Source organism: Sphingomonas sp. Leaf4 (assembly GCF_920939515.1).
In the GTDB taxonomy this organism is placed as follows: domain Bacteria; phylum Pseudomonadota; class Alphaproteobacteria; order Sphingomonadales; family Sphingomonadaceae; genus Sphingomonas.
Map to the genome: position 1 here is coordinate 113504 of NZ_CAKLBB010000008.1, position 111168 is coordinate 224671.

The following is a 111168-nucleotide window of genomic DNA, read 5'->3' on the forward strand; positions in this document are numbered from 1 at the left end:
CGAAGAGGGCGTGATCTCGGCCCGCGATCTCGACCTCATCACCTTCGTCGAAACGGCCGAGGAAGGCTGGGACGTGGTCAAGCGGTTCTACGCCGACAAGAAGTAGGCGGTTCGGTTTCGGAGCTTACGGATACCGTTATGCTCCCCTCCCTTGTCAGGGAGGGGAGTCGTTCTAGTCGTGCCCCGGCCCCAGCGTCGGGTCAAGGTCGCGCGGGCGGGTGAAGCGGATCAGGTGGCCACAGCCATCGTCCGCCGCCGCCCAGTCGCCGTCGAGCTCGAGCACCGCGACCGAGGCGGTCGGGAATTTCTCCTCGACCGCGCCGCGGAGGGGGTTGCTCTCAGCCGACAGCAGCAGGACGAGATCTTCCAGCCCCGGATTATGCCCGACCAGCAACGCGCGATCGGTATCCGCCGGCAACGCGCGCACCACGTCGAGCAGCGTCGCCGCCGACGCCAGATAGAGCGAGCGGTCGCTGTTGCACGCCGGCAGATCGCCATAGCCACGCCCGAAATGATCGAGCGTCTGCACCACGCGAAGCGCGGGGCTGGCGACGAGATGATCGAAGCGCAGTTCCTCGCGCAGAAGATGCCGGCCCATCGCGGTCGCGGCGCGTGCGCCCTTGGCGTTCAGCGGCCGGTCGAAATCGCGTGCGACGGGATCGTCCCAGCCCGACTTGGCGTGGCGCAGCAGCGTCAGCGTCTTCATGAAGGCGGCTCCATCGACAGGGCAGCCGCCCCATGCCCGACTTCGCCCCCCAAGGAAAGGGCGCGCGCGACCGCTTCGTCGAGCGTACAGCGCGTGACCGGCGTCCCTTCGGGAAACGCCCCCAGCAGGCGCGAGGGCATGGCCGACGATAGCAACACGAACAGCCCGCGATCGTCGGCGCGGCGGATTAGCCGCCCGAACGCCTGCGCCAGCCGCGCACGGACCACCCGGTCGTCATAGGCGCTGCCGCCGCCGGCCAGCCGCCGCGCGGCGTGGAGCACGCCGGGCTTCGGCCATGGCACCCCCTCCATCACCACCATCCTGAGCGACCGGCCGGGCACGTCGACGCCGTCGCGCAGCGCATCGGTGCCGATCAGCGAGGCGCGTGGATCGTCGCGAAAGATGTCGACCAGCGTACCGGTATCGATCGGGTCGACATGCTGGGCATAGAGCGGCAGCCCGTCGCGCGCCAACCGGTCGGCGATACGGGCATGGACGCCGCGCAACCGGCGGATCGCGGTGAACAGGCCGAGCGTCCCGCCGCCCGCCGCGACGATCAGCCGGCCATAGGCGTTGGCAAGCGCGCTCAGGTCACCGCGGGTCACGTCGGTGACGATCAGCACCTCGGCCTGCGTCGCATAGGCGAACGGGCTCGGCGCCTCGAAATGGTCGGGGCTGCGCGGCAGGTGCGGCGCGCCGACCCGCGCGTCGGCGGTTGCCCAGTCGCCGCCGGCGCGCAGCGTCGCCGAGGTGACGAGTACGCCATGCGCCGGTTTGAGCACCGTTTCGGCGAACGGCCGGGTGGGGTCGAGCCAGTGGCGGTGCAGCCCCATGTCATATTCGCGCCCTTCGACCCGGTCGACCGCCAGCCAGTCGACGAAGTCGGGATCGGCCGGGCCGCCGATCCGGGCGAGCAGCCGGCCCCATGCCCCGACCGTCTCCGCGCGCCAGCCGAGCGAGGCGATCGCCCCTTCGCAGCGCGCGCGCGCCGGGCCGTCGAGCCAGTCCGGCCCCTCGGCCAGCACCGCCTCCAGCCGCTTGCCGAGCGCCACCAGCGGGCGCAGCAGCGCGTCGAGCGCCTGCGCGGCCGGCGCGGCGGCATCGACCAGCTCGGGCGGCGGCTCGGCCAGTTCGGTTTCCAAGCCGTACCCCGCCTCGCCATCCTTCGCGCGGGCGAACACGACGCCGCGCACCGCGCCCAACAATTCCTCGACCGGACCGAACGGCGCGCCTTCCTGCACCCGCGCCAACCAGCCGTCGGCAGGCAGCGCGCGCGCCGCCTCGACCGCCGCCGCCACCGCCGCACCGCCCGCCGCATCATAGCTCGCCACGTCGGACAGGCGCGCCGCCAGCCCGCGCCGCCGCCCGCGCCCGCCGCCTTCCGGCCCCAGCACCCAGCGGCGGATTTCGATCGCCTCTGCCCCGGTCAGCGCGGCGGAGAACATCGCGTCGGCGGCATCGAACAGGTGATGGCCTTCGTCGAACACATAGCGCGTCGGCCGCGTCCCCGTCTCGCGCCCGCGCGCGGCGTTGACCATCACCAGCGCATGATTGGCGATGACGATGTCGGCCTTGGCCGACGCGCGCGCGGCGCGTTCGATGAAGCATTTGCGATATTGCGGACAGCCGGCATAGATGCACTCGCCGCGCCGGTCGGTCAGCGCGGTCGATCCGTTGCGGCGGAACAGCGTCGGCAACCATCCGGGCAGGTCGCCGCCGACCATGTCGCCATCGGCGCTATAGGCCGCCCAGCGCGCGACGAGATGGGCGAGGATCGCTGCTCGCCCCTGAAATCCGCCCTGCAACGCATCCTCGAGGTTGAGCAGGCACAGATAGTTTTCGCGACCCTTGCGCGTCACCACCCGTTCGCGCCGTAGCGCCGGATCGGGGAACACCCGCTCGCTTTCCTGCGCCAACTGGCGTTGCAGCGCCTTGGTAAAGGTCGACACCCATACCGCGCCGTCCGCCGCCTCCGACCACAGCGAGGCAGGGGCGAGATAGCCGAGCGTCTTGCCGATGCCCGTTCCCGCCTCGGCCAGCACCAGATTGGGGGTATCGCGCGCCATGCGTGGGCCGAAGGCGGCGGCGGCGGCACCGGCGAAGGCGCGCTGGCCGCTGCGCGCCTCGGCACTCGCTCCGGTCAGCCGCGCCAGCCGTTCGCCGATCGCATCGGCGGCGAGCGTGACGTTGCGCGGGGCGGCACGCGGCGCTTCCTCGTCCCATTCGGGAAGTTTCGTGAACAGCCAGCGTTCGGCGGTTTCGGGCTTGGGCAGCACCTGTCCCAGCGCCGGTGCCCATGGCCAGCGCAGGCGGAACAGCGACTGGGCGGCGGTCCATGCCCCTTCCTGTTCGGGCCATGGCGCCGATGCCGTTTCCAGAAGCCTGACGGCCGCCGCGCGCAACGATCCCGCGACCTCGGCCTCGTCGACCGGGACCGGCTGGCCCAGCGCCTGTGCCAGCCCCTTGGGCGTCGGCACCGCGAACCGCGCGGGATGGACGAAGGCAAACAGTTCGAGCAGGTCTAGCCCCGACAGATCGGCATAGCCCAGCCGCTGCCCGATCAGCGGCGCGTTGAGCAGGATCGTCGGCGTATCGGCGGCGCAGGCGATCGCCTCGCCCCGACTGACCTCGCGCACACCGTCGCTGTCGGCGATCCAGACCCCCGAATGGCTGGCGTGCAGGGCGGGATAGGGCAGCATCGTTCCGCCTTACCGCCGGACAGTCAGGAACGGAAGCGGAACGCTTCGCCCGTGCGGTTTTTCCGTGATGCCGATCGGCCCGGTCGCGGCCCGCGTCCCCGCCCGACAACCGCCGGCCGGGGGATCGTCATCGTCGCCGGGCGGGCCGCGACGATCATCGAAATGGCCGGACGTTCGCTTACCACAGCACGCCCTTGTGCGGCGTCGCCGGTTCGGGTGCGGGATCGCCGATGCCCTGCAACAGATCGATCTCGATCGTGCGGCACATGGCGCACAGCGGCAGATCGTGGACGGTATTGGCGAACGGATCGGTCAGATCCTCGCCGATCTGGAGCACGGCAAGAAACATCAGCCCGGCGATGCCCGACCCCAGCGGCGTCGCAACGCCCAGCGTCTCGACCAGTCCGATCGGCAGCAGCACGCAGAACAGGCGGGTGAACAGCGCAGGGAAGAAGCGATACTGGTTGGGCAGCGGCGTGTTCTTGATCCGCTCCATTCCGCCCTGCGCGTTGGCGATGTCGATGAGCACCCGCTCGAGGCTGTGCTGCTGCATGCTGTCGATCCAGCCACGGCGATGGCTCTCGGCGATGCGCATGCCGGTGCCGTCGAGCAGCCCGTTGGCGGTGTTGGTGCGCCCGAGCGGTTCGCCCGCCTCGTCGCGCGACAGGAAGCGGTGGACATCGTCCTTGGGGTCCTGTCGCCGCAACTGGCACCGCAACGCATTGACGTAGGCAATCTGGCGCAACACGATCGAACGCTTGAGATCGCGCTTCTCGCCCTCGTCCTCCGGCCCCAGAAACGCGATCGCGCCCCGCGCCAGGTTGCGCGAAGCGTTAATCATCGATCCCCACAGGATGCGCCCTTCCCACCAGCGCTGATACGCCGAGTTCACCCGGAAGCCGAGGAACAGCGCCAGCGCCGACCCGAACAGCGTCAGCGGCAGGCTGGGCGCACGGAAGGGCAGCACAAAATAGATGATGGTGACGATCACGTCCCAGACGAACAGTCCGGTCGCCGGCTTCCAGACTTCGGCGATGATCCGCGTATAGCGGGGGGTAGCGGTGACGATCATGCGCGTCCGGTACGCGCAAACCATGACATGGTTGCGTTGCGAAATGTTGCACAATGTAGAAATTCCGCGACCATGCGCGTATCAGCAGCGCCATGACCGACGACATCCTCCGCAATGCAGCACTGGTTTCAAAGGCTTGGCCGTATGAGGAGGCGCGCAAGCTGTTGAAGCGCTATCCGAACGGAAAAGCGGATGGCGCGGCGATCCTGTTCGAGACGGGCTATGGCCCCTCCGGCCTGCCGCATATCGGCACGTTCAACGAAGTGCTGCGCACGACGATGGTCCGCCGCGCGTTCATGGAACTGTCCGACCAGCCGACGCGGCTGATCGCCTTTTCGGACGACATGGACGGGTTGCGCAAGGTGCCCGACAATGTCCCGAACGGCGACATGCTGCGCGAACACCTCGGCAAGCCGCTCAGCGAAATTCCCGATCCGTTCGGCACGCACGAGAGCTTCGCCGCGCATAACAACGCGCGGCTGCGCGGCTTTCTCGATCAATATGGCTTCGACTATGAGTTCGCGTCCTCGACCGACTATTATCGCGGCGGCCGGTTCGACGAGGCGCTGAAGGGCGTATTGCGTCACTATCAGTCGATTCTCGACATCATGCTGCCGACGCTGGGGGCCGAACGCCGCGCGACCTATTCGCCGGTGCTGCCGATCAGCCCGACGTCGGGGGTGGTGTTGCAGGTGCCGGTCGAGGTGCTCGACGCCGACACCGGCATGGTCGCCTTCGTCGACGAGGGGCAGCGGATCGAACAGTCGATCCTGTCGGGCGGGGCCAAGCTGCAATGGAAGGTTGACTGGGCAATGCGCTGGGTGGCGCTCGGCGTCGATTACGAGATGGCGGGCAAGGACCTGATCGATTCGGTAACGCAGTCGTCGAAGATCGCGCGGGTGCTGGGCGCCCGTCCGCCCGAGGGCTTCAACTACGAGATGTTCCTCGACGAACATGGCCAGAAGATCAGCAAGTCGAAGGGCAACGGCCTCAGCCTCGAACAATGGCTGACCTATGGCCCGCCCGAAAGCGTCGCCTTCTATGCCTATCGCGAGCCGAAGAAGGCCAAGCAACTCCATCTGGGCGTGATCCCGCGCGCGATCGACGAATATTGGCAGTTCCGCGCCAATTACGCCGATCAGCCGATCGAACAGAAGCTCGGCAATCCGGTGCATCATATCCACGGCGGCGAACCGCCGGCCGACACGCTGCCGGTGACGTTCGGGCTGTTGCTCAACCTCGTCGGGGTGATGGGCGACGCGACCAAGCCGCAGGTCTGGGGCTATCTCGCCAATTATGTCGCGGATGCCTCGGCCGAGCGCTATCCTGCGCTCGACGCGCTGATCGACCATGCGCTGGCCTATGTCCGCGACGTCGCCGACAAGCCGCTGCGTCGTGCGCCCACGGATGTCGAGCGGGCCGCGCTCGAACGGCTGGACGGCGAACTGGCGGCGATGCCGGACGATGCCAGCGCCGAAGATATTCAGAACGTGGTGTACGAGATCGGCAAGACCGCCGGGTTCGAATCCCTGCGCGACTGGTTCAGGGCCTGCTACGAAACGCTGCTCGGCACACCACAGGGGCCGCGCATGGGCAGCTTCATCGCGCTGTACGGCATCGACAATTCGCGCAAGCTGATCGCCGAGGCGCTGGCGCGGTAAGGACGACCTTCGTCATTCCCGCGAAGGCGGGAATCCATAACCGCGAACGTTTCGATCAATCCACGACGTCGGTGCATATCGATTCCCGCCTGCGCGGGAATGACGGCAATTACCGCGCCGCCATCCGCCGCGCGAAATACACCTCGACCGCGCGGCGGACGCTCTGCGCGATCGCGCGGCGACCTTCGGCGGATTCGAGCCGTTCGGCGTCGGCCTCGTTCGAGATATAGCCGGTTTCGAACAGGATCGACGGCAGGTCGGGGGCCTTCAGCACCATCAGCGACGCCATGCGGTGGTAATTGGGCTTCAAGGGCACCTGCCCCTGCGCCTCGCGGCCGAGCAGCCGGGCGAAACCGGCCGAGGCGTTCATCGTCTCGCGCTGGGTCAGGTCGATCAGGATCGACGAGATGTCGGCGCTTTGTTTGCCGAGATCGACCCCGGCGAGAATGTCCGCCTTGTTCTCGCGCGCCGCCAGCCGTGCCGCCTCACGATCGGACGCGACTTCGGACAGGGTGTAGATGCTCGCACCCGTGGCATTGGGGTTTTCGGCACTGTCGCAATGGACCGAGATGAACAGGCTGGCCCCCAGCCGCCGTGCGATCGCATAGCGTTCCTGAAGGACGAGGAATTCGTCACGGTCGCGGGTCAGCGCCACGCGCACCCGCCCGCCGTCGAGCAGCGCGTCGCGCATGGCGCGCGCGGCTTTCAGCGTCAGATCCTTTTCGCGCGCGCCGCTGTGCGGCGAGATCGCGCCGGGATCATGCCCGCCATGCCCGGCATCGATCACCACCAGCGGCCGGTCGGCGTCGCCCTGCACACGCGGCAGCGCGATGCCGCCGCGCCGTGCCGGGACCGGCACCGATACCGTCGCGCGCCGGTCGACGATCATCGCGGCGCTCGACGACACCGGCACGCTTGCCGCCGCGACCAGTCCGGTGGAGAAACGCATCCGCCCCGCCGTCGTCGCGCGCAGGAAGCGATCGGGGTCGACGCGGCGCAGGTTGATCGTCAGCTTGCGGCCATGATCCGAAAACCGCCCGCCGGTGACAACCGCCGGTTCGGCGAGATCGAACACGATGCGCGCGCCATCGGCACCCCGCGCGCCCAGCCGCACCCCGGCCACCGGTCCACCGGTCGATCGACGGCCACCGGGCACCGCACCGTCGATGTCCACCGCGATCCGGTCCGGCCCGCCGAGCAGGAAGGCGGCGGCCGCCCCGACCGGATCGTCGAAGCGCACGACGATCCGGTCGTCGGACACGCGGACATCCTCGACCGCGCGTGCCGCGGCGGGTGCGCCGCCGAACCAGATCGACAGCATGGCGAGCATCCATCCCATGCCCTCGCTATGCCGTGGGTTCACAAACCCGGTCCAGCCCAAAACCATGATATGGCACCTGCCCCGACTATCGATGGTGATGGTGTATCCCACGCTCCTTCAACCCCGGGTGAACCAGCCTGCTGAATCGACCGTTAACCTTTTGTTCGGCTTTGCTACGCTACCGCAACGATCCCGCAGCGCTGTTGCCGAGCGGCAGGGGCGGTGCTACGCATTAACCCACGTCGGTCTGGCCTCATGGTTTTCACGATCCGACGCGGCACCCCGCCGCGATCCGCTGCGGGGGTATTTCAGGTTGACGCTCGCATGTGGCAAGTTCCGTCCCGCCCCGCCCGTGCCGCTTTTGCGGCCGGCGTTCGGGCGACGGTGATGTCCCGGGAACCCGGGTTGCCCATGCCAGCAGACGCATTTTCCATCAATCGCGCGCAGGCCGGCGGCACACGACGCCCCGCCATGCGCCATGGCGCGCCGACGCGGACTGCGGTTCCGCGCGCCCGGAGAGTATCACATGACCACGCGGATGCTGATCGACGCACGCCACCGGGAGGAAACCCGGGTCGCCGTCGTCAAGGGTAACCGGATCGAGGAATTCGATTTCGAATCGGCCGAGCGCAAGCAGCTCAAGGGCAATATCTATCTCGCCAAGGTGACGCGGGTCGAACCGTCGCTCCAGGCGGCGTTCGTCGATTACGGCGGCAACCGCCACGGCTTCCTCGCTTTCAGCGAAATCCACCCCGATTATTACCAGATTCCCAAGGAAGACCGCGACGCGCTGCTGGCCGAAGAGGCCGAGCATGCCGCCGAGGAAGCGGCGCTGCGCGCGGGCGAGCATGACGACGACGTCGATTACGACGACGACGACCATCATGACGATGTCGACGGCGGCGTCGAACTGGTCGAGCGCGACGAGGACGACGACGATCACGACGGCGACGAGGAAGGCGACGCCCCCGCCGCCCCGCGCCCTCGCAAGACCGGCGGCGACGATGCCGCGGTCGAGGCGCTGCGCCAGCGCCGGCTGAACCTGCGCCGTCGCTACAAGATCCAGGACGTGATTCGCCGGCGGCAGGTGCTGCTGGTGCAGGTCGTGAAGGAAGAGCGCGGCAACAAGGGCGCGGCGCTGACCAGCTATCTGTCGCTCGCCGGGCGCTACTGCGTGCTGATGCCCAACACCGCGCACGGCGGCGGGATCAGCCGCAAGATCAGCTCGGCCGCCGATCGCAAGCGGCTGAAGTCGATCATGGCCGAAATGACGCTGCCCGCGTCGATGGGCTGCATCGTCCGCACCGCCGGCCTCCAGCGCAGCCGGCAGGAGATCAAGCGTGACTTCGATTACCTCGCCCGCCTGTGGGACGGTATCCGCGACCAGACGCTGACCTCGTCGGCACCGGCGCTGGTCTATGGCGACAGCGACCTCATCAAGCGTGCGATCCGCGACATCTACAACAAGGACATCGACGAGGTGATCGTCGAGGGCGAGGACGGCTTCCGCCACGCCAAGGACTATATGCGGCTGCTGATGCCCGCGCACGCGCGCCGGGTGAAGCAATATGCCGACGCGGTGCCGCTGTTCCAGCGCGCGCATGTCGAGGATCAGCTGGCCGCGATGTACAATCCGGTCGTGCAGCTCAAATCGGGCGGCTATCTGGTCATCAACCCGACCGAGGCGCTGGTGTCGATCGACATCAACTCCGGCCGGTCGACCCGCGAACACAATATCGAGCAGACCGCGACCGCGACCAACCTCGAAGCGGCGCAGGAAATCGCGCGCCAGTTGCGCCTGCGCGACATGGCCGGCCTCGTCGTGATCGACTTCATCGACATGGACCATGGCTCGAACGTCCGCAAGGTCGAGAAGGCGATGAAGGAGGCGTTGAAGAACGATCGCGCCCGCATCCAGGTCGGCCGCATCTCCGCCTTCGGGCTGATGGAAATGAGCCGCCAGCGGCTGCGCACCGGCGTGCTGGAGGCATCGACCCGCCAGTGCCCGCATTGCGAGGGCACCGGGCTGGTCCGCACCGCTTCGTCGGCGGGCCTGTCGGCGCTGCGGCTCATCGAGGACGAGGCGGCGCGCGGGCGCGGCTCGGTCATCATGCTGCGCGCGAGCCAGGAAGCGGCCTTCTACGTGCTCAACAAGAAGCGCGCCGACATCGCCGAGGTCGAGGATCGCTATGGCGTGATCGTCGAGATCATCCCCGATGCCGAGATCGAGGGCGCGCGCATGGCGGTCGAGGCGTCGGGCCCGCCGCCGGCGCATCCGCCGAAGATCGAGCCGCTGGTCGTCATCGACGACGAAGACGACGCCTATGACGAGGTCGAGGAAGAGGTCGAGGTCGAAGCCGAGGACGAAGCGGTCGTCGAGGACGCGCCGCGTGCGCCGCGCAGCGACGACGAAGGTGAAGGCCGTGGCAAGCGCCGCCGCCGCCGGCGTGGTCGCCGCGGTCGCAACCGTGAGGAAGGCGAGGCCGAGGACAGCGAAGACGGTGCCGACGACGCCGAGCCGACCGACGAGGACGGTAGCGACGATGGCGAGGACGACGCTGTCGAGGAAACCGTCGAGGCGGACGCCGACACCAACGCTGCGGCTCCGATCGAAGCCGGCGACGACAGCAACCGCCGCAAGCGGCGTCGGCGCGGTCGGCGTGGTGGTCGTCGCGGTGACGCTGCGTTCGATGCCGCCGATGGCGCGGTAGCGATCGCCGACCTGCCGACCGAGGACAGCGACGAGGGGGCGGAACCGGCCGCCATCGCCGCACCCGAGGCGGACGCCGAACCTGCCCCGCAGGCAGTGGTCGCAGCGCCGGAAGCCGAACCGGCCCCGGCACCCAAGCGGACCCGCCGCCGGCCAAGCGCCCGCGCCAAGGTCGAGGCAACGACGGCCGAGACGCCCGCCGAGCCGGTGACGATCGAGGCAGGCGATGCCGCGCCGGTGGTGACGCCCGAACCGGCGGCACCGGTGGAAGTGGAAGCCGAGGCCGAACCCGCGCCGAAGCCCAAGCGCACCCGTCGTCGCAAGGCCGACGCCGAAGCGGTAGCCGAACCGGCGGTGGAAGCACCCCCCGCGCCGGCCACGCCCGAGGCGGACGCCGAACCCGCGCCGAAGAAGCGCCGGGCACCGCGTCGCAAGGCGGCAGCGCCGGCCGAACCGGCCGTGACCGAGGCCGACGTGCCCGCTGATGCAGCGCCTGCCGCCGCCCCGGTGGCAGCGGACGTGCCCGCCGCCGACTCCGAACCGGCGGAAGCGACTGACGATCCGTCGGAAGCGGGTGGCGACGCCAACGCGCCGCGTCGCGGCTGGTGGCAACGCACCTTCGGCTGATCGCCGGATTGAACGAAGGGGCGGCATCTCACGCGGGGTGCCGCCCCTTTTTTATGGACCGGTCAGCCGCGAACCAGTGCGCTGCCGGTAATTTCGATCCGCACCGCAAGCCCCTCGGCACGCCAGTCGCGGGTGATTGTCCCGCCCAGTTGCTGTTCGACGCTGAGCGCCGCCAGCCGGGTGCCGAAGCCTGTCGTACCGGGCGCACGATCGGCCGGCGGGCCGCCCGTCTCGCGCCAGTCGATCGTCAACCGGTCGTCCGTCCGCCCGATTTCGATCGTCACCCGCCCGTCCGGCACCGACAGGCTGCCATATTTGGCGGCGTTGGTCGCCAGTTCGTGGAACACCAGCGCGACCGGCGTCGCGCCGCGATCGTCGATCGGTGTGTCCTCACCCGCGATCCGCCACTGGCCGGCATCATAGGGCGACAGCAGTTCGGCCAGCACATGGTGCAGCGTCGCATCGCCGATCGACGGGCGCGAGCGTTCGCTGTGCGGGCGCGCCAGATCATGCGCGACGCCCAGCGCGGCGATCCGCGCCGCCAGCACGTCGGCGAAGTCGCGCATCGCCGGCTCCCGCCGGGCCGACATGCGCAACAGGCCGGTGATGACCGCGAAGATATTCTTGATGCGATGGCTCAGTTCGCGGCTGAGAATCTCGTTCTGCTCGGCGGCGCGCTTGGCGGCGTCGATGTCGGTGCAGGTGCCGATCCAGCGGACGATCGCGCCTTCGGCATCGCGCACCGGCACCGCCCGGCCCAGGACCCAGCGATAAGTGCCGCTATGGTGGCGCAGGCGATATTCGATCTCGTAATCGTTACCGGTCGCAAGGCTGTGCCGCCACCGCGCCCATGCCCGCTCCTGATCGTCGGGATGGAACATGCCGTTCCATCCTTCGCCATCGGTCGACCCGGCGGGAACGCCGGTAAAACGATACCATTGCGCATTGTAGAAGTCGTGATGGCCATCGGGCCGCGTCGCCCACACCATCTGCGGCATGGCGTTGGTCAGCGTGTCGAGTTCGGCCTGCGTCGCCGCCCGATCGGTTTCGGCGCGAAGGCCCGCCTCGGCATCGAGCGCGATGCCGATCCACGCCCCCTGCCCTTGCGTGACCGTCAGCGGCCGAAGCGTCAGCGTCGCGCGATACGGTCCGTCACGGCCGATCAACGTGGCCGGAATGGTGAGCGGCGCGCGGTGCGCGGCGGCGTGCCATGCGGCGACAGTTTCGGCACGATCCGCTTCGATCAGGTGATCGATCCATGAACTTCCCTGCCATCGATCGCTGATCTTCTTGTCCCAACATGGGTTAACCCGGAGCAGTCGCCCGTCGAAATCGCTGACCCAGGCGGGAAGCGGAAGCGTGTCGACGATCTCGTGCCACAATGGATCGGCGTGGGTCGCGCCGGTGGAAACGCTGGTCATCGCCATGTCCGATGTTGGAGGATGCGGTCACGACCGCTTGATTTGCGGATCGGCCCCGTTCGATGGTCCGCCAGAACATCCGGGAACACTATCCGCATGCTTATCATCCGGTTATTGCGCAGCGACGATGGTAACATGGCGAACGGGCCGGCTGAATTTATCGTCGCCATATCCATCCGCCGGATGAATTGTTCGGGTAGATTCAAACAACGCCATTGACCCGTACCGGTTTGCAACGCATGCGGATGGGTATTGAAGGAGACTTTCATGGCAGACGACAATTCCGAACTGAACGCGATCGAGCTTGCGGCCGAACTGACTATTGCCTGGCTGAACAACAGCAACAACCGCGTCGCAGCAGAGGATGTTCCGGCCTTCCTGCAAACCATGCACTCGACCGTTCTCGGCCTTGCTTCGGGCGTGCCGGAAACCGAGGACGCGGTGCCGCAGCAGGATCATGTGGCGGCGGTGTCGGTGCGCAAGTCGCTGGCGTCGAAGGACCACATCATCTCGATGATCGACGGCAAGCCGTACAAGACGCTGCGCCGTCACCTTGCCGGCCACGGCCTGACGCCGGAAACCTATCGCGAGCGCTATGGCCTGCGCCCTGATTATCCGATGGTCGCCGAAACCTATTCGCAGAGCCGTCGCGACATGGCCAAGCGGATCGGCCTTGGCCGCAAGGCACGCACGGTCGACACCAGTGAAGCCAGCGAAGGCGGTGCCGACGACGCCCCGCGCCGTCGTGGCCGCAAGCCCAAGACCGACGCGGAATAAGACCGGTTCGGGGCGGCCACCGCGCCGCCCCGTTCCCGTTCAATCGAGCGCGACGATGTCGTGCCCGCGCAGCAGGTGCGTACAGAGTTGCGCCTCGGGCGTATCGCCCGGGCTCAATGCCGCGACCGTCGCCCAGCCTTCGCTGCGCAGCCGGGCGGCGACCGCCGGATCGCTGTCTTGCGGCAGGAACAATCGCACCCGCTCGCGCTGGCCCAGCCCGGCATCGAGCAGCGCATCGGCATAGAGCGAGAAGCCGACCGCCGATTCCTCGGCACCATCGGCATGGCACACCGCATAGCTGCCGCCGCGTCCGACCTCGCCGAGCACGCCCTGCGCGAACAGCGAGAAGCCAAGCCACGTCTGATATTCGAAGCCGTGCCGTTCGGTCGGGTCGAGCGTGACCGCGATGTCGCTCCCCAGCGTCGCGACGATCTGCGCCACCGCATCGAGGCGTGAGGTCAGCCGCCCAGCCGGGTCCGACGCACGCAACCGGTCGAGCGCGGTGGCGAACGGTCCCGCCGCCTCGACCAGCGGCAGATAGGCGGGATCGATCGCCGCGACCCGCCCGGCATCCTTGGCGTCGAGCGCGGCGATCAGCTCGCCCCGCACCGCCGGCGTCAAGTCGCTCGCCAGCGTCGCCACCAGATCGGGCAGGGTGAAATCGATCGAGATACCGGTGACACCGGCGGCCCGCAGCGCCTCGACCGCGACGGTCACGATCTCGCTGGCGGCGGCGACCGTATCGAGCCCGAGCAGCTCCGCGCCGATCTGGCGCAGCGCGCGGCGCGGCGACAATTCGCTGGCGCGCAGTTTCAGCACCGGACCGGCGTAGGACAGCCGCACCGGGCGCGGGTGATGGCCCATGCGCGTCGCGGCAATGCGCGCGACCTGCGCGGTCAGGTCGGGGCGGATGGCGAGCGTGCGCTGGCTGACCGGATCGACGAAGCGCACCGCATCGGTGACGCGCGTGCCTTTCAACCGCCCGGCCAACCCCGCCTCGAATTCGGCGAGCGGCGGGTCGACCTGCTCATAGCCATAGCCATGCGCGACCCCCAGCACCGCATGTTCGAACCGGCGCAGGCCGTCGGCGGCGGGGGGCAGGCGGTCGTGAAACCCTTCGGGCAGGAGGCCGGTATCGTTCATGGCGCTCCCCTAGCGGGTGTGAGGCGAGCGGGGAAGCAAGCGTTGCTTGTCCCCGACGCAAACGGGCCGCCGATCGCTCCGACGGCCCGTCGCATTCGTTCCGGCCGGATCAGAACGCCAGCGGCATCGCCGTCTTGACGCCGGGCAGCGCGCGGACCTTGGCGATCAGCTCGGGCGTCACCGCATCGTCGAGCGACAGCAGCACGATCGCCTCGCCACCTGCTTCGCGGCGGCCGAGGTGGAAGGTGCCGATGTTGACGCCCGCTTCACCCAGCGCGGTGCCGATGCGGCCGATGAAGCCCGGCGCGTCCTCGTTCACCACATAAAGCATGTGGCCCGCCAGATCGGCCTCGACCTTGATGCCGAACAGCTCGACGAGGCGCGGCTGGGCGTTGCCGAACAACGTGCCCGCGACCGAACGCTCACCGGCTTCGGTCTTGAGGCTGACGCGGACCAGCGTGTGGTAATCGCCCTCGCGGTCGTTGCGGACCTCGCGCACCTCGATCCCGCGCTCTTTCGCGAGGAACGGGGCGTTGACCATGTTCACCGTGTCCGACTGGACGCGGAGGAACCCGGCGAGCACCGCGCCGACGACCGGCTTCTGGTTCAGCTCGGCGGCGGCGCCTTCGCTATGCACCGACACGCGCGCGATCGCGCCGGTGGTGAGCTGGCCCACGAGGCTACCCAGCTTTTCGGCCAGCGCCATGTATGGCTTCAACCGCGGCGCTTCCTCGGCCGACAGCGAGGGCATGTTGAGCGCGTTGGTGACGCCGCCCGACACGAGGTAATCGGCCATCTGCTCGGCGACCTGGATCGCGACATTGACCTGCGCCTCGCTGGTCGACGCGCCCAGATGCGGGGTCGAGATGAAGTTCGGCGTGTTGAACAACGGCGAATCCTTGGCCGGCTCGGTCTGGAACACGTCGAGCGCCGCCCCGCCGACCTGACCCGAATCGAGCGCGGCCTTGAGCGCCGCCTCGTCGATCAGCCCGCCGCGCGCGCAGTTGATGATCCGCACGCCCTTCTTGGTCTTGGCGAGATTCTCGGCCGACAGGATGCCCCGCGTCTGGTCGGTCAGCGGCGTGTGCAGCGTGATGAAATCGGCGCGGGCCAGCAACTGGTCCAGCTCGACCTTCTCGACACCGATCTCCATCGCGCGTTCGGGCGACAGGAACGGATCGAAGGCGATGACCTTCATCTTGAGGCCCTGCGCCCGGTCGGCGACGATCGAACCGATGTTGCCGGCACCGATCAGCCCCAGCGTCTTGGCGGTCAGCTCGACACCCATGAAGCGGTTCTTCTCCCACTTGCCCGCCTGCGTCGAGGCATCGGCCTCGGGCAACTGGCGCGCGAGCGCGAACATCAGCGCGATGGCGTGTTCGGCGGTGGTGATCGAATTGCCGAACGGGGTGTTCATCACGACGACACCGGCGGCCGAGGCGGCGGGAATGTCGACGTTGTCGACGCCGATGCCGGCACGGCCGACGACCTTCAGGTTGGTCGCGGCGGACAAGATGTCCTTCGTCACCCTGGTCGAGCTGCGGATGGCGAGGCCGTCATAGTCGCCGATGATCGCCTTGAGCTCTTCGGGCGTCTTGCCGGTGATCTCGTCCACCTCGACCCCGCGTTCGCGGAAGATCTGGGCGGCTTTCGGGTCCATCTTGTCGGAAATCAGAACTTTAGGCATGTCAAATTCCTTCTCCCTCTCCCCTTCAGGGGAGAGGGCCGGGGAGAGGGGAATGCGGGGAGCGGGCCGGAGAGGGTGCGTGACGGCCCCTCTCCCAACCCTCTCCCCTGAAGGGGAGAGGGCTTTTAAGCCGCCTTTGCGGTCGCGTAGGCCCAGTCGAGCCACGGTCCGAGCGCCTTGACATCTGCGGTGTCGACGGTCGCGCCGCACCAGATGCGCAGGCCGGCCGGCGCATCGCGGTATCCCGCGACGTCATACGCCGCGCCTTCGGCTTCGAGCAGCGACGCCATCTTCTTGATAAGTGCCTCGTCGGCCCCCTCGACGGTCAGGCAGACGCTGGTCTTCGACCGCGTCGCCGGATCGGCGGCGAGATGGCCAAGCCAGTCGCGCTCCTCGACGATCCGGTCCAGCGCGGCGGCATTGGCATCGCTGCGCGCGATCAGGCCACCCGTACCGAGCGACTTGCCCCATTCGAGGCTCAGAATCGCATCCTCGACCGCCAGCATCGACGGGGTGTTGATCGTCTCGCCCTTGAACACGCCTTCGGTCAGCTTGCCCTTCGACACCAGCCGGAAGACCTTGGGCAGCGGCCATGCCGGGGTATGGGTTTCGAGCCGTTCGACCGCGCGCGGGCCGAGGATCAGCACGCCATGCGCGCCCTCGCCGCCCAGCACCTTCTGCCACGAGAAGGTCGCGACGTCGATCTTGGCCCAGTCGATGTCATAGGCGAACACGCCCGAGGTCGCGTCGGCGAACGACAGGCCCTCACGATCGGCGGGAATGAAATCGGCATTGGGAACGCGCACGCCGCTGGTGGTGCCGTTCCAGGTGAACAGCACGTCATGGCTCCAGTCGATCGCCGACAGGTCGGGCAACTGGCCATAGTCGGCGCGCACGACGGTGGGATCGATCTTCAACTGCTTGACCGCGTCCGTGACCCAGCCCTCGCCGAAGCTTTCCCATGCGAGCGCGGTGACGGGGCGTGCGCCCAGCATCGTCCACATCGCCATTTCGAACGCGCCGGTGTCCGATCCGGGGACGATGCCGATGCGGTGGGTGTCGGGCAGGTCGAGCAGCTCGCGCATCAGGTCGATGCAATATTGCAGGCGCTGCTTGCCGATCTTGGAGCGGTGCGAGCGTCCGAGGCTCGCCGGGTTCAGTCGCTCGGCCGACCAGCCGGGCGGCTTGGCGCAGGGGCCGGACGAAAAATAGGGACGCGCGGGGGTCGTGGCCGGTTTCGGCGGCAGGTCGGTCATGTCAGTCTCTCCTCACAGAGAGCACGCGCTGCGTTGGGACAGCGTGGCCCGCCGATGCCCCTAACGATGTTGCGCGGAGCCCGCAAGCCGCGATTGGATCGTGCGTGATGGTGCAAAAGGATGGTTGGCATAGTGGAACCGGTAGTAGCCTTGCTGCGTTGCGGCTAATCTGGACCAACTGGATTGCGCACCATGACGATGCCTACCGTCCTGATCGTCGAAGACGAGATGCTGGTCGCGACCGATCTGGAAGCGTCGCTGGAAGAACTTGGCTATCGTCCGGTCGGCATCGCCGCCGACATGCCCAAGGCGGCGCAACTGGCACAGATGCGCCCCGATGTCGCGCTGGTCGATTGCAACCTGCGCGACGGGCTGACCGGTCCGCAGATCGGGCGGATGCTGGGCTGCACCTATGGCACCACCGTCATCTTCCTGACCGCCAATCCGCGCCTGCTCGAAGGCGGCGTGGAGGGCACGCTCGGCGTCGTGTCCAAGCCGTGCGGATATGACTCGGTCGGCCAGATCGTCGAATTCGCCGTGCGCGCGCGCGCCGGTGATCGCAGCGCGCCGCCGATGGGCATGAAGCTGTTCGGCGTGACCGAGCCGCTCGCGCTGCACGCTTAACCGACGGTTCAGCCGCCCGGGCGCATCGGCGGCGCGTATCCGTTGACCGGCCGGGAGCACCCGCCGATAAGGAAGCCATGACGCGCCTGCTCGGTGGCCTCGGAGCCGCTCTCCTCCTGTTCGCGCAACCCGCCGCCGCGCAGTCGATGCTGCGCGATGCCGAGACGGAGGCGCTGCTGAACGACATGGCACGCCCGATCGCGGTCGCCGCCGGGCTCGATCCGCGCAACTTCAACGTCGTGCTGTTGCAGGACAAGTCGATCAACGCCTTCGTTGCCGGTGGCCAGACGGTGTATCTTCATTCAGGCCTGATCGACGCCGCCGACGACGCCAACGAGGTGCAGGGCGTCATCGCGCACGAGATCGGCCATATCGTCGGTGGGCACGTGCCGCTCGCCGGGCGCGGCATGGCCCCGGCGACCGGCATCACCATCGTCAGCCTGCTGCTCGGCGTCGCGGCGATGGCGGCGGGCGCGGGCGAAGCGGGCGCGGGCATCCTCGCCGCCGGGCAACAGGCGGCGATGGGCAGCTACCTCTCGTTCAGCCGGACGCAGGAAAGCGCTGCCGACGCCGCCGGCAGCCGCTTCCTGCGCAGTGCCGACGTGTCGGGTCAGGGGATGCTGGACTTCTTCAAGAAGCTCCAGAACATGGAATATCGCCTCGCGATCCCGCAGGACAACAGCTATCAGCGCACCCACCCGCTGACCGGCGAGCGCATCGCCAACCTGACCGGCGACGTCACCGCCTCGCCATCGTTCCGCAAGGCCACCGACCCCGCGCTCGAACTGCGCTTCAAGCGGGTGCAGGCCAAGCTGCGCGGTTATGTCAGCGATCCCAAGGATACGTTGCGCCGTTATCCCGCCAGCGACCAGAGCGTGATGGCGCATTACGCGCGCGCTTACGCCTATCACAAGTCGGGATACCCTGAGCAGGCGGCGGCCGAGACGCTGGCGCTGGTGAAGGCCCAGCCCGACGATCCCTATTTCCTCGAACTCGAAGGGCAGATCCTGCTCGAATCGGGCAAGCCCAGGGATGCGCTGGCGGCGCTGCGCGAGGCGACCGAGCGGACCCGGTCGTCGCCGCTGATCGCCGCGACCTTCGGCCATGCGCTGATCGCGACCGAGGACCCCGCACTCCTGCCAGAAGCCGAACGGGTGTTGAAACAGGCGATCGCGCGCGACGGCCAGAACCCGCTGGCATGGTATCAGCTATCGATCCTCTACGAACGGCGCGGCGATCCGGCGCGGGTGGCGCTGGCGATGGCCGAATATGCGTCGCTGTCGGGCGACAACGGCATGGCGCTGGCAAGCGCCAGCCGCGCGCTGGCGCTGTTGCCACAAGGGTCGTCGGATTGGGTTCGGGCACAGGACATTCAGATGACGTCGCAGACCGCCGCGGAGGAAGAACGCCGCAACCGCCGCCGGAGCGGCCGTTGATGCGCGGCGCGATCGGACAGGGAATCATGATCCTCGTCGCAGGCCTGGCCGGGGCGGGCGGAGCGATCGTCGCGCAGCGCCATGCGGGCGGTGGCGAGGCGAACGGCGCGGCGATCCGCGACTATATCCTCGCCAACCCGGAAATCCTGCCCGAAGCCATGCGCCGGTTGCAGGCGAAGGAAGCGGGCAAGACGGTGGCGGCCAACCGCGCAGCGATCGTTGAGCCGTTTCCCGGCGCGATTGCGGGCAACCCCAACGGCGACGTCAGCGTCGTCGCCTATCTCGACTATGCCTGCGGCTTCTGCCGCGCCAGCCTGCCGGCGATCACCGGGCTGATCGCCAGCGATCCGAACGTGCGTATCGTCTATCGCGAACTGCCGATCCTGTCGCCCGACAGCCGCAGTGCGGCGCAGATGGCGCTGGCCGCCGCGACGCAGGGCAGGTTCAAGCCGTTCCACGACGCGCTCTATGCCGCCGGGCGGGTCGACGCCGCATCGATCGCGCGCGCGGCGCAGGTCGCCGGGCTGGACCAGACTGCCGCGCGCGCGACCGCGAACGGCGTGCAGGTGAGCGGCGAGATCGAGCGCAACCTTAAGACCGCGTCGCTGCTGGGCTTCACCGGCACCCCGTCATGGGTGGTCGGCGATCAGGTGCTGGGCGGCGCGCAGACGTTGCAGGGGCTACAGGCGGCGGTGGCCGAGGCACGCCGGGCGAAGGTCGGGGCATGACCGGCTGGACGCGGCGCGCCACGCTCGCCGGCCTTGGTGCCGCGAGTGCGACACCACTGCTCGGCGCGACCGCGAAGGCGGGGCCGTTCATCGATTCGCTCAGCTTCCTGCCCGACGATCTGGCCGACGTCACCCGCGCCGGGCTTGGCGCGATGATCGCCGATGTATCGGAAGTGGAGGAAATCCGCGATGCGGCGGGGACACCGCGCTATCTGCGCGGCTTCCGCGTCAACGACGCCGCGCTCGACAAGGCGGTCGCGCGGCTGGCCAAATCACCTCACGCCTATGTCGCGCTGAAGGGTAGCGACATCGGCAAGCGGCCGGGGTGCGCCACCTTCCTGCAATTCCAGTCGACCGAGACGGTTGGCGACGACCTGACCCGGATCGCGCGGTTTCATGCGAAGGGCCTGCGCGTCCTGCAATTCACCCATCACAACGACAACGCCTTCGCGGGTGGCGCGTTGCAGCGAGTGCAAAGCGGCCTCACCCCGCTCGGCCGGGCGGGGCTGGCCGAGATGAACCGGCTGCGCATCCTGCCCGATGTCAGCCACGGGTCGGACGCGACGATGCTGGAGGCGGCACGCGCCTCGACCACGCCGATCGCGCTCAGTCACGGCGCGGCGCGCGCGATCGTCGACCATCCACGCTGCGCGCCCGACAGCGTGATCCGCGCCATCGCCGATCGGGGCGGGGTGATGGGCGTGTTCATGATGAGCTTCTGGCTCACCCGCCGCGCGGTGCCGACCGTCGCCGACTATGTCACGCAGGTCCGCCACGTCGCGAAGGTCGGCGGGATCGGCGCGGTCGGCGTCGCCAACGACTTTCCGATGGGCGGTCAGGCGAACCTGCTCAAACTGAACAACGACAATGCGCGCGGCATCGGCGAATATCTCGACTGGTGGCGGGCGATGCGCGCCGAACGTATTCCCGGCTTCGACTGGACCCCGGCGCATGTCGTCATCCCCGCGCTCAACCGGATCGACCGGATGCAGCGGATCGCCGATGCGCTAAGGCATGCAGGGTTTCGTGCGCGCGAGGTCGACATGGTGATGGGCGGTAACTGGCGGCGATTGCTGACCGACGTGCTGGGGTAGGAGTCGGACCCAAACGCCTTTCCCCCGTAATCGAATCATGGGACAAGCCGCCCATGGACCCCATTCTTTCGATCCGTGGCGTCGCCAAGACCTATGCGTCGGGCACTGTCGCGCTGTCGCCGACCGACCTCGACATCGCCCGGGGGGAGATCTTCGCGCTGCTCGGCCCCAATGGCGCGGGCAAGACGACGCTCATCAGCATCATCTGCGGCATCGTGACCGCCAGCGAGGGCACGATCACCGCCGCCGGGTTCGACACGGTGCGCGACTATCGCGAGACGCGCACCCGGATCGGGCTGGTACCGCAGGAACTGCTGACCGATGCGTTCGAGACGGTGATGGCCACCGTTACCTTCTCGCGCCGGTTGTTCGGGCGGCACGGCGATCCGGCATTCATCGAGAAGCTGCTGCGCGACCTGACGCTGTGGGACAAGCGCAATGCGAAGATGACCGAATTGTCGGGCGGCATGAAACGCCGGGTGATGATCGCCAAGGCGCTCAGCCACGAGCCCGACATCCTGTTCCTCGACGAGCCGACCGCCGGGGTCGATGTGGAGCTGCGCCGCGACATGTGGCGGCTGGTCCACGACCTGCGGGAACGCGGCGTCACCATCATCCTGACGACGCATTATATCGAGGAGGCCGAGGAGATGGCCGACCGCGTCGGCGTCATCGCCCGGGGCAAGCTGATCCTCGTCGACGAAAAGTCCGCGCTGATGCGCAAGCTGGGCAAGAAGACGCTGACGCTGACGCTCGCCGACCCGATCGAGCGGGTGCCCGACACGCTGTCGCACTGGCCGCTGACGCTGACCGACGGGGGGCATGTGCTGACGTTTTCGTTCGATGCCACCGCCGAGGACAATGGCGTCCGCGCGCTGCTGCGCGCCGTCGACGAGGCGGGCGTTGCGTGGAAGGACATCGCGACCAAACAGTCGAGCCTCGAGGATATTTTCGTCGGGCTGGTCCATGAACAGGAGGGCCGGGCATGACGTTCAACTGGCACGGTGTGCTCGCCATCTATCGCTTCGAACTGGCGCGGTTCGGGCGCACCATCTGGACCTCGCTGCTGACGCCGGTCATCACCACGTCGCTGTATTTCGTGGTGTTCGGCACCGCGATCGGCAGCCGAATGAACGAGGTATCGGGCGTGCCGTACGGCGCGTTCATCGTCCCCGGACTGATGATGCTCACCATGCTGACCGAGAGCATCTTCAACGCCAGCTTCGGCATCTTCATGCCGAAATGGTCGGGGACGATCTACGAACTGCTCTCCGCGCCGGTCTCCACGCTGGAGACATTGGTCGGCTATGTCGGCGCGGCGGCGACCAAATCGGTCATCGTCGCGCTGGTGATCTTCGCTACCGCGCATCTGTTCGTCGACGTGACGCTGGCGCATCCGCTGTGGGCCTTCGCCTATCTCCTCCTCGTAGCCGTGACCTTCTGCCTGTTCGGTTTCATCCTCGGGCTATGGGCCAAGGGGTTCGAACAGTTGCAGGTGATCCCGCTGCTGGTCGTGACGCCGCTCACCTTCCTTGGCGGGGCATTTTATTCGATCGACATGCTGCCGGGCGTATGGCGGACGATCAGCCTGTTCAATCCGGTCGTCTATCTCATCAGCGGGTTTCGCTGGACCTTCTTCGGGACCGGCGACGTATCGGTCGCCGCCAGCCTCGGCGCGACGCTCGGCTTCCTGTGCCTGTGCGTCGCGGTCATCACCATGATCTTCCGCACCGGATGGCGGCTCAAGAAATAAGGACGGTTGCGATGGATTTGGGAATTGCCGGCCGGACCGCGATCGTCTGCGCCTCCAGTGCTGGACTCGGCCGGGCGTGCGCGACCGAACTGGCGCGCGCGGGCGTGCATGTCGTAGTCAACGGACGCGATGCGGCCAAGCTGGCCGCGACGGCGGCGGTGATCCGGGCCGAGACCGGCGTGACCGTGACCGAAGTCGTCGCCGATCTTTCGACCGAGGCCGGCCGCGCGGCGCTGCTCGCCGCCTGCCCCGCCCCCGACATCCTCGTCAACAACAACGGCGGGCCGCCGGTCCGGCCTTATACCGAACTGGAGGCCGATGGCATCCGTGCCGGGCTGGAAGCGAATTTCGTGACTCCCGCGCTGTTGTTGCAGGCGGTGCTGCCCGGCATGGTCGAGCGTGGCTTTGGCCGGGTGATCAACATCACCTCGGGATCGGTCAAGATGCCGCTTCCCGGACTCGACCTGTCGAGCGGCGCGCGCGCCGGGCTGACCGGGTTCGTGGCGGGGATCGCGCGTCAGGTGGCAGGCGCGAACGTGACGATCAATGCGCTGCTCCCCGGATCGTTCGACACCGCCCGCATCGCGTCGATGAGCGAAGCGGCGGCGGCGAAGAACGGGACGACGCCGGAGGCGGAAAAGGCGAAGCGCGCGGAAGCGATTCCGGCGAAGCGGATCGGCGATCCGGCGGAGTTCGGCGCGGCGTGCGCGTTCCTGTGTTCGGCGCAGGCGGGGTTCATCACCGGGCAGAGCCTGCTGATCGATGGCGGGGCGTTTCCGGGGATTTTGTGAGGGCTCTGGTCACGCGGCGGTAGGAAGGAAATTGGTTCGCGCGAAGGCGCGGAGACGCGGAGAAAAAGCAGAAGGGTTTTTCGCGCAGAGGCGCAGAGAGGTTCCGGGTGGGACAACTGCGGTTCGTCCGGCGAAGCCTTTTCCTGCCGCCGCCCGAGATAGAAAGCCGCTATCGCGGCAAACACTCCCTCTCCGCGCCTCTGCGCCTCTGCGCGAAAAAATTCTTCCCGAGTGAAGCCGGGCCATGCCCCAACCCCAAGCGGCTCCCCTTCGCGTCTCCGCGCCTTCGCGTGAACCAACCTTCTTCCGGCCGTCAGAAGATACCAAGAAACTTCTTGCGCTGCTCCTTGCGCTCGCCCCGGTTCGACCGGCCGTTTTCCGCCTTGGCGGTGGTCCCCCGCCCCACGTCGTCGCGCGCCTCGCCACCGGTCGTACGCTGGGCCCGTGCGGTGGCGCCCGCCAGTACCGGCCCGCATGCCGTCGCCTTCGCATCGCCCGGATCGACGAACGCCAGCACCCCCGCCAGCGGCGTCGCGACCACTGCCAGCCCCAGCGCCGCACCCGCCCGGCCGAGCAATTCGGGGCTGACGACCGAATAGGAGGGAGAAGCGAAATAGCCGCCGATGCCGACCGGCGATTGTCCCCCCAGCAGCGAGAATCGCTTCGAATCGGCCCGGAACGCGAGATCGATCGTCTCGTTGCGGAAGCTGAACCCGCCGCGCCCGATCATCACGTTCTTCTGGGTATCGATCAGGATCGGGTCGGCCGCCGCCACCCCCTGTCGCACGGTGAAGCCGATCAGCCCGCAGTTGATCCGCACCGGCTCCTTCAACCGCCCCTCGAACATCTTCTGGGCAAAGGTGCCGAGGTCCAGTTCGGACAGTTGGATGTTGCGCGTCCAGAAACTGCCCGCCGGCAGGATGATCGCAATCCGCCCGTTCGAGGCCGCCAGCGAATCCTGCACGGTATCGCCGACCCCGGTCAGCTTCACCCGCGCCTTGACCGTGCCGGTCGTCCCCGCCTCCTCGACCCCCCATCCGGCGAGCAGCCGCCCCATCGGCGTCGGCGACAGGCGGATGTCATAGTCGGTGACGGCCGGGCGCTTGCGCGCGTCGATGACGATGTCGGACGCGACATTGCCGCGCGCCATCGCGAAGGTGAGCGGCGACAGTTTGAGCAGCCGGTCTTCCAGGTCGAGCGTCAGATCGGCGTTCGAGATCGGCAGGCTGCGTGCGCGCAGCGTGCCGACCTTGTAGCGGACTTTCGCGTCGAAATTCTTCAGCGCCTCGACGTTCAGCCGGGCGTTGGGCAGCAGCCGGGGGGCATCGCCTTCGCGGGTGATGACGCCCGCCGCCCCCTGCGCCTCGACCCGTTCGAGATCATAGCCGACGAAGGCCGACACATCGACGATGTCGAGCGTCCGCGTCGTCAGGTCGGCGGTCAGCAGCAGGCGGGGTTCGCGCTGGGTCACGGTCAGGCTGCCCGCCAGATCGCTGTCGCCGAACACGCCCCGCAACCGGGTGAATTTCCAGTCGGGCCCGTCCTTGGTCATGCGCCCGGTCAGGCGATAGGTGCGCGTGTCGGGCGTGAGGATTCCCAGCACCGCGAACACATCGGCCAGATTGCGCCCGCGCAGCCGCACCGCGAGGTTCGATCCATCGAGCTGGGTCGGTCCGGGCAGCGTTCCGGCAAGGATCGCGACCGATCGCGCGACCTCGATCCGCGCGGTCAACTGGTTCTCGCCGCCGCGGATCGTGGCGTTGGGCGACTGCAACTGCCCGGTCAGCCGGAACGGGCGGCCGCGCACCGTCCCCTGCCCCCGCGCGCGGATCGCCGAATCGAAGCGGGTGTCGCTCGACGTGACGGTATCGAGCAGGAAATTGCCGTCGAGCACGAACTGCGGATCGCGGTAGCGGATGCGCGTGTCGCGGAACGTGCCGGCACGTACCACCGGCAATTCGAGCTTCTTGCCCTTCGCGTTCGGATCGCCGAACGTCCAGGTGTTGCGCTGCCGTCGCGCGTCCCAGTGGAGGTCGGCACGCGCGCCGTCGAGGTCGAGCCAGTTGACCCGCCGCCGCCCGAACAGGAAGGTCAGCGTCGCGACCGAGCTGTCGAGCTTGCGCGCCTCGAACGTGTTGCCGCCGCCGGCCCATGCGGGGTTGGAGACGCTCAACCCCTCGGCCAGAAACTTCAGATCGATGGGGTTGAAATAGAACTGGAAATCGCCCGCTACCCGGATCGTCCGGCCGCTCTGGGCAGAGGCGATGCGTTCGAACGTGCCTTTCAGAAACCGGCCCTTGGTGATGAACAGCACCAGCCACGCCAGAACAACCGCCGCGACGATGCCGAGCAGGACCCGCACGACGATCCGTCGCCAGTCGCGGCGGGGGCGGGGCATGTCGGCGGAGCCGATCGTCTGGGGAACTTCGGCCATGCCGGATCAACCGTTCGGCGGCGTAACGAGTTCCGGCGGTTGCCTTTTGGCGCGCGCCCGGTTAGGAGCGCGCTCTTTCCACGACCCCGAAGGGATTCGCCCGGCCATCTGGGGCTGCCGCGGCAATCCGCACGTCGTGATTTTCGAGGAGACCAAAATGCCCAAGCTCAAGACCAAGAGCGGCGTGAAGAAGCGCTTCAAGCTCACTGCCACCGGCAAGATCAAGCACGGTGTCGCCGGCAAGCGCCACCGCCTGATCTCGCACAACGCGAAGTACATCCGCCAGAATCGCGGGACTTCGGTCCTGGCCGACGCCGACACCGCGCGTGTCAAGGCGTGGGCGCCCTACGGCCTTCGTTAAGGAGTACTGACCAATGGCACGCATCAAGCGCGGCACGACCACCAAGGCGAAGCACAAGCGGATTCTGGATCAGGCGAAGGGCTATTACGGCCGTCGCAAGAACACGATCCGCATCGCGCGCCAGGCCGTCGAAAAGGCCGGCCAGTACGCCTATCGCGACCGCAAGGTTAAGAAGCGCACCTTCCGTGGCCTGTGGATCCAGCGCATCAACGCCGGTGTCCGCGCGGAAGGCATCACCTATTCGCAGTTCATGCACGGCTGCAAGCTGGCCGGCATCGAACTCGACCGGAAGGTCCTGGCCGACATCGCGATGCACGAGGAAGCCGCCTTCAAGGCGATCGTCGCGCAGGCGAAGGCCGCCCTGCCGGAACAGGCCGCCGTCGCCGCGTAACGCGCTGGCGGTTCCTGTTAGGGACACGAGACGCCGGTGGGGCAACCCGCCGGCGTTTTTGTGTTTTCCGGTTGCGGGTCTGGCTCCGTCATCCCGTCGAAGGCCAGACCATAATCGTCGTTCCCGCCTGCGCGGGAACGACGAGCGGGGCCGGCTGCGCATCTTCGAACCCTGCGTCTACATCGTCGCCAGTCGGCGCAACGGCACGATCTATACCGGCGTCACCAGCAACCGCGTCCAGCGCGTCCACCAGCATCGCAGCGGCACCTTTCCCGGCTTTACCATCGACCATGACTGCACCCGCCTCGTCTGGTTCGAACGCCACGACACCATGGAAACCGCCATCCAGCGCGAGAAGCGGATCAAGAAGTGGAACCGTGACTGGAAGCAGAATCTGATCGAGCAGACCAACCCCCACTGGCACGACCTCGCCACGGGGCTAGGCTTCCCGCCCATCCCGCAATAAAGCGGCAGGATATCTGCGTTACCACCGGAGCCACCGTGACCCCCGATCTCGACCAATTGCGCGCCGATCTGCTCGCCGCCATCGATGCCTCCGCCGGGCTCGATGCGCTCGACGCGGTGCGTGTCCATGCGCTGGGCAAACAGGGGGCGGTGACGGGACTGCTCAAGACGCTGGGCGGGCTGTCGCCCGACGAGCGGCAGGGCGTCGCGCCGCGCATCCACGCCCTGCGCGAGGCGGTGAGCGACGCCATCGCCATGCGCAAGGCCGATCTGGAGGCGCGCGCGCTGGCGGCGAAGCTGGCGTCGGAGCGGGTCGACCTGACGCTGCCGGTCGATCGCCCTGCTCCCGGCGCGGTGCATCCCGTCGCCCAGGTCATGGACGAACTCGCCGAAATCTTCGCCGATCTGGGCTTCGCGGTCGCGACCGGGCCGGAGATCGAGGACGACTGGCATAATTTCACCGCGCTCAACATTCCCGAGACGCATCCGGCGCGGGCGATGCACGATACGTTCTACGCGCAGCGCCGAAGCCTGCGGGGCGAGCAGTCGGCAAGCGCGGCCGGCGGTGCCGAAGCGCCGTCCGACGACGGTGGCTCCGCCACCGTCGCGCCCGAACGCTACGTCCTGCGCACCCACACCTCCCCGGTGCAGATCCGCACGATGATGGCCCAGCAGCCCCCGATCCGCATCATCGCGCCGGGCCGGGTCTATCGCAGCGATTCGGATGCGACCCACACGCCGATGTTCCACCAGATCGAGGGCCTCGTCATCGATCGCGGCATCCATATGGGGCATCTCAAATGGACGCTGGAGACGTTCCTCAAGGCCTATTTCGAGCGCGACGACATCGTCCTGCGCCTCAGGCCCAGCTATTTCCCGTTCACCGAACCGTCGGCCGAGGTCGATGTCGGCTACCGCCTGGAAAAGGGCCGTCGCGTCGTCGGTGGCGATCCGGCGAAGGGCAACGGCGGCTGGATGGAGGTGCTGGGCAGCGGCATGGTCCACCCCAGGGTGATCGCGGCCTGCGGGCTCGACCCGGACGAGTGGCAGGGCTTCGCCTTCGGCACCGGGGTCGATCGGTTGGCGATGCTGAAATACGGCATGGACGACCTGCGCCCGTTCTTCGACGGCGATCTGCGCTGGCTCAGACATTATGGATTCAACAGCCTCGACGTGCCCACGCTGTCGGGAGGAGTAGGCGCATGAAGTTCACCCTTGGCTGGCTCCGCGAGCATCTCGACACCGATGCCGGGATCGACACGATCCTCGATGGGCTGACCCGCATCGGGCTGGAGGTCGAAGGTGTCGAGAACCCGGCGGCGAAGCTGGACGGCTTCCGCGTCGCGCGGGTGCTGAGCGCCGAGCGCCATCCGCAGGCGGACAAGCTGCAGGTGCTGTCGGTCGATGCCGGTGACGGCCCGATGCAGGTGGTGTGCGGCGCGCCCAATGCGCGCGCGGGTCTGCTCGGGGTGTTCGGGATGCCCGGTGCGACGGTGCCGGCGAACGGCATGGTGCTGAAGGTCGCCGCGATCCGCGGTGTCGAATCGAACGGCATGATGTGTTCGACCCGCGAACTAGAGCTGGGCGAGGATCACGACGGGATCATCGAACTGCCGCAGGACGCCCCGGTCGGCACCCCCTTCCCCGCCTATGCCGGGCTCGACGATCCGGTGATCGACGTCAGCATCACGCCGAACCGGCAGGACTGCATGGGCGTGCGCGGCATCGCGCGCGATCTGGCGGCGGCGGGATACGGCGTGTTGAAGCCGCTCGTCGTGCCGCAGGTAGCGGGCGACGGTCCCGGCCCCGATATCGCCATCGAGGATGCCGGGGGTTGCCCGGCGTTCCACGGACAGGCGGTGCATGGCCTCACCAACGGCGAATCCCCCGACTGGATGCGCCGGCGGCTGACCGCGATCGGGCAGAAGCCGATCTCGACGCTTGTCGACATCACCAATTACGTGATGTTCGATCTGGGGCGGCCGCTCCATGTGTACGACATGGCCAGGCTGAATGGCGGTCTCGTCGCGCGCAAGGCGGTGGCCGGCGAGAGCGTGGTGGCACTCAACGGCAAGGCGTATACGCTGGCCGGCGGCGAGACGGTGATCGCCGATGCGGGCGCGGTCCACGACATCGGCGGGATCATGGGCGGCGAGCATTCGGGCGTGTCGGCCGACACCACCGACGTGCTGATCGAATGCGCGTATTTCACCCCCGAAGCCATCGCCCGCACCGGACAGCGGCTCGCGCTGACCAGCGATGCGCGGACGCGGTTCGAGCGCGGGGTCGATCCGGCGTTCCTCGACGACGGGCTGGCGATCGCCACCGACTATGTGCTGCGGCTGTGCGGCGGGACCGCCAGCGGCGTGACACGCGCGGGCGAGCCGCCGCTCGACGCGCGGACGATCGTCCATGATCCGGCGCGGGTCGCGTCGCTCGGCGGGCTGGACGTCGCCCCGGCGCGGCAGCGTGAGATTCTGGAACGGCTGGGCTTCACGATCGGCGACGACTGGACGGTAACGGTGCCGTCGTGGCGGCGCGATATCGACGGCGTGGCCGATCTGGTCGAGGAAGTGATCCGGATCGAGGGGCTCGACAAGGTGCCCTCGACCCCGCTCGATCGCGGGGCGGGGGTCGCGCGGCCGACCGCGACGGCCGAGCAGAAGCTGGAGCGGCGGATGCGTCGCGCGGCGGCGGCACGTGGCCTCGCCGAGGCGATCACGTGGAGCTTCATCGCCGACGACGCGGCCGCACCGTTCGGTGGCGGGGCGTGGGAGGTCGTGAACCCGATCGCCAGCGACCTGGCGGTCATGCGGCCGTCGCTGCTGCCCGGACTGCTGAGCGCCGCCGCGCGCAACCTGAAGCGCGGGGCGGGCAGCGTGCGGCTGTTCGAGATCGGCCGGCGCTATCTCGCCGATGGCGAGCGGGCGACGCTGGGCATCGTGCTGGCGGGCGAGCGCAGCCCACGCGGCTGGCGCGGCGGCAAGGCGCAGGGCTTCGACGCGTTCGATGCCAAGGGCGAACTGCTGGCGCTGCTGGAGGCGGCGGGCGCGCCGGTCGGCAACCTTCAGGTGATGGAGGCCGTCGGCGAGGTGTTCCATCCGGGGCAGTCGGCAACGCTGCGGCTCGGCCCCAAGACGGTGCTGGCGGTGTTCGGCGTGCTGCATCCGCTACTGGCGAAGGCGTTCGACCTGCCGCAGGGCACGGTCGCGGCCGAACTCTACCTCGACGCGCTGCCGGCGAAGCGGGGCAGCGGGTTCATGCGCCCGGCCTATGCGCCGCCCACATTGCAGGCGGTGACGCGCGACTTCGCGTTCCTCGTCGGCGATGGTGTCAGCGGCGACCAGTTGGTGCGCGCGGTGCGCGGCGCGGACAAGGCGGCGATCGTCGATGCGCGGCTGTTCGACGTGTTCGTCGGCAACGGGGTCGAGGCCGGCCACAAGAGCCTCGCGGTCGAGGTGACGTTGCAGCCGGGTGCCAAGAGCTTCACCGATGCCGAGTTGAAGGCGGTGTCGGACAAGGTCGTCGCGGCGGCGGCCAAGATCGGCGCGAGCCTGCGGGCATGACCACCACCTTGTCGAACGGCATCCTGACCGCGACGATCGCCGATCTGGGCGCGGAGTTGCTCTCACTCAGCGATGCCGGGGGGCGCGAGCTGATGACCGACGCCGATCCGGCGTATTGGACCGGGCATGCGCCGATCCTGTTTCCGATCGTCGGGCGGCTGCACGGCGATCGCTATCGGCTGGGCGACACGAGCTATGTCATGCCGCAGCATGGCTTCGCGCGGCGGCGCAACTTCGCGAAGGTCGCACAGGACGACACGTCGGCGACGTTCGCATTGGCGGACGATGCCGAGACGCTCAGCATGTACCCGTTCGCGTTTGTGCTTCACGTGGAACATTCGCTGGAAGGTGCGACGCTCAAGACCTTGGTAAGCGTGACAAATTCGGGGGAGCAAGACCTGCCGGCGAGCATCGGCTTTCATCCGGCGTTCGCATGGCCGCTCCCCTATGGTGGGGCCAAGGAAGCGCACCGGATGATGTTTTCCGACGCCGAAGCGGGCACCATCGCCGAAATCGCGGCCAATGGGACGATCTCGGCCAACCCCCGGCCGTCGCCGCTGGAAGGTCGGGTGTTGCACCTGACCGACAGGCTGTTCGAAGACGACGCGCTGGTCTGGGACCCGGTTGCCAGTACGTCGGTATCCTATGGGACCGAGAGCGGACGGCAGTTGCGGGTCGATTTTCCGGGGATGCCGCGGCTGGGAGTCTGGACGAAGCCGGGTGCGAACTTCGTCTGCATCGAGCCGTGGGACGGGATCGCCGACCCGGAAGGGTTCGATGGCGATATCTTCGACAAGCCCGGAATCCGCCGGGTCGCGCCGGGAGAGACGCATCGGGTGGCGATGTCGGTGACGTTGGTCGGTTGATTGTCACGCGAAGGCGCGGAGGCGCGGAGAAGAAGGTTTTTCGCGCGGAGGCGCAGAGAGGTTGTGCCCAGGACCGCTGTAGTGGTCCGGCGAAGCCTCCCGTTATCGCGTGAGAAGGAGAGCCGCTGACGCGGCAGGCGCACCTCTCTGCGTCCTTCGCGTCCTCTGCGCGATAACTTTTTCTTCTCCGCGCTTCCGCGCCTTCGCGTGAAAACAGCCTCGAACGCCGGACCCGTTGCGGTTCCCCCCCGCGCGCCCTAGAGCGCGGCCATGACTCAGTTTGCCGATCGCCGCACCTTCGCGATCATTTCGCACCCCGACGCGGGCAAGACCACCCTCACCGAAAAGCTGCTGCTGTTCGGCGGCGCGATCCATCTGGCCGGGGAGGTCAAGGCGCGCGGCGCGGCGCGGCGGGCGCGCTCCGACTGGATGAAGATCGAGCAGCAGCGCGGCATCTCGGTCACATCGTCGGTGATGACGTTCGAGCGGAACGGCCTGACCTTCAACCTGCTCGACACGCCGGGCCACGAGGATTTCAGCGAGGACACCTACCGCACGCTGACCGCCGTCGATTCGGCGGTGATGGTGATCGACGCCGCCAAGGGCATCGAGCCGCAGACGCGCAAGCTGTTCGAGGTGTGTCGCCTGCGCAACGTGCCGATCATCACCTTCGTCAACAAGGTCGACCGCGAAGGGCGCGATCCGTTCGCGCTGCTCGACGAAGTGGCGGAGATGCTGCAACTCGACGTGTGCCCGATGACGTGGCCGGCGGGCATGGGCGGACAGTTCGAGGGGATCTACGACCTCGTCGACAACCGGCTGCTCCAGCCCGAGGCGGGAACGAAGGATTTTCAAGGCAAGGTCGAACAGTTCGCCGGCCTCGACGATCCCCGGATCGACAGCGTGCTGTCGCCCGAAGGCGCGGAGCGGCTGCGCGAGGAAGCCGAGCTGGCGGTGGCGGGCTATGCCGCGTTCGACGGCGATTCCTATCGCGCGGGCGACCTGACGCCGGTGTATTTCGGATCGGCGCTGAAGGAGTTCGGCGTCGATTCGCTGATCGACGCCATCGCCGCCCACGCCCCGCCGCCACGGCCGCAGCCGGCCGAGCCCGCCCCCGTCGCGCCGGGCGATGCGCAGGTGACGGGGTTCGTGTTCAAGGTGCAGGCGAACATGGACCCCAACCACCGCGATCGCATCGCGTTCATGCGGCTGTGTTCGGGGACGTTCCGGCGCGGCATGAAGCTGACCCCGACCGGGCACGGCAAGCCGATCGCGATCCATTCGCCGATCCTGTTCTTCGCGCGCGAACGCGAACTGGCCGACGAGGCGTTTCCGGGCGACATCATCGGCATTCCCAACCACGGGACGCTCAGGGTCGGCGACACGCTGTCCGAACGGGCCGATGTGCGCTTCACCGGGCTGCCCAATTTCGCGCCCGAAATCCTGCGCCGCGTCGTGTTGAAGGACCCGACCAAGACCAAACAGTTGCGGAAAGCCCTCGACGACATGGCCGAGGAAGGGGTGACGCAGGTCTTCTATCCCGACATCGGATCGAACTGGATCATCGGCGTGGTCGGGCAGTTGCAGTTGGACGTGCTGCTGTCGCGGCTGGATGCCGAATACAAGGTCGCGGCGGGGCTGGAAATGGCCCCGTTCGAAACCGCGCGCTGGGTGTCGGCGGGCGATCCGGTCGACCTTAAGGCGTTCACCGATCTGCACCGATCGGCGATGGCCAAGGATCGTGACGGCAATCCGGTGTTTCTGGCCAAGAGCGCGTGGGAAGTCGGCTATATCGCCGATCGATATTCCAAGGTGACGTTCGCGGCCACGCGGGAGCGTTGAGGTTCCCGCGAGCGGCGGGAAGGCCCGAGGCAGGCTGGTTCACGCCCTTGGGGTGAGCCCGAAACTCAGGCCACCCAGTCGCGCTCCAGCCGCCGGCTCGCGAGCGCCATCAGCGTGCCGGCAACGAGATACAGGCACAGCGCCGCCGCGATCGCGTAGCGCAAGGATTCGGTGCCGTAGGTGGGCGCGAGGCTCTTCGACAATTCGCCGACGACCCAGCTTCCCAGCCCCAGCCCGATCAGGTTGTTGACGAGCAGGAAACACGCCGAGGCGGTCGCGCGCATATGCGCGGGGACGAGGTGCTGCACCGCCGTCAGCACCGGCCCCAGCCAGACATAGACCAGCGCCTGCGGCAGCAGGAACAGCGCGAACGCCGCCGTCCATCCGCCCGACAGCACGCCCGCGATGAACAGCGGCGTGCCGAGCACGTAACAGGCGGCGGGGAGCAGCGCGTACCAGCGCTTGTCGCGCGCGCCCAGCCGGTCGCCGAGCGCGCCGCCGAGCAGGATGCCCGCCACCCCGCCGGTCAGCAGCAGCGCGCCGAAGAACTGGCCGGTCTGCACCAGCGACAGGCCGAAGCTGCGCATCATCAGGCTGGGCAGCCAGAACGCCACGCCATAGCCGCACATCGACCCCGCCGCCGCGCCGAACGCCAGCAGCCAGAACCCCGGCTTGGCGGCGAGGATGCCGAACACCCGGCCGACCGGAACCCGGTCTGCGGCCACCGGTGCGCGCGGGACGTCCTTCACCAGCCAGCGGAAGAACGGCGCGATGACGAGGCCGGCGAGGCCGACGGTGAAGAACGCGGTGCGCCATTCCACCGCCTGCGCGATATAGCCGCCGAGCAGCACCCCGCCCGCCGCGCCCAGCGGAATGCCGAGCGAATAGACGGCAAGCGCACGGGCGCGGCGCTCGGGCGGAAAGCTATCGGCGATCAGCGCATAAGACGGGGCGACGCCGCCCGCCTCCCCCACCCCGACGCCGAGGCGGAACAGGAACATCTGGGTGAAATTCTGCGCGGTGCCGCACAGCGCGGTGAACGCGCTCCATACCGCCAAGCTGATGGTGATGACCCAGCTTCGGCTGGTGCGATCGGCAATCAGCGCCAGCGGAATCGCCAGCGTCGAATACAGCGCGGCAAAGGCGAGGCCGCCGAGCATCCCCATCTGCGAATCGTCGAGGTCGAGATCGCGCTGCACCGGCTGGGCGAGGATCGACAAGATCTGCCGGTCGAGGAAGTTGAAGCTGTACACCAGCAGCAGCATGGCGAGGGTGAGACGGGGGTTCTTCATGATGGCCCTCTACAGGCGGTGCCGGATTTCCGTCATTCCCGGCCGCGCAGGAACGATAGATGTCGTGGTTTCAGGCCGGATCGACCTTCGACGAAATGCCGTCCCAACCTGCTCCCCTCCCTGGAAGGGAGGGGTTGGGGGTGGGTCGGCCGGTTGTGGAACGCTTCTGTTTCCTCGCGGGCCGACCCACCCCCGGCCCCTCCCTTGTCAGGGAGGGGAGGCGCCAAGCGCCGCCGTCCGGCTGAATGTCGCGTCCGCCCTAGAACCGCACCTCGAACGTGGCGGTGGCGGTGCGCGGCGGGCCGTAATAGCCGATCACCGAATTGCCGAAGAGCGCGCCGGGGAAGTTGTAGCCCCCCACCCGATAGCGCTGATCGGTCAGGTTGCGCAGCGCCACGCCGAGGCGGTAGCGGCCGCCCTCCGAAATCCAGTTCGCGGCGGCGTTGACCAGCGCATAGCCGTCCTGATCCAGCGCCGGGGTGGGAATCTCGAACAGCGAATAATCGCTGCGCAACGTCACTTCGGGAGTGATCGACAGCGTGCCGCCGGCAACATCGGTCGAGGCGGTGAACGAGGCGGCGGCGGTGAACTCAGGCGTGTTCTGGAACACGCGGCTGTTGGCGACGTCTACGGGCGTGGTGCCGCCGCCGACGAACGTCAGGAATTCCTTGTAGTCGGCGTTGGTGTAGCCCAGCGACACCTGCGCCGAGAAATGGCGCGACGGGACCATACGGCCCTCGATCTCGACGCCGTAGATGTCGGCCTTGCCGGCATTATCGACGAAGCTGGCGATGCCGCCGGCGACATTGGGAACCTGTATCGTCACCTGCTGGTCAGTGTAGCGCGAATAATAGCCGGCAAGGTTCAGGAACAGCGTGCGGTTCAGGAACGCGCCCTTCATGCTGATTTCGGTGCTGCTGATCTTTTCGGGATCATAGCCGTTCACTGTCGTCGGGGTGAACACCGCGTCGCCGCGCATGTCGAAACCGCCCGATTTGAACCCCTTGCCCCATGACGCATAGAGGTTGAGGTCGGGGCGCGGCTCATAGGCGATCGAGACGCGCGGGGTGAACTGGTCGAAGCTGCGGTCGTTGGTGTAATCGGTGCGGATCAGCCCCGGCACCGCGGCGGCATTGCCGAACCGGGGTGAGCGGATGCCGGTATAGTTGCGGCGGAACACCGTGCCGGTCTTGTCGTCCTTGGTATAGCGCAGGCCGGCCGAAATCCGCAGCTTGTCGGTCAGGTCGTAGCTCAGGTCGCCGAACGCGGCATAGCTCTTGGTCTTCACCTCGCCGGCGGTCAAGGTGGTGAGGTTCAACCCGCCCAGCACCGTGTCGAACGCGCCCGACGCTTTAGCATTGAGGTAGAACAGGCCGAACACACCCTGCAGCCGGTCGCCCTGCAGCAACAGTTGCAGCTCCTGCGTGAACTGCCAGTCGTCATATTCGGCGGGCACGTCGAGCGTGGGGAGCGCGGTATTGTCGAAATCGATGACGGTGTTGGTGGCGCCTTCGCGGTACGCGCTGATCGATTTGACGGTGAGCGTGTCGGACAGGCCGAACTCGCCGGTCAGCGACAGCCCCTGCGCCACCACCCGGTTGCGATCGCCCACCCCGGCGCGGGTGTCATAGACGCTGGCGGTCGGCGCGTAGCGCGCGTCGGTGCCGTTGCCGAGCAGTCGGGTGCCGTGGCGCGGGTTCGACCGGTCGAGCGTGCGGTCGCCCGCCAAGCGCACGAACACGCCGTCGCCGGGCGTCCATTCGGCCGAGACGCGCGCGGCCAGCACGTCCTTGTCATATTGATCGGCCCCGGTGGTCAGGTTGGTGCCATAGCCGTCGCGCTTGTAGCGCGCGATCGCGCCGCCGATCGCGAGGCTGTCGGTGAGCGGCACCGTGACTTGTCCGACAAGGTCGAACTGGTTGTACGAGCCATAGGAGGCGCGGGCGGTGGCGGCATAATCGTTGCCGAGGCGCTTGGTCACATATTTGATCGCGCCGCCGATGGTGTTGCGGCCGTAGAGCGTCCCCTGCGGCCCGCGCAGCACCTCGACCCGCTCGACGTCGAAGATGTCGAGCACCGCGCCTTGCGGGCGGGCGACATACACATCGTCGAGATACAGGCCGACGCCGGGTTCGAAGCCCCACAGCGGGTCCTGCTGCCCGACGCCGCGGCTGAAGGCGATCAGCGTGGAGTTGGAGCCACGCGCGATCTGGAGCGTCAGGTTCGGTGTCTTGTCCTGCAGCGCGGTAATGTCGACCGCGCCGGTGCGGGTGAGTTGATCGCCGGTCACGACCGACATGGCGATCGGCACGTCGATCACGCTTTCGGCGCGGCGGCGGGCGGTGACGACGATGTCGCCGTCGCCCTGATCCTGGGTGATCGACTGCGACCCGGCCGGGGTTTCGCGCGGGGTTTCCTGTGCCACGGCCGGCATGGCCATGGCGCTGCCGAGCAGCATGACGGTGCGGATTGCGAACGTGCGGCGCATCAACCTCTCCCTTTTGGACGCCACCCGTTGGTTCGGGTTGTACGTCGTCGTGGATCGCTATACTGAAAGTCGAACCGGGTTTCAACTTCAACCGGATGGAGAGGCCGAAAATGGCGAGCGAGGCGCACACGCCGGACAAGACGCCGCGTACCGAACGCGGGCGGCGCACGCAGCGCGCGATCCTCGACGCGGCAGCGGCGGAGTTCGGCGAGAAGGGGTTCCACGACGGGTCGGTCAGCGGCATCACCCGGCGGGCGGGCGTGGCGCTGGGCAGTTTCTACACCTATTTCGATTCGAAGGACGCGGTGTTCCGCGCGCTGGTGGCCGACATGTCGGCGCAGGTGCGCGATCATGTCGCCCCCGCGATCCGCGATGCCGACGGGCAGATCGCGGCCGAGCGCGCCGGGTTGTTCGAATTCATCCGCTTCGTGCGGGCGCACAAGGAACTGTACCGGATCATCGACGAGGCAGAGTTCGTCGATCCGGCCAGCTTCCGCCGCCATTATGCGACGACGGCGGAGCGGATTCTGGCGCGGCTACAGGCGGCGGCCGGGCGCGGCGAGGTGCGCGACGACGTGTCGGAGGTCCACGCGTGGGCGATCATGGGGATGAACGTGTTCCTCGGCCTGCGCTACGGGGTATGGGACGAGGATCGCTCCCCCGACGCGGTGGCGGACGCGGTGGCGACCCTGCTGGCACGGGGGATCGCGCCGGGTTCCTGATTCACGCGAAGGCGCGGAAGGCGCGCGCTTGCGGTTGGCGGCAGCGCTTCCCGATGCTGATCGGCTGCGACTGGGCAAAGCCGGCAAGTCGCCCGAACGCCCGTTTGTGGGAACGGCAGCTAACGCTCAGTTTGTCACCAACAGTAGCGGGGCCGAGCAAAGGCTGCGTCAACTTTGGAGTGGCTACTTCTACAGTATTCCTCAGATCGAAGGCACGATCGAGGTCCGGTGCATCAACGGTGCGCGGATGCAGTGAGGCTATGTCACAAGCCATATCCATACGAGAGTGCGGGTCGTTGGAAAGCAGCCGTGCGAACGACTTGTCGACGCGGACTGAAGAACCCGCGAACATCCGTTTTCGACCAGACCCGGCCATTCCCAAAATTCGATCCCGATAGAGACAGCTTCCGACGCCAAGGGCGTCAACCCGCCCTCGCCCGGAACCCCTCAGCGTCTCCGCGCGAACCAGCCTTCTTCACGCAGATCGAACGAAGCCGACTATACCGCCGGATAGCGCAGCCGGCCGATGAAGCGCGACAGGCTTAGGCTGCGTTCGGGGTCGCGCGAGGAGAGGAACTGGTGCTTCAGCTTCTCGAAGCGCATGATGCCGTCGATCCGCCGAGCGAGGAAGGCGCGGGTGTCGGCATGGCCGCCGCTCTCGTCGTCGAGGAACACGGTGACGGTCGCGGCATAGACCGCGCCGAGCATCGCCCGCTTGGTATAATGGTTGTAATCGGTCGCGGTATCGCCGGCCAGCCGCCAGATCAGGTCCATCGTCCGCCATCCGAGCCGCGCCGCGCGCGCGACGTTCTGCGGCATGGCGAGGATCGCGAGCGCGCGGCGCAACGCCTCGCGCTCGCCCGCCACCGCCGCCAGACGCGCCTCGACCAGCATGGTGATGCGCTGGCGGATCTTCATGGCGGCGAGCGCGTCGGCGGGCACCGCATCGATCATCCGCCGGTCGATCTCGGCGAACCACGCATCGATCATGTCGACCGCGCCGCCAGCGAAGGCGAGGCGCGCGACATCGGGATCGGCCCCGAACGTCTCCGCCGCCGCGCGCACCGCCGCATCGGACCAGCCATCGAACGCCGCATTGGCCGCGACCAGCGGGGCAAGCCCCTCGCGCAGTTCGTCGAGCGTCAGATCGGCGGGGGCCATCGCATCCTCCTTGGTCATGCGCCCTAGCTAGGCGCTCCCCCTGCCCCGCGCCAGCCCTTCGCGCGGACCTTGCGGCGCGATGGGTGCGTTGGGGCGGCTGACCTGAGGGAGTTCATGCCATGACCGAAGCCCGTAACGCCGTCCTCTACCGCATGGTGCTGAGCGATCACACCTGCCCGTTCGGGGTGAAGGCCAAGCAGTTGCTGCAACATGCCGGCTTCACCGTCGACGACCGCATCCTGCGCACCCGCGACGAGGTGGATGCGTTCAAGGCCGAACACGACGTCCCCACCACGCCGCAGGTGTTCGTCGGCGACGAACGCATCGGCGGGAGCGACGATCTCGAACGCTGGCTGGCGGGGCAGTCGGGTTGAGCAATACGGGATGGGGGGAGGAAGGTTGGCTTACGCGGAGAGACGCAGCCCTCGCTGCGATAGCGGCACTCCATTGCGGACGACAACGGACGGGAGGCTCCGCCGGATCGGTGATGGCCGTCCGTCCCGCTTGAACCCCTTCGCGTCTCCGCGCCTTCGCGTGGATCACCCTTCTTTCTGCCGTCGCGTATCGGAAGAAGATGTTTTCACGCGAAGGCGCGGAGACGCGAAGGGGTTGCGGTCGTGGTGAGGCGTTCGCGTAGCCGGTATGGCGCTGCGGACGGCTGCGTCCGGCAGGGAGGTGTTTTCGCGCAGAGGCGCAGAGGCGCAGAGGCGCAGAGATGAGGCGCTTGCCGCGATAGCGGCGCTCCATCTACCGGCTGCAACGAACAAGAGACTTCGCCGGATCGGTGAAGGCCGTCTCGATCGCAACGCCTCTGCGCCTCTGCGCGAAAACATCTTCTGCTTCTTCTCCGCGTCTCCGCGTGAACCGCCCTTCTTCCTGTTTCCCGTCACCACACCGCGACACGCACCGCGTCTTTCCAACGCCACCCGCTTGTCCTATCGGACGCGCATTCCGACCCGCATGATGCAGCGCCGCACGCGACCGCCGCCGGTGGGTCCCGTTCCAGTCCGGGGATACCCATGCCGTTCCGTTCGCTCGTCGCACAGCCTGCCGATTCACTGCTCCGCCTGATCGGGGCGTATCGTGCCGATCCGCGTGCCCACAAGATCGACCTCGGCGTCGGCGTGTTCCGTGACGATGCCGGCCATACCCCGGTGATGCTGGCGGTGAAGCAGGCCGAGATGCGGCTGATCGCGACGCAGGACAGCAAGGCGTATCTGGGGCCGGAGGGCGACAAGGGGTTCACCGCGCTGCTCGAACCGCTGGTGTTCGGCGATACCCTGCCCGCCGACCGCCGCTGCGGGTTGCAGACGCCGGGCGGCACCGGTGCGCTCCGGCTCGGCGCGGAGCTGCTCGCCAAGGCCGGGGTGCGCCGCATCCTCGTCGGGCAGCCGAGCTGGGCCAATCACGCGCCGGTCTTCGCCGCCGCCGGCCTTACCGTCGTATCCCATGCCGCGTTCGACATGGCGGCGCAGCGGATCGACCTGCCGGCGATGCGCGCCGCGATCGGCCAGGCCGAGGCGGGCGACGCGATCCTGCTGCACGGTTGCTGCCATAACCCGACGGGAATCGATCCCGATGCCGGCGAATGGCGTGCGATCGCCGATGCGGTGGCCGACAGCCGGCTGATCCCGTTCGTCGACCTTGCCTATCAGGGGCTGGGCGACGGCATGGAGGCCGACGCGCTGGGCACGCGGACCGTGCTGGGCGCGGTGCCGTTCGGGATCGTCGCCTATTCGTGCGACAAGAATTTCGGGCTGTACCGCGAGCGCACCGGTGCCCTGTGGGTGAGCGCGCCCGACGCCGATTACCGCGACGTGGTGCTGTCCAACCTGCTGGCGCTGGCGCGCGCCAACTGGTCGATGCCGCCCGATCATGGCGCGGCGACGGTGCGGATCGTGCTGGAGGACGAGCATCTGGCGGCCGACTGGCGCGGCGAGCTGGACGGTCTGCGCGGCCGGTTGCAGCGGTTGCGCGCCGAACTGGCGGCGATCGGCCAGGCAGGGTCGGTCGATCTCGCCCCACTCGCGCAGGGCAAGGGCATGTTCGCTACCCTGCCGCTCAGCCCGGGGCAGATCGAATGGCTGCGCGCGACCCACGGCATCTATATGGCCGGATCGGGCCGGATCAACATCGCCGGCTTCGCGCCGGGCGACATCGCGCGCTTCGGCGAGGCGCTGGTCGATCTTGGCCGGGCGGGCGTGAGCTAACCCGCCTTCCGCCGCTGCGTACCCACAATGGCGAGCGCGGTGGCGACCAGTGCCGCGCCGATCGCGTCGGTGGCGGTCAGCCGCTCGCCATAGGCCAGCCAGCCGATCGTCGCCGCCACCAGCGGCTGGACGAGCAGCGCGAGGCCGACGACCAGCGGCGTCAGCGCGCCGAGCGCATAGATCATCAGCCCCTGCCCCGCGATCTGGCTGACCAGCGCGAGCAGCAGCAGCGGGGACCAGGTGCCCGGCCAGATCGGTTCGCCGAGCAATAGCGCGAAGCCGAGCAGCGGCAGGACGCCGGCGATGCTGGACAGCGCCAGCGCGGGAAGCGGCGCGACGCTGCGCCGCACTCCGGCCATGACGATGAAATAGACCGCGTAGAGCACGCCGGCGAGCAGGCAGAACAGATCGCCCGCCAGATGCCGCGACGACAGCTCGGCCGAGCGCCCGATCAATAGGCCGCCGCCCACCGCCGCGAGCAGCAGCGCCGCGCCCTGCACCCGCGTCGGCCATTGGCGCATGGCGAGGAAGCCGTAGAGCGGGAAGATCAGCACCGCGCAATTGCCGAACAGCGTGGCGTTGGCGAGCGTGGTGCGGCGGATGCCGATGTGCCAGCTTCCCAGATCGACCGCAAAGGCAAGCCCGGCGATCAGGATCGGCAGCCACAGCGACCCCGCACGGGTCATCGCGCGCGGATTGGCCCATGCGGCGGCGACCAGCAGCACCGGCAGCGCGAGCAGGATTCGCCAGAAGGCGGCGGCGACCGGTCCGGTATCGGCAAGGCGCACGAACCACGGCCCGAATGCCAGCGCGACGTTGGCGACGATCACCGCCAGCACCGCGCGACGCGGAACGCTTGGGGGGAGCGAAGCTTTTGTTTCAGGGGATACCGGCTGCATGCCGCCCCCTACCCCCCTATCTTTCGCACGTCGCCCATAATTGATGTAGAGAGCCGCCATGCCGAGTTTGTTCGATTCCATTGCCTTCGGAGACATCGAAGCCCCCAACCGCATCCTGATGGCGCCGCTGACCCGCGGCCGGTCGAGCCGGGCACATGTGCCGAGCGCAATCATGGCGGACTATTATGCGCAGCGCGCTTCGGCCGGGTTGCTGATTTCGGAAGGCACCGGCATCAGCCGCGAGGGGCTGGGCTGGCCCTATGCGCCGGGGCTGTGGACCGACGAGCAGGTCGAGGCGTGGAAGCCGGTCACCGCCGCGGTCCATGCCGCCGGCGGTCGGATCGTGACCCAGCTCTGGCATATGGGTCGGGTGGTACATCCTGATTTTCTCGACGGGGCGGCGCCGTTGTCGGCATCGGCCACCACCGCGCCGGGACAGGCGCATACCTATGACGGCAAGAAGCCCTATGCGCAGGCGCGCGCCGCGACGACCGACGACATCGCGCGGGTGCTCGACGATTACAGCCGGGCGGCGCGCAACGCGAAGGCCGCCGGGTTCGACGGGGTGCAGTTGCATGCCGCCAATGGCTATCTGATCGACCAGTTCCTGCGCGACGGTGCCAACCAGCGCGACGATGATTACGGCGGCAGCGTGGAGAACCGCATTCGCCTGCTGGGCGAGGTCGTCGACCGGTTGATCGCCGAAGTGGGTGCGGGGCGGACGGCGGTGCGCTTCTCGCCCAACGGCGATACGCAGGGCGTGATCGACAGCGATCCGGCGAGCGTGTTCGTACCCGCCGCGAAGCTGCTCAACGACAAGGGTATCGCCTTCCTCGAACTGCGCGAGCCGGGGCCGGACGGCACGTTCGGCAGCACCACCCAGCCGCGCGTGTCACCGGCGATCCGCAAGGTGTTCGCCGGCCCGCTGGTGCTGAACCAGGATTATGACGGCAGCAACGCGCAGGCCGAGCTGGATGCCGGTATCGCCGATGCGATTGCGTTCGGCCGGCCGTATCTCGCCAACCCCGACCTGCCCGAACGGCTGCGGCAGGGCGCACCGCTCAACAAGGACGATATGGCGACGTGGTATTCACGCGGGGCCGAGGGCTACACCGATTATCCCACGCTCGAAACGGCGGCGGCGTAACCCCTAGGCACAGCGGATGGTAGCGGTGCCGCGCGTGCGACAGCGCGGGGTGCCGCCAACCGTGACGCTGCCCGATCCCGAGGCGGCGATGTCGGCGGTGTAGCGGGCACGATAGCGGCCGTCGCCGGTGCCGCTCATCTGGACCAGCAGGTCGCCGACGTCGAGTGCGTCGGCGGCGATGCTGCCGGCACCGTTGACCATGATCCGCGCGCGGCCGGTACGGCCGGCGAGGACCGCCCTGCCCGCGCCGAGCAGCGTCAGCGTCAGTTGCTCGGCATCGACTTCGCCCACCTCGATCGTGCCGTCGCCGGTCAGCGCCAGATCGACCCGGCTGGCCCGCGCGCGATCGAGCCGGACGGTGCCGCCGCCGCGCAGGCTGATCGCGGCGACGCGCGGGGTAGTGACGATGATCGCCGGGGCGGCGGTGGCCGGCCGGCCGCGATCATCGCGCAGCGGCTGGACGATCAGCGTATTGCCCTCGACGCGCAACTGCACCTGTTCGAGCGCGGCGGGATCACCGGCGGCACGCGCCGAGGCTCCGCTGCCGGTGGTGATGGTGACGGCATAGGGTCCGTCGACCCGCACCCGGTCGAAGCCGGTCAGCATCCATTGCCGTTCGGACGCGGGCTGGAGCAGGAGGACGGCGAGCAGGGTAGCGAGCATGGACGCAGCATCGCGCCCCGCACCGCCGATCGCAAGCGCGATCAGCCGCCGCAGCGCGCCTCGCCCGATCCCGCCTTGCGCACCGTGCAGCGCGCCCGTGCCCCCAGCGTCGCCGATCCCGATCCGGTGAGCGACACCGCCGCCGGACCGTCGACATCGGCCGAGACGTCGCCCGATCCCGCCACCGCGACCGAGGCCTGCGATGCCTTGACCTGGCGCGCGTCGATGTCGCCCGATCCGCTGAGCGACAACGCAAGGCTGTCGACCCGGCCGGCGGCGGCGATGGTGCCCGATCCGCGCAGGCCCAGTCGGGCGGTGCGGCCGGTCAGCCGGGCGATGGTCATGTCGCCCGATCCGGTCAGTTGCGCGGTCAGATCCGCCGCGCGATCGATCGACAGGTCGCCCGATCCGCTGAGCGTAGCGGCCTTCAGCGCGGGCAGGGTGACGCGGATCACCGCCGTCCGGTCGCGCCAGTTCCAGCCGGTCTGCGGCTTGCGCGCGATGCGCAGCGTCGTGCCCTTCACCTCGAAGGTCAGCCGGTCGAGCACGGCGGCGTCGCCGCGCGCCTGTACCGCGAAATCGCGGCCGGTAACGACATCGACCCGGTCGGGTCCGGCGAGGTCGACCCCCGAAAAGCCGCGCAGCGCGACGGTACGCTCGGCGGTTCGGGCAGGTTCGCTGGCTCCGCCATTGCTGCACGCCGCCATCATCAACAGTCCGACCATCGCTGCGCGCATCACTTCCCCCTGTGTATTGCCGTTACAATACAGCATGACGATGGCCACGCAACCGCAAAAAGGGCGGCCGTTGCCGACCGCCCCGTTCGCAACCGCAGCCGACCCAAGGTCAGGCGGCGGTCTTTTCCTTGTTATAAATCGCCGCGGCTTCGCGCAGGATCTCGACGATGCGGTCGAGCGCTTTGGGCTCGTCGACCTGCTCCATCGCCGCCAGTTCGCGCGCGAGGCGGCTGGCCGCCGCTTCGAAGATCTGGCGCTCGGAATAGCTTTGTTCGGGCTGGTCGTCGGCACGGAACAGGTCGCGGACCACTTCGGCGATCGACACAAGGTCGCCCGAATTGATCTTGGCTTCATATTCCTGGGCGCGGCGCGACCACATCGTCCGCTTGACCTTGGGCTTGCCCTTCAGCGTTTCCATCGCCTCGCGCATGGTCTTGTCCGACGACAATTTGCGCATGCCGACGCTTTCGGCCTTGTTGGTCGGAACGCGGAGCGTCATCCGCTCCTTTTCGAAACGCAGAACATAGAGTTCGAGCTGCATGCCAGCGATTTCGCTGCGCTGAAGCTCGATCACACGACCGACGCCGTGTTTGGGGTACACGACATAATCGCCGACATCGAAGGACAATGCCTTGGCAGCCATTGGTAACCTTTCCGTGGTCGTCACCCCGTTCGACGAGCGCAGCATCGGCCACGCGGAACAGCGGGCAGACAGGTCGGCGACGGGGGCGTAAGCTAGAGGTGGCTCTCCGGGCGGGGGCGCTTGGACAAGTGCCGCCGTCGGGCGAGGCTATAGCATCACCGCAACAAAATTACCAGTGGCAAAGCCGAACCGGTTTGGCACGGTCCGGCGACGCACTGTTCCACGTGGAACAAGCGCTTGGCCGATCAGTCGCCCGCGCCGGGTTCTGCCGAGAAATGTTCCTCGTACTTTTTCTCGACGCCCTTCCACTTGTCGGCATCGGGCGGCGTCTGATTGTCGTTGCGGGTGACGTTGGGCCATTGCGCCGAGAAGGTCGCGTTCAGCTCCAGCCATTGCTCCAGCCCGGATTCGGTATCGGGCAGGATCGCTTCGGCGGGACATTCGGGCTCGCACACCCCACAGTCGATGCACTCGCTGGGGTTGATGACGAGCATGTTCTCGCCCTCATAGAAGCAGTCGACCGGACACACTTCCACGCAGTCCATGTATTTGCAGCGGATGCAGGCGTCGGTGACGACGTAGGTCATGGGTCGAACAAGCTCCGGGACTATTGCGGTCCCGCGTTATGCCGGGGAACCCGCCCCGTCAACGGGGCTGGACGACCCTGGTTCCAGCAGCGTGTAAAGCGCCTGTACTTCGGACGGGGGACCGCGCCGGACCGGCAGCGCCTCGACCCGCAGCACCCGCACCCGCCCATGAAGCGGAAAGGCGAGGATATTGCCGACCCGCACCGGGCAATGCGCGCGTTCGATGCGGCGGCCGTCGATCCGCAGCATCCCCGCCTCGGCTATCGCCTGCGCCGCGCTGCGGCTTTTGGCGAAGCGGGTGAACCACAGGAACAAGTCGAGGCGGATCGACGGATCGGCGGCGGTGCGCGGCATCAGCGATCGAACGCCAGCCCGGCGAGCGCGCCAAAGGCATTGCCGGGGCGGGCAACCGGCGGCGGGGCAACGCGAACCGGAGCGCGGCGCGGCGGCCCACCCCAACGCCACTGCGGCACGGCATCAACCGGGGCCGCGGGACGAAAGCCGAGCAGCGTCATCAGCGGCGCGATCGTATCGGGCTTCAACCCGATCGAGGTGGCCAGCGCGACGTCGGGGGTGAAGGGCGCCGCACCCTTGCGACTGTCGTGGATCGCGCGCGCGATGCGTTCGAGCAGGTCGACCCGCACCGCCTGCGCACCCAGCCGGCGGAAGCCCCACGCCCCCTGCCCGGCGGGAAGGATACTAGCGCCGACCGGGGCAAGCGGTTCGATCGGCTGCCCGTCGCGCGCCGCGAGCAGCGCCGCGCGCCAGCGAGCGGCGGCGGGGCGGAACAGGCGCGGGTCGAACAGGTCGAGCGTGCCGATGGTGATGCCGGCGCGACGCAGCCGGCGACGGTCATCTGGGTCGAGCGCGTGGGCCATCGTGTCGAACCCGTCGCGCGGAGCGATACCGCCGACCTCGGCCAGCGCGGCGGCGATCGCGCGCAGCGTGCCATTGGCCGCCGGGTCGCGCGACAGCGCGGCAAGCGTGGTGAGCGTCGGCACCTGCCTTGCGCTGCTCGTCGCGACCCATGTGGTCAGCCGGTCGCGGACCTGCCCCTGCGTGTCGCGCGACAGGACGGCAAGGCTGCGGTCGAGCGCGATCACCGGCCGGTCGAGCGTCGGCCCCGGCCCCAGCGTCGCGACGGTCAGACCGTTCCACGTGACGCCCGGCACGCCCCCCGGATCGGCGAGCAGCGCCAGTTCGGCATCGACAGCGACCACCAGTTCGCTGCCGCGTTTGGCGAGTTCCTTCGCCAGCCCTTTTTCGGCAGCGGCGATCAGCAGGCGTTTGTCGGCGACGCGGGTGTCGGGCGACACGTCGAAGCGGAAGCCAGTCAACCGACCAATGTCATGACCATCAACGCTGACCATGCCATCCGGCGCGACGTCGACCGGCAGGTCGGCCGCCCCTGCCCCGATCCTGCGCAGCAGCACCGTCGTCCGTTGATCGACGAACCGCTGGCGCAGGCGGTCGTGCAGCACATCGGACAGCTTTTCCTCGACCGCGCGGGTGCGCGCCGCCCAATGCTCGGGATCGAGCAGCCAGTCGGCACGGTGCGCGATATAGGCCCAGCTTCGCGCGGCGGCGATGCGGCCGGCGATCGTCTCGACATCGCCGTTCATCTGGTCGAGCCGTTGCAGTTCGTCGGCGAACCACTGGTGCGGGATATGCCCCGCCCCCTCGCTCAAATGGCTGAAGATGCGGCCGACGAAGCGGCTGTGCGGGTCCGGCCCTAGCTTGCGGAAATCGGGCACGCCGCACGCCGCCCACAGCCGCCGGACCATCATCGGCGAGCGGGTGCGCGCGCGGACCCAGTCCTCCTCGGCGAGCCGTTTGAGCACGATCAGGTCGATCGCCTGCGGCGCGACGGTCAGCACGGGATGCTGCGGCTTTTCCTCCAGCGAGGCGATGAGCGCGTCGAGGCTGGCGAAATCCGGCTCGCCCCGCCGCCAGTAAAGCCGTTCGAGCGGGGGGATATGATGCCCCTCGATCGCCAGCACTTCCTCGGGCGTAAAGGCGTTCGGCCCTTCCTCGACCAGTGCGCCGAAGCTGCCGTCCTTGTGATGCCGCCCGGCGCGGCCGGCGATCTGCGCCATTTCGGCGACGGTCAGCCGCCGCTGCCGCCGGCCGTCGAACTTGCGCAGCGAAGCGAAGGCGACATGCGCGACGTCGAGGTTCAGCCCCATGCCGATCGCGTCGGTGGCGATCAGATAATCGACCTCGCCCGACTGGAACATCTGCACCTGCGCGTTGCGGGTGCGGGGCGACAGCGCGCCCATCACCACCGCAGCACCACCGCGCATCCGGCGGATCGCCTCGGCCACCGCATAGACTTCCTCGGCGGAGAAGGCGACGATCGCCGAACGACGCGGCAGGCGCGACAGCTTGCGCGCGCCGGCGTAGCTGAGCGTCGAGAAGCGCGGCCGGGTGATGATCTCCGCATCCTTCACCAGCGCGCGGACCATGGGTTTGAGCGCGTCCGAGCCGAGGATCATCGTCTCCTCGCGCCCGCGCGCGCGCAGCAACCGGTCGGTGAAAACATGGCCGCGTTCGGGGTCGGCGCCCAGTTGCGCCTCGTCCAGCGCGACGAACGCCGTCTCGCGCTCCAGCGGCATCGATTCGGCGGTGCAGAGGAACCAGCGCGCCTTGGGCGGCACGATCCGTTCCTCGCCGGTAACGAGCGCGACATTCTCGACGCCCTTCATCGCGACGACGCGGTCATAATTCTCCCGCGCCAGCAGCCGCAGCGGAAAGCCGATCATGCCCGAGGCATGGCCACACATCCGCTCGATCGCGAGATAGGTCTTGCCGGTATTGGTCGGCCCCAGCACCGCAGTGACCGGGCTACGCGCGAACTGACTCATCACCGGTAACATCGGGTCTGTCGGGCGTGCATGCAACGGCTTTCGCGTGCTTTCCCTTTGCCGCTGCGCCGCCACCGCCGGTCGCGATGCGGGGCCCGGTTCATTTGACTTTAAACCATTGCCTTCACAGGAGGAGCATCGGGCCGGGACGGGCGGCCACAGCATGGGATTGGGCCGGCGTGTTCCTGCGCAACGAAGACGGACTGGAACTGGCCGGCGGCACCAGCGCGCTGCGCTTCGGCCGTGCGCCGATCATGGCCGCGCCGCGCGTCGTCGCCGATTGGCGCGCGGCGGCCGAACGCACCGACTGGACCCCCGATCTCGGCGCGGCGATCGGATCGCGCGACTGGTGGCGCGGGCTTGCCACCTGCACCGCGCTGTGCGGCGCGGTCTGGATGCTGGCTCCGTCGCTGCATCAGCCGATCTGGATCGCGGTTCCCACCCCGCTGAGCGACACCGCGCTCGACGAGGCCCGGACATTGTCGTTCGGGGCGAGCGCATTGGGGGCGACCAGCGGGATGCGGATCGCGCCGACCGTGCGGGTCCGGCCGCTGGCCAATACGCCCGAACGGCCGACACTTGAGGCGACCGCGACGCTCGGCAGCGGCCTTGCCGGCACGCTCGAACGATCGGGCGTGGGTGCGGGCGAGGCACGGCAGGTAGCGGCACTGGTCGCCGGCCGCGTCGACCCGGCCGAGCTGTCGCCGGGCACCCGGCTCGACATCACGCTTGGGCGGCGCGACAGCGTGGCGCAGCCGCGTCCGCTCGAACGGCTGGCGTTCCGCGCGCGGTTCGATCTGGCGCTGGACGTGGTGCGCGAGGGCGGCGTGCTGCACCTCGATGCGCGGCCGATCGCGATCGATCATCGGCCGTTGCGGATCCAGGGGCGGGTCGGCGCCAGCCTCTACCGCGCGGCGCGTGCCGCCGGCGCCCCGGTCCGCGCGGTCGAAAGCTATATCAAATCGGTCTCCGGCCTCGTCCCGATGGGGCAGTTGGGACAGGACGACCGTTTCGACCTGATCGTCGAACAGGCGCGCGCCGCCACCGGCGAGGTGCAGTTGGGCGAGTTGTTATACGCCGGGCTGTCGGGGCGGCGCAGCGTGAAGCTGGTCCGCTGGCAGGACGGCGCGCGGACCGAATGGCTCGACCCCGCCGGCGTCGGCGAGCGCAAGGGGGCGATGACGTGGCCGGTGGCGGCGCGCGTCTCGTCCAACTTCGGCTGGCGGGTGCATCCGGTCCTCGGCTTCCGCCGGCTGCACAAGGGCATGGATTTCGCCGCCGCCTATGGCTCGCCGATCCGCGCGACCACCGATGGCGTGGTGGCAACGGCGGGGCGACACGGCGGCTATGGCAATTTCGTCAAGCTGCTCCACGGCGGCGACCTCGCGACCGGCTATGGCCATATGAGCCGCATCGTCGTGCGGCCGGGGATGCGCGTGTCGCAGGGGCAGGTGATCGGCTATGTCGGGTCGACCGGCCTGTCGACCGGGCCGCACCTGCATTATGAATTGTGGCGGCGCGGCGTGCCGATCGATCCGCGTGGCGTGGCGTTCGCGACGGTGCAGCGGCTGTCGGGCGAGGAACTGGCGCGCTTCCGGCGGACGGTGGCGCAGTTGATGGCGCTCTGATCCGTTTCACGTGAACGCCGGGGTGGCGTGCTATCGCCCCTGCGCGCGCCATCGGCGGATGGTCCGTTCGACGATCGCATCCTCGTCGCCCGTCTCGCGCCACAGCGTCGTGAACGACGGATCGGCCGAGGCCGGGCGCAGATGCGGTTCGAGGTCGTCGAACAGGATGCGGATCGGCGTCGCCACCCCCTCCCCCACCGCGATGCACTCGCGGTTGCGCAGCGCCGGAATCGCATCGAGGAAGCCGCGCGCGCCCTCGGGCATCGCCGCGCGGACGAACGCCTGATCGCGTTCGTTGTTGAGCCGCATCGCAAGGATCGTCCCGCATTGCGACAGCACGCCTTCGGCCAGATCGGACGGGCGCTGGGTGATAAGCCCCAGCGAGACGCCGTATTTGCGCCCTTCCTTGGCGATGCGGTTGAGGATGTGCGCGACCGGCGATCCCTCGGCGTTGCGTTCGTTGGGGACGTAGCGGTGCGCCTCCTCGCACACCAGCAGGATCGGGCGACGCGGCTCGTCGCGCGACCATAGCGCATAGTCGAACACGAGGCGGGCGAGCACCGACACGACGACCGAAGTGACTTCGGACGGCATGCCCGACACGTCGACGATCGACACCGGTCGCCCGTCGGCGGGCAGGCGAAACACCCGCTTCAGGAACGCCGCCATCGTATCGGCGACGAGCAATCCCGAGAACATGAAGCCATAGCGCGGGTCGGCGCGGATCTCCTCGATCCGCCCCTTGATGCGCAGATAGGGCGCAGTGTCGCCCGCACGGTTCATCTTGCCCATGTCCTGTTGCAATATCTGGAGCAGGTCGGACAACAGATAGGGGATCGGCGAGTCGACCGTCAGCCGGCCGATGTCCTGCGCCAACCGGTGCCTGGCGCGGGCGGCGAGCAGGCACCGGCCGAGAATATCGGCATCGACCTGCCGTTCGGGGCCGCTGCTGGTCAGGAAGATCTCGCCATGTTCGCGCAGGTCGAGCAGCCAATAGGGCAGTTGCAGGTTGCTCGCGTCGAGCCGCATCCCGCGCTCGCCGAACGCGGCGGCATATTCGCCGTGCGGGTCGACCATCACGATATGCGCCTGCGGATTGGCGTCGCAGATGCGGTGAAGGATCAGCGCCGCCGAGGTCGACTTGCCGGTCCCGGTCGAACCGAGCAGCGCGAAATGCTTGCCGAGCATCGCATCGACATTGAGCATCGCCCGCACGTCGCGCGCGGGATGGACATGGCCGACCGCGACATGGCCCTGATGATCGGCGGCATACAGGCGGCGCAGATCGGTGGTTGTCACCGGATGGACCGGGGTGCCCGGCAGGGGAAAGCGGGTGACGCCGCGACGAAATGCGCCGATCTCCCCGGACAGGTCGTCGCCTTCGCCCATGAAATCGACCTTGGCGACCAGTGCATCGTCGCGTTCGGCAAGCCGCAGCGCGCGGATGCTGGCGATGATCCAGCGCTGGCCGACGCGCATCTTCACCTGCGCGCCGATCTGGCCACCGGCCGCCGTGACCGGATCGCCCTCCCCCGCCAGTGCATGGACCGCCGGCAGATCGAGCAGCAACTGGCTCGCCGAACCGGCGACGTCGAGCACCGCGCCGATGACCGGCGGGTGGCGGGCGGGATCAGGTTCGGAACGCGGCTCCATCCCCGCGTATTGCAATACGCAGGGTTAAGAATTGCGTATCAGATACCTTCGCCGGTCAGCCGCTGACAGACGAGGTCGAGCTGTCCCAGCGTCGAATAGCCGATGGTGATCGCGCCGCCCTTGTCGCCATGGACGATCGATACCTTGAGGCCCAGCACATCGCCCAACTGCCGTTCGAGCGCGCGCAGATCGGCATCGATCGAGCCGTCGTCGGCCGCCAGCGGATCGCGTGGCGGGCGGGGTTTGGCCGGTTCGTCATTCCCCTTGGCCCCGCGCGCGAGCTTTTCGACCTCACGCACCGACAGGCCCTTGGCGACGATGCGCTGGGCAATATCCTCGGCCTCAGGCACGTTGATGAGCGCGCGGGCATGGCCCATGCTGATCCGCTGGTCGCCGAGCATGTCCTGGATCGATCGCGGCAATTCGAGCAGCCGCAGCAGATTGGCGATGTGGCTGCGCGACTTGGCGACCAGATTGGCGAGCACTTCCTGAGTATGGCCGAATTCGTCGATCAGCCGGCGATAGCCCTCGGCCTCCTCGATCGCGGTCAGGTCGCGACGCTGGATATTCTCGACCAGCGCGATTTCCATCGTCTCGGCATCGCTCAGGTCGCGGACGACGACCGGCACCTCGTGCAGCCGGGCGCGTTGCGCCGCGCGCCAGCGACGTTCGCCCGCGACGATCTCATAGCCCTTGCCATGCGGGCGGACGACGATCGGCTGGATGATCCCGCGCGCGGCGATCGACTCCGCCAGTTCGTTCAAGGCAGCTTCGTCGAAGAAACGGCGCGGCTGTCCGGCCATCGGCGTCAGCGCGGTGATCGGCAATTGCCGGACGCCCGCCGCCGGGGTGGTCCCGCTGCGGCCCGCCGCGCCGTCGCCGTCATTGTCGCCGAACAGCGAGCTGAGGCCGCGACCAAGGCCGCCGGCGCGGGGGCGACGCGGGGTCTGGGTATCGTTCATGCCGCTTCCGCCAGTACCGGCAGGCGGGCGATGACTTCACGGGCGAGCGCGATATACGCCTCCGATCCGGCGCAGCGATAATCGTAAATCAGCGCGGGCATGCCGTGGCTCGGCGCTTCGGACAGGCGGACGTTGCGCGGGATCACCGTGTCGAACACGACCTTGCCCAGCACCGCGCGGACATCGTCGCTGACCTGATCGGTCAGGCGGTTGCGCCGGTCGTACATGGTTAGCACGACGCCGAGGATCGACAGGCCGGGGTTGAAGCGGCCGCGGATGCGCTCGACCGTGCTGAGCAACTGGCTCAACCCCTCCAGGGCGAAGAACTCGCATTGCAGCGGCACCAGCAGCGCATGGCTGGCGACCATCGCGTTGACGGTGAGCAGACCGAGTGACGGCGGGCAATCGATCAGGATCACGTCCCAGCGCCCGCCGCTTGCCTCCACCACCCGGTCGAGCCGGTGGGTCCGCGCCTCGAACTCGATCAGTTCGATCTCGGCGCCCGACAGGTCGACGGTGGCGGGCACGATCGACAGGCGCGGCACCTTGGTGGGGATCACCGCTTCGTTGAGCATCATGTCGCCCACCAGCAGATCATAGGTCGAGAATTGCCGGTCGTTGCGGCCAATGCCAAGCCCGGTCGAGGCATTGCCCTGCGGATCGAGGTCGAGGATCAGCACTTCGAGGCCGGTCGCGGCCAGCGCGGTGCCGACGTTGATCGCGGTGGTGGTCTTGCCGACGCCCCCCTTCTGGTTGGCGATCGCGATGCAAATCATGCCTTCTGCACTCCGGTGGCGACCACGATCGACGACGTCGGATCGGTGATGCTGTGTTCCACGTGAAACGTTCCGCGCCAGTCCGCCCGGGCTTCGGCAAGCTCGTCGGCGGCGGCGCGGCCCTTGGGCAAGACCCATAGCGTATCGCGGTTCGCATGCCCAAGGCCGATTGCGAACAACTCGGACAATCGCGCAACCGCCCGCGCGGTGATGATCGCCGCCGGCCGGTCGGCGGGCAGCCGCTCGATCCGCGCCTGATGGACGACGACGTTGGCGAGGCCAAGGTCGCGGGCCATCTCGCCGAGCAGCGCCGCGCGGCGGGCGCGCGGTTCGACCAGCACGACCCGGCGATCGGTAAGGATCGCGGCAACGATGCCGGGGAAGCCCGCACCCGATCCGACGTCGATCCAGCCCCCCGCCCCGGCCCCATCCGTTAGCGGAACCAGTTGTGCGGAGTCGAGCAGGTGGCGTTGCCAGATCTGCGGGATGGTCGAGGCGGCGATCAGATTCTGCCCGGCGGTTTCGGCAACGATGCGCCCGGCGAAGGCGGCCAGTGTCGCCATCCGATCCGCGCCGAACCGCGCGGCGATCCACGCGCGGGCGTCGTCCTCGCTCATGCCGCGATCCTCTGGCCACGATGGTGGAGCAGGATCGCGACCAGCGCGGCCGGCGTCACGCCCTGCACCCGGCTGGCGGCGGCGAGCGTCTCGGGCTGGGCCGTGGTCAGGCGTTCGATCATCTCGTTCGACAGACCCGGCACGCGCCCGAACGGAAAGTCGCGCGGCAGGACGACATGATCCTCGCGCGCCGCGACCAGTTCGGCCGACTGGCGTTCGAGATAGGGAGCGTAGCGCGCATCCTCGATCAGTTCGCCCAGCACATCGTCCTGTTCGGCAATCCCGAGATGCGCCGGGGTGACACCATGGACCAGCAGCCAGTCGGTGCCGCTGCGCTGATCGGTCCCGCCAACCGGGGCACCGGCCGCCTGCAACGCGGCGGCACCATAGCGCCGGTCGAGCCGGGTCTGGAGCGCGGCGCGACGGTCGGCGCGGTCACGGTTGTAGGCCAGTCGCTCGGCCGACAACAGTCCGACCTGTTCGGCCAATCCGCCCAGCCGGGTCGTGGCATTGTCCGACCGCAGGCGCAGGCGATATTCGGCGCGTGCGGTCATCATGCGATAGGGTTCGGACACGCCCTGCAAGACGAGGTCGTCGATCATCACCCCGATATAGCTCGACGCGCGATCGAGGATCAGCGGATCGAGGCCCAGCGCCTGCGCGGCGGCATTGGCCCCGGCGACCAGCCCCTGCCCGCCCGCTTCCTCATAGCCGGTCGTACCGTTGATCTGCCCGGCGAAATACAGCCCGGCCAGCGCGCGCAACCCCAGCGTCGCATCGAGCGCGCGCGGATCGATATAGTCATACTCGACGGCATAGCCCGGCGTTTCGACGACCACCGCTTCCAGCCCGGCGACGCTGCGCAGCATCGCCACCTGCACATCGGTCGGCAGCGAGGTCGACACGCCGTTGGGATAGACGAGGTGGGTGTCGAGCCCTTCGGGTTCGAGGAATATCTGATGCCCGTCGCGATCACCGAAGCGGTGGACCTTGTCCTCGATCGACGGGCAGTAGCGCGGCCCCCGCCCCTCGATCGACCCGGAGAACAGCGGCGAGCGATCGAGCCCGGCGCGAATGATGTCATGCGTCCGCGCCGTCGTTCGGGCGATGGCACAGGCGAGTTGCGGCAGCCGCCGGGCGGGATCGCTCAGCGGCGACATCGTCCAGACATCGGCGTCGGACGGCTGTTCGGGCAGCGCCGCCCAATCGATTGTCCGCCCGTCGAGCCGGGGCGGCGTGCCCGTCTTGAGCCGGGCGATCGGCAGCGACAGGTCGCGCAACTGTTGCCCGAGCCGGGTCGCGGCACGTTCGCCAATGCGGCCACCAACCGATCGCTCGTCGCCGCGAAACATCGTCCCGCCGAGGAACGTGCCGGTCGCCAGCACGACCGCGCTCGCCGCGATCACCGTACCGTCGGCGAGTTCGACCCCGGTCACGCGGTCGCCGGCAACAGTCAGCGCGACACTGTCCCCGGCGATGATCGTGAGGCTGGGATGGGCGAGCAGCGCCTTGACCGCGGCGGCATAGCGCACCCGGTCGGCCTGGATACGCGGCCCCTGCACCGCCGCGCCTTTCGAGCGGTTGAGCATGCGATGATGGATCGCCGCCCCATCCGCAGCCTGCGCCATCAGCCCGCCGAGCGCGTCGATTTCACGGACGATATGGCCCTTGCCCAGACCGCCGATCGCCGGGTTGCACGACATCGCCCCGATCCGGTCGGGCATGAAATCAATGAGCGCGGTTCGTGCCCCACGCCGCGCGGCCGCTGCCGCCGCTTCGGTGCCGGCATGGCCGCCACCGACGATCACTACGTCAAAAGTCATGCTATCTCGTCGTTCCACGTGGAACATCATTTCCCGATACAGAAGCGCCCGAACAGTGCGTCGAGCATTGCCTCGGTCGCCTGTTGTCCTGTCAATGCTGCAAAGCCGTTAAGAACATAGCGCAGTTCCTCGGCGATCAACAGCGGGTCGCGCTGGGCCGCCGCACGGTGCAACGCGGCCGCAGCGTGCGCGGCATGCGATGCCTGACGCCGGTTGAGCGCAAGGTCGTCGATCGCGGGAAGCAGCGCGCGTGCGGCATCGGCGAGTGCGGTCCACAAGGCATCGATCCCCTCGCCGCTATGCGCCGAGACGGCAAGCCGCCCTGCCCCGCCCGGCCGACCGGGCAGGTCGGCGCGCGGGCACAGCGCGATGACATGGGCGTGGTCGGGCGGCGTATCGTCGCCAAGCCAGACGAGAATATCCGCCGCCGCGATCGACCGGGCGGCACGGTCGATGCCGATCGCCTCGATCGCGTCGTCGGTCGCCTCGCGCAGGCCGGCGGTGTCGAGGAACAGCCACGCGATGCCGCCGCGCGTCACCGGCGTTTCGATCACGTCGCGCGTCGTCCCGGCGATTGGCGATACGATCGCCGCCTCGCGACCGATCAGCGTGTTGAGCAAGGTCGACTTGCCGGCATTGGGCGGCCCGGCCAGCACGACGCGGATACCGTCGCGCAACCGTTCGACCGGCGGCGCGGCGAGGACGGTATCGATCGCGCGGGCAAGGTCGGCGGCATCGTGGCGAACACCGTCGATCACCGCGTCGCCGGCATCGACATCATCCTCGTCGCCATGATCGAGCACCGCCTCGACCGTCGCCGACAGTCGCGTCGCGGTCGCGGTCCAGTCGGCGACCTGCCGCCGCAGCCGCCCGCCGCTGGTGTCGATCGCGATCCGCCGCTGCGCTTCGGTTTCGGCCGACAGCAGATCGGCAAGCCCCTCGGCTTCGGTCAGGTCGATCCGACCATGCGCCAGCGCGCGGCGGGTGAACTCGCCGGGGAGCGCCGCGCGCAATCCCGGTTGCGCGGCGAGTACCCGCTCGACCGCGTCGACCACCGCGCGTCCGCCGTGCAGGTGCAGTTCGACCAGATCCTCGCCGGTCGCGGTCGCCGGACCGGGAAACACCAGCACCAGCGCCCGGTCGAGCAGCCGGCCATCGCCGGGATCGCGCAGGTCACGCACCCCGGCGCGGCGCGGCGGTGGGAGCTTGCCCGCCAAGACGCCGGCGGCGGCGATCGCGCTCCCCCCCGATAGTCGCAGCACCGCGATCGCGGCGGGCGGGCGGCCGCTCGATACCGCGAAGATCGTGGTCGTCATGTCACCCGCCGCGCGCGGCGCTCTCGAACATCTTGCGCCAGAAATTGATGCCCGCCTCGCCCATCGGTGCCCAGCTCCGCATCATCTGGTCGAGCATCTCGGGGCTGGCGCCCTTCTCCATCGTGTCGGTCAGCATGCCGATGTAACGGTCATGCACTGGCGTGAAATCGGGCAGCCCCATCGCACGCCGCGCTTCCTCGGGCGTGCAGTCGACGGTGAGGTTGATCTTCATGGGGTCCCCCGGGTTTGATGTGCTGAGATAGGAATAGGGGCGAATGGGTTGAAATGCGAGAACGCCCGCGCTTCCGGTGCGGGAAGTACGGGCGTTCTTGGCGTTCTGGCGGACATGGGCGAAGCCCATGTCGTCGGTCGGGCTTTTTGCCCGCCGGCCAGATCGATGCGACTCCTGCGGCGGCACGCCGCAGGGCGCATTCGATCACTGGTTCATGCTGTCGAAGAAATCCTCGTTGGTCTTCGAATTCTTCATCTTGTCGAGCAGGAACTCCATCGCGTCGACGGTGCCCATCTGCATCAGGATACGGCGCAGCACCCACATCTTGGAGAGCTTGGTCTTGTCGACCAGCAGCTCTTCCTTGCGCGTGCCCGACTTGCCGACGTCGAGTGCCGGGAAGACGCGCTTGTCCGCCACCTTGCGGTCGAGGACGATTTCCGAGTTGCCGGTGCCCTTGAACTCTTCGAAGATCACTTCGTCCATGCGGCTGCCGGTATCGATCAGTGCCGTCGCGATGATCGACAGCGAGCCGCCCTCCTCAATGTTGCGCGCCGCGCCGAAGAAGCGCTTGGGCCGCTGCAACGCATTGGCATCGACGCCGCCGGTCAGCACCTTGCCCGACGATGGCACGACGGTGTTGTAGGCGCGGCCGAGGCGGGTGATCGAATCGAGCAGGATCACGACGTCACGCTTGTGCTCGACGAGGCGCTTGGCCTTTTCAATCACCATTTCCGCCACCTGGACGTGGCGCTGCGCCGGTTCGTCGAAGGTCGAGGAGACGACCTCGCCCTTCACGCTGCGCTGCATGTCGGTGACTTCTTCCGGCCGCTCGTCGATCAGCAGGACAATCAGGAACACCTCGGGATGATTGTCGGTGATCGCCTTCGCCATGTTCTGCAACATGACGGTCTTGCCGACGCGCGGCGGCGCGACGATCAGCGTGCGCTGGCCCTTGCCCTGCGGACTGACGATGTCGATGACCCGCGCCGACTTGTCCTTGATCGTCGGATCGAGCTGATCCAGCGTCAGCTTCGATTCGGGATAGAGCGGGGTCAGATTGTCGAAATTGACGCGGTGGCGCACCGCATCGGGATCGTCGAAATTGACCGACACCAGCTTGGTCAGCGCGAAATAGCGTTCGCCGTCCTTGGGCGCGCGGACCTCACCCTCGACCGTGTCGCCGGTGCGCAGCCCATGTTTGCGGACCTGGTTGGGCGAGATGTAGATGTCGTCGGGGCCGGCGAGATAATTCGCCTCGGGGCTGCGCAGGAAGCCGAAGCCGTCCTGGAGCACCTCGATCGTGCCGACGCCCATGATCTGCTCGCCGTTTTCGGCGCGCGCCTTCAGGATCGCGAACATCAGATCCTGTTTGCGCATCGTCGACGCGCCTTCGACCCCCAGTTCCTCGGCCATCGAGACGAGGTCGGCGGGGGCATGTTTCTTGAGGTCTTTGAGGTGCATCGGAAGCGAGGTCCAGATCAGCGGTAGAAGGGCAAGGTCGGCAGCGAGGCGGACACGAGCGGCTGGGACGGGCGCACCGAGGACCGGGCACCGTTGGACGGGAAGTAGGTCCGGCGGCGAATCAAGTCAAGTAAGCCTCACGGTCCGGCGTCGATTCCCGCCGCCCTTCAGAACGGCTTCACCACCGCCAGCACCACCGCCGCGATCGCCGCCAGCGCGGGCAGTTCGTTAGCGAGGCGCAACTGGCGCGGGGTCAGCGTCGGCCGCCCCGCCGCCAGCTTCCTCGCATAGCCGACCGCCCAGCCATGATAGCCGGTGAGCAGCACCACGACGAGCAGCTTGGCATGGAGCCAGCCCAGTCCCGCCCCGCCGTCGAACAGCCCGACATTGGCGGCAAGCACCAGTCCCAGCGTCCAGACGATGACCATCGCCGGCGTCAGGATCATCCGCCGCAACAGCGCCTCGCGCTTGATCCAGCGCGGCGGCTCGGCCGGGTCGGCCAAGCCCTCCTGATGATGCACCAGATAGCGCGGCAGCATGAACAGCCCCGCCATCCAGAAGATGACGAACACGACATGCGCCGCCTTCACCCAGAGATAGGCGCCGCCGAGGAACCCACTCATCCGCGCACCCGGCCCACGAGGCGTTCGACATGCGCGATCGGCGTATCCTGCTGGATACCGTGGCCGAGGTTGAAGACATGCGGCCGGTCTGGGAAAGCGGCGAGCACCCGGTCGACTCCGGCATCGAGCGCCTCGCCCCCGGCGATCAACAGCAACGGGTCGAGATTGCCCTGCACCGGCAGGCCAACCGGCAGCACGCCGTTCGCCCAGACCGGATCGACCGTCTCGTCGAGGCCGATCGCATCGACCCCCGTCTCGCGGGCATAGGCGGCGAGCTTGCCGCCCGCGCCCTTGGGAAAGCCGATCACCGGCACGCCGGGGCGCGCCGCGTGCAGCTTCGCGGCAAGCCGCGCGGTGGGGGCGATCACCCACGCCTCGAACTGCTGCGGCGAGAGGCTCCCCGCCCAGCTATCGAACAACTGCACCGCCTCGACCCCGGCATCGATCTGGCCGAGCAGATAGGTGAAGGTCGCCGCCTCGATCGCGGCGATCAGCGCGCCGAACGCCGCCGGGTCAGCATGGGCGAAACGGCGGGTGGCCGCCTGTTCCTTCGATCCCTGTCCCGCGACCATATAGGTGGCGACAGTCCACGGCGATCCGGCGAAGCCGAGGAAGGTGACGCCCGGCGGCAGCATCGCCGCCACCTGCCGCACCGTTTCGTACACCGGGTCGAGCCGTTCGGGTGCGCGGGTCAGCGCATCCACCGCCGCATCGACCAGCGGCGGGGCGAGCCGTGGCCCCTCGCCCGCCTCGAACCACAGATCCTGTCCCAGCGCGTGCGGGATGACGAGGATGTCGCTGAACAGGATCGCGCCGTCGAAGCCGAACCGGCGCAACGGCTGCACCGTCACCTCTGCGGCGGCGGCGCTGTCGTGGACGAGCTGGAGGAAACCGCCCTTCTCGGCCCGGAGCGCGCGATATTCGGGAAGATACCGCCCGGCCTGGCGCATGAGCCACAGCGGGGGACGCTCCTGTCGCTGGCCGAGCAGGGTCGAAAGGAGCGGTTTGGGGGAAATCGGAACGGACAGCGTCATGTCTCCACTACAGAGATAGGAATCTAGAAAGGTGGTTGAAGTGGTTGGGCGGTGGACAACGGGGCTTATGGTGGATTGCCCACAATGCCAACAGATTGACTCATCGCTGAATCGCGCAAAGCCCGCGATTCCGGTTTCATGATTCACATTATCCACAGCCTGTGGATAACTTTTGGGCCTGTGTCGGGTTTGTGGATCGCCTGTGGATAACTTCCGACTTATCCACAGCTTCCCGAGAGACCCGGGTTACGCTAGCGGTTTCCCCCGCGTTATCCACAGGCTTGTCCACACGGGGTCCCCATGCGCCTGCACCTCCATCTCCTGTCCGATTCCACCGGTGAGACGCTGGAGAACATCGCCAAGGCCGCGCTCGCCCAGTTCGACGATGTCGAGACGATGCGCCATTTCTGGCCGATGGTGCGCTCCGAGACGCATCTGGAGCGGATCCTCGCGGAGATCGCGGTCAATCCGGGACTGGTGCTCTACACCCTGGTCAATCCCGCCATCCGCCGGATGCTAGAGGCGCGCTGCGCCGCACTGGGCCTGCCGATCGTCGCGCCGATGGATGCGGTCAGCACCGCGCTCTCCAGCCTGCTGGGACAGGAAGCGAAGGCGCGGCCGGGGCGGCAGCACAGCCTCGACGCCGCCTATTTCGCCCGCGTCGATGCGATCCAGTGGACCATCGCCCATGATGACGGCATCGCGTCGGAGGATTGGGAAGAGGCCGACATCGTGCTGGCCGGCGTGTCGCGATCGTCCAAGACGCCGACCTCGATCTATCTCGCCAATCGCGGCTACAAGACCGCCAATATCCCGGTCGTGGTCGAAAGCCCGCCGCCACGCATCCTGTTCGGGCTGAAGAACCCGCTGGTGGTCGGGCTGACGACCAGCGCCGACCGGCTGATCGCGATCCGGCGCAACCGGCTGCTGTCGCTCAACCAGATGCCCGACACCGATTATGTCGAACAGGATGCGGTGACGCGCGAACTGTCCTTTGCACGGCGGATGTTCGCCGATAACGGCTGGCCGGTGATCGACGTCACCCGCCGCTCGATCGAGGAGACGGCGGCGGCGATCATCACCCTGTGCAACGACCGCCGGATGGAGAAACCCGCTTGATCGTCCTCGCCTCGCAAAGCGCCGCCCGCCGCTCGATGCTGGACGCGGCCGGCATTCCGCACGATGCGATCCCCAGCGGACTGGACGAGGATGCGGCCAAGGCCGCGCTCGCCGCCGAGGCACTCAAACCCCGCGACCTCGCCGATGCGCTGGCGGAGATGAAGGCGCTGCGCTGCGCCACGCGGGTGCCCGGCACGATCGTGCTGGGATCGGATTCGGTCGTGGCGCTGGCCGACGGGACGGTGCTCGACAAGCCGCTCGACCGCGCCGATGCTGCGCAGCATTTGCGCAAGCTGGCCGGCGGGCGGCACGACCTGTTCAGTGCCGCCGTCATCGTCGAGGGCGGCCGGCCGGTGTGGCGGCATGTTGGCCATGCGAAGCTGACCGTGCGGCCGATGAGCGATGCCTTCATCGAGACCTATCTCGACGCCGAATGGCCGGCGATCGCCGGCTGCGTCGGGTGTTTCCGTATCGAGGGTGCAGGCGTGCAGTTGTTCGACCGGATCGATGGCGATCACTGGACGATCCTCGGCCTGCCGCTGCTCGAACTGATGCGCTTCTTGCGCCAACGGGGAATGCTGCCGTCATGACACCCTATGCCGAGGTGATCGGCGATCCGATCGCCCAGTCCAAATCGCCGTTGATCCATGGCTTCTGGCTGAAACAACTGGGCATCGACGCCGGTTATCGCGCGACCCACGTCCCGCCCGAGAAGCTCGGCGAGTATTTCGCCGAGCGCCGCGCCGATCCGGCATGGCGCGGCTGCAACGTCACCGTGCCGCACAAGCTCGCCGCGCTCGACCATGTCGCCGATCCGGGCGACGTGCGCGGATCGATCGGCGCGATCAACACCGTGTTCCGCGGCGACGGCGGCGACTGGATCGGCACCAATACCGATGCGGCGGGCTTCCACGCGCCGATCGCCGGGCTGGACCTTGGCGCCAAGCCGGTGGTGGTGATCGGTGCCGGTGGTGCTGCGCGCGCGATCCTGTTCGCGCTGTCGAAGCTCGGCGTCGGGCGGGTGACGATCCTCAATCGCAACGTGCTGAAGGCCGCCGGGCTGCTCGCGAGCTTTGGGTTGAAGGGCGACGCGCTGCCGCTGACCGCGCCGCTGCCGGCGGCGAAACTGCTGGTCAACGCCAGCACGCTCGGCATGACCGGCCAGCCGCCGTTGACGATCGACCTGACCCCCCTGCCCGACGATGCCGTCGTGTATGACGCGGTCTATGCGCCGATCGAAACGCCGCTGCTGGCGCAGGCACACGATCGCGGGCTCGATACCGTCGACGGCCTCGAGATGCTGGTCGGACAGGCGGCGCTGGCGTTCGAGCTGTTCTTCGGGGTCGCGCCACCGCGCGACCGCGACGATGAATTGCGGGCAGCGCTGTTGAAGTGAGCGGACGGCGTCCGTTCGTCCTCGGCCTGACCGGATCGATCGGCATGGGCAAGTCCACCGTCGCCACGATGTTTCGCGACCTCGGCGTACCGGTGTTCGACGCCGATGCGACGGTGCATGCGCTGCAGGGACCGGGCGGCGCGCTGCTCCCGGCGATCGAGGCGGCGTTTGCGGGAACGACCGGACCCGCCGGAGTCGATCGCCCGGCACTCCGCGCTGCGATCTTCGGCGACGCCGACCAGCGGCGACAGCTCGAATCGATCGTCCACCCGGCGGTCGCCGAAGCGCGGCAAGCGTTCCTGCGCGATCACGCCGCCGCACCACTGGTCGTGCTCGACGTGCCGCTGCTGTTCGAGACGGGGGGCGAGCGATATTGCGACGCGGTGGCGGTGGTGTCGGCCGACGAGTCGGTTCAGCGCGCCCGCGTCCTCGCCCGGCCGGGCATGACGCAGGCGACCTTCGCCGCGATTCGCGCCAGCCAGATGGCCGATGCCGAAAAACGGGCGCGTGCGACCCATATGATCGATACCGGCACGACGCTGGACGCAACCCGGGCGCAGGTCGCCGCGCTCGTCGCTTGCATGGGGGCGGGGGAAGGCGGATAAGGTGCGGATGCGCGAGATCGTGTTCGATACCGAAACCACGGGGTTCAAATTTTCGGAAGGCGACCGGCTGGTCGAGATCGGTTGCGTCGAACTGGTCAACCGGGTGGAGACGGGCGCGGTCTATCACGCCTATTTCAATCCGGGCCGATCGATGCCCGCCGAGGCGCAGGCGGTCCACGGCCTGTCCGATGCGTTCCTCGCCGACAAGCCGGCGTTCCATACCGCGATCGACGATCTGCTGGCGTTTCTGGGCGACGCGCCGCTGATCGCGCACAACGCCAATTTCGACATGGGCTTCCTGAACGGCGAGCTGAAGGCGGCCGGTCGCCAGCCGGTCGCGATGCAGCGGATGGTCGATACGCTCGCCATCGCCCGCAGCCGCCATCCCGGCGCCAAGCACACGCTCGACGCGCTGTGCAGCCGGTTCGGCATCGATCGCAGCCGCCGCGTGCTGCACGGCGCGCTGCTCGACGCGCAACTGCTCTCGCAGGTCTATGTCGAGCTGATGGGCGGGCGGCAGATCGGCTTCGGGCTGGATGCCGCGCCGGCGACGACCATGGCGGAGACGGCCGGGGCACCCGTGCCCGCCGCCGCGCCGGTGCGGCCGCCGCGCGATTTCGCACCGAGCGAGGCCGAACTGGTCGCGCATGCCGCTTTTATCGCCACGCTCAAGGAGCCGTTATGGGGCCAGTCCGCCCCTTAAGGCGTTGATGCCCCCCGCTTCCAGCGGGTTTAGAGTTCCACAATGACGGAGGATTACATGGACATCCGGGTTTCGGGGCACCAGGTCGACACCGGGGACGCGCTGAAGGCGATGGTCCAGGACCGGTTGCAGGGCATCGCCGATAAATATTTCCAGCGGGCGATCTCGGCGACGGCGACGTTCGGCAAGGGTCCGCACGACAACGGATTCATCTGCGACATCGTCTGTCATGTGACCCAGGGTCTTGTGCTCAAGGGGCATAACGACGGGCAGGACGCGCAGGGTGCGTTCGCCGGCGCCGCCGACAAGATCGAAAAGCAGCTCCGCCGCTACACCCGCCGGTTGAAGGATCGCAACGCCGCGCAGGTCGTGGCGATGGCCGAGGCGGGCGGATACGACAATGGCTTCGACAATGCCGGCTATACCGTGTTCGGCGGCGGCGACGATCATGAGGAAGAGGTGGCCGACGCCCCGCTCATCATCGCCGAGACGCGGGTCGACGTGCCCGACGCCAGCGTGTCCGACGCGGTGATGATGCTCGACCTGCGCAACACCAACGCGCTGTTGTTCCTCAATAGCGGGACGGGGGCGTTCAACATGGTCTATCGCCGGCATGACGGCACCATCGGCTGGGTCGAACCCAATCGTGCGGCACAGACCCCCCAAGCAGCCTGAGTGTACGATTTCCACGATCTGATAGGCCCGAAGTCGGTGCTGGCGGACGTTTCCGCCAGTACCCGCAAGGGGTTGTTCGCGCACCTCGGCACCGTTGCCGGGCCGTTGTGCGCCCTCGACGCGCGCGTCGTCGCCGACCTGCTCGCTGATCGCGAGCGGTTGGGGTCGACCGCGTTCGGCGGCGGCATCGCCATTCCGCATATCCGGGTGGAAACCCTCGACCGGGTCGTCGCGGTATTCCTGCGGCTGGCGCGGCCGCTCGATTTCGGGGCGGTCGACGATCTGCCGGTCGATCTGGTCTTCGCGCTCTTCTCGCCGGTGCATGCCGGCAGCGAGCATCTCAAAGCACTGGCCCGTGTGTCGCGCTCGCTGCGCGATGCGGCGTTCCGCGCGAAACTGCGCGGCGCGGGGTCGAGCGACGCGCTCTATGCGCTGCTGTCGGGCGTCGAGGCGCGTGACGCCGCCTGACACCCCCGCCGGCGAAACGGCGCATTTCCGGGCACTGGAGGCGCTGTATGCGGCGGCCCCGGTCAACCGGCTGTTCGATTCGCGGCTGGAGATCGTCGCCGCCGGCATCGCCCGCATCCATTTCCGCATCGACGAACGCCATTTCCACGCAGCCGGCGCGGCGCATGGCACGACCTATTTCAAGATGCTCGACGATGCCGCCTTCTATGCCGCCAACAGCCTCGTCACCGACCGGTTTCTGCTCACCACCGCGTTCAACCTGCTGCTCACCCGTCCGCTGGGACCCGGACCGGTGGTGGCGGAGGGGCGCTGGGTCAGCGGCAAGCGGCGCGTGTTCATCGCCGACGCGCATCTGACCGATGCCGGTGGCGAGGAAGCGGCGCGCGGCACCGGCACCTTCATGAAAAGCCGGATCGCGCTCGCCTCGCTTCCCGGCTACGCGCCGGCATGAGCGACTGGCCGACGACGCTGCGCGTCAACGCCTTCTGCCGCGTGGTCGAGGCGGCGGGCGGACAGGCGATGGTGCTGGCGCGCGGCGACCGCGAATCGGGGATCGTGCTGCTGCTGACCATCGATTCCGACGGCAGCGCCAGAGTGTTCGAGCGCGAACGCGATCTGGACGGCGTCTCGCGTATCGTCCGGCGCAAGGCCGATGTCGTGTCCGAAGCGCTGCTCGGCGACTATTGGCGCGATCGGCGACGGGCCGATCCCGACCTGTGGGTGGTCGAGGCGATCGTCGCAGGCGGCGAACGGTTGGGCGCTGAAACCCTGTGGGCTGATTGACACAGGATCGTAACGAAACCTAAGCCGCGCTCCAACAGGCACAAGCGTTGTGTCGGTCGGGGTGCGATACCGATCGGTTACGCAGTCGGGGGGCACGTCCGGTCGTCGGTCTTTCGTTCGCGAAGGGCATGTCTGCCGCGCACCAACCGCATATCATTGACGACTAATGAAGCTGCGCTTCCCCACGGCGACGATCGCCGCCGTGACCTTTTTCGCCAGCTTAGCCGCTGGCATGACTTCTCCGGTCCTTGCGGAAGAAACCGCATCACCGACTATAGTCACTAACCTTCGGGCCACGCCGATGGTTCCCGCGAACGCCCCGGTGCGGTTCGCCCCCCCTGCCGAAGTCGTGCAGACCCTCTCTGTAGCGCCGGCCGAGTTGACCGCCGCGGATGACAGCGTCACCGATTCGACCACCGATTTCTCCACGCTCGATGCCGCCGTCGCCGCACAGAGCGCCGCGATCGACGACGAAGAGCTCAACTGCCTCGCCGTCAGCATCTATTTCGAGTCCAAGGGTGAACCACTCGCCGGACAACTCGCCGTCGCCGACGTCATCCTCAACCGCACCACCTCGGGCCGTTTCCCCAGTTCGGTCTGTTCGGTCGTCAAGCAGCCGGGGCAGTTCTCGTTCGTCAAGGGTGGCCGGCTGCCCGACATCGACACCAGCCGCCGCGCATGGAAGACCGCCGTCGCCGTCGCCCGCGTCGCCACCAAGGACCTGTGGCAGAGCCCCGCCAAGAACGCGCTGTATTTCCATGCGCGCCACGTCAGCCCCAACTGGGGCAAGGCGCGGGTCGCATCGGTCGGCAACCACATCTTCTATCGCTAAACCGGGGGTCTTTCCCCGTTCATATAATGTTCCTATACTGACGCGATGGTGAGCCTCGCCCCGTCGCATTCCGAACCCGCGCTCGACACCCATCCGCTGATTGCTGCCGAAGTCGCGCGCGGCGTCACGCGGATGCTGCTCGCGCATGACCTGACCGCGATGGCCGAAGTGCCGCTCGACGGCGGACGGCGCGCCGACCTGATGGCGATCGACGCGCGCGGCGGAATCGTGATCGTCGAGATCAAGGTATCGCGCGCCGACCTGCTCGGTGACGGCAAATGGACCGACTATCTGGGCCATTGCGACCGCTATTTCTGGGCAGTGCCGGCCGGGTTCGACACGACGCCAATGGGACAGGAAGCGTTCCTGCCCGAACGGACCGGAATCATCATCGCCGATCGCTACGAAGCGACGATCCTGCGCGAAGCGGCGACGACGCCGCTGCCCGCGCATGTCCGCAAACGCTGTACGCTGGCATTCGCCAGACGGGCGGCACGGCGGCTGATCGGCGCGATCGACCCGGATGCGGTCCGGGGCTGGTAGGCGCGTCTAGAACCGCCGCCAAAGCGTGCCCGCCGCCCAGCCGAAGCCGACCGACAGGATGACGGCGACCAGCCCGTAAAGCACCGACGCCTGATCGGCGGCGGTCGCGACGAAGCGTTCGAACCCCGATTTGCGAATGTCGATCTCGCGCACCGCCGCCGCCAGCACCCGCCCGTCGCGGATCAGGAAGGTTTCGGCGGTGAATCGCCCCACCGGCACCCGCGCCGGAATGGTGATCGTCGCGCGGTACAGCACGTCGTCGGTGATCTCGACCGCGTCCGGTTCCTCGCGGTACAGCCCGGCGCGGCGGCGCAGATCGACGAAGCCGGCGGCGAACCGCGCCTGATCCTTCGCCGACGTGCCGGCAGCGGGCGAGAGTTGCAGGCTGCCCAGCCCCAGTTCGTAGATCGCGCGGGTCCGGTCGTCGACGATGGCGGCGAGCGGCCGCGACGAGGCGATGGCATAGAAAGACGGCGCCGAGCGGTAGCGCATCCGGTCGGCATTGACCCAGATGCCCGCGACCTTCTCCTTCTCGCGCACCATGATCGACTCGGGCGGGCCCTTCACCACCACCACGATCTCGGCCGGCCGGTCGCCCTGCGGCACGCGCCCGCCGGGATAGAGGATCGCGCCGAATAGCAGCAGGTCGGCCCCGGTGAAGCTGTAGGCGATGCGCACGTCGCGGCTCGACACGTCGGGCACCAGCACCGGGGCGGCCGCCCCCATCAGCAGCGGGGCGAGCAGCGCGGCAGCAATCGCGCGCCTCACGCCGGCTGCACCGTATAGAGTTCGTCGGGCCGCCAGCCGAGGCCCAGCGCCATGCGGAATGCCACCGCCAGCACGATGATGGCCAGCGCGAGGCGGAGATACTCGGGCTTGGCCCGTTGCGCGAACTGCGCGCCGATCTGCGCACCCGTCACCGATCCGATCAGCAACAGCACCGCCAGCACGATGTCGACCGCCTTGGTGGTCAGCGCATGGACCATCGTCGCCGCCGCCGTCACGAACAGAATCTGGAACAGCGACGTGCCGACCACCACCCGCGTCCCCATGCCGAGCAGATAGAGCATGGCGGGCACGAGGATGAAGCCGCCGCCGACCCCGAGCAACACGGTAAGGATTCCGGTGGCGAAACCGAGCAGCAACGGCGCAAGCGGCGAGATATACAGCCCCGACGCATAGAAGCGCCAGCGAAGCGGCAGCGAAGCGACCAGCGGATGGTGCCGCCGCCGCGCAGGGCGCGGCGGGATCGCCCCGCGCAACACCCGCACCGCGCCGATCGCTTCCTTGAGCATCAGCCCGCCGATCGACCCGAGCATCACGACGTACAGGATGGCGATGACGGTATCGATCTGCCCGCTCGACTGGAGCAGGCGGAACACGAACGCCCCGGCGATCGATCCGAACACCCCGCCCGCCACCAGCACCCCGCCCATGCGGAAATCGACCCCGCCGCGGCGCAGATGCGCGAACACGCCCGACACGCTGGCGCCCGTCACCTGGCTGGCGGCCGAGGCGGCGGCGACGGTCGGCGGAATGCCGTAGAAGATCAGCAGCGGCGTGGTGAGGAACCCGCCGCCGACGCCGAACATGCCCGAGAGGAACCCGACTCCACCTCCCAGCAGCACGATGACCAGCGCGTTGACCGACAGGTTGGCGATGGGGAGGTAGAGATCCATGACGATTCATGGGGTAGCCGCTTGGAGTCCGTTTGGAAACGCGCCCATGCGTGTTTGGCGGTGCCGGCCCGCTCCCCCTCCCGACCACCCATTCAGGATACGCTGTGGGTGGACGGGAGGGGGGGCGGCCCGGCACCGCCTCGAAACTCGCCCTTCCGCGAGTTTTCAAACAGCCGATTAAAAGTCGCTGCCGAGCGTGACCGTCGGTCCCGATCCGGGCGCGGCATCGCCGCCGATCCGCTGCCGCCAGTCGATCGACAGCCGCAGCGGTGCCGGGCCGACCGGCAGGCGCAGTACGGCGGACGGACCGACATCGAGCCGCCGGGCACCCCGCTGCGCCCCGCCCCAGCTTCCGATGCCGAGGCTGAACGTCGCGCGACCGGCATCGGCGACCGGGCGCAGCAGCCGCACCGCGCCGTCGGCATAGGGTTCGACGCCACGTCGAACCACCGCCCCCGCCTGCCCATAGGCTTCGAGCGCGAATCCGGCGAGGAGCGCGGGCCGATCGACCCCGGCGATCAGCCCGATTCCGGTGCCGCTGCCACTCGAATCGAGCGCGATGCGCCGTTCGGCGACCACCGCCACCGGCAGCCCGCGCGGTCGCCATTCGACGCCGAGCGCCGCCTCGCGCCCCGGCCCGGCCAGCGGCGTCGCCAGCCGGCCGACCAGCGCGACCCGCCCGTCCGCCGCGACCGGAACGCGCATCCGTATCCCGGCCTGCCCGCCGCCCAGTTGCACCGGTCCGCCGGTCGCGACACCGGGGCGCGCCATCCCCCACAGGCTGAACGACGTGCCCTGGCGCGCGGGTGGTATCGGCGGTCCGACGCCGACCGGCCCGGGGGCGACCAGCGGCGCGGGGCCGGGTTCGACGGGGGCGACCAGTGCGAGTTCGATCGTCTCGGCGGGTCGGGCGTCAGGCAGGATCGCTGCAGGAGGCTTTGCGCCCGGTTGCGGCCGCAGCGGGACGACCGGCGATGCGACCCACCGCGCGACCTGTCGCGACGTCCCGACTGCCGGCCGGCGCGGCAGCGCTGCCGCCACCGGGCGCACCACCCCGAGCACGTCCGGCACGATCGCCGTTTCGGGCCACAACAGCGTGACCCGCAACGCGACCCATCCGCCGCTGACCAGCATCAGGAAACGCAGCGGCCGCCCGCGTCCGGCGGGACCATGCGCACTCAAGGCAGGTTCAATTCGGCGGCGGTCGGGAAATGATGCGCGGTCTTGTCCCACACCAACGTGCCGCCGCGAAGCGACCTCAGATAGCGCATGATGGCGCGGCGCGCGGCGAGCAGCGCAATGCCATTTCCGACCAGCAGGCGCGGGACCGACCGCAGCGCTTGCCCACGGCCGTAATTGCGCGCGACCAGTATCGCGCGAATCAGCACGCGCCACGCCAGCAGCGCGAAATTGACGGCCAGCAGCCAGCGCATCGCGCTGTCGGGGACGGGCAATGTCGTTCCGGCGATCGCATGCGCCGTGCCCGCCAGCCCCCAGACCAGCAGCGCGAGATAGGCGAGCGCCAGCACCGGAATGGCAAGGATCGTGCGTCGGTCGCGCATCCGCATCCAGTGTTCCTGCACGCCCGCACCGCGTTGCCAGCCGGTCCGGTCCCACCCCGCCAAGGTAATGCCGGTCATCCAGCGCGCCTTCTGCCGGACGGCGGCGTCGAGCGTTGCCGGGAAAAAGGCGCGAACCGCGACCGGCGGTCCGCCCGGTGTCTCGAGGACGCGCACGAACAACCCGCGTCCGCCAAGCGCCCGCACCGTCAGCCCCAGCTCGTAATCCTCGGTCAGACTGGTTTCGTCGAACGGCAGGCCGCCGCGCACCCCGGCGATCCGCTCCAGCATCGCCGCCGAGATCGCGCATCCCACCCCGGCCAGCGGCAATCCGGCACGCAGCGCGGCGCGCACCGGCATCTGCCGGCCATGCGCCTCGTCTAAGTAGGCGTTAACCTAGTAGCATGGGCAGTTATTTGGCTAAGAATCCATGGATTTGCGAGCTGCATCCAACTTTTTATAATTTCCAGTAATCGCCCAAAATCCCATTTTATAGCGGCTTGGGCTAGATACCGGATGACGGCTTTTAATCCATCGAGCATATAGAATTTTACACTCGCAAAATATGGAAGGGCTTTCTTCCCATACTGCTTGAAGCAAGCTCATAGAACTTTCGTAATCTTTAGTGAATTGCCTATGGAACCATAACTTATAAAATTTCTCATCGAAAATACCGCGCCTTATTCCCAAGGCTACTAATTCGTATGTATTCATCTGAGAAACGACTATCGATCGATCAACGCCATTTGTTGAAGTAAGTTTGGATAAAGAGGTTAGTTTAAAAGGATCAGACGAATCTTTATCCTTTCGAACCAACTCTTTGAATGAGTCATATCTTTTTCGAGAATCGTCATCAATAAATGTTTTCATAACCATGTCGAGCGTTGCGCGACGACGGTTTGTTCGCCTTGTATATATAAATACTCCAAGAGCAACGCTAGCGGATATTACGATCGCAGTAGCGGATACTATCGGCGCATACTGTGCCCACTCGGCCAACGTCATTCATACCCCCCAACGAAAAACGCCCCAGCCTAACGGGCCGGGGCGTTTCTATCAATTGGACGGAGAGGGAAATCAGTCGCCGCCCCATCCTTCAGAATGTGTCATGTTATCTGACTCCTCCTTTCCATCGTTAGCAAAACGTAGCAGGTTATGAACCTGTTCCGAAAAGCGACCAATAGGTCGTTTCAAGCCGTATATGGACCTTACGGGATTAAGCACAACTGAAAACAGCGTTAACGTTGGGTTAGGTGTGATCGCGGTTGAAGAGAGAAGTGGTCACATTGAGAATGCGATCCGTTATGGCAACCGGGTAAAATCGGCGATGATAAAATCGCGTAATTGCCATGGTTGAATCAAGATAGCGACCGGTACGAATGTGGTTGGCTTGACATCCTATCAGTAAGATTCTGTGCAAAATTAAGTACCTGATCCAGATGCCGAATCACCTCCAGCTCAACCCCCCGCTTCCCCTCCGACGGCGTCACCACGATCCGGGCAATCAACTTTCGCATGCGTGGCACCGCTTCATGATGCGTGGCCGGATCGGCTAGGGCTTCCGCCAGTTCCTCGACCGATCGGCGATATTGGTCCGCCAAGCCGGGGTGCAGGGCCAACACCGGCAACGCTTCCATCGCCGCCAACTCGCGAGCAACTGCGTCCCGTTCGTCCCGCGCCGCAGTCAGCAGGTGTCGGATCTCCACGAAGTCGCTGCCGCCGTCCGCGATAGCCGCAACGAGCCGCTGCACCTTGCGATCGGCCTCTGCTCGCCGTCGCTCGAGCCGATCGCGGTCGCGCGTCCCTTCCGAAGTCAGCCGCGCATGCTCGCGATGATATTCGCGCAGGTATGCCGACACGACGTCGGACGCGAGCATCTGCTCGCTGAGCTGAGCCAGCACGCGACGCTCGAAATTGACCGTGCTGATCATCCGTCGGTTCGTGCAGGCGTTGCCGCCCGTTACGCGCGAACAACCCCACCAGCCCTTGTGTTTGACGACCCAGCCAGCGCCGCAGACGCCGCAGGTCGCCATGCCCGAAAGCATGTGCTTCGGGCGCCGCTGCCATTCCGGGTTCGGGGTCGAGCGACTGGCGATCTGATCCTGCACCGCCTGCCATAGCTCGTCGCTGATGATGCGCAGGTGCGGCGCATCACCTTCCTGCACATTGCCGTCGCCGGGCTTCATCCGGCGTTCCCGCGTGCGTGGGTCGATCGTGACCTTGGTGCGGCCATAGACGAGCCGGCCGATGTAGACCGGGTTCACGAGGATGCCGAAGCCGGTCGCCCGGTGACCGAGAAGCGTCGAGCGGCGCCATATTCCCCGGCGGGGCGGTGGCACACCTTCTGCGTTCAGGTTGCTGGCGATCGCCAACGGGCTGATGCCGGCGGCGTAATCCTTGTAGATCCGCAGAACGATGACGGCCTTGTCCGGGTCGATCTCGCGAACGCCGCGAATCGGCTCTCCCTTCGCATCGATCATGATGACCCGGCGATAACCGTAGGCAATCCCCGATGCCGCCCTGCCCTGCTGAATGTTACCGGTGTGGCCGCGCCGGACGTTGTGCGCGATCTCCTTGCGCTGGTGTTCGTCCATCAGCGCCTTGATCGTCCCCTTGAACGGGTCGATCTCGCCGTCGGCCAAGCTGTAGAGCCGGGCACCGCAGTAGTTGATCAGCTTGCGCAGCCGATCGGCATCGCCGAGGTCGCGGGCAAGACGGCTGCTGGTGTCGACGAGAACCTGCTGAATGCCACCACGCTCGACGTGACGCATCAGATCGTTCAGCCCCGGACGCTGATCCGCACTGGTGCCGGCAGCGCCGCTGATCGCACGATCGGAATAGACGCCGACGACTTCCCAGCCCTCACGGCCCGCCATCGCTTGGCACGCTGCGATCTGGTCCTCGACCGACCGAGGGTTTTGCAGGTGGCTACTGTATCTGGCGTAGATCAGCGTTCGCACGGATTCGATTCCTCGCGGCTGCAATGTCCCGTGCGACATGAGCCCGGGCGAGGGCTTCGGCGAACGCGATAGTGTCGGGGTCCGATGCCAAGCGGATTTTGACGGGAAGGTTCATCCCTGTCGGTCCTGAGGCGTCGAGCCGAGCGGATGTAGCGACGACGACAAGGAACAGGACCGCAGCCGCCTGCGCTTTGCATTTGAGCGCTGAACAGGCGCGAATGTGAAAGGAGCTTGGCCATGGCCGATACTGGACTGACGATCGACACGACGACCTTGATGGACAACCCGACCGAGTATCAGGTCGAGTTCACCGGCACGGTGGACGGCGAGCCGCAGCAGTTCGCGGTGAAATACAGCGCGCTGGAAGCGCTGGCCGGGCAGCAGGTCAACGAGGACGCCTTGGCGGTTGCCGAGGCCCATACCGACCGCTTGACCGACGCTGCCGGCAAGGCGCTGGACCGGGGCCAAGCCGCCGAACTGGTGACGATCGGCGAGATCGACCTGCTCTGACGACAGGCGCTTGTGGTGGGGCTGGCATCGAAGGCCCTCCCCATCCCCGCCTGCGAAAGAGTGCTGTTCCCACCGCACCGGGTCAGTCCCGCACGTCTGGCGTACGCCCGAAGAAAAGCAGGAACGATAGGCCCCAGCCCTCGAAGCAGATCGAATAGCCGGGGCCACTGTTGCGGATGTCCCAGCGCTCTATCATCGCGTCGTCACGATCGAAGCGGATTTCGGGCAGCAGGCTTCCGCCCCACCGCTCGCGGAGGCTCCCCACCCAGCCCATCAGTGGGTCCAGTCCGCGTTAACTGTTTCGAACGGTACTTCGGCACGCTTAGCCTGTGCGATCCGGCGCTGGAGCTTGCGGGCCAGTTCGTCGCAGAACTGACGGGTGCGAGCAGGAGTCGAAGTGCCCTCACTGTCGCGCATCAGAATGGCGGCGTTCGTAATCATGGCGTCGATCAGTTCTGCGGCACGCATGTAGCAGACCGTTTGACCGTCGATTTCCTGCATCGAGACGTCGAAGATGGCCTTAGTCAGACGCTCGCCGAAGGCGTCGCGATAGGCGGTGTCGAACAGGGGGGCAGTCATGCCTCACCCCCTTCGGAGAGCGTCGCTGTGGCCGCTGCGGCACGGTGCTCGGCTGCAATAGCCCGCACATCAAGGAGGTGGGTGCGAAAGGCGTCAGTGTCATCGAAACCGACCATGTATGCAGTATTGCCGATCGCCCTGATCCTGCCGTCTGGATAGCGAACGTAGTCGTCGTCCCGATCCGAGTACGAGCCGTTGCAGACGCCACCTGCCGTCACCGGCCGCACCTGCCCATCGAAGCAAAGCGCCCATCCAATTACCGGTTCGAACCACACGTCGAGTTCACCGTCGTCGTTCCAGCAAACGAACTCCGTCGGCAGGTTTGCGGGCAGCAACTGAACCGGTCGCGACGCCAGTTCACGGTACGCATGCGGTCGCAGGTCATACCAGTAATCGTCATTGGTGAGCTTGAGCCGATAGGTACTGTCGCCGGTGCCATGCGAACGGATCGTCTCAATCCGCGACAGCGGCAGTTCCTCGTTCCACGACAGGTTGAACAGGCCGATCATGCCGCCGTCTCCCCGTTCACCGTGGGAGGCGTGGAATCTGGCTCTCGGCGGTTTAGGTAGCGGACAAACGCCTCCTCGCTGTCGAAGAAGCTCACGTCGGTGTAGGCATCGTCGCAGCGCGCCAGCACTTTGGCATGGGCTTCTCGACCTCGCTGCCATGGGACGCGAAGATGCCGATGCCGCAGAGCTACAACCCGTTCATGCGGGGTCAGTGGCTCGAATGGCAAAAGGCGTATGGCCGGTTCGTCGACACGGACCGTGTCGCCGATGCCTTCTACGACACTAAGGTCGCGCCGCTGCTCGAGGTGGGCAACGTGCCGCCCGAACTTTGGGCGATCAGCAATGCGAACTATTCCAAGCGCACCGATGCACTCTTCGCGCTGATCCGCACACCCGCACCGGGTCCAGCCGAACTGGCGATCAAGCTGAAGCTGTTCCATGAGGCGGAAGGACAAGAATGCCAGAACGCCAGCGAGTTGATCGGCTGCCTGCTGATCGATGCCCGCCGCTTCGGACGACAAGGCGCATACATCCAGACGGACCGCGCACTGTTGGCGGCGATCGGCCAGCGGGTCGAACTCGAACAGACCTATCCGGACGGTGAGAACGACGACGAATGGGCACGCCACGCCCGTCGTATCCGTGAAAACGCTTCACTGGTGATCCAGCCGGCAGCGACGATCGAGGGCGTCCTCGCAAAAATGCGCTTGGCGTTCACCACGGATGCGGTGATGGCATGGTCACAGCATGCGCTCACCGATGCGTCGCACCCGGACTTCCGCAAGGGACTGAGCGAGTCCGGCGGCTGCGAACCACTGTTCTGGTCGGCAATCGAAGACCTTGCTCGTCTCGCTGGCATTGACCTCGGCGGCCCGATCGTCGTGCCCGACGCATCCAAGCACACGGCATGGTTGAACGAGCGCAACGACTTGCTGGCCGCTGCCGACCGCAGCGAGGCCGACGTGAGCGACGATGTCGCGCTGACCCGGATCAATGACCTCGACGGTCGGATCATTACCACGCCCGCCACCAGCGCCGACGACGTGATCGCCAAGCTCGTCATGGCGATGGAGGTTCAGGCGGAGGGGGCGAACATCTCGTCGCAGGAAGCCGCCATGCTCATCCGCGAGGCCAAAGCACACCTTGGCATCGGCTACGTCTACAGCGCCGAGGTGGCAGCATGATCGGGTTGGTAGAAACGGGCTGGCAGGGTGGTGCCTTCGCAATCGGAGAGATCGCGAGCATCGGTCCGGTGACGAAGGACCAGGACGGCAATCGCTGGCAGAAAGTTCATCTGCGGGGCGGTGGTGAAAAGCGCGTGACCGACAACGAGGTCGGGATGCTGCTTCGTCGTCCGGTGCAGGTTCTGCCTGCGAAGGATGGCACCGAACTGTGCCACTGGTGGCGCGAGGCGGACAAGACCGAGTTGTCTTTCACGCCGGTCATCGCCTGGGGATTGTGCCTCAACGGCGAACTACGCCCGATGACCACGGCCGGAATCGATGACGGCATGTCGGAGCAGGACGGTGGGAACTACGTCCGCCTGCCCAATGGCACGATCCATGGCGTGGGTGGCGTCGTTGGCCTCGTCCTCTTCGACATCGTAGTTCTGCGCGATCTGGACGACCGTCAGCAGCTTCACGATCGCGTCGTCGGGGGTCTGCGCCTCGCTGGTGATGATCTGGCGTTCCAGCTTCTCAACGCGCTGGCAGACATGACGACCGGCATCATCCCCCAGCGAAGAGTCGGTGGCCAGCCCGGCCATCAGCGCATTGCGCTCAGCGAGCAGTTCACGAAGCGGAACGTAGGTGGTCAGTTCCTCCAGCGTTGCCTCGACGACCGGCGTGGGCTGGTCGCTCAGCGCATCCGCGATCGCGGCAAGCGACGACTGCGAGGAATAGGCGATCCGCACCGACTGACGCGGCGCGGGAAAACGGACGATCGGGGTAAGGGAAGCGAACTGCGTAGCCATAGCCATGCTCCTGCGAGAGGACGCAGGAGACGGGCGGAGGCTGCCGGGGCGAGCGCGCTATCTGACCTGCGTGTCACCGTCTTCGGCCCGGGGGCGATCAGGTGACACAGCTCATTTAGCCGTTTCGGCTAACACATGCAATCTCAAATTAGCGATTACGGCTAACAAGCTCGCGTCTGATCTCAACTGCCCGCCCAAATACGACGAGGGAGCTGTTGTCAGGAAAGTGCGGAGTATCGCGTAGGACGGGCCATGGGATGAACGAGCTATATTCCGCGCCCTTACGATATAAAGCAATTAGACCATCCGGAATTTCATTGTCAGCTACTAAAAATACCGCGCCATTGCGAAGTTCTGATTCAGCAGGATCGAATATAATCTCCTGCATTACCAAATCTGATAAAATATCTGGAAGGCCTATTACGGTCACCGCAAAAAGGTCGCTCTTGCTAGTAGCCACGTAAGTGTAATGATGTGGAGTAATATTATCACGATTTATGGCATCAGACGTTCCTATATAGACAGGAATACGCTTCGCTGTATTTTTAACTTCATAAGGTAGGAAAAATATCCCGGAAGGTACTCCAAGGGCTTGTCCGATAGCCCGGCACCAATCGTAGGTGAAATTCATCTTTCCGGTTTCAAGCTTAGCCACTGTTGTGAAATGCGTTTCACCACCGACCCGTTTAGCCACTTCCTTTAGTGACAGCCCTAAAGACAGCCGAATGGAACGGGCAAACGCACCTGGATCGGCTTCGTCGCCTAAATCCGCGTACGCTTTTGCAACAGCCTCATCACTGTCCATCTGAGCACCTTGCCCCTGTTAGCCGTTTCAGCTAACATCGTGAAATGCGGTTAGCTGATTATCTTAAATGCAACGATCTTACCTACGCGGCATTCGCTCGCCGAATCGGCAGCGAGCATGCGCGTACGGTGGAGCGGTACGCCAAGGGCGTTCAACGACCAAATTTAGCGATGATGACTGCGATCATTCAAGCGACGGAAGGGCAGGTCACCCCGAACGACTTCTTCACGTTCACACAGAACACCGCGACATGAGTATTCTGCGCCCCTCAATCCCCGCCCAACCGGATCGGCTTCGGCTCTCGGCTACTATCGGCCCGATACCCAACGGCCGCCATACACTCCCGGAACACCGCAATCGCGGCGTCCTTGGTCGCGACGGCGCCCGGGTCACGGTCGGCAATGTGCTGGAACAGCGCGAAGGCAACGGCGGCATCGCTACCGGCGGCTGCCTGCACGCGCATGTCAGGGTCGAGCATGGTTCGTCAGCTAGCCTTCCCGACCTATGGATTCTGAAGCGCGTCCAACGATCCGGCAATGTTGCTTTCGAACCTGCGAACGTCATTCTTGAACTGATCGTATATGCTGAAAATCTCAGCTTGGGGGTCAATGTCCGACATAGGGCTGGGTCGCACTGCTCGTTGCGCCCACGCAACGGTGAGTTGGGCTGCAACCAGAGCAACCGTTTCGTCGGAAATTGCCATTCATCATACTCCTGGGGCGTTGGATTGAGGCCCAGGATAGCTGAAGCTGAATGTTCGTCTAGCGCCACTTGTCTAGTCATTGGCGGCCACGTTGTGGCGCAGGACGTCGACCAGTCCGATCATCAGCGAGAACGCCTCGCCGTGCAGCACCTCGCAGAAGCCGTCGTCAAGCGTGTCGAGGTACACGTGGATGACATCGTTGCCGACGCCCGCCGCGCGCATCGAGTCGATCGCGCTCGCCATCACCACACCGATCGCAGCCAACGTCATGTGCCCGAGCGCACGTGCTTTCTTGTCTTTCCCCATGCCAGAGCTTGTGCCGCATGAACGCCCCGCATCTCCACGGCACCCGCCGTACATTTTCCGCGTCTGCCGCCGTCGATACGCAGAACGGCATCCTGACCGCGATCAAGTTCGAAGACGGCGCGACATGGGCCGACATCGGTCGCGTGCTCGGCAAGTCCGACGATCGGGCGGCGGCCTATGCCAACACCGCATCGCCGATCGACCTGCCGACGTTCCTCTTTGGCTGCAAGGAATGGGGAGGCCGGTTTGCTGATCCGCTGCTGGCGCTGGTCGGTGGTCGCTGGGCCGAGGCAGGCGCGATCTGCACCAGCGACGATCCGGCCTCGCTGACGCTGGCGCAACTGCTCCCGGCGATCATCAGCGCCGAGCTGGATGGCATCGCGACCGTCGAGGAAGTCCAGCCGCACGAGGCGCTGATCCGTCGCGTCCATACGCTCAGCGGCATGTGGCTCGACATGATCGCGGCGCGGGGGCGTGCATGATCCGGCATCAACTGGCGGTAGCGCCAGCCCATCCGTCGAACAAACCGGGCGTATATCCCGAACATACCAACGATCGCGGAGGCGAAGCATGACGACCCAGGCAATCGAGACCGCCGCCACCGTAGCCACGCTGCCGATCGCGGCGAACGTCGACGCAGCATGGAACCGCTATGCTGCCATGGTTGGGGAAACCGTTGCGGACCCGAGCCTGCTCCTCGACCGCGACCATTGCAGCGCGTGCATTCGGGCATGGGCGACGTTCCGCGATCTGATGGTCGCGAGCGACAGCCTCGCTGCTGAGAGCACTGCCCCCCTGCCCTATATGCAGACGCCGGCTCTCACCGCTGCGGACGCCTGCCGGGCATGAAGCGGCGGCCGCCTCGCCTATCGGACGTTGAGTTCCGCCACGCGATCGACGACGCCAAGGAGCGCCATCGCCTGTCGGACATTATCGGCCGCCGCACGAAGCTCAAGCGCCGTGGTGCGCGCGAGATGGTCGGCCTGTGTCCGTTCCACACCGAGAAGACGCCGAGCTTCGAGGTCAACGACGACAAGGGTACCTACTACTGCCACGGCTGCGGCGAGGGCGGGGATCACATGACGTTTCTCACCAAGGCGGACGGCATGACCTTCGGGCAGGCGTTCGAGGCGCTGACCGGAAATCACTTTCCAGTGGTGTCCGAGGCGGAGCGGGCCCAGCGCAAGCAACAGGCGGAGGAAGTTACGGCGCGGCGCATCCAGGCGGGGCGGCGGGTATGGGCCGGCGCCGTTCCCGCAGCGGGCACACTTGCGGAAGTCTACCTGCGGGAGCGGGGCATTCGTATGCGCCTACTCTGTCGGGACCGGAGAAGCGTGAAACGGTCATCCGGTACAACGGTCTGCTCGGCGACCTTTCGGCGCTCGACGAACGGTACGATGTACTCGGCCAACCCGATGATCTTGACGGGCCGCGCACCGCTGCGACGATCGCGGTCGGCGACCTGACGGACTATCTGCACGCACTGGTTCCGGCATGGGACGACGCGACGCAAGATACGGCTATCGTCCCCGGTGACTATCGGTCGCGCTGGTCGGCAGCGCTGATCGCGGTTGCCGAGTATAGCGCGGCGATCACCGGACGGCCGGGCGCGGATGGCGTGTCGCCCTACGTGCTGTCGGTCGATACCTCGGCGATCATCGTCAATGCGACATACCTTGGCGAAACTAAGGGCGGGCAGCTTCCCCGCCGCGTGGCGGTGTCGGTCCGGCAGGGTGCAGCGGACGTGACGGGCGATGTCGATGTCAGCGTGACGGCGACGACCAGCGCGATTGACGCTACCTATGCGGCCGGTGTTGTGACGCTGTCTCGTATCGATGGCGATGGCACGGTGCAGGTTGCGGCTTCGCGCGCGGGTGTCGCGATCGATTCGGTTCGTATCTCCATTACCCGAAAGCTTGATGCCCCGCCCCCGCCAGCACCGAACCGTGTATCGACCGAAGCCTACACCGGTGACGCGAACAGCACGTCGTATCAGGCCGCGCCTTCCTACGGTATCGTAACGGTCAAGTCCGGCGCGGACGGCTCGCTGCCGGTCGAGATCTACGTCGACTATCTCGTCGCACAGACGGGCACGACGTTCCGCTCGCTGACGATTGGCGGCAAGGCTATGTACCGCGTCGCTGGCAGTGGCGGCACTTGGTCCGACTTGGTTGGCGACAGCAGCGGCACCGCATCAACCTATCTGCCTGGCAACGGCGACCATGAGAACGGGACGTTCTACGTCAGCCAAACACCGACGTTGACGCCGAACACCTCCTACGAGGTCGGCCTGCTGCTGCGGAAGGCGAGCGGCAACGGACAGTTGGGCTATGTATCGTCGCTGCTGACGGTCGGCGCATGACCCGCGACGTTACGATTGCGCTCATCACCACCGGCGAGGCGGTGGCGCAGATCAAGGTGCCGGACGGCAAGACGCCGGGTGATGCGGGCTTTCCGTTCGATCCGACCAAGCACAAGGCGTTCACGACCAGCGCGCAGGCCGACACTGCACGCCAGCGGTTCGACGCCAAGCTCGGGGCATGGGTGGACGATATCGCCAAGGTCGAGGCGGACCTGATCGACGGCATAAAGGCGGAAGCCGAGCGCCGCCGCATGCTGGTGCTGTCCCCCGGCGGCTCAAAAAAGTCGGTCTATGCGATGAAAGCGGCCGAGATCGAGGCATGGAACGCATTGGGCTCGACGACCGGTGCGATCCTTACCGCGCTCGGCTTGCTGCCGGCATCGACACGTCAGCGGAAGTTCCGTTTCGCGCTGGCGGAGGCTGCGCGCCGGGGTGAGGCGAACATTGCTGCCGCAATCCAGCGGTTCGGCGCCGGCGCAGATTCAGCCAACGCCGAAGCTGCGCGGGTCGAAGCGATCGAACAGGTCGCGGTCGCGGCAGTGAAGGCCGCAACCACCGTTGCCGCCAAGCGCACGGCCGCGAACGTCAACTGGGGCTGACGCCCCGCTTTCCTACCGGAGACTGCCATGGACACGATACGATGACAGCGGCGCAAGGAGATTTGCGTGTCGACCGCTGGGCGCCAGCGCGGTTCGAGATTCCGTGCATCGGCTTCGACTTCACCGATCAGCCGCTGACGATGCAGGTCCGCCAGTATCGCGACGCGCCCGGCGAGCCGCTTATCAATTTGGCGACCAACAACGCGCCTGCTGAGGGGCTGTCGCTGACTGTCGATAGGAGCGGCACGCTGCCGGTCACGACGATCTCGATCCGCATCAACGAAACGACGTTGGAGGATGTGCTGCCGTTCCCGGTGTCCGGTGTCGCGCCAGGTGCCGACGTCGTGCTTGTCTACGCCCTACACGTTGGGACAGGCGCGGCGAAGATGCGGTTCCTCGAAGGCAACTTCACCCTCGTACCCGGAGCGAACGCGGCATGAGCACGCCATTCGCGATCGAGAAGGCGTCTACGCCGTTCCGGGTGGAGAAGCGCGAAGGCGTGCCGTTCGCGGTACAGCTTCAGGATGCTGATCGGCTCGAGCCCTTGGTGCAAGCGGCAGCGGCCGCCGCGTCGCGGGCAGATAGCAAGGCTATCTCAGCAGGTCTTGCGGCGGATGTCGCACAGGCGATGGCGAATTTCCAGTCGACGCGAGCAGAGGGCGTCGCGGCCTTCCCGGTCGGCGCATATTTCAGCAGCGCAGAGACTGGCTCGACCCGCGTCTACAAGCGCATCGCCGCCGCACCGGGCTACGAGGATCAGGGTGACAACGCTGCGCCTGTATCACGTCAAAATTTTGCCCCGACCGCTGCCGGCCTGACCTTCTCCGCCAATCTGTTCCTCACCGATCGGGACATCTGACATGACCGACTATTACGTCAGCCCGACTGGCGACGATCAGGCGTCGGGAATCACGCCGGCTACCGCGTGGAAGACGCTGCGCAGGGTCCAGCTAGCGGGCACGGGTTTCGGGCCGCTTTATCCCGGCGACCGGATACTGCTGGAGCGCGGCGGCACCTTTTACGGACCGCTCGACATCCCCGGCAGTCGCCCGGAGGGCAGCGCCAAGGTCCATGTGTCGGCCTACGGCTATGGCGCGCAGCCGATCGTCACCGCCTACAAGCGCATCCGCCCGGAGGCATGGGTCCAGCACGCCCCCGGCGTGTGGAAGGTCGCGATCAATGATGCCGCCGCGTTCACCGGGAATATCTACACCACGGGTGCGAATGGGGCGAACGCCGGCTTCCTGCGCGTCGATGGCGTCATCAAAGGCTTCAAGAGGTATTCGATCGCGGCGCTGGTCAGTGCGTGGGATTTCTATTCTGACGAGGCAACGGCGACCCTGTACGTCGCATCGATCGAGAACCCCGGCACGATCGCCGCTGAAATCCTGCAAGCCCCACGCGAGACGCTGATCCGGGCGAATCCATGTCTCTCGATTTCGCAGATCCATTTTCAGGGCACCGGCGCGCATGTCCACGGTGGTCGCAATCGGGACTTCGATTTCGAGGGCAATACCGTCAGCGAGGTCGGCGGTTGCCGCCTGTCCGCCGAATTTGGCGAGACGCGGTATGGCAACGGCGTGCAATTTTACGCCGATCCCGATGGCGTGCCGAGCAAGCGCTGCAATGTCCGCCGGAATGTCTTTCGTGACATCTACGACGTGGCTTTCACGATGCAGGGACCCGGACTTCAGAGCGCCTCGGCCGGGTGGGAGGACATCCATTGCACCGACAATATCATGATCCGCTGCGCGCAGGCGCTGGAGCTTTGGAACCGCTACGGTGACAAGGACAATGCAGGTGTCGTCCCGGCCGGCGCTGGCTATCGGCGATGCAGCTACGTGCGCAATACCGACATCGATTCGGGCCGGGGCTGGGAAGCGGAGACGCGGCCGACATATCCCGCGCGGGCAAGCCTGCTCACCTTCGGACTCGAAGCGCCAGAGAAGGACATTCTGATAGAGGGTAATATCCACCTCAATCCAGCGCGCTTGGTTTACAACCACTTCCCTCTGCCGGCTGACCTCAAATGGTGGAAGTCGCGGGTGTTTGGCACGTCGGACACGCCGATCAGCTACCACGGGACGGAGACGCTCGATCGCATGGCCGACTACATGGCGCGGACGGGCGTGGCGCGGGGCACTGTCGCGCAATGTGCCGAGCACGATGCCGAGGCCACGCTGCAAAATGCCGTCGACATGCTGATGCAGGGTGCCGTCGCCGCCTCGGCGCGGGCAAGCGCGCAGGAGACTAATATCGTAAATCTCGGGGGCGAGCTGCGCGCCGTGCGCGGCGCGGTCGAGGCGCTGCGGGCGCAACCGATCTCGCTCAAGTTGTCCATCGCGGAGATGGCGGCGACGAGTGCGCCGGATGGCGCGCTCGCGCTGGGAGCGACCGGCGGCCAGGGCGGGATAGTCGAGAGCTTTCAAGGCAAGTGGCGGCGACTGCTGCTCGGCGGCGTCGTCGATATTGCCACCGACGCAGCCGACGTATGCCAGTACGTCAATTCCGCCTCCATGCGCCGCTACACCGGCACCCTCACTGCCAACCGCGAGGTGGCAATCAGCCCGACCGGGTGCGTGCCGGGCGCGATGTTCTTCTTCTCGCGGACGGGTGGGAACACCGGCGGCCCGTGGTACCTCCGCGTTCGGAATTCCGGTGCCGCGCCGATCACTGATCTTCTCACTGGGCAATGGTGCATCGTCGCAGCGAACAACGTTGCGCCATATACATGGGTGCTCGTCGCCAAGGGGTCGCTGGCATGATCGCGCTCGTAATCGCTGGCGCGCAGGCATAGCATGGCCCAATGCTGCGACTCCTGACGCACTACTACCGCCGCATCGTATCGGCTTGGGCGAGCTTCGGTGCATGTCATCGCTGCGGCGAGCGTGTCGATCGCGCCGGCACCATGGACTGCCCCGGCTGCTACGAGAACGGGCGCTGATCGCCTAGGTCAACGTCCAACCGCAATGGCAGAGTGCGTCTCTACCATTGCGGCCCCCGTGACGGCACTGCCTCCCGCGCCATGGTGCGCGCATGAACAAGCAGCGAACCCGCACCACCCGACCTACCCACCGCGCCCGGAGTGCCACCGATGACGCATGGAAATGGCTTGTGAAAGCCGCAGGCTATGCGGCGCGCGCTGTCGCCGACGGTCCGGCAACCGTAGCCCCGCCCAGCTTCGATGGGCACGGGTGGCTGGTCGTCATTAATCTGGCGATGATGACCGCCGCCTTCGTGCTGGCGACGATGATGGTCGTCGACCTGATCCGACACGTATGGCGACGGCGGCGGACCGATCGTCAATCGCATCCGGTCACGCTCTGGCGGTTGACGATCCTATGTTTCGCTTTCGGCATCGCTGTGCGCAGCATGGGTGCGGCGGCGGTGCTGTGGGGGTGGAATCCCCTACAGCCCGGCGAAACTGCGACGCTGCTGCTGTTGCAGCGGCTGCTCGATCCGATCGCGCTGGCGGCGGGGCTTACGGGCTTGGCACTGGCCTATGTGTCCGCGCCGGGGATGGTGTGGCAGCTTCGGCGGCGACCGTTCCCGATCGATTTCTGGACGGCGCTGCCGCTGTTGAAGCGGCCGGCGATCATTATCGCGCTCAGCGCCATCGCCGCGATCGGCGTGGTGGTGACGCGGTGATCGCCCGTCTGTGGGCGACGGCCGGCGCGGTGCTGCCGGTGGCGGCGGCAATGGGACAGGACAAGGGGGCGACAGTGCGGGTATCGGCCCCGGTGATCTGGGCATTTCTCGGCTATCCGTTCGAGGCGGGTAGCATGATCGCGGCGCTGTGCGCGTGCGTGGCGGTGCGCTTCTACGTCACCCAGTCCGATCGCAAGGCGCATCGCTGGTCAGTCGATATACCGGTGTCGGCTCTCACGCTGCTCTTCACCGCTGGCATGGTCATCTCGCAGCGGCCCGAGCCGCTGTGGGCGCTGATGATGGGTACGGGGATCGGCGCGCTGGGGGCCGGGATCATCAAGATCGCGCTGACGTGGGTGCAGCGCGTGAGTGGGCCACTGGCACCGCCGCAAGAATAACCGCCGGCGGTTGATACAGGGGCAGTTGCCTCTCCGCCGGCGGGCGGTGTGGGTGCCGCAGCGCCGACATACAACGATTCTGCCGGAAGAGGAATTACCGCCGGCCGAGCGAAAGGGAGCAGGGGCCGACGGACGGCGCGGGCCGTGTCACCTTCAATAACTATTCCGAAATTAACCACAATCCGTTTTAGAACTAGAGGCATTATGACGACGGTAATTCCGGCGTGGCTCACGGCTGCGCGCAAGAAACTCAGCACCCTGGAAGCCCCCGGCGCAGCGAACAATCCGACGATCATGGGTTGGGCGAAGCGGCTGGGCACGAAGGTGCTCGGCATGATCTACAACGCGGACAGCGTGCCGTGGTGCGGCGTCTTCGTCGCGGCCTGCATGCAGGAGGCGGGGTTGCCGTCCGCGCCGATCGCTGTGCGCGCCTCGGCGTGGGCAACCTACGGCCAACGCCTGCGCTTCGAACGGCTGTCGCCTGGTGCGATCTTGGTCTTCCAGCGGCCGGGCGGCGGGCACGTCGGCTTCTACGTCGGCGAGGATGCGACCGCCTTCCACGTGCTCGGCGGCAACCAAGGCAACGCTGTATCGATCATGCGGATCGCCAAGGACCGGTGTATCGCCGCGCGCTGGCCGACGGGCGAGCCGGTCATCGGCGGACCGGTCCGGCTGGCCCAGTCGGGTGCGCCGCTGTCGCGTGACGAAGCATGATGGCTGCGCTCATTCCTCTCTACAGCTTATGGTTGCTGATGCCGATTGTGGCGCTGGCCGCCGGCTGATGGTATCCCGAGTTCGGCCCGCTTTGCCGCACGAGCGGTAGCAACTCATAAGCGATCACATTCGACTGGGCCTGATTCGCAATCCGTAGCCGGTAACCATCTTCATGGTACTGTTCGTCGTCATCGCAACGCGCGGAACAGATTCATCCCGGCTCTACGAGAATGACTACTCGTTGCCCGGCTTAGTCGTCGACCTTATCTGGCGTGCTCATTATGGTCAGTGCTTTCACGCACCTGACGCAAAAGCTCGATCCATATCGGTTTTGATTTCGGGCACTAAAGTGATCCACGAACGTCGACGATCTTGTGGGTCAGCCGTTCGAATCAAAACCCCTTTTTCTTGCAAGGAGTTGATCCAGCGAAGAGAGCTAGTCTGGCTCATTCCAGTCATGAACGCTACCGCCGATATTGACATCGGCGTATTTTCTTCGGCAGCGATATACAGGTGTAGCAGTGTGTCATGAACCGGATCATTTGATTCAATACCGTGAATCTTCGATATTCTGGCCTTGGCTTCTATTAAATTTCTGGCTTTGCGAGATTTTTCTGTGATGCGGTCGAAGACCAAGCTGGGTCGTGCCCTAGTCGGTTCTTCCGATGGTAATGCCGAGCTGTTCCGATAGTCAGCAGCATCAATGTCGGATACGCACTCAATGCGTGTAAGACTAGGTAAATGACCCGATAATAGTGCGGCGCGTACCATATTGCTAATTGCAGCAGCACGCTCAGGATCAAGAGGGCCGATAGCCATAGAGGCCAAAACCTCTCCGCATACAGCGCGACCAGTACGACGGCCGCGCAAAGAGTAAGGTCAACGGCGAACAAGCCTACCTCTTTCGATCCAAAAACCCGCTGACTGAAGCTTAGAGCGATGGCTGAGCCAATCACCGCTGCAACGATCAAACTCGCGACTATTCGTTCAGGCGCTCCGCCACGCCACCAGGCGTAACCGAACGTACAGAGTAGCAGGATCAAATAGAGGTAGGCGTTCATGCGTCAGGCGGCGATCGGCAGTCCCGAAATTGCCTTCGTCGGCTCGGGGTCATCGAACGTCGGAACGATGTCACCATGACTGATTACCCGATGTTCCACGGCCAGATCGTACATTCGCTTGTGGCATCGACCGAGGTGGGCACGAGCTTCGACGGTTAGCGCGATTGCTTTCGAGGCGTCGGCAAGCGGTCCTTGGATGACACCGTATCCGATTTTGAGTTGCCCGCGATCGGCAACAAGTGCTTGGATCATTGCGGCCGCCGAAGAAATCGTCAGGTCGTTCGATTCCTCGGCAGTCTTCAGCCCGTGGGTGATGTCTGCGACAACAGGATGGATCATTATAGCCCCCAGCTATCTATCGTTCGTTCGGTTTACGAACGCAGGCTGGCCGAGATCGAAACCAAGCCTACGACAGCGATCACCGCGAGCGCCATGGCCAGTGCAAAGGCTACCACAAGCGCCACAATCATCCCCAACCGTTTCGCTTTCCCAAACTGGTTCGGCTGATACAGTCGGTCGAAATGCAGAACCTGCTCAAAACCACTCTTTTGCGAGGGAATTTTCACTGGCTCGGCGTTCAACTGCACCGCCGGGAGTGGCGCTTCAGCATGCGGGCTCTCAACCCGTTCAAACATACCCCCTATTTCTTGAGGGGGTGTCGGCATGGCGAGGGAGGGAGTGGCAACAGCAAGCATCCGCGCAGCTTCCTTGCGGTTACGAGCACCTAATTTCTGTCTCGCATCAGACAGATAGCCGTTTACCGTCGTGATGCTGATACCCAGCTCGGCGGCGATTTGGCCCGTGTCGTAATGAAGCGCTACCAGCTCGAGGCAGCGGCGTTCACGAGGGGTAAGCCGGGACAGGTCGTTTGATTCGGGCACGTTTAACCATAACCCAGAATGGATCAGTCCCAAGGTCGAACGTGTGTCGGTCTGTAGATGGAGGGCAGAAGCCACCCGATTCAACGGGAAGGGGCTATCTTCCTCTCTGCTTCCAGCAGAATGGTCCACTCTGCATCGTATACGTGCATATTTAAAACACCGGCGATGTGAATTGGCTAAATGCGGTGCGTTGGGAGCTGCCCTGCAGTCCTGGTTAGGGGATCCCGGGGGTCGTCAGAAGGGAATACGTCGACCTCTACCGCCCGCCGTATGGGAGGAAATGCTCATGCCGCCGCTGCGCCCAAGCTTCAGCCCCAACATCAAATCGAATACGGGTTTGGCTTGAAGACGCAAGAATCGCTACCGTGCCAATCACGCTAGGAATAATATCCAATCACCCATTCGCATTGTGGAGGGATACCATGCTCAAGACCGTACTGATCGCTTTCTCGCTGGCTTCGGTTGCTGCCGTACCCGCCGGTGCTGCTCCTTGCCGGGACTCGAAAGGCAAGTTCATCAAGTGTCCGCCGGCACCCGCAAAGCCAGTGAAGTGCAAGGATGCCAAGGGCAAGTTTGCCAAATGCGGCACGCCGGGCGCAACGCCGATCAAGTGATCCTGCCAGGTGCCGTCGCTCGGCGGCACCTATGCAACTCTGCATGTAGCAAATTCTAGCCCGCCCACCTTTTTGTCGAGGCGAACAGTTCGGCTGGTTTGCGAGCGAATTGCGCTCTATTGCGCATGACCTGACGGTAGGTTTGCCCCGACCCGATGACCAGCAACGTGACTTGGACCATTTTGGACATAGTTACGCATGCGTTCTTGACGACCCACGCTTCGCGTAGATGATCCGCGCGCTCGGTCCGGGGGGACCGACTCGAAGGGGGTCATCATTGTGAAGGCAGTTTTTCTCGCGCTCTCATGCGCGACCATTTCGCTTGCTTCCGCAGCAGCGGCTCAAACCACACCCACCGCCGTACCCGCTGTATCGGCAACGCTTCGTCCTGCCACTGGCGAGAACGTGCTGCGTAGCGGGACGCCTGTAGCACTCAAGATGTCCGAAATGCTGACGACCAAAGGCAAGAAGCTAAAGGTTGGGCAGCGGTTCAACATGGAAGTCGCGCAAGCGGTTGAAGTGAACGGTGTCGTCGTTATCCCGGCCGGCAGCCCAGCGATCGGCGAAGTGACGGACGTCCGTAACAAAGGCATGTGGGGTAAGTCGGGCTACATCCAAGCTCGCCCGCTATCGGTTCGTGCAAATGGACGGCTGATTCGGCTGACGGGTTCGGTCGATGACAAGGGTGTCGCGGCTGGCGGCGGTGCGGCTGCCGTTTCCGCTGTCGTGTTCCTGCCTGCCGGGTTCTTCATGACCGGAACGAGTGCCGTGATCCCGGTTGGAGCGCCGGTTAGCGGGTTTATCGATGAGGACGTTCCGTTCGTACCGGGCGAGGCTCCGGCACCGATGACTGTTGCGGCGCCGGCTACGGCTTTGAGGTAAGAGCGAAGGGGAGGGAGCTTGGCTTCCTCCCGTTACGTTAGCGCACACTTAGCCTCGGAAAATTCGTCGATATAATGACCCGATACCCAGCGGGAGGCGGGATCGGGCAGCGGCAGGACCGGCAACTGCACCGTGTCGGCGAACCGCAGCATCCGGTCGTACACGCGCAATTCGCCGGGATGCACCACATCCTCGGCGTCGTGCAGCACCATCGCGGTGAACGGGTGCCGTTCGCCCACGCCATCGGCGGTGGCTGCCCGCCACAGCGCGTTCAGACAATCGGCCTTGGTCGTCGGACCGGGGCGTTCGGTCAGCACCAGCCGGATGCGTCCGTCGCCATTAGCGACCGCCGCGATGGCATCGATCGTCGCGCGGTCGTTGGGATAGGCCCCGACATAGAGCCGCCAGTCGGGGTGGTCGATCCGCGCGATCGTGGCGCGCAGCATCGCGCCGATCACCGCCGATTCGTCCCATGCCGGCACCAGCACCGCGATGCGCGCCGAGCAGCTTTCGACCGGAAAATCGGCAAGCGTCAGCGCGCGCGACCGTCGCCAGCGACGGCGCAGCGCGCGGACCAGATAGGCGAGATCGACCGCCAGATCGTCGATGCCGCCGATCAGCAGCCCGATCGCGGCGGCCAGCATCGTCTCACGCACAATCGCATCGATCCACGGGATCGCCGTCGCCATCGTCCATCCCCCCGGATGCTCCATGGCGGATGTAATCGAATACGATCCGGCGTCACAAGCGGGGCAGCGCACCGTTCGGACCGAAACGGAATATTTTGCCGCCGGCCGTGAACCGTTCGCGCAAGCGGACGTTGGCGAAAACGGTCCTCAATCCCCTTTCGGGACTGGTGCCTTTGCGCACCGGCCGCGCCGCTCCGCAGCGGCGCGGCCGAACGCCGCCGTTACCAGTAGAATCCGCGAATCACATCGACCACCCGGCCCCGGCGATGATCGACGAGCACCACGTCGTTGTAATGCCGGACCCAGCGCTGGCCACCCCGGACCGGGGGCAGGCGATAGCGGCCCGGATCGGCGATCCAGTAGCGCTGCGCGTAATAGGGACGGCCGATCGCGACGCCCGGACGGAAGCTCTGGTAGCGGAACGGCGCGTTCCAGTTGCCGCGCGCATAGAGGCTGCGGTGGCTGTTGCGATAGGGACGCCAGTCGCCGCGACCCCATGCGCGGTCGCGCCGGTCCTCGCGAAATTCGCGGCGGGCGCGGTTCAGGTCGCGGCGTTCGTCGCGAATGTCGCGGCGATCACCATAGCGCAGCGCCTGGCGATATTCGCGCCGCTCTTCGCGAATATCCTGCCGGTCGCGGCGCAGTTCGTGCCGCGACTGCGCCATGGCGGGGGCGGCAAGCGTCGGGATCGATACGGCGGCAGCCAGTGCCGCGAGGATCAGTTTGCGCATGGGAAAGCTCCTTCCTTCCGTGATGGCAGGAGGAATGCCCGAGTCGCCCTGAACGCTACGCGAATATGATTGTAATGCTACAGCAAGGCAGGCGGATCGTTCGATCCGCTCCCTCACCCAGCCCGAACCGTCAGTTCGGACGCTGCGACGGTCCCGCCGTGCCCGGCGCGCCGACCGTGCCGATGTTGCCGAACAGGTCGCTGAAGAAGTTCGATTCGCGGCCCAGCGTCGGGGTCTTCTTGTCCGACGGGCTGATGCCGACGACCTGATCGACGCCGGTACGGTCGATCGCGGTCACGTTGCCGCGCTGGTCGAAGGTGATCTTCAGCGTCGTCTGGTCCGCCGCGCGCGGGCGGTTGAACGCGAAATTGCGGCTGTCGCGCGACAGATAGAACCATTCGCGGTCGGAGAATTGCCCGGTGAAGGTCGGCGTGCCGAGCGTCTGGAGCACCGACTGGCGCGTGTCGATGCCGGGCTGCACCGCGTTGACCAGATCGGGATCGATCACATAGCCCTGATGGCTGCGCAGCTTCGTGCAGCCGGGCAACGCGACCGCGGCACAGGCGATCATCAGCGCCGCTGCGCCACGGGTGGGAAACCGAACCATAACTTCTCCGTCCTGCGAACGCGCGACCGGGCCGGCGCGCGTGTTGCATCGCGCGGCCATGCGTTCAATATGACGGACCCGCGCCATCCACAAGCGCGCCCTTCCTGTTCCATCCGGAGTGTCATGGTCCTCAGCCGCCTGTTCCGCCGCGAACCGCCCCCGCGTCAGGCCGCGACGCTCTATCAGGCCGTCGTCGCGCGCGGTCGCCTGCCGCACTGGTATCTGGCGGGGCGGGTGCCCGACACGATCGACGGCCGGTTCGATATGATCGCCGCGATATTGACGATGGTGATGCTGCGGTTGGAGCGCGAAGGCGCCGCTGCCGCCGCCTCCGCCTCCGCCAGTCTGGCCGAATGTTTCGTCGACGACATGGACGGGCAACTGCGCCAGATCGGCTTCGGCGACATGGTGGTCGGCAAGCATATCGGGCGGATGATGGCGATGCTCGGCGGGCGGATCGGCGCGTATCGCGACGGGCTGGCCGACGATACGCTCAGGCCCGCGTTGGTCCGCAACCTCTATCGCGGTGACGATCCGGGGCCGGACGCGCTCGCCCATGTCGAACGCGAGCTGCGCGCGGTGCGCACCGCGCTCGACCCCGTGACCCTCGACCATCTGCTTGCCGGAGACGTGCCGCAATGACTTCCGAATTCCACCGCCCGATCCGCATCGACCAGATCGGCGAGGGCGAATTGCGCCAGCGGATCGAGGCCGACGGCGACGAACGCCGGCGGCTGATGGGCCGGTTCCGGCTGCTGGCGATCGATTCGCTCGTCGCCGACTATGCGCTGCGCCGCGATGTCGCCGGCATCGTCGCGACCGGCCGGTTGACCGCCCAAGTCGCCCAGGCCTGTGTCGCCAGCGGCGAACCGGTGCCCGAATCGGTCGACGAACCCTTCGTCCTGCGCTTCCTGCCCGAAAGCAGCATCGAGGGCGACGCCGCCGAACTCGACGATTCGGCGATGGACACGATGTTCTATACCGGCGCGTCGATCGATCTGGGCGAAGCCGCGGCGGAAACGCTCGCGCTGGCGCTCGACCCCTATCCGCGCAGCCCCGATGCCGAGGAGGTGCTGCGCACCGCCGGCGTGGTCCGCGAGGAAGATGTCGCGCCGATCACCGCGCTCGGCGGGCTGAAGGACCTGCTGACGAAATAAGCCTTTCCTTGGGCGGTGCTTATTGATAATCAGTCGCAATGTTATCCCCCGGTCTGTATCTCGCCCAACTGCCGCGTGCCGCCCGAGCGACGGTCGCGTCGGTCGATTGGGAGCGACTGTCGCCCAGCGAGGCGCGGCGCCTGCGCGAATTCGGACTGGACGAGGGGGTCGACGTCGAACTGCTGCACCGCGCGATGCTGCGCGGCGGGCCGATGGCGTGCCGGATCGGGCGGATGACCGTGGCGCTGCGCTCGCATGTCGCCGGCGCGATCCGCGTGGCACCACTGGGCGGCTGACGGCACCCTTTACGTGAACCCCGCTCCCCTGGTTGCACTGGTCGGCAATCCCAATGCCGGCAAGACCGCCCTGTTCAACGCGCTGACCGGCGCGCGGCAGAAGGTGGGCAATTATCCCGGCGTCACCGTCGAGCGTCATTCGGGCCGGCTGGCGCTGAACGACGGGCGGCCGATCGAGTTGGTCGACCTGCCCGGCACCTACAGCCTCGACCCCAGCAGCCCCGACGAAGCGGTGACGCGCGACGTGGTGCTCGGTCGCCAGAGCGGCGAGCGGGTGCCCGATGCGATGATCGTCGTCGCGGACGCCACCAACCTCGACAATCATCTGCGCTTCGTCCTCCAGCTCCGGTCGCTCGGCCGGCCGATGGTGCTGGCGCTCAACATGATCGACATGGCGACGCGCGACGGGCTGACGATCGATCTCGCGGCGCTGTCCGCCGAACTGGGCGTGCCCGTCGTCGCGACCGTCGCGGTGCGCAAGCGCGGGCTGGACGAACTGCGCTCGGCGCTGGACGATATTCTCGTCGCCGCGCCGCGCAAGGCGGCGATCGACACGATCGAAACCGACATCCGCCATTTCCAGCGCGAGGCGCGACGCATCGCCCGGCTGGCGGTGGTCGAACAGCCGCGGATGCGCGCCGTCACCCTCGGGCTCGACCGGGTGGCGCTGCATCCGGTGGTTGGCCCCGTCCTGTTGCTCGCCATCCTGTTCGTGATGTTCCAGGCGGTGTTCACCTGGTCCGAAGCGCCGATCGGCTGGATCGAGGGCGCGCAGGGCTGGCTGGCCGACAGCGCCACCGCCGCGCTGCCGGCCGGATTCCTGCGCGATCTGCTGGTGCAGGGGGTCATCAACGGCGTCGGATCGGTCGTGGTGTTCCTGCCGCAGATCCTGATCCTGTTCCTGTTCATCCTGCTGCTCGAGGCATCGGGCTATATGGTGCGCGCCGCGCTGCTGATGGACCGGTTGATGAGCGGGGTCGGCCTGTCGGGCCGCGCATTCATTCCGCTGCTGTCGTCGTTCGCCTGCGCGATCCCCGGCATCATGGCGACCCGGTCGATCGACGATCCCAAGGAACGGCTGACCACGATCCTGATCGCGCCGTTGATGACCTGTTCGGCGCGGCTGCCGGTCTACGCGGTCATCATCGGCGCGTTCATTCCGGCGCGATCGGTGCTGCCGGGTGTCGGGTTGCAGGGGCTGGTGCTGCTGGTGCTGTACCTGACCGGGATCGTCGGCGCGGTCCTCGCCGCCTTCGTCCTGCGCCGCACCGCGACCAAGGGGGCAGGGGGCGGCTTTTTGATGGAGATGCCGCGCTATCAGCTTCCGTCGATCCGCGACGTCGCGATCGGGCTGTGGCAGCGCGCCTATGTGTTCCTGCGCCGCGCGGGGACGATCATCCTGCAGGTCACGGTCGCGCTGTGGATCCTCACCTCCTATCCGGTCGCGCCGGCGGGGGTGAAGCAGTCGGAATATTCGATCGCCGGGCGCATCGCCTCGGGCCTCGAAGTCGTGCTGCGGCCGATCGGCTTCAATCATGAGATGGCGCTGGCGGTGATCCCGGCGATGGCGGCGCGCGAGGTCGCGGTATCGGCGCTCCAGACCGTCTATGCGATCGACGCGACGGACGAGGAACAGGGCGCGCAGGAACTGGGCGGGCGGCTGGCGGGCCGCTGGAGCCTCGCCACCGCGCTCGCCTTCCTCGCGTGGTTCGTGTTCGCGCCACAGTGCCTGTCGACGATAGCGGTCGCCCGGCGCGAAACCAACGGCTGGAAATGGCCGGTGGTGATGATCGTGTATCTCTTCGCGCTCGCCTATATCGCGGCGGGTGCGACCTACTGGACGGCGGTCGCCTTCGGGCTGGGATAGGCCGCTATTCCTCGCGCTTCGCCCCGTCGAGGAGCGCCTTTGCCCGTTCGCGTTCCTGTGCCTCGGCCTGTTTCTCCGCCTTGGTCCGGCCGAATTTCGCGCGGTTGGCGTCGGCGGTCGTCGCCTTGGCGGCGGCGACACGGGCCTTGCGGGCTTGGTTGAGGTTGATGACGTCACCCATCGCCGGCTCCTTCGCGCACAAACTGCGCCGAAACGGGGCGAAAGGGAAGGCGGATCATCCCATGGGATCGATTGCGGGAGACGGGTCGACGCAGTAGCCGCAGCCCCGAGCGATAAGGTGGAACGATGCGGATCAGGGACGGGGTGCGGCAGGGAATCGGGGTGAGCCTGATCGCGCTGATGGCGGCATGCGGCGGCGGTGGCGGTGGCGGTGACGATGGGGACGGCACGGTCAGCGCACCGCCACCGGTCGCGACCGCGACGCCCACCCCGACGCCCAGCGCCAGTAGCTCGACGACGCCGCCTGTGATCGGATGGTGGCGGCCCGGCGCGACCGCGACGACGTGGCAATGGCAGCTCACGGGAACGCTCGACACCAGCTATGCCGTCACCGCCTATGACGTCGATCTGTTCGACACGCCGGTCGCAACGATCCAGAAGCTGCACGACGGCGGGCGGCGGGTGATCTGCTATTTCTCCGCCGGATCGTCGGAAAACTGGCGCAGCGACGATGCGCAGTTCGCCGCCGCCGATCGCGGATCGGCGCTCGACGGCTGGGTCGGCGAACGCTGGCTGTCGGTCACGTCCAGCAACGTCCGCCGGGTGATGCAGACCCGGCTCGATCTGGCGCGGACCAAGGGCTGCGACGCGGTCGAGCCCGACAATGTCGATGGCTATGCCAACAAGAACGGCCTCGGCATCACCGCCGCGCAGCAGCTCGACTATAACCGGTTCCTCGCCGGTGAGGCGCATGCGCGCGGGCTGGCGGTGGGGTTGAAGAACGATCTCGATCAGGTGGCGGCGCTGGAGGGAGCGTTCGACTTCGCGGTCAACGAACAATGTCACGAGTTCGACGAATGCGCGATGCTCAAACCGTTCGTCACCGCGAACAAGCCGGTGTTCGTGGCGGAATACAAGGCAACCTATCGCAGCAACAGCGGCGGCGCGCGCGACAAGCTGTGTGCGACGTCGCGCGCCGAAGGGGTGCATACGCTGGTGCTGGCCGAGGCGCTCGACAACAGCTTTAGGTTCAGTTGCGACGGCTGAGAGGCCTGCATCCCCTAGCGCAACCGGCGGCGCTGGCTTAGGAAGCTCGGCCATATCCCATTCGTGAAGAAGGCAAGCGCCATGGCTGGCAGCGTCAACAAAGTGATCCTCGTAGGCAATCTGGGCCGCGACCCCGAATCGCGGTCGTTCCAGAACGGCGGCAAGGTGGTGAACCTGCGCATCGCCACGTCGGAATCGTGGAAGGATCGCAACAGCGGCGAGAAGAAGGAAAAGACCGAATGGCATTCGGTCGCGATCTTCAACGAAGGCCTCGCCAACGTCGCCGAACGCTTTCTGCGCAAGGGCAGCAAGGTCTATATCGAAGGCCAGCTCCAGACGCGGAAATGGCAGGACCAGCAGGGTCAGGACAAATATTCGACCGAGATCGTGCTGCAGGGGTTCAACTCGGTGCTGACGATGCTCGACGGCCCCGGCGGCGGTCAGGGTGGCGGCGGTGGTGGCCGCAGCGGCGGCGGCGACTTTGGCGGCGGTGATGATTTCGGTGGCGGATCGTCGGGCGGTGGTCAGGGCGGCGCATCGCGCGGCGGCGGCTTCAATTCGGGCGGCAACAAGGGCGGTGGTTTTTCGGGCGGGTTCGGCGATGATCTCGACGACGACGTGCCGTTCTGAGCGCACCCGCTCCTACCCCCGCTTGAGGACGAACGTCGTCACCGAGCGGGGGTCGGCGACCGGCGTGATCCGGTCGGCGGCCGCATTGCGCCGGGCATCGGTCACGATCCGCCGCGTCAGGCGATAGCCGCCGGCGGCGGGCGCAAGCGTGAGGCGGCGTGACAGCACCCCGCCGTTGACGTGGACGATCACCAGCGTGGCGCCATCGCCCGAAAGGGCGGCGACACTGTCGGGATCGTCGACCGGCACCAGGCGATAGCCGGGGCGGATATGGCGGCTGAAATTGGCCATCGCCCAATATTTGCGGGTGATGCGGATCGCGTCTGGCCCCGGTGCGGCGGCGGTCAGGTCCATCTTGACGATGCCCCAGTTCGATCCGGGCTGGCCGTCCCGCGCGCTGCGGTTTTCCACCGCCTGCCAGAATACCCATGCGGCGGGTTCCAGCCGGCGCAGATCGCCCACGACATGCTCGGCAAAGGCCAGCGCGGTCGCGACGTCGTCGACCTGCTCCGGCGTCTTTTCCAGCGCCATGTCGTGTTCGCTCATCCACAGGCGAATGCCCGAAGCACGTGCGATGTCGCGCACCCCGGTCTGATGGACCGTGCCATAGCTGTGGACGTTGAGCTGGCCGATCCGTGCCCGGGTGGCGGCGGGATAGGCGGCCCAGTCGGCGAGGAAGAGGTGCGAGTTCGTCTCATCGGGCGCGGCGACGACGGTGGTCAGGCCGCGCGCTTTCAGCGCCGCATCGCTCGCGTCGATCATCGCCGCCTGCCGCGCGGGCGACCAGTGCGCGCCTTCCTGCGTGTTGGCGGCGAACCAGTAGTCGGTATTCGGCTCGTTGACCGGTGAAAGCGTGCGGAAGGCGATGCGGTGGCGGCGTTGCAGTTCGTCGACGACGCGCGCCAGATAGGCGGCGAACGCGCCCTCCTGTCCCGTGCGCAGATTGTCGTCGGTGCCGCTCGTCGCACCCGATACCCGGCCGCTGACCGTCATGAACCATGGCGGCGAGTTCGAGAACGCCTCGAACAGCGGGGCGTCGACCCGGCGGCGAATCGCATCGAGCCACCAGCGTTGAGCGGCATCGGCGCTCCAGTCCCACATCGCCGGATCGTCGCCGCGCCATGCGCTGCGGGCGTCGACCCCGGCCGGCACGCGCCAGAAACCGGGCACCGCCCCACCGGTCCGCAGATAGGGCGGGGTATCGGGCGCGTTGCCGCCGCCGATATTATAGCGTGCGATCGTCCAGCCGAGTCCATCGGCACCGTAGAACAGATCGGCCAGCCGCTCGCGCGTCGCATCGGGATAGGCCCCGGTCACATTGGCGAACCACGCGAGCGCGGTGCCCCAACCCTCAAAGGTCGTGCCGGGCCGGTCGGTCGCGATGCGCAGCGTCACCGGAACCGGAACCGATTCGCCGTGTCCGGCAGCCACGTGAGCGTCTTGCGCGGCGACGCCGCCGGGCAGGATCAACGCGAGCGGGAGAAGCCAGCGCAGCCGTGCCTTGAGGCCAGTCATTCGGTTCCTCCCCTTTTGCGGCTTCGGCGTTGCATCGCCGGTTCAACCGTATATTGTCATACAAAACATCGTTTCCGGGGAGATGCAAGACATGATGGGCAAGCTGTTGTTGGGCGTGGGGATGATGGCGCTGGCGATGCCGGCGTGGGGACAGGCACCGCGGGTCGAACCGGTCCAGGTCGATCCCGGCCGTCCCGACTGGGAAAATCCGGCGGTCTACGCCCGCGGCAAGCTGCCCGCCCGCGCGACCGGTTTCGCCTATGAGAGCCGCGAACGCGCGCTTGCCGGGCATCGTACCCAATCGGCGCGCTTCCTGTCGCTGGACGGCGACTGGGCGTTCGCGTTCAGCCCATCGGTCGACGGCGCGCCCAAGGGGTTCGAGTCGCCCAGCTATGACGTGTCGCGGTGGAAGACGATTCCGGTGCCGGCGATGTGGCAGGCGCAGGGCCATGGCCAGCCCAAGTACAACAATATCACCTATCCCTTTCCCGCCAACCGGCCGCTGGTGCCGCACGATACGAACGAGACGGGATCGTACCGCCGCGACTTCACCCTGCCCGACGGGTGGCGCGGGGACGACGTGATCCTGCACATCGGCGCGGCGGGATCGGCATATCGCGTGTGGGTCAACGGGCGCGAGGTCGGCTATTCGGAGGACAGCAAGCTGCCGTCCGAATTCGACGTGACCCGCTTCGTCAAACCGGGGCGCAACATGGTGGCGGTGCAGGTGATCCGCTGGTCCGACGGATCGTATCTGGAGGATCAGGATTTCTGGCGCGTGTCGGGGATCGAGCGCGAGGTCTTTCTGGCGGCGGTCCCCAAAACGCGGATCGACGACGTGTTCGTCCATGCCGGGCTCGACCGCAGCTTCCGCGACGGGCGACTGGCGGTCGATCTGGCCGTGACCGGTGCGGCGGCGGCGCGGGCGCGTGTCGTGCTGCTCGACGGGACCCGCGAACTCCTGTCGCGCGAGGCGGCGGTGCCGGCCGGGGCCGCGCGCAAGCTGACAATCGCCGCCGACGTGCCGGGCGTGCGCCCGTGGAGCGCGGAGACGCCCGACCTCTACACGCTGCTGGTCGAACTGCTCGACGGGTCGGGGCGGGTGATCCAGTCGACCCCGCAGAAGATCGGTTTCCGCGACGTGGCGATGATCGGCGGTCGGGTGAGCGTCAACGGCCGGCCGATCGTCCTGCGCGGCGTCAACCGCCACGAGCATGACCCCGTCACCTTCCACGTCATCTCGCTCGAATCGATGCGGCGCGACATCGAACTGATGAAGCGCAACAATATCAACGCGGTGCGTACCTCGCACTATCCCAACGATCCGCGCTTCTATGCGCTGGCCGACGAAATGGGCCTCTATGTCATGGACGAGGCCAATATCGAGAGCCATGCCTATATGGACTATGCCAACAAGCATCCCGAACTGCGGTCGAAATTGCAGATCGGCTTCGATCCGGCATGGGAAGGCGCGCATGTCAGCCGCGTGATGAACATGGTCGAGCGCGACAAGAATCACCCGTCGGTGATCTTCTGGTCGCTCGGCAACGAAGCGGGCATCGGCCCCAATTTCGAAAAGGCGGCAGCATCGATCCGCGCGCGCGATCCCGGGCGGCTGATCTCCTATCTCGGCTGGGGCACGCTCGACTGGGATCATCAGCCCAATCCCTATGTCGACATCTATGCGCCGATGTACGACGACGTCGAGAAGATGGTCGACTGGGCCAAGGACCCGACCCGCACGCAACCGATGATCCAGTGCGAATATGCCCATATGCAGGGCAATTCGGGTGGCAATTTCAAGGAATATTGGGACACGATCTACGCGCACCCGAACAAGTTGCAGGGCGGCTTCATCTGGGACTGGGTCGACCAGTCGATGGTCCGCACGACGAGGGACGGCAAGCATTACTGGGGCGACGGCGGCGAATATGGTCCCAATCCGGGCGGTGACATCGAATTCGGCGACGGGCTGAACCAGCCCGACCGCACCCCCAACCCGCATCTCTACGAAGTGCAGAAGGTGCTCTCGCCGATCCAGTTCGAGCGGTTCGATCCCGCGACCGGGCAGGTCACGGTGCGCAACCGGCATGATTTCCGCGACCTGTCGGGCTTCGCGTTCGACTGGGTACTCGAAGCCGACGGCGTGGCCGTGGCGACCGGTGCGTTGCCGCCGATGACCACGGCGGCGGGCGCGACGCAGACGATCACGCTGCCGCTACCCAAGGACGCACGCAAACCCGGCGCGGAAGTTTTCGTGACGGTGCGCGCCAGGGCAAGGGCCAACGCGATCCCGCTGGTGCCGGCCGACCATGTCGTCGGCTGGGAACAGTTCGCCGTCGCCCGGTCGGGCGAACGCGCGCACGTCGCCACGAGCGCGACCGTGCAGGACAGCGCGCAGGCGGTCAGCCTGAGCGCGGGCGGCGATACGCTGACGATCGACCGGGCGACCGGGCTGGCGCGGCTGACGCGCGGCGGCACGTTGCTGGCCAGCGGGGGGGCGCCGAATTTCTGGCGGGCGGAAACCGATAACGACACGCTGACCGGCACCGCGCGCCAGCAGGAGCCGTGGCGGGCGATGAGCGCCGAGCGGCAGGTGCGCGCGATCACCGTCGTCCGGCGCCCGAACGGCGGCGCGACGGTGACGGTCGACCATGCACTGGGCGCGGGCGCGGCGCGGTTCGTCACCACCTATGCGATGGAGGCGATGGGCGAAGTCGCGGTGTCGGGCGAACTCACCCCGCTGAAAAGCGACCTGCCGCCGCCGGTCCGCGTCGGGCTGATGTGGTCGTTGCCGACGACGATGACCACGGTCGAATGGTATGGTCGCGGACCGCATGAAAGCTATGTCGATCGCAGGACCAGCGCACCGATCGGCCTGTGGCGCGGGCAAATCGCCGAACAGAACCATGATTACATGCGGCCACAGGATACCGGCAACAAGACCGACGTGCGCTGGATGGAATTGTCGGGCGGCGGACAGGGGCTGCGGATCGAGGGCGACGGCCCGCTGATGATGCAGGCATTGGCGTTTCCCTACAGCGATCTCTATCGCCGGCCGGAGGGCACGTGGAAGTCGAGCGACATCGTGCCGCATGACCAGGTATCGCTGATCGTCGATGCCGGGCAATGGGGCGTCGGCGGCGATACCGCGTGGAACTGGGTCGGCCAGCCGCACATGCAGTATCGCACGAAGCTGGAGCCGATCCGCGTCGCCTTCCGCTTCAAGCCGTTCGCGGGCGAGGGGACGACGCCCGACAAGGCGCGGCCGGCGCGCGCGACCGAGGTGCAGTGATGCGCGCGCTGGCGGCGCTGGCGGCGGTGGTGGCGGGGGGCCTGTCGCTCGCCGCCGCCGCGCCCGAACCCCGTTTCGATGCGGCGCACGCGGGCAATCCGCTGCTGCCGGGCTATTTCGCCGATCCCTCGATCGTGCGCGACGGCAACCGCTGGTATATCTTCGCCACGATCGATCCATGGGGCGGCGATGCGCTGGGACTGTGGACATCCGACAACGGTCGCGACTGGCGCTTCTCCACGCCGAACTGGCCGACGAGGGCCGCCGCGACGAGCCCGACGTCGAGCGATGCCAAGGTCTGGGCACCGTCGGTGGTCAAGGCGGCGAACGGGCGCTGGTACATGTACGTCTCGGTCGGGAGCGAGGTGTGGGTGGGCAGCGCGACGTCGCCCGCCGGGCCATGGGCCGATGCCAATGGCGGCAAGCCGCTGATCGGCCGCGATTTCGACCGGCGCTATCACATGATCGATGCCGAGGCGTTCGTCGATACCGACGGGCAGGCGTATCTCTATTGGGGATCGGGGCTGAACTGGGTCAACGGGCACTGTTTCGTGGTGAAGCTGAAGCCCGACATGGTCCGCTTCGACGGGCCGGTGCGCGACGTCACCCCGCCGAATTATTTCGAAGGGCCGTTCATGATGCGGCAGGGGAAGCATTATGTGCTGAGCTATAGCGACGGCAAGACGACCGAAGACACCTACAAGGTCCGCTATGCGATCGGCGATACCCCGTTCGGCCCGTTCCGCGAAGGGCCGGGCAGCCCGATCCTGTCGACCGACGCCGCACGCAACGTCATCAGCCCCGGCCACCACGCGATCTTCCGCTCGGGACGACAGGCGTATATCCTGTATCATCGCCACGGCCTGCCGTTCCTGCCCTCGGGCGATGCGGTGCTGCGGCAGGTGGCGATCGACCCGATCCGGCTGAACGACGACGGCACGATCGCGCGGGTGGTGCCGGGGCATGGCGGACCGGTGCGGGGGTTCGCCGCGCGGCGCGCTCAGGGCCTGCCATGGCGCGCCAGCGGGCAGGGCCGCGACGCGCTGCACGGTCCCGAACGCGCCGGCGACGATAACTATGCGACCGGCTGGATACCGGCCAGCGCCGTGCCGCCGCGGATCGTCGCCGATCTGGGCACGGCGAAGCCGGTGCGCGAGAGCGGCCTGCGGATGGGCTTCCCGGTCCAGTCCCATGCGCTGACGATCGAGGGATCGGCGGACGGCAAGCGCTGGACGCGGCTGGCCGGGGAGAGTGCGGCCAGCGGATCGCCGATCGTCCTGCGCCATGCGGTACGGACGCGCTACCTGCGGCTTACCGTTCCGCAGGACGCGACGCTGCTGGAGTGGACGATCCGCTGAGCGCCAGTCCGCGTTACAGGCGCGGGCCGGCGACCGCCGCCTTGGGCTTGGCCGGGGCGGCCTCCAGCAGCCGGAGGAGCGCCGGGGTGCGGGTGTCGCGCCGGGCATAGTCGCGCGCCGACAGGCCGGCGATCACATCGGCCTGATCGGGGTTGGCGCCCGCCGCCACCAGCGTGCGGACCATGTCGGGATTGCGCAACTGCACCGCGCGGATGAGCGGCGTCTCGCCGCTCGAATTGCCCAGATTGAGGTTCGCCTTGCGCGCCGCCAGCGCGTCGACCGCCTCGACCGAGCCTGATTCGACCGCATAGATCGCCGCCGTGTTGCCGCGATTATCCTGCAGATTGGGGTTCGCTCCCTTGGCGAGCAGGAAGCGCAGATAGGTCAGGTTGCCGCTCTTGGCGACGATGTGCAGCGCGCCTTCGCCGGTCGAACGGTCCTTGGTGTTGATGATCGTCTGTCCGGGCTGACCCAGAATGTCGTTCACCTTGTTGCCGTCCTCGTCGCGCACCGCTTTCAGGAAGCTGTAGCCCGGCGACGTCTGCTGGCCCTGCGCGGCGGCGGGCAGCAGCAACGTCGCGGCGAGCAGGACACGGATCGGCTTCATTCCAAATACTCCCCGGCGGACACACGCATGGCTTGCATGGAATCGCCTATCAGATCATGGGCAACAACACCATGAACAGCTATCTGCGAACCGTCGGTCCCGCGCTCGCGCTGCTGCTTGCCGCATGCGGCGGCGGCGAGCAACCGGCCGAGACGCCGCCGCTGGCGGGCGCGCGGATCGGCGGGCCGTTCGTGCTGACCGACGGGCAGGGCCAGGTGGTGCGCGACACCGACTTCGCCGGCAAATGGCGCATCGTGTATTTCGGCTATACCTATTGCCCAGACGTCTGCCCGGTCGATCTCCAGACGATCGCCGCCGGCCTCAAGGCGTTCGAGGCCGACGAGCCCGAACGTGGCGACAAGGTCGTGCCGATCTTCATCACCGTCGATCCCGAGCGCGATACGCCCGCCGTCGTCGGCAAATTTGTCGCGGCGTTCCATCCGCGCATGGTCGGGCTGACCGGATCGGCGCAGGCGATCGCCGACGCGGCACGTGCCTACGGCGTCACCTATGCCAAGTCGCAGCCGCCCGGTGCGTCGGAATATCTGATGGACCACAGCCGCACGGCGGTGCTGATGGACCCGCAGGGCCGCCCGGTGGCGCTGCTGCCGCAGGACGAGGATGCGGCGGCGGTCGCGAAGGAGCTGGCGAAGTGGGTGCGATGACCGGCCGCTTCTGGGACGACCTGCCCCTTGCGCAACTCGACCGCGCACAATGGGAGGCGCTGTGCGACGGCTGCGGCAAATGCTGCCTGCACAAGCTGGAGGACGAGGACACCGGCGAGGTCCATGCGACCAACGTCGCATGCAAGCTGCTCGACCGGCGGATGGGCCAGTGCAGCGATTATCGCCACCGCCATGCCTATGTCCCCGAATGCGTGCGGCTGAACGCGCGCAACGTCGCCAAGATCGAATGGCTGCCCTCGACCTGCGCCTATCGCCTGCGCGCCAATGGCGAGACGCTGCCCGACTGGCATTATCTGAACAGCGGCGACCGCGAGAGCGTGCATGCCGCCGGCCAGTCGACGCGCGGCTGGACCGTCAGCGAGGTCGACGTGGGCGATATGGAGGATCACCTGACCGACCGCGTGCTGTGATCGACGGGGTCGAGGTCGTCCGCCATCCGCGCGCCCGGGTCGCGCGGCTGTCGGTCGATCCGGCCACGGGGCGGGTACGCCTCACGGTGCCCAGACGCATGGCGCTGGCCAAGGCGGTGGCATGGGCCGGCGAAAAGGCCGAATGGATCGCGGCGCAGCGGGCGAAGCTGCCGCAGGGCCGGCCGTTCGTCGACGGTGCGGTTGTGCCGGTGGCCGGACGCGACGTGCGGCTGGTGTGGGATGCGGGCGCGTCGCGGACGCCGGTCCTCCGTCCTTCCGGCGAAGGCCGGGATGACGAGGCGGTTCTGGTCTGTGGCGGTCCCGCCGAAGCCTTCGCCACCCGAATCGAACGCTGGTTGCGGTGCGAGGCGTTGCGCCTGCTTGCCGAGGATACCGCGCACTATGCCGCGAAGGCCGGCGTCACCGTCGCGCAGGTCGCGGTCGCCGATCCCAGGGCGCGCTGGGGCAGTTGCAGTTCGACCGGCGCGATCCGCTATAGCTGGCGGTTGCTGCTCGCCCCCATCTCCGTCCGCCGTGCGACCGTGGCGCATGAGGTGGCGCACCGCATCCATATGCACCACGGCCCCGCGTTCCACGCGCTGGTCGCCGAACTGTTCGAGGGCGATCCCGACGACGCCCGCCGCTGGCTGCGCGCATCCGGCGCGGCGCTTCACTGGTACGGGCGCGACTCTTCCTCATAAGGGCGGTCGGGCGCGCGCCGTTCGGGCGGCGGGGCGCGGCGCGGCGGCGGTGCCGCCTCGCGCGGACCGCGTCCCAACGCGCGATCGATCCAGTCCTGATCGAGCTGTTCGTCGGGCACGCGCTGCACCTGCGGCTGCTGTTCGGCCGGATCGACCTCGTCGCCCTCCTGCGGTGCCGGCTGCTGCTGCGGCGCGGGCACCGGGTTGCCGTTTTCGTCGACATAGACCTGATCGTCGGGCTGGCCGTAATAGCTCTCGGCGTCCGGCTCCTCCTGCCATTCGGGCAGCGTCACCTTGGTGTCGAACTGCTCGACCGGGCGGCTGGCCACCGCCTGTCGCATGAACGCGGCGAAGGCGCGCGCCGGGGCGGTGCCGCCCTGCAACCCGCTGACCGTCTTGGCATCGTCGCGGCCCATCCACACGCCGGTGGTGATCCCTGACGAGAAGCCCATGAACCAGCCGTCCTTGTTCGAACTGGTCGTACCGGTCTTGCCCGCCACCGGGCGGCCGATCTGCGCGGCGCGGCCACTGCCGGTATTCACCGCCGTCTGGAGCAAGTCGGTCATCTGCTGCGCCACATAGGGCGCGACGAGCACGCGCGAACTGTCGACCTGATGCTGGTAGATCACCGATCCATTGGCGGTGACGCGGGTGATGCCATAGGGGACCACCGCCGTCCCGCCGGAGGCGACCGAGGCATAGGCGCGCGTCATGTCGATCAGCCGCACGTCCGACGTGCCGAGCACCATCGCCGGCCGCGTATCGACCGGTGTGGTGATGCCGAAGCGCCGCGCCATGTCGGCGACAGTGCCGAAACCGACCTGCTGCCCCAGCCGCGCCGCGACCGTGTTCAGCGAATAGGCGAAGGCGGTGCGCATCGACACCTGCCCGCTGAACCGGCGCGAGCTGTTGCGCGGGCTCCACCCGTCGATGGTGATCGGCGCGTCCTGCACCTGGCTGTCGGGGTTCATCCCCGCTTCCAGCGCCGCCAGATACACGAAGAGCTTGAACGACGACCCGGGCTGGCGCGTCGCCTGCGTCGCGCGGTTGTAGATCGACGAGACATAGTCCTTGCCGCCGACCATCGCCCGCACCGCCCCGTCGCGGTCGAGCGCGACCAGCGCCCCCTGCGTTCCCGCCGGGGCATTGGCGCGGATCGCGGTATCGGCGCTCGTCTGCATGCCCGGATCGAGCGTGGTCCACACGTCGAGCGGTGCCTCGGTCTCGTCGATCAGCGTTTCGAGCTGTGGCAGTGCCCAGTCGGTGAAATAGCGCACGCTGTTCTGCTGCGGCCCCGGCGACAGCTTGATCGCCTGCGGGTCGGCATCGGCGGCCTCGCTCGCGCTGATCGCGCCGGTTTCCTGCATCAGTTGCAGCACCACGCCGGCGCGGCCTACCGCCGCCTCGGCATCGGCGGTCGGCGAATAGCGCGACGGCGCCTTGACCAGCCCGGCGATGACCGCCGCCTCGGACAGCGACAACCGGTTGCCCGGATGGTTGAAGAACCGGCGCGACGCGGCATCGATGCCATACGCCCCGCCGCCGAAATACACCTTGTTGAGATAGAGTTCGAGAATCTGGTTCTTGCTGAACTTGCGCTCGATCGCGAGTGCCAGGATGATCTCGCGGAACTTGCGGCCGACCGTATAGCTGTTCGACAGGAAGATCGTGCGCGCGACCTGTTGCGTGATCGTCGATGCGCCTTGCAGGCGGCGGCCGGTGCCGCGCGTCTCGATCGCGAATTTGGTGATGCGCGCGATCGCCACCGGATCGACGCCCCAGTGCGAGCGGAAGCGCCGGTCCTCGACCGCGACCATCGCGTCGCGCATCACGTCCGGTATCTCGCTGTAGGGAATCCATTCGCCATAGCTCGGCCCCAGCGACACGAGGATCGTGCCGTCGGCGGCGCGCACCCGGATCATCTGGCCGTTGGGCGAGGATTTGAGCTGGTCGAAGCTCGGCAGGTTCGCCTTGGCATTATACACCGCCACGACGAGCGCGATCACTGCCACCAGCGTCAGGACGACGCCGGTGCCGATCGCCCAGCGCAGGATGCGCCGCCAGCGGGGCTTTGCGGCGGACCGCTTGCGAGAGCGTTCGGAGGAGCGTGCCATGAAGATGCGCCGGATACCGCGCGGGTGCCCCGGGGCACAAGCCCCGGCGCATGTCCACGCTTCAGGAAAGTCGGGCGCTGTAGCGGCGGGTGGCTGAACGCAGGGTGACGATCACCCCGCCGGATCGATCCGCGTCCAGCCCGCCAGCCGGTGGACGAGGCCGGGAAACACTCCGCCGAGCAACAATGCGCTGCCGCGCCGTTCGGCGACATGGCGCAGCATTCCCGCCACCCCCAGCGGCCGGCGCAGCGCCCGCGCCAGATCGCGCTGATAGACCTCCGCCGTACCGCCGCCCAGCGCGACTTGCGCCGCGCGGATACCGCTGCGGATCGCGATGCCCATGCCTTCGCCCGCCAGCGAGGGGATGACCCCCGCCTGATCGCCCAGCCGATAGACGCCGGACATCGTCCGCGCGGTGCGCCAGCCATAGGGGACGTTGGCGACCGCATCGACCGGCTGCCCCGCGCCACGATGCGCGAGCCGTTCGCCGAGCGCCGGGGCTTCGGCGGCGAGCACGTCGAGCAGCGCTGGCAGGCTCCCCGCCGCCTGCAACCGCGACCGGCGCACCGCCATGCACACGTTGGCGCTGCCGTCCTCCTGCAACACGATCCCGGCATAGCCACCCGCGAAGGGATGCAGTTCGATCGCATCGCCGATCATCCGGGCCAGCGCCGGGGACGCGGCGAGCCGGACGCGCACCCCCATCGCCGGATCGGCATCGCGCGGGGCGGGGCGGGCCAGCCCGCGCAGGTCGTGCTTGCCGGTCGCGAGGAACAGGTTGTCGCCGGCCACCGCGGCGCCATCGGCGGTATGCAGCACCCGCTGGTCGGCGGAGCGGATCGCCACGCCGCGCTCGACGGCGGCGCCCAGCGCCTCGGCATGGGCGAGCAGCAGCGAATCGAGCCGGCGCCGCGACAGGCCGATCGCCGGCGCGGGGAGCGATGCCCCGGCGAGCCGTCCGGCGGCATGGATGGTGATCCGGCGCACGACATGGCCGCCCAGCGTCGCTGCCTCGACGCCGACCGATTCGAGCGATTGCAGCGTGCGCCACGACAGGAACCCGCCGCACAGCGCGTCCTGCACCTCGCGCGCGCGCTCGATTACCAGCGGCCGCATCCCGCCGCGCGCGAGCAGCGCCGCCGTGACCGCGCCGGCCGGGCCGCCGCCCGCGATCAGCGCCGGCGTTCGACGCATAGCCGGAACGGAAAACGGCGGACGACCCGCGCACCCTGCACCCCCGCCGCGTCGAGCAGCGGCGGCCATTCCTCGGGACGATACGACCGCGCGATCGACAGCGTGCCATCGGCGCGGACGATCGGGTGCCAACGCAGGATGCGGGCGAGCAGCGGATAGCCGGCATGCGCGAAGCGGTGGCGATGCAGATCGTTGACCAGCCAGCCGCGTGCCGCCTCCGCCTCCATGAACCGCAGGAAAGCGATCAACTGATCGCGCGTCATGTGATGCGCGACGAGGCTGGAGACGATCACGTCGAAGCCTGCGCCCGCCAGATCGGCATAGTCGCCGGTGCGATAAGTGATCGGCAGATCGACCGGGGTATCGGCACGCGCGACGTCCGCGCTGTGCGGGTTGAGGTCGATGCCGACCAGCTCCGCCGCCACGCCGCGCGCCGCCGCCCAGCGCGCGATCCGGCGCAGCATGTCGCCATCGCCGAAGCCGACGTCGAGCAGCTTCAGCCGGTCGCCCCTGCCCGCCAGCGAATCAAGAAAGCCAAGCGTCGGGCGCGCCGCCATCGTCACCGTGTTTACCCGCGCCAGATCGCGCAGCACCGCGGCATAGACGGCGGGATCGAGCGCGGGATCGTCCATCGCCTCTTCGGCGTGGACGCGCGGGAAGCTCATGCCGCGCTCCGAAAGCCGAAACCCTCGGCGGCGAGGCCCGGACCGAAGGCAAGCGCGATGCCATTGTCGACACGCGGCCCGGCCAGCATCGCCGCCAGCACGAACATCAGCGTCGCCGACGACATGTTGCCATTCGCCGCCAGCACCCCGCGTGACACGGCGAGCGAATCGGGTGGCAGCGACAGGCTGCGCTCGACCGCGTCGAGGATCGATCGCCCGCCGGCATGGACCGCCCAGCCGTCGACCGCCGCCAGCGACCGCCCGCCGGTGGCGGCGGCGGCGAACGCCGGATCGGTCAGCGCGGTGGCGATCCGCCCCGGCACCTCGCCCGACAGGTGCATCGCGAAGCCCGCGTCGGTGATGTCCCAGCGGATCAGCGCCGCCGAATCGGGCAGCGTCGCGGCGAACGGCGCGTCGATCGCATAGCCTTGCGCCTCACCGCTCACCAACGCCGCCGCCGCGCCGTCGCCGAACTGGAGCATCGCGAGCAGCGGTTCGAGGTCGGTGGCGGGCTGCAGGTGCAGCGTCGACAGTTCGACCGTGACCACCAGCACCCGCGCATCGGGGTCGGACCGGACGATATGG

The 111168-nt window shown here is 67.2% G+C and carries 116 protein-coding genes and 1 pseudogene (2 of these 117 only partly in view); 61 read left to right on the forward strand and 56 right to left on the reverse strand.

The genetic code is table 11. From position 1 onward, the window contains the following. Positions 1-106 carry the 3' end of a TIGR00730 family Rossman fold protein gene (locus LRA89_RS13600; RefSeq protein ID WP_055761956.1) on the forward strand. It extends 758 nt beyond the left edge of the window, so the window shows 106 of its 864 coding nt (coding positions 759-864); its start codon lies off the left edge, out of view; it ends in the stop codon at positions 104-106. A gap of 66 nt (positions 107-172) precedes the next feature. Here the strand turns inward: LRA89_RS13600 and LRA89_RS13605 are convergent, their stop codons facing one another. The 3 genes from LRA89_RS13605 to LRA89_RS13615 all read right to left on the reverse strand — a co-directional run bounded on the left by LRA89_RS13605 (position 173) and on the right by LRA89_RS13615 (position 4477). Next, positions 173-706, reverse strand: a complete 534-nt coding sequence (locus tag LRA89_RS13605; protein WP_230770996.1) for a SixA phosphatase family protein — start codon at positions 704-706, stop codon at positions 173-175. After that, positions 703-3405, reverse strand: coding sequence for an ATP-dependent DNA helicase (locus tag LRA89_RS13610; protein WP_230770998.1), 2703 nt, complete (start codon positions 3403-3405; stop codon positions 703-705). Before LRA89_RS13610 ends, LRA89_RS13605 begins: the two co-directional genes overlap by 4 nt. Positions 3406-3583: 178 nt before the next feature. Next, positions 3584-4477: a bestrophin family protein gene (locus LRA89_RS13615; RefSeq protein ID WP_055761962.1), complete on the reverse strand. Its 894-nt coding sequence runs from the start codon at positions 4475-4477 to the stop codon at positions 3584-3586. 92 nt (positions 4478-4569) lie between these two features. Between LRA89_RS13615 and LRA89_RS13620 the strand changes: the two genes are divergently transcribed. Then, entirely contained in the window at positions 4570-6138 is a 1569-nt protein-coding gene (locus tag LRA89_RS13620) for a lysine--tRNA ligase (RefSeq protein WP_230771000.1), read from the forward strand. A 109-nt stretch (positions 6139-6247) separates the two neighbouring features. Here the strand turns inward: LRA89_RS13620 and LRA89_RS13625 are convergent, their stop codons facing one another. After that, positions 6248-7477, reverse strand: coding sequence for an N-acetylmuramoyl-L-alanine amidase (locus tag LRA89_RS13625; protein WP_230771002.1), 1230 nt, complete (start codon positions 7475-7477; stop codon positions 6248-6250). Between the two features lie 508 nt (positions 7478-7985). Between LRA89_RS13625 and LRA89_RS13630 the strand changes: the two genes are divergently transcribed. Next, positions 7986-10796 carry an Rne/Rng family ribonuclease gene (locus LRA89_RS13630; RefSeq protein ID WP_230771005.1) on the forward strand — a complete coding sequence of 937 codons (2811 nt, stop codon included), beginning with the start codon at positions 7986-7988 and terminating at the stop codon, positions 10794-10796. A 62-nt stretch (positions 10797-10858) separates the two neighbouring features. Here the strand turns inward: LRA89_RS13630 and LRA89_RS13635 are convergent, their stop codons facing one another. Next, positions 10859-12217, reverse strand: coding sequence for a sensor histidine kinase (locus LRA89_RS13635; protein WP_230771007.1), 1359 nt, complete (start codon positions 12215-12217; stop codon positions 10859-10861). A gap of 267 nt (positions 12218-12484) precedes the next feature. On the opposite strand from LRA89_RS13635, the gene LRA89_RS13640 reads away from it, so the two are divergent. Next, on the forward strand, positions 12485-12994 hold the full coding sequence (locus tag LRA89_RS13640) for a MucR family transcriptional regulator (RefSeq protein ID WP_230771009.1): 510 nt from the start codon (positions 12485-12487) through the stop codon (positions 12992-12994). Between the two features lie 39 nt (positions 12995-13033). Here LRA89_RS13640 and LRA89_RS13645 read toward each other — a convergent pair whose 3' ends face one another. The 3 genes from LRA89_RS13645 to LRA89_RS13655 form a co-directional block, all read right to left on the reverse strand. Beyond that, positions 13034-14137, reverse strand: coding sequence for an ATP phosphoribosyltransferase regulatory subunit (locus LRA89_RS13645; RefSeq protein WP_230771011.1), 1104 nt, complete (start codon positions 14135-14137; stop codon positions 13034-13036). Positions 14138-14246: 109 nt separating this feature from the next. Next, positions 14247-15824 (reverse strand): phosphoglycerate dehydrogenase, encoded by a 1578-nt coding sequence (gene serA, locus LRA89_RS13650; protein WP_230771013.1) that lies wholly within the window; start codon positions 15822-15824, stop codon positions 14247-14249. 125 nt (positions 15825-15949) lie between these two features. Next, the gene (locus tag LRA89_RS13655) at positions 15950-17080 is read right to left on the reverse strand and encodes a phosphoserine transaminase (RefSeq protein WP_230771015.1); all 1131 of its coding nucleotides are present in this window, start codon (positions 17078-17080) and stop codon (positions 15950-15952) included. Between the two features lie 192 nt (positions 17081-17272). Between LRA89_RS13655 and LRA89_RS13660 the strand changes: the two genes are divergently transcribed. From LRA89_RS13660 to LRA89_RS13690, 7 genes are all read left to right on the forward strand, one after another. Further along, positions 17273-17704, forward strand: coding sequence for a response regulator (locus LRA89_RS13660; RefSeq protein WP_230771017.1), 432 nt, complete (start codon positions 17273-17275; stop codon positions 17702-17704). A gap of 77 nt (positions 17705-17781) precedes the next feature. Continuing rightward, positions 17782-19140 carry a M48 family metalloprotease gene (locus LRA89_RS13665; RefSeq protein WP_230771019.1) on the forward strand — a complete coding sequence of 453 codons (1359 nt, stop codon included), beginning with the start codon at positions 17782-17784 and terminating at the stop codon, positions 19138-19140. Then, positions 19140-19868 (forward strand): DsbA family protein, encoded by a 729-nt coding sequence (locus LRA89_RS13670; RefSeq protein WP_230771021.1) that lies wholly within the window; start codon positions 19140-19142, stop codon positions 19866-19868. The genes LRA89_RS13665 and LRA89_RS13670 overlap by 1 nt, the downstream gene beginning before the upstream one ends. Further along, the gene (locus tag LRA89_RS13675) at positions 19865-20962 is read left to right on the forward strand and encodes a membrane dipeptidase (RefSeq protein ID WP_230771023.1); all 1098 of its coding nucleotides are present in this window, start codon (positions 19865-19867) and stop codon (positions 20960-20962) included. Before LRA89_RS13670 ends, LRA89_RS13675 begins: the two co-directional genes overlap by 4 nt. Positions 20963-21015: 53 nt before the next feature. Next, entirely contained in the window at positions 21016-21951 is a 936-nt protein-coding gene (locus LRA89_RS13680) for an ABC transporter ATP-binding protein (RefSeq protein WP_230771025.1), read from the forward strand. After that, a complete protein-coding gene (locus LRA89_RS13685) occupies positions 21948-22715 on the forward strand; it encodes an ABC transporter permease (RefSeq protein WP_055762001.1) in 768 nt (255 codons plus the stop codon). Before LRA89_RS13680 ends, LRA89_RS13685 begins: the two co-directional genes overlap by 4 nt. A gap of 11 nt (positions 22716-22726) precedes the next feature. Continuing rightward, complete coding sequence (locus tag LRA89_RS13690; RefSeq protein ID WP_230771026.1) at positions 22727-23506, forward strand: SDR family oxidoreductase; 780 nt, start codon at positions 22727-22729, stop codon at positions 23504-23506. A gap of 313 nt (positions 23507-23819) precedes the next feature. Here LRA89_RS13690 and LRA89_RS13695 read toward each other — a convergent pair whose 3' ends face one another. Beyond that, entirely contained in the window at positions 23820-25940 is a 2121-nt protein-coding gene (locus LRA89_RS13695; protein WP_230771028.1) for an AsmA family protein, read from the reverse strand. A gap of 157 nt (positions 25941-26097) precedes the next feature. Between LRA89_RS13695 and rpmI the strand changes: the two genes are divergently transcribed. The 7 genes from rpmI (at position 26098) to LRA89_RS13730 (ending at position 33431) form a co-directional block, all read left to right on the forward strand. After that, positions 26098-26301 (forward strand): 50S ribosomal protein L35, encoded by a 204-nt coding sequence (gene rpmI, locus LRA89_RS13700; protein WP_055757212.1) that lies wholly within the window; start codon positions 26098-26100, stop codon positions 26299-26301. Positions 26302-26314: 13 nt separating this feature from the next. Then, on the forward strand, positions 26315-26692 hold the full coding sequence (gene rplT, locus LRA89_RS13705; protein ID WP_055762009.1) for a 50S ribosomal protein L20: 378 nt from the start codon (positions 26315-26317) through the stop codon (positions 26690-26692). Between the two features lie 58 nt (positions 26693-26750). Then, positions 26751-27158, forward strand: coding sequence for a GIY-YIG nuclease family protein (locus tag LRA89_RS13710; RefSeq protein ID WP_329958515.1), 408 nt, complete (start codon positions 26751-26753; stop codon positions 27156-27158). Positions 27159-27193: 35 nt separating this feature from the next. Continuing rightward, a complete protein-coding gene (pheS, locus tag LRA89_RS13715) occupies positions 27194-28363 on the forward strand; it encodes a phenylalanine--tRNA ligase subunit alpha (protein ID WP_230771031.1) in 1170 nt (389 codons plus the stop codon). Then, positions 28360-30723 carry a phenylalanine--tRNA ligase subunit beta gene (pheT, locus tag LRA89_RS13720; RefSeq protein WP_230771033.1) on the forward strand — a complete coding sequence of 788 codons (2364 nt, stop codon included), beginning with the start codon at positions 28360-28362 and terminating at the stop codon, positions 30721-30723. The genes pheS and pheT overlap by 4 nt, the downstream gene beginning before the upstream one ends. Beyond that, positions 30720-31589 (forward strand): aldose 1-epimerase family protein, encoded by an 870-nt coding sequence (locus tag LRA89_RS13725; protein ID WP_230771035.1) that lies wholly within the window; start codon positions 30720-30722, stop codon positions 31587-31589. Before pheT ends, LRA89_RS13725 begins: the two co-directional genes overlap by 4 nt. A gap of 270 nt (positions 31590-31859) precedes the next feature. After that, on the forward strand, positions 31860-33431 hold the full coding sequence (locus tag LRA89_RS13730) for a peptide chain release factor 3 (protein WP_230771037.1): 1572 nt from the start codon (positions 31860-31862) through the stop codon (positions 33429-33431). Positions 33432-33496: 65 nt separating this feature from the next. Here LRA89_RS13730 and LRA89_RS13735 read toward each other — a convergent pair whose 3' ends face one another. Together LRA89_RS13735 and LRA89_RS13740 are read right to left on the reverse strand one after the other, a co-directional pair. Further along, positions 33497-34723 (reverse strand): spinster family MFS transporter, encoded by a 1227-nt coding sequence (locus tag LRA89_RS13735; protein ID WP_230771039.1) that lies wholly within the window; start codon positions 34721-34723, stop codon positions 33497-33499. A 259-nt stretch (positions 34724-34982) separates the two neighbouring features. After that, on the reverse strand, positions 34983-37211 hold the full coding sequence (locus LRA89_RS13740; protein ID WP_230771040.1) for a TonB-dependent receptor: 2229 nt from the start codon (positions 37209-37211) through the stop codon (positions 34983-34985). Between the two features lie 95 nt (positions 37212-37306). Here LRA89_RS13740 and LRA89_RS13745 point away from each other — a divergent pair, with 95 nt between their 5' ends. Next, entirely contained in the window at positions 37307-37933 is a 627-nt protein-coding gene (locus LRA89_RS13745; RefSeq protein WP_443024975.1) for a TetR/AcrR family transcriptional regulator, read from the forward strand. A gap of 28 nt (positions 37934-37961) precedes the next feature. After that, entirely contained in the window at positions 37962-38189 is a 228-nt protein-coding gene (locus LRA89_RS13750) for a hypothetical protein (protein ID WP_230771045.1), read from the forward strand. Positions 38190-38431: 242 nt separating this feature from the next. On the opposite strand, the gene LRA89_RS13755 is transcribed toward LRA89_RS13750, so the two are convergent. Then, on the reverse strand, positions 38432-39112 hold the full coding sequence (locus LRA89_RS13755) for a COQ9 family protein (RefSeq protein WP_230771047.1): 681 nt from the start codon (positions 39110-39112) through the stop codon (positions 38432-38434). Between the two features lie 101 nt (positions 39113-39213). Here LRA89_RS13755 and LRA89_RS13760 point away from each other — a divergent pair, with 101 nt between their 5' ends. Together LRA89_RS13760 and LRA89_RS13765 are read left to right on the forward strand one after the other, a co-directional pair. Further along, the gene (locus LRA89_RS13760) at positions 39214-39468 is read left to right on the forward strand and encodes a glutaredoxin domain-containing protein (protein WP_230771049.1); all 255 of its coding nucleotides are present in this window, start codon (positions 39214-39216) and stop codon (positions 39466-39468) included. Positions 39469-40113: 645 nt separating this feature from the next. Beyond that, positions 40114-41304 carry an amino acid aminotransferase gene (locus LRA89_RS13765; protein ID WP_230771051.1) on the forward strand — a complete coding sequence of 397 codons (1191 nt, stop codon included), beginning with the start codon at positions 40114-40116 and terminating at the stop codon, positions 41302-41304. Here the strand turns inward: LRA89_RS13765 and LRA89_RS13770 are convergent. Further along, the gene (locus tag LRA89_RS13770; RefSeq protein ID WP_055762036.1) at positions 41301-42203 is read right to left on the reverse strand and encodes a DMT family transporter; all 903 of its coding nucleotides are present in this window, start codon (positions 42201-42203) and stop codon (positions 41301-41303) included. The genes LRA89_RS13765 and LRA89_RS13770 overlap by 4 nt on opposite strands. Positions 42204-42261: 58 nt before the next feature. Between LRA89_RS13770 and LRA89_RS13775 the strand changes: the two genes are divergently transcribed. Further along, positions 42262-43350: an alkene reductase gene (locus LRA89_RS13775; RefSeq protein ID WP_230771052.1), complete on the forward strand. Its 1089-nt coding sequence runs from the start codon at positions 42262-42264 to the stop codon at positions 43348-43350. 3 nt (positions 43351-43353) lie between these two features. Here LRA89_RS13775 and LRA89_RS13780 read toward each other — a convergent pair whose 3' ends face one another. The 6 genes from LRA89_RS13780 to LRA89_RS13805 all read right to left on the reverse strand — a co-directional run bounded on the left by LRA89_RS13780 (position 43354) and on the right by LRA89_RS13805 (position 48844). Next, complete coding sequence (locus LRA89_RS13780; RefSeq protein WP_230771054.1) at positions 43354-44013, reverse strand: head GIN domain-containing protein; 660 nt, start codon at positions 44011-44013, stop codon at positions 43354-43356. 41 nt (positions 44014-44054) lie between these two features. Further along, positions 44055-44750 carry a head GIN domain-containing protein gene (locus tag LRA89_RS13785; RefSeq protein WP_230771056.1) on the reverse strand — a complete coding sequence of 232 codons (696 nt, stop codon included), beginning with the start codon at positions 44748-44750 and terminating at the stop codon, positions 44055-44057. 109 nt (positions 44751-44859) lie between these two features. Next, positions 44860-45393 carry a CarD family transcriptional regulator gene (locus LRA89_RS13790; RefSeq protein ID WP_055762049.1) on the reverse strand — a complete coding sequence of 178 codons (534 nt, stop codon included), beginning with the start codon at positions 45391-45393 and terminating at the stop codon, positions 44860-44862. 245 nt (positions 45394-45638) lie between these two features. Then, a complete protein-coding gene (fdxA, locus tag LRA89_RS13795; RefSeq protein WP_055762052.1) occupies positions 45639-45980 on the reverse strand; it encodes a ferredoxin FdxA in 342 nt (113 codons plus the stop codon). Between the two features lie 36 nt (positions 45981-46016). Beyond that, positions 46017-46334, reverse strand: a complete 318-nt coding sequence (locus LRA89_RS13800; protein WP_056498211.1) for an RNA-binding S4 domain-containing protein — start codon at positions 46332-46334, stop codon at positions 46017-46019. Next, positions 46334-48844, reverse strand: coding sequence for a helicase-related protein (locus tag LRA89_RS13805; protein ID WP_230771059.1), 2511 nt, complete (start codon positions 48842-48844; stop codon positions 46334-46336). The genes LRA89_RS13800 and LRA89_RS13805 overlap by 1 nt, the downstream gene beginning before the upstream one ends. Positions 48845-49023: 179 nt before the next feature. Between LRA89_RS13805 and LRA89_RS13810 the strand changes: the two genes are divergently transcribed. Then, positions 49024-50472: a M23 family metallopeptidase gene (locus tag LRA89_RS13810; protein ID WP_230771061.1), complete on the forward strand. Its 1449-nt coding sequence runs from the start codon at positions 49024-49026 to the stop codon at positions 50470-50472. 30 nt (positions 50473-50502) lie between these two features. Here LRA89_RS13810 and LRA89_RS13815 read toward each other — a convergent pair whose 3' ends face one another. From LRA89_RS13815 to hemE, 10 genes are all read right to left on the reverse strand, one after another. Continuing rightward, the gene (locus LRA89_RS13815; protein WP_230771063.1) at positions 50503-52125 is read right to left on the reverse strand and encodes an ATP-binding protein; all 1623 of its coding nucleotides are present in this window, start codon (positions 52123-52125) and stop codon (positions 50503-50505) included. A 38-nt stretch (positions 52126-52163) separates the two neighbouring features. Further along, on the reverse strand, positions 52164-53087 hold the full coding sequence (locus LRA89_RS13820) for a ParB/RepB/Spo0J family partition protein (protein ID WP_055762064.1): 924 nt from the start codon (positions 53085-53087) through the stop codon (positions 52164-52166). After that, positions 53084-53863, reverse strand: a complete 780-nt coding sequence (locus LRA89_RS13825) for a ParA family protein (RefSeq protein ID WP_055762066.1) — start codon at positions 53861-53863, stop codon at positions 53084-53086. The genes LRA89_RS13820 and LRA89_RS13825 overlap by 4 nt, the downstream gene beginning before the upstream one ends. Continuing rightward, positions 53860-54480, reverse strand: coding sequence for a 16S rRNA (guanine(527)-N(7))-methyltransferase RsmG (rsmG, locus tag LRA89_RS13830; RefSeq protein WP_230771065.1), 621 nt, complete (start codon positions 54478-54480; stop codon positions 53860-53862). Before rsmG ends, LRA89_RS13825 begins: the two co-directional genes overlap by 4 nt. Next, positions 54477-56303 (reverse strand): tRNA uridine-5-carboxymethylaminomethyl(34) synthesis enzyme MnmG, encoded by a 1827-nt coding sequence (gene mnmG / locus LRA89_RS13835; RefSeq protein ID WP_230771067.1) that lies wholly within the window; start codon positions 56301-56303, stop codon positions 54477-54479. Before mnmG ends, rsmG begins: the two co-directional genes overlap by 4 nt. A 26-nt stretch (positions 56304-56329) precedes the next feature. After that, entirely contained in the window at positions 56330-57619 is a 1290-nt protein-coding gene (gene mnmE, locus LRA89_RS13840) for a tRNA uridine-5-carboxymethylaminomethyl(34) synthesis GTPase MnmE (protein WP_230771069.1), read from the reverse strand. 1 nt (position 57620) lies between these two features. Next, complete coding sequence (locus LRA89_RS13845; protein ID WP_055762078.1) at positions 57621-57851, reverse strand: DUF6489 family protein; 231 nt, start codon at positions 57849-57851, stop codon at positions 57621-57623. A gap of 204 nt (positions 57852-58055) precedes the next feature. Beyond that, a complete protein-coding gene (gene rho, locus LRA89_RS13850) occupies positions 58056-59312 on the reverse strand; it encodes a transcription termination factor Rho (RefSeq protein WP_055762081.1) in 1257 nt (418 codons plus the stop codon). A gap of 167 nt (positions 59313-59479) precedes the next feature. Then, positions 59480-59935 carry a CopD family protein gene (locus LRA89_RS13855; RefSeq protein ID WP_230771071.1) on the reverse strand — a complete coding sequence of 152 codons (456 nt, stop codon included), beginning with the start codon at positions 59933-59935 and terminating at the stop codon, positions 59480-59482. Further along, positions 59932-60969 carry a uroporphyrinogen decarboxylase gene (hemE, locus tag LRA89_RS13860; protein WP_230771073.1) on the reverse strand — a complete coding sequence of 346 codons (1038 nt, stop codon included), beginning with the start codon at positions 60967-60969 and terminating at the stop codon, positions 59932-59934. Before hemE ends, LRA89_RS13855 begins: the two co-directional genes overlap by 4 nt. 300 nt (positions 60970-61269) lie before the next feature. Here hemE and LRA89_RS13865 point away from each other — a divergent pair, with 300 nt between their 5' ends. From LRA89_RS13865 to LRA89_RS13915, 11 genes are all read left to right on the forward strand, one after another. After that, complete coding sequence (locus tag LRA89_RS13865) at positions 61270-62088, forward strand: pyruvate, water dikinase regulatory protein (RefSeq protein WP_055762093.1); 819 nt, start codon at positions 61270-61272, stop codon at positions 62086-62088. Then, positions 62085-62678, forward strand: a complete 594-nt coding sequence (locus tag LRA89_RS13870) for a Maf family protein (RefSeq protein ID WP_268934923.1) — start codon at positions 62085-62087, stop codon at positions 62676-62678. Before LRA89_RS13865 ends, LRA89_RS13870 begins: the two co-directional genes overlap by 4 nt. Then, a complete protein-coding gene (locus LRA89_RS13875; RefSeq protein ID WP_230771075.1) occupies positions 62675-63484 on the forward strand; it encodes a shikimate dehydrogenase family protein in 810 nt (269 codons plus the stop codon). The genes LRA89_RS13870 and LRA89_RS13875 overlap by 4 nt, the downstream gene beginning before the upstream one ends. Beyond that, on the forward strand, positions 63481-64089 hold the full coding sequence (gene coaE, locus LRA89_RS13880; RefSeq protein WP_268934924.1) for a dephospho-CoA kinase: 609 nt from the start codon (positions 63481-63483) through the stop codon (positions 64087-64089). The genes LRA89_RS13875 and coaE overlap by 4 nt, the downstream gene beginning before the upstream one ends. 7 nt (positions 64090-64096) lie before the next feature. Further along, positions 64097-64792: a DNA polymerase III subunit epsilon gene (dnaQ, locus tag LRA89_RS13885; protein WP_230771235.1), complete on the forward strand. Its 696-nt coding sequence runs from the start codon at positions 64097-64099 to the stop codon at positions 64790-64792. A gap of 57 nt (positions 64793-64849) precedes the next feature. Continuing rightward, positions 64850-65467 (forward strand): ribosome hibernation-promoting factor, HPF/YfiA family, encoded by a 618-nt coding sequence (hpf, locus tag LRA89_RS13890; RefSeq protein WP_055762460.1) that lies wholly within the window; start codon positions 64850-64852, stop codon positions 65465-65467. Further along, complete coding sequence (locus tag LRA89_RS13895; RefSeq protein ID WP_055762462.1) at positions 65468-65935, forward strand: PTS sugar transporter subunit IIA; 468 nt, start codon at positions 65468-65470, stop codon at positions 65933-65935. Next, a complete protein-coding gene (locus LRA89_RS13900; RefSeq protein ID WP_055762100.1) occupies positions 65895-66386 on the forward strand; it encodes a PaaI family thioesterase in 492 nt (163 codons plus the stop codon). The genes LRA89_RS13895 and LRA89_RS13900 overlap by 41 nt, the downstream gene beginning before the upstream one ends. Then, the gene (locus LRA89_RS13905; protein WP_055762103.1) at positions 66383-66718 is read left to right on the forward strand and encodes a DUF1491 family protein; all 336 of its coding nucleotides are present in this window, start codon (positions 66383-66385) and stop codon (positions 66716-66718) included. The genes LRA89_RS13900 and LRA89_RS13905 overlap by 4 nt, the downstream gene beginning before the upstream one ends. A 301-nt stretch (positions 66719-67019) precedes the next feature. Further along, entirely contained in the window at positions 67020-67550 is a 531-nt protein-coding gene (locus tag LRA89_RS13910; RefSeq protein WP_230771077.1) for a cell wall hydrolase, read from the forward strand. Positions 67551-67595: 45 nt separating this feature from the next. Continuing rightward, a complete protein-coding gene (locus LRA89_RS13915) occupies positions 67596-68093 on the forward strand; it encodes an MmcB family DNA repair protein (protein WP_230771079.1) in 498 nt (165 codons plus the stop codon). 6 nt (positions 68094-68099) lie between these two features. On the opposite strand, the gene LRA89_RS13920 is transcribed toward LRA89_RS13915, so the two are convergent. The 6 genes and pseudogenes from LRA89_RS13920 to LRA89_RS13945 all read right to left on the reverse strand — a co-directional run bounded on the left by LRA89_RS13920 (position 68100) and on the right by LRA89_RS13945 (position 74291). Continuing rightward, positions 68100-68819 (reverse strand): TIGR02186 family protein, encoded by a 720-nt coding sequence (locus LRA89_RS13920; protein WP_443024981.1) that lies wholly within the window; start codon positions 68817-68819, stop codon positions 68100-68102. A gap of 38 nt (positions 68820-68857) precedes the next feature. After that, positions 68858-69772, reverse strand: coding sequence for a sulfite exporter TauE/SafE family protein (locus LRA89_RS13925; RefSeq protein ID WP_230771084.1), 915 nt, complete (start codon positions 69770-69772; stop codon positions 68858-68860). A 177-nt stretch (positions 69773-69949) separates the two neighbouring features. Further along, on the reverse strand, positions 69950-70954 hold the full coding sequence (locus LRA89_RS13930) for a hypothetical protein (RefSeq protein ID WP_230771086.1): 1005 nt from the start codon (positions 70952-70954) through the stop codon (positions 69950-69952). After that, a pseudogene (locus LRA89_RS13935) lies at positions 70951-71706 on the reverse strand (glycosyltransferase family 2 protein); the annotation flags it as partial. The pseudogene LRA89_RS13935 and the gene LRA89_RS13930, both read right to left, overlap by 4 nt. 45 nt (positions 71707-71751) lie before the next feature. After that, entirely contained in the window at positions 71752-72336 is a 585-nt protein-coding gene (locus tag LRA89_RS13940; RefSeq protein WP_230771088.1) for a DUF4760 domain-containing protein, read from the reverse strand. Between the two features lie 353 nt (positions 72337-72689). Beyond that, the gene (locus LRA89_RS13945) at positions 72690-74291 is read right to left on the reverse strand and encodes a recombinase family protein (protein ID WP_230771090.1); all 1602 of its coding nucleotides are present in this window, start codon (positions 74289-74291) and stop codon (positions 72690-72692) included. A gap of 237 nt (positions 74292-74528) precedes the next feature. On the opposite strand from LRA89_RS13945, the gene LRA89_RS13950 reads away from it, so the two are divergent. After that, on the forward strand, positions 74529-74801 hold the full coding sequence (locus tag LRA89_RS13950; protein WP_230771093.1) for a DUF1488 family protein: 273 nt from the start codon (positions 74529-74531) through the stop codon (positions 74799-74801). Positions 74802-74883: 82 nt separating this feature from the next. Here LRA89_RS13950 and LRA89_RS13955 read toward each other — a convergent pair whose 3' ends face one another. The 3 genes from LRA89_RS13955 to LRA89_RS13965 are packed head-to-tail and all read right to left on the reverse strand — an operon-like array spanning position 74884 to position 75889. Next, entirely contained in the window at positions 74884-75075 is a 192-nt protein-coding gene (locus LRA89_RS13955; protein ID WP_230771096.1) for a hypothetical protein, read from the reverse strand. Beyond that, complete coding sequence (locus tag LRA89_RS13960; RefSeq protein ID WP_230771099.1) at positions 75075-75380, reverse strand: hypothetical protein; 306 nt, start codon at positions 75378-75380, stop codon at positions 75075-75077. Before LRA89_RS13960 ends, LRA89_RS13955 begins: the two co-directional genes overlap by 1 nt. Beyond that, complete coding sequence (locus LRA89_RS13965; protein ID WP_230771102.1) at positions 75377-75889, reverse strand: hypothetical protein; 513 nt, start codon at positions 75887-75889, stop codon at positions 75377-75379. The genes LRA89_RS13960 and LRA89_RS13965 overlap by 4 nt, the downstream gene beginning before the upstream one ends. Positions 75890-76023: 134 nt before the next feature. Here LRA89_RS13965 and LRA89_RS13970 point away from each other — a divergent pair, with 134 nt between their 5' ends. Further along, complete coding sequence (locus LRA89_RS13970; protein ID WP_230771105.1) at positions 76024-77073, forward strand: hypothetical protein; 1050 nt, start codon at positions 76024-76026, stop codon at positions 77071-77073. Here LRA89_RS13970 and LRA89_RS13975 read toward each other — a convergent pair. The 5 genes from LRA89_RS13975 to LRA89_RS13995 form a co-directional block, all read right to left on the reverse strand. After that, a complete protein-coding gene (locus LRA89_RS13975) occupies positions 77049-77288 on the reverse strand; it encodes a hypothetical protein (protein ID WP_230771107.1) in 240 nt (79 codons plus the stop codon). The two genes, LRA89_RS13970 and LRA89_RS13975, sit on opposite strands and share 25 nt — an antisense overlap. 75 nt (positions 77289-77363) lie before the next feature. Then, complete coding sequence (locus tag LRA89_RS13980) at positions 77364-77861, reverse strand: hypothetical protein (RefSeq protein ID WP_230771110.1); 498 nt, start codon at positions 77859-77861, stop codon at positions 77364-77366. Between the two features lie 148 nt (positions 77862-78009). Then, the gene (locus LRA89_RS13985; protein WP_230771113.1) at positions 78010-78666 is read right to left on the reverse strand and encodes a helix-turn-helix domain-containing protein; all 657 of its coding nucleotides are present in this window, start codon (positions 78664-78666) and stop codon (positions 78010-78012) included. 268 nt (positions 78667-78934) lie between these two features. Continuing rightward, on the reverse strand, positions 78935-79144 hold the full coding sequence (locus tag LRA89_RS13990) for a hypothetical protein (protein ID WP_230771117.1): 210 nt from the start codon (positions 79142-79144) through the stop codon (positions 78935-78937). A 297-nt stretch (positions 79145-79441) separates the two neighbouring features. Further along, the gene (locus LRA89_RS13995; RefSeq protein WP_230771120.1) at positions 79442-79675 is read right to left on the reverse strand and encodes a hypothetical protein; all 234 of its coding nucleotides are present in this window, start codon (positions 79673-79675) and stop codon (positions 79442-79444) included. 17 nt (positions 79676-79692) lie between these two features. Between LRA89_RS13995 and LRA89_RS14000 the strand changes: the two genes are divergently transcribed. The 11 genes from LRA89_RS14000 to LRA89_RS14050 all read left to right on the forward strand — a co-directional run bounded on the left by LRA89_RS14000 (position 79693) and on the right by LRA89_RS14050 (position 87396). Further along, positions 79693-80157 carry a hypothetical protein gene (locus LRA89_RS14000; protein ID WP_230771122.1) on the forward strand — a complete coding sequence of 155 codons (465 nt, stop codon included), beginning with the start codon at positions 79693-79695 and terminating at the stop codon, positions 80155-80157. A gap of 88 nt (positions 80158-80245) precedes the next feature. Beyond that, a complete protein-coding gene (locus LRA89_RS14005) occupies positions 80246-80524 on the forward strand; it encodes a hypothetical protein (RefSeq protein ID WP_230771124.1) in 279 nt (92 codons plus the stop codon). After that, the gene (locus LRA89_RS14010) at positions 80521-81141 is read left to right on the forward strand and encodes a CHC2 zinc finger domain-containing protein (protein ID WP_230771126.1); all 621 of its coding nucleotides are present in this window, start codon (positions 80521-80523) and stop codon (positions 81139-81141) included. The genes LRA89_RS14005 and LRA89_RS14010 overlap by 4 nt, the downstream gene beginning before the upstream one ends. A 152-nt stretch (positions 81142-81293) precedes the next feature. Further along, complete coding sequence (locus LRA89_RS14015; protein ID WP_230771129.1) at positions 81294-82037, forward strand: hypothetical protein; 744 nt, start codon at positions 81294-81296, stop codon at positions 82035-82037. Further along, a complete protein-coding gene (locus LRA89_RS14020; protein WP_230771131.1) occupies positions 82034-82636 on the forward strand; it encodes a hypothetical protein in 603 nt (200 codons plus the stop codon). Before LRA89_RS14015 ends, LRA89_RS14020 begins: the two co-directional genes overlap by 4 nt. 41 nt (positions 82637-82677) lie before the next feature. Next, positions 82678-83076 carry a hypothetical protein gene (locus LRA89_RS14025; RefSeq protein WP_230771133.1) on the forward strand — a complete coding sequence of 133 codons (399 nt, stop codon included), beginning with the start codon at positions 82678-82680 and terminating at the stop codon, positions 83074-83076. Next, positions 83073-83495: a hypothetical protein gene (locus tag LRA89_RS14030; protein ID WP_230771135.1), complete on the forward strand. Its 423-nt coding sequence runs from the start codon at positions 83073-83075 to the stop codon at positions 83493-83495. The genes LRA89_RS14025 and LRA89_RS14030 overlap by 4 nt, the downstream gene beginning before the upstream one ends. 1 nt (position 83496) lies before the next feature. After that, positions 83497-85401 (forward strand): hypothetical protein, encoded by a 1905-nt coding sequence (locus tag LRA89_RS14035; RefSeq protein WP_230771137.1) that lies wholly within the window; start codon positions 83497-83499, stop codon positions 85399-85401. 271 nt (positions 85402-85672) lie between these two features. Continuing rightward, positions 85673-86284, forward strand: a complete 612-nt coding sequence (locus tag LRA89_RS14040; protein WP_230771139.1) for a hypothetical protein — start codon at positions 85673-85675, stop codon at positions 86282-86284. After that, complete coding sequence (locus LRA89_RS14045; RefSeq protein WP_230771141.1) at positions 86281-86682, forward strand: hypothetical protein; 402 nt, start codon at positions 86281-86283, stop codon at positions 86680-86682. The genes LRA89_RS14040 and LRA89_RS14045 overlap by 4 nt, the downstream gene beginning before the upstream one ends. A gap of 204 nt (positions 86683-86886) precedes the next feature. Next, positions 86887-87396: a TIGR02594 family protein gene (locus LRA89_RS14050; RefSeq protein WP_230771143.1), complete on the forward strand. Its 510-nt coding sequence runs from the start codon at positions 86887-86889 to the stop codon at positions 87394-87396. A gap of 294 nt (positions 87397-87690) precedes the next feature. On the opposite strand, the gene LRA89_RS14055 is transcribed toward LRA89_RS14050, so the two are convergent. The 3 genes from LRA89_RS14055 to LRA89_RS14065 all read right to left on the reverse strand — a co-directional run bounded on the left by LRA89_RS14055 (position 87691) and on the right by LRA89_RS14065 (position 89467). Further along, entirely contained in the window at positions 87691-88215 is a 525-nt protein-coding gene (locus tag LRA89_RS14055) for a MarR family transcriptional regulator (RefSeq protein ID WP_230771145.1), read from the reverse strand. A gap of 245 nt (positions 88216-88460) precedes the next feature. After that, complete coding sequence (locus tag LRA89_RS14060; RefSeq protein ID WP_230771147.1) at positions 88461-88796, reverse strand: hypothetical protein; 336 nt, start codon at positions 88794-88796, stop codon at positions 88461-88463. A 32-nt stretch (positions 88797-88828) separates the two neighbouring features. Further along, on the reverse strand, positions 88829-89467 hold the full coding sequence (locus LRA89_RS14065) for a helix-turn-helix domain-containing protein (protein ID WP_230771150.1): 639 nt from the start codon (positions 89465-89467) through the stop codon (positions 88829-88831). Positions 89468-89760: 293 nt separating this feature from the next. On the opposite strand from LRA89_RS14065, the gene LRA89_RS14070 reads away from it, so the two are divergent. Together LRA89_RS14070 and LRA89_RS14075 are read left to right on the forward strand one after the other, a co-directional pair. Continuing rightward, positions 89761-89952, forward strand: a complete 192-nt coding sequence (locus LRA89_RS14070) for a hypothetical protein (RefSeq protein ID WP_230771152.1) — start codon at positions 89761-89763, stop codon at positions 89950-89952. A gap of 438 nt (positions 89953-90390) precedes the next feature. After that, positions 90391-90834, forward strand: coding sequence for a hypothetical protein (locus LRA89_RS14075; RefSeq protein ID WP_230771154.1), 444 nt, complete (start codon positions 90391-90393; stop codon positions 90832-90834). Positions 90835-90866: 32 nt separating this feature from the next. On the opposite strand, the gene LRA89_RS14080 is transcribed toward LRA89_RS14075, so the two are convergent. From LRA89_RS14080 to LRA89_RS14090, 3 genes are all read right to left on the reverse strand, one after another. Continuing rightward, positions 90867-91523, reverse strand: coding sequence for a glycosyltransferase (locus tag LRA89_RS14080; RefSeq protein ID WP_230771155.1), 657 nt, complete (start codon positions 91521-91523; stop codon positions 90867-90869). A gap of 221 nt (positions 91524-91744) precedes the next feature. Next, the gene (locus tag LRA89_RS14085; RefSeq protein ID WP_055762121.1) at positions 91745-92254 is read right to left on the reverse strand and encodes an RcnB family protein; all 510 of its coding nucleotides are present in this window, start codon (positions 92252-92254) and stop codon (positions 91745-91747) included. A 130-nt stretch (positions 92255-92384) separates the two neighbouring features. Next, positions 92385-92861 carry an outer membrane protein assembly factor BamE gene (locus tag LRA89_RS14090; protein ID WP_055762467.1) on the reverse strand — a complete coding sequence of 159 codons (477 nt, stop codon included), beginning with the start codon at positions 92859-92861 and terminating at the stop codon, positions 92385-92387. A 123-nt stretch (positions 92862-92984) separates the two neighbouring features. On the opposite strand from LRA89_RS14090, the gene LRA89_RS14095 reads away from it, so the two are divergent. The 4 genes from LRA89_RS14095 to feoB are packed head-to-tail and all read left to right on the forward strand — an operon-like array spanning position 92985 to position 96181. Beyond that, the gene (locus LRA89_RS14095; protein WP_230771157.1) at positions 92985-93503 is read left to right on the forward strand and encodes a ubiquinol-cytochrome C chaperone family protein; all 519 of its coding nucleotides are present in this window, start codon (positions 92985-92987) and stop codon (positions 93501-93503) included. Beyond that, positions 93500-94018 (forward strand): YceD family protein, encoded by a 519-nt coding sequence (locus LRA89_RS14100; protein WP_230771159.1) that lies wholly within the window; start codon positions 93500-93502, stop codon positions 94016-94018. Before LRA89_RS14095 ends, LRA89_RS14100 begins: the two co-directional genes overlap by 4 nt. A 38-nt stretch (positions 94019-94056) precedes the next feature. After that, positions 94057-94314 (forward strand): FeoA family protein, encoded by a 258-nt coding sequence (locus LRA89_RS14105; protein ID WP_055762130.1) that lies wholly within the window; start codon positions 94057-94059, stop codon positions 94312-94314. 13 nt (positions 94315-94327) lie between these two features. Next, positions 94328-96181 (forward strand): ferrous iron transporter B, encoded by a 1854-nt coding sequence (gene feoB / locus LRA89_RS14110; RefSeq protein ID WP_230771161.1) that lies wholly within the window; start codon positions 94328-94330, stop codon positions 96179-96181. 4 nt (positions 96182-96185) lie between these two features. On the opposite strand, the gene LRA89_RS14115 is transcribed toward feoB, so the two are convergent. Then, entirely contained in the window at positions 96186-96362 is a 177-nt protein-coding gene (locus LRA89_RS14115) for a DUF4169 family protein (RefSeq protein ID WP_230771163.1), read from the reverse strand. Positions 96363-96487: 125 nt separating this feature from the next. On the opposite strand from LRA89_RS14115, the gene LRA89_RS14120 reads away from it, so the two are divergent. Next, entirely contained in the window at positions 96488-97408 is a 921-nt protein-coding gene (locus LRA89_RS14120) for an endo alpha-1,4 polygalactosaminidase (RefSeq protein WP_230771165.1), read from the forward strand. An 81-nt stretch (positions 97409-97489) separates the two neighbouring features. Continuing rightward, positions 97490-98038: a single-stranded DNA-binding protein gene (gene ssb / locus LRA89_RS14125; RefSeq protein ID WP_056498260.1), complete on the forward strand. Its 549-nt coding sequence runs from the start codon at positions 97490-97492 to the stop codon at positions 98036-98038. A 12-nt stretch (positions 98039-98050) separates the two neighbouring features. Here the strand turns inward: ssb and LRA89_RS14130 are convergent, their stop codons facing one another. Beyond that, positions 98051-99553: a glycoside hydrolase gene (locus LRA89_RS14130; RefSeq protein ID WP_230771167.1), complete on the reverse strand. Its 1503-nt coding sequence runs from the start codon at positions 99551-99553 to the stop codon at positions 98051-98053. Between the two features lie 91 nt (positions 99554-99644). Here LRA89_RS14130 and LRA89_RS14135 point away from each other — a divergent pair, with 91 nt between their 5' ends. Together LRA89_RS14135 and LRA89_RS14140 are read left to right on the forward strand one after the other, a co-directional pair. Beyond that, positions 99645-102848 carry a glycoside hydrolase family 2 TIM barrel-domain containing protein gene (locus LRA89_RS14135; RefSeq protein WP_443024979.1) on the forward strand — a complete coding sequence of 1068 codons (3204 nt, stop codon included), beginning with the start codon at positions 99645-99647 and terminating at the stop codon, positions 102846-102848. Further along, positions 102848-104206, forward strand: a complete 1359-nt coding sequence (locus LRA89_RS14140) for a family 43 glycosylhydrolase (protein WP_230771171.1) — start codon at positions 102848-102850, stop codon at positions 104204-104206. The genes LRA89_RS14135 and LRA89_RS14140 overlap by 1 nt, the downstream gene beginning before the upstream one ends. Before the next feature lie 13 nt (positions 104207-104219). Here LRA89_RS14140 and LRA89_RS14145 read toward each other — a convergent pair whose 3' ends face one another. After that, on the reverse strand, positions 104220-104813 hold the full coding sequence (locus LRA89_RS14145; RefSeq protein WP_230771174.1) for an ankyrin repeat domain-containing protein: 594 nt from the start codon (positions 104811-104813) through the stop codon (positions 104220-104222). Positions 104814-104869: 56 nt separating this feature from the next. Between LRA89_RS14145 and LRA89_RS14150 the strand changes: the two genes are divergently transcribed. The 3 genes from LRA89_RS14150 to LRA89_RS14160 are packed head-to-tail and all read left to right on the forward strand — an operon-like array spanning position 104870 to position 106610. Beyond that, on the forward strand, positions 104870-105478 hold the full coding sequence (locus tag LRA89_RS14150; protein ID WP_230771176.1) for an SCO family protein: 609 nt from the start codon (positions 104870-104872) through the stop codon (positions 105476-105478). Beyond that, on the forward strand, positions 105475-105909 hold the full coding sequence (locus LRA89_RS14155) for a YcgN family cysteine cluster protein (RefSeq protein WP_200911086.1): 435 nt from the start codon (positions 105475-105477) through the stop codon (positions 105907-105909). Before LRA89_RS14150 ends, LRA89_RS14155 begins: the two co-directional genes overlap by 4 nt. Beyond that, positions 105906-106610: a M48 family metallopeptidase gene (locus tag LRA89_RS14160; RefSeq protein ID WP_230771178.1), complete on the forward strand. Its 705-nt coding sequence runs from the start codon at positions 105906-105908 to the stop codon at positions 106608-106610. Before LRA89_RS14155 ends, LRA89_RS14160 begins: the two co-directional genes overlap by 4 nt. Here the strand turns inward: LRA89_RS14160 and LRA89_RS14165 are convergent. From LRA89_RS14165 to LRA89_RS14180, 4 genes are all read right to left on the reverse strand, one after another. Beyond that, positions 106580-108724, reverse strand: a complete 2145-nt coding sequence (locus tag LRA89_RS14165) for a transglycosylase domain-containing protein (protein WP_230771181.1) — start codon at positions 108722-108724, stop codon at positions 106580-106582. The two genes, LRA89_RS14160 and LRA89_RS14165, sit on opposite strands and share 31 nt — an antisense overlap. 111 nt (positions 108725-108835) lie before the next feature. Further along, positions 108836-109918 (reverse strand): NAD(P)/FAD-dependent oxidoreductase, encoded by a 1083-nt coding sequence (locus tag LRA89_RS14170; RefSeq protein WP_230771184.1) that lies wholly within the window; start codon positions 109916-109918, stop codon positions 108836-108838. Further along, positions 109897-110583 (reverse strand): methyltransferase domain-containing protein, encoded by a 687-nt coding sequence (locus LRA89_RS14175; RefSeq protein ID WP_230771186.1) that lies wholly within the window; start codon positions 110581-110583, stop codon positions 109897-109899. The genes LRA89_RS14170 and LRA89_RS14175 overlap by 22 nt, the downstream gene beginning before the upstream one ends. Then, a protein-coding gene (locus tag LRA89_RS14180) for a type III polyketide synthase (RefSeq protein ID WP_230771188.1) crosses the window boundary here: on the reverse strand, positions 110580-111168 show its 3' portion. The gene runs 488 nt beyond the window's last position; only the last 589 of its 1077 coding nucleotides appear in the window; the start codon falls outside the window, past its right edge; its stop codon occupies positions 110580-110582. Before LRA89_RS14180 ends, LRA89_RS14175 begins: the two co-directional genes overlap by 4 nt.

Excerpts from the sequence above, each read along its gene's own strand:
- LRA89_RS13605 (WP_230770996.1), bottom strand. The coding sequence starts at position 706 with ATGAAGACGCTGACGCTGCTGCGCCACGCCAAGTCGGGCTGGGACGAT.
- LRA89_RS13610 (WP_230770998.1), bottom strand. The coding sequence starts at position 3,405 with ATGCTGCCCTATCCCGCCCTGCACGCCAGCCATTCGGGGGTCTGGATC.
- LRA89_RS13615 (WP_055761962.1), bottom strand. The coding sequence starts at position 4,477 with ATGATCGTCACCGCTACCCCCCGCTATACGCGGATCATCGCCGAAGTC.
- LRA89_RS13620 (WP_230771000.1), top strand. The coding sequence starts at position 4,570 with ATGACCGACGACATCCTCCGCAATGCAGCACTGGTTTCAAAGGCTTGG.
- LRA89_RS13625 (WP_230771002.1), bottom strand. The coding sequence starts at position 7,477 with ATGGGATGGATGCTCGCCATGCTGTCGATCTGGTTCGGCGGCGCACCC.
- LRA89_RS13630 (WP_230771005.1), top strand. The coding sequence starts at position 7,986 with ATGACCACGCGGATGCTGATCGACGCACGCCACCGGGAGGAAACCCGG.
- LRA89_RS13635 (WP_230771007.1), bottom strand. The coding sequence starts at position 12,217 with ATGACCAGCGTTTCCACCGGCGCGACCCACGCCGATCCATTGTGGCAC.
- LRA89_RS13640 (WP_230771009.1), top strand. The coding sequence starts at position 12,485 with ATGGCAGACGACAATTCCGAACTGAACGCGATCGAGCTTGCGGCCGAA.
- LRA89_RS13645 (WP_230771011.1), bottom strand. The coding sequence starts at position 14,137 with ATGAACGATACCGGCCTCCTGCCCGAAGGGTTTCACGACCGCCTGCCC.
- serA (WP_230771013.1), bottom strand. The coding sequence starts at position 15,824 with ATGCCTAAAGTTCTGATTTCCGACAAGATGGACCCGAAAGCCGCCCAG.
- LRA89_RS13655 (WP_230771015.1), bottom strand. The coding sequence starts at position 17,080 with ATGACCGACCTGCCGCCGAAACCGGCCACGACCCCCGCGCGTCCCTAT.
- LRA89_RS13660 (WP_230771017.1), top strand. The coding sequence starts at position 17,273 with ATGACGATGCCTACCGTCCTGATCGTCGAAGACGAGATGCTGGTCGCG.
- LRA89_RS13665 (WP_230771019.1), top strand. The coding sequence starts at position 17,782 with ATGACGCGCCTGCTCGGTGGCCTCGGAGCCGCTCTCCTCCTGTTCGCG.
- LRA89_RS13670 (WP_230771021.1), top strand. The coding sequence starts at position 19,140 with ATGCGCGGCGCGATCGGACAGGGAATCATGATCCTCGTCGCAGGCCTG.
- LRA89_RS13675 (WP_230771023.1), top strand. The coding sequence starts at position 19,865 with ATGACCGGCTGGACGCGGCGCGCCACGCTCGCCGGCCTTGGTGCCGCG.
- LRA89_RS13680 (WP_230771025.1), top strand. The coding sequence starts at position 21,016 with ATGGACCCCATTCTTTCGATCCGTGGCGTCGCCAAGACCTATGCGTCG.
- LRA89_RS13685 (WP_055762001.1), top strand. The coding sequence starts at position 21,948 with ATGACGTTCAACTGGCACGGTGTGCTCGCCATCTATCGCTTCGAACTG.
- LRA89_RS13690 (WP_230771026.1), top strand. The coding sequence starts at position 22,727 with ATGGATTTGGGAATTGCCGGCCGGACCGCGATCGTCTGCGCCTCCAGT.
- LRA89_RS13695 (WP_230771028.1), bottom strand. The coding sequence starts at position 25,940 with ATGGCCGAAGTTCCCCAGACGATCGGCTCCGCCGACATGCCCCGCCCC.
- rpmI (WP_055757212.1), top strand. The coding sequence starts at position 26,098 with ATGCCCAAGCTCAAGACCAAGAGCGGCGTGAAGAAGCGCTTCAAGCTC.
- rplT (WP_055762009.1), top strand. The coding sequence starts at position 26,315 with ATGGCACGCATCAAGCGCGGCACGACCACCAAGGCGAAGCACAAGCGG.
- pheT (WP_230771033.1), top strand. The coding sequence starts at position 28,360 with ATGAAGTTCACCCTTGGCTGGCTCCGCGAGCATCTCGACACCGATGCC.
- LRA89_RS13725 (WP_230771035.1), top strand. The coding sequence starts at position 30,720 with ATGACCACCACCTTGTCGAACGGCATCCTGACCGCGACGATCGCCGAT.
- LRA89_RS13730 (WP_230771037.1), top strand. The coding sequence starts at position 31,860 with ATGACTCAGTTTGCCGATCGCCGCACCTTCGCGATCATTTCGCACCCC.
- LRA89_RS13735 (WP_230771039.1), bottom strand. The coding sequence starts at position 34,723 with ATGAAGAACCCCCGTCTCACCCTCGCCATGCTGCTGCTGGTGTACAGC.
- LRA89_RS13740 (WP_230771040.1), bottom strand. The coding sequence starts at position 37,211 with ATGCGCCGCACGTTCGCAATCCGCACCGTCATGCTGCTCGGCAGCGCC.
- LRA89_RS13745 (WP_443024975.1), top strand. The coding sequence starts at position 37,307 with ATGGAGAGGCCGAAAATGGCGAGCGAGGCGCACACGCCGGACAAGACG.
- LRA89_RS13755 (WP_230771047.1), bottom strand. The coding sequence starts at position 39,112 with ATGACCAAGGAGGATGCGATGGCCCCCGCCGATCTGACGCTCGACGAA.
- LRA89_RS13760 (WP_230771049.1), top strand. The coding sequence starts at position 39,214 with ATGACCGAAGCCCGTAACGCCGTCCTCTACCGCATGGTGCTGAGCGAT.
- LRA89_RS13765 (WP_230771051.1), top strand. The coding sequence starts at position 40,114 with ATGCCGTTCCGTTCGCTCGTCGCACAGCCTGCCGATTCACTGCTCCGC.
- LRA89_RS13770 (WP_055762036.1), bottom strand. The coding sequence starts at position 42,203 with ATGCAGCCGGTATCCCCTGAAACAAAAGCTTCGCTCCCCCCAAGCGTT.
- LRA89_RS13775 (WP_230771052.1), top strand. The coding sequence starts at position 42,262 with ATGCCGAGTTTGTTCGATTCCATTGCCTTCGGAGACATCGAAGCCCCC.
- LRA89_RS13780 (WP_230771054.1), bottom strand. The coding sequence starts at position 44,013 with ATGCTCGCTACCCTGCTCGCCGTCCTCCTGCTCCAGCCCGCGTCCGAA.
- LRA89_RS13785 (WP_230771056.1), bottom strand. The coding sequence starts at position 44,750 with ATGCGCGCAGCGATGGTCGGACTGTTGATGATGGCGGCGTGCAGCAAT.
- LRA89_RS13790 (WP_055762049.1), bottom strand. The coding sequence starts at position 45,393 with ATGGCTGCCAAGGCATTGTCCTTCGATGTCGGCGATTATGTCGTGTAC.
- fdxA (WP_055762052.1), bottom strand. The coding sequence starts at position 45,980 with ATGACCTACGTCGTCACCGACGCCTGCATCCGCTGCAAATACATGGAC.
- LRA89_RS13800 (WP_056498211.1), bottom strand. The coding sequence starts at position 46,334 with ATGCCGCGCACCGCCGCCGATCCGTCGATCCGCCTCGACTTGTTCCTG.
- LRA89_RS13805 (WP_230771059.1), bottom strand. The coding sequence starts at position 48,844 with ATGAGTCAGTTCGCGCGTAGCCCGGTCACTGCGGTGCTGGGGCCGACC.
- LRA89_RS13815 (WP_230771063.1), bottom strand. The coding sequence starts at position 52,125 with ATGGAGCCGCGTTCCGAACCTGATCCCGCCCGCCACCCGCCGGTCATC.
- LRA89_RS13820 (WP_055762064.1), bottom strand. The coding sequence starts at position 53,087 with ATGAACGATACCCAGACCCCGCGTCGCCCCCGCGCCGGCGGCCTTGGT.
- LRA89_RS13825 (WP_055762066.1), bottom strand. The coding sequence starts at position 53,863 with ATGATTTGCATCGCGATCGCCAACCAGAAGGGGGGCGTCGGCAAGACC.
- rsmG (WP_230771065.1), bottom strand. The coding sequence starts at position 54,480 with ATGAGCGAGGACGACGCCCGCGCGTGGATCGCCGCGCGGTTCGGCGCG.
- mnmG (WP_230771067.1), bottom strand. The coding sequence starts at position 56,303 with ATGACTTTTGACGTAGTGATCGTCGGTGGCGGCCATGCCGGCACCGAA.
- mnmE (WP_230771069.1), bottom strand. The coding sequence starts at position 57,619 with ATGACGACCACGATCTTCGCGGTATCGAGCGGCCGCCCGCCCGCCGCG.
- LRA89_RS13845 (WP_055762078.1), bottom strand. The coding sequence starts at position 57,851 with ATGAAGATCAACCTCACCGTCGACTGCACGCCCGAGGAAGCGCGGCGT.
- rho (WP_055762081.1), bottom strand. The coding sequence starts at position 59,312 with ATGCACCTCAAAGACCTCAAGAAACATGCCCCCGCCGACCTCGTCTCG.
- LRA89_RS13855 (WP_230771071.1), bottom strand. The coding sequence starts at position 59,935 with ATGAGTGGGTTCCTCGGCGGCGCCTATCTCTGGGTGAAGGCGGCGCAT.
- hemE (WP_230771073.1), bottom strand. The coding sequence starts at position 60,969 with ATGACGCTGTCCGTTCCGATTTCCCCCAAACCGCTCCTTTCGACCCTG.
- LRA89_RS13865 (WP_055762093.1), top strand. The coding sequence starts at position 61,270 with ATGCGCCTGCACCTCCATCTCCTGTCCGATTCCACCGGTGAGACGCTG.
- LRA89_RS13875 (WP_230771075.1), top strand. The coding sequence starts at position 62,675 with ATGACACCCTATGCCGAGGTGATCGGCGATCCGATCGCCCAGTCCAAA.
- dnaQ (WP_230771235.1), top strand. The coding sequence starts at position 64,097 with ATGCGCGAGATCGTGTTCGATACCGAAACCACGGGGTTCAAATTTTCG.
- hpf (WP_055762460.1), top strand. The coding sequence starts at position 64,850 with ATGGACATCCGGGTTTCGGGGCACCAGGTCGACACCGGGGACGCGCTG.
- LRA89_RS13900 (WP_055762100.1), top strand. The coding sequence starts at position 65,895 with ATGCGCTGCTGTCGGGCGTCGAGGCGCGTGACGCCGCCTGACACCCCC.
- LRA89_RS13905 (WP_055762103.1), top strand. The coding sequence starts at position 66,383 with ATGAGCGACTGGCCGACGACGCTGCGCGTCAACGCCTTCTGCCGCGTG.
- LRA89_RS13910 (WP_230771077.1), top strand. The coding sequence starts at position 67,020 with ATGGTTCCCGCGAACGCCCCGGTGCGGTTCGCCCCCCCTGCCGAAGTC.
- LRA89_RS13915 (WP_230771079.1), top strand. The coding sequence starts at position 67,596 with ATGGTGAGCCTCGCCCCGTCGCATTCCGAACCCGCGCTCGACACCCAT.
- LRA89_RS13920 (WP_443024981.1), bottom strand. The coding sequence starts at position 68,819 with ATGGGGGCGGCCGCCCCGGTGCTGGTGCCCGACGTGTCGAGCCGCGAC.
- LRA89_RS13925 (WP_230771084.1), bottom strand. The coding sequence starts at position 69,772 with ATGGATCTCTACCTCCCCATCGCCAACCTGTCGGTCAACGCGCTGGTC.
- LRA89_RS13940 (WP_230771088.1), bottom strand. The coding sequence starts at position 72,336 with ATGACGTTGGCCGAGTGGGCACAGTATGCGCCGATAGTATCCGCTACT.
- LRA89_RS13950 (WP_230771093.1), top strand. The coding sequence starts at position 74,529 with ATGGCCGATACTGGACTGACGATCGACACGACGACCTTGATGGACAAC.
- LRA89_RS13955 (WP_230771096.1), bottom strand. The coding sequence starts at position 75,075 with ATGGGCTGGGTGGGGAGCCTCCGCGAGCGGTGGGGCGGAAGCCTGCTG.
- LRA89_RS13960 (WP_230771099.1), bottom strand. The coding sequence starts at position 75,380 with ATGACTGCCCCCCTGTTCGACACCGCCTATCGCGACGCCTTCGGCGAG.
- LRA89_RS13965 (WP_230771102.1), bottom strand. The coding sequence starts at position 75,889 with ATGATCGGCCTGTTCAACCTGTCGTGGAACGAGGAACTGCCGCTGTCG.
- LRA89_RS13970 (WP_230771105.1), top strand. The coding sequence starts at position 76,024 with ATGGGCTTCTCGACCTCGCTGCCATGGGACGCGAAGATGCCGATGCCG.
- LRA89_RS13980 (WP_230771110.1), bottom strand. The coding sequence starts at position 77,861 with ATGGCTACGCAGTTCGCTTCCCTTACCCCGATCGTCCGTTTTCCCGCG.
- LRA89_RS13985 (WP_230771113.1), bottom strand. The coding sequence starts at position 78,666 with ATGGACAGTGATGAGGCTGTTGCAAAAGCGTACGCGGATTTAGGCGAC.
- LRA89_RS13990 (WP_230771117.1), bottom strand. The coding sequence starts at position 79,144 with ATGCTCGACCCTGACATGCGCGTGCAGGCAGCCGCCGGTAGCGATGCC.
- LRA89_RS13995 (WP_230771120.1), bottom strand. The coding sequence starts at position 79,675 with ATGGGGAAAGACAAGAAAGCACGTGCGCTCGGGCACATGACGTTGGCT.
- LRA89_RS14000 (WP_230771122.1), top strand. The coding sequence starts at position 79,693 with ATGAACGCCCCGCATCTCCACGGCACCCGCCGTACATTTTCCGCGTCT.
- LRA89_RS14005 (WP_230771124.1), top strand. The coding sequence starts at position 80,246 with ATGACGACCCAGGCAATCGAGACCGCCGCCACCGTAGCCACGCTGCCG.
- LRA89_RS14010 (WP_230771126.1), top strand. The coding sequence starts at position 80,521 with ATGAAGCGGCGGCCGCCTCGCCTATCGGACGTTGAGTTCCGCCACGCG.
- LRA89_RS14020 (WP_230771131.1), top strand. The coding sequence starts at position 82,034 with ATGACCCGCGACGTTACGATTGCGCTCATCACCACCGGCGAGGCGGTG.
- LRA89_RS14025 (WP_230771133.1), top strand. The coding sequence starts at position 82,678 with ATGACAGCGGCGCAAGGAGATTTGCGTGTCGACCGCTGGGCGCCAGCG.
- LRA89_RS14030 (WP_230771135.1), top strand. The coding sequence starts at position 83,073 with ATGAGCACGCCATTCGCGATCGAGAAGGCGTCTACGCCGTTCCGGGTG.
- LRA89_RS14035 (WP_230771137.1), top strand. The coding sequence starts at position 83,497 with ATGACCGACTATTACGTCAGCCCGACTGGCGACGATCAGGCGTCGGGA.
- LRA89_RS14040 (WP_230771139.1), top strand. The coding sequence starts at position 85,673 with ATGAACAAGCAGCGAACCCGCACCACCCGACCTACCCACCGCGCCCGG.
- LRA89_RS14050 (WP_230771143.1), top strand. The coding sequence starts at position 86,887 with ATGACGACGGTAATTCCGGCGTGGCTCACGGCTGCGCGCAAGAAACTC.
- LRA89_RS14055 (WP_230771145.1), bottom strand. The coding sequence starts at position 88,215 with ATGGCTATCGGCCCTCTTGATCCTGAGCGTGCTGCTGCAATTAGCAAT.
- LRA89_RS14060 (WP_230771147.1), bottom strand. The coding sequence starts at position 88,796 with ATGATCCATCCTGTTGTCGCAGACATCACCCACGGGCTGAAGACTGCC.
- LRA89_RS14070 (WP_230771152.1), top strand. The coding sequence starts at position 89,761 with ATGCTCAAGACCGTACTGATCGCTTTCTCGCTGGCTTCGGTTGCTGCC.
- LRA89_RS14075 (WP_230771154.1), top strand. The coding sequence starts at position 90,391 with ATGTCCGAAATGCTGACGACCAAAGGCAAGAAGCTAAAGGTTGGGCAG.
- LRA89_RS14080 (WP_230771155.1), bottom strand. The coding sequence starts at position 91,523 with ATGGCGACGGCGATCCCGTGGATCGATGCGATTGTGCGTGAGACGATG.
- LRA89_RS14085 (WP_055762121.1), bottom strand. The coding sequence starts at position 92,254 with ATGCGCAAACTGATCCTCGCGGCACTGGCTGCCGCCGTATCGATCCCG.
- LRA89_RS14090 (WP_055762467.1), bottom strand. The coding sequence starts at position 92,861 with ATGGTTCGGTTTCCCACCCGTGGCGCAGCGGCGCTGATGATCGCCTGT.
- LRA89_RS14095 (WP_230771157.1), top strand. The coding sequence starts at position 92,985 with ATGGTCCTCAGCCGCCTGTTCCGCCGCGAACCGCCCCCGCGTCAGGCC.
- LRA89_RS14100 (WP_230771159.1), top strand. The coding sequence starts at position 93,500 with ATGACTTCCGAATTCCACCGCCCGATCCGCATCGACCAGATCGGCGAG.
- LRA89_RS14105 (WP_055762130.1), top strand. The coding sequence starts at position 94,057 with ATGTTATCCCCCGGTCTGTATCTCGCCCAACTGCCGCGTGCCGCCCGA.
- LRA89_RS14115 (WP_230771163.1), bottom strand. The coding sequence starts at position 96,362 with ATGGGTGACGTCATCAACCTCAACCAAGCCCGCAAGGCCCGTGTCGCC.
- LRA89_RS14120 (WP_230771165.1), top strand. The coding sequence starts at position 96,488 with ATGCGGATCAGGGACGGGGTGCGGCAGGGAATCGGGGTGAGCCTGATC.
- ssb (WP_056498260.1), top strand. The coding sequence starts at position 97,490 with ATGGCTGGCAGCGTCAACAAAGTGATCCTCGTAGGCAATCTGGGCCGC.
- LRA89_RS14130 (WP_230771167.1), bottom strand. The coding sequence starts at position 99,553 with ATGACTGGCCTCAAGGCACGGCTGCGCTGGCTTCTCCCGCTCGCGTTG.
- LRA89_RS14135 (WP_443024979.1), top strand. The coding sequence starts at position 99,645 with ATGATGGGCAAGCTGTTGTTGGGCGTGGGGATGATGGCGCTGGCGATG.
- LRA89_RS14140 (WP_230771171.1), top strand. The coding sequence starts at position 102,848 with ATGCGCGCGCTGGCGGCGCTGGCGGCGGTGGTGGCGGGGGGCCTGTCG.
- LRA89_RS14145 (WP_230771174.1), bottom strand. The coding sequence starts at position 104,813 with ATGAAGCCGATCCGTGTCCTGCTCGCCGCGACGTTGCTGCTGCCCGCC.
- LRA89_RS14150 (WP_230771176.1), top strand. The coding sequence starts at position 104,870 with ATGGGCAACAACACCATGAACAGCTATCTGCGAACCGTCGGTCCCGCG.
- LRA89_RS14155 (WP_200911086.1), top strand. The coding sequence starts at position 105,475 with ATGACCGGCCGCTTCTGGGACGACCTGCCCCTTGCGCAACTCGACCGC.
- LRA89_RS14165 (WP_230771181.1), bottom strand. The coding sequence starts at position 108,724 with ATGGCACGCTCCTCCGAACGCTCTCGCAAGCGGTCCGCCGCAAAGCCC.
- LRA89_RS14170 (WP_230771184.1), bottom strand. The coding sequence starts at position 109,918 with ATGCGTCGAACGCCGGCGCTGATCGCGGGCGGCGGCCCGGCCGGCGCG.
- LRA89_RS14175 (WP_230771186.1), bottom strand. The coding sequence starts at position 110,583 with ATGAGCTTCCCGCGCGTCCACGCCGAAGAGGCGATGGACGATCCCGCG.